Genomic DNA, 82,227 nt, shown 5'->3' with positions numbered 1-82,227 from the left:
AGCGGTGCGCGGAAAAAGGGCCGCGCGTGTTTGAGCGAAGCGAGTTTGCGCGGACCCCGCGTACCGCGAGCAGCGCAGGGCAGCCGCGAAGCGGCCGGTGACGTCGGCCGGCCCGGGGCATACCGCCCGCCGCCGCCGTCCCCCCGCTCACCCCACAGGCGCTCACGCCTGAAACGGCGCCACCCCCCGCAGCTTGCGAATCACCAACCCCGGCAGCCGCAGCACGAACTCCACCATCAGCCGCGTGTGCATCCAGGTCAGCAGCAGGTTGTCGCGCCCATAGCGGAAGTGCGACACGCCGCCTTCTTCCGCCGTGAGGTACTTCACCGGCGCATCGATGTTGACCGGCTTGACGCCACGCCAAGCCAGCCGGACCACCGCTTCGGTGTCGAAGTCGAAGCGGCGCATCCACGGCTGCCGCGCCATGACTGCGATCAGGTCCGCCACCGGGTACACGCGAAAGCCGTAGAGCGAATCGCCCACGCCCGCAAACAGCGTCTCCAGCTGCGTCCAGCCGTTCGAGACCCGGCGTCCGCGCACCCGCAGCAGCGGGGCGCTGGCATCGAAGACCGGACGGCCGAGCACCATCGTCTCGGGACGCGCCTGCGAGGCCTGCATGAACGTCGGGATCAGGTCGGCCGGATGCTGGCCGTCGGAATCCATCGTCAGTGCGTGGGTGTAGCCGGCCTGCTGCGCCTCGCGCAAGCCATGCAGCACGGCGGCACCCTTGCCCTGGTTGTGCGGCAGCACCCGGACCCGCAGCCCGGGGTCGTCCGCGGCCATGCGCTGCAGCCGCTCGCCGGTGCCGTCGGTGCTGCCGTCGATCACCACCCACACCGGGTTCCACTGCGCACGTGCCGCCTTGACCGTCGAGAACAGGCGTTCTCCTGTGTTGTAGCTCGGGATCAGGACAAGGTGGGTGCGCGAGACGTCTGGCATGCGGGCTGCGCGTCGGGGGCGCGCTGTTCCATGGATTGGCGGTAATAGAGTTCGATCTGCTGCAGCAGCGCGTTGCTGTCCTGCGAGGGCGCGAATCGCTGGCCCAGGCTCAGGCGGAACACGATCGGCAGCGGCGGCACCCGCCACAAGGGCCAGCCCTTGCCCAGGTAAGGCGAATCGGTGTCGATGAACACGGTCTGAATCGGCGCCTGCGCAAGCTTGGCGATCAGCGTGACACCCGGCCTGAAGCTGTTGAGCGGCGGCGTCACGGTGCGCGTGCCCTCGGGGAAGATCACCAGCTGGCCGCCGTTGCGCAGGTCGTCGACCGCCAGCCGCACCATCGTGCGCGCCGAGTCGTTGCGGATGTAGCGTGCCAGCCGGGCGCCCGCGCCCAGGAAGATGTTGCGCATCAGGTCGGCCTTCATGATGCAGGCGCTGCGCGGCAGGCGGGCCACCAGCAGCAACGCGTCGAGCATGGTCGGATGGTTGGCCACCAGGATCAGCCCGCGTTCGTCGCGCAGGGCGTCGAGGCAATCGGCGTCGATGCGCATCATGCCGCTCAGCGACGCGGCGGCCCAGAAGAAGCGGTAGGCGAAGGCGATGGCGCGGCGGCCGAGCGCGCGCCCGGTGGCCACCGGCAGCACCGGGTAGAGCAGCATCGCCGCGATGTTCCATGGCAGCGAGATGGCACCGAGCAGCACCAGCAGCGCATACAGCGGCAGCGCGAACGGGATCGACAGTCCCAGACGAAGCAGCCGGTTCATCGATGGCCTCGACCCATCAGGGGAGCAGGGCGCCGCGTGCCACCGCATGGGCCTCGATCTCCACCAGCAGGTCCTGGCGGCAGATGTCGGCTTCGAGGTAGACCGCGTGGCTCACCGTGTGCGCCGCCGGGCCCAGCGCGGCTTCGAGCGCCTGCCGCACCAGGGGCGCATCGGCGGCATGGCGCACGTAGACCACGCAGTCGAGTGCCGACAGATCGAAGACGGCGCTGGTGCGCGCATTGGCGGCCGCGATCACGGCGGCGAGGTTGCGCAGCGTCTCCTCGAGCTGCGGCAGCAGCTGGCCCACGTGCACGGTCTCGTGGCCGACGATGCTGGCCGTGCCCGAGATAAAGAGCGCGACGTCGCCGCCGCCGATCTCGGCCAGCGCCGCGCGCGAGAAGGTCGGTGCGCGCGGCCCGTAGGCCGGCGGATAGCGGTAGGCGGAGACCTGGCGCGGGTTCTCGACCGCCAGCGGGGCCGTGCGGCCGGCCAGGAAGCGGATGCTCAGCGCGCCCTGGTGGATGCCCAGCGCACAGGCCGCCGGGGCGCCGTCGAAGGCCGCCTGGCCGGCGTCGACGAAGGCCTGCTGCCGTCCGGCATTGAACTGCCGGTAGCGCTCCAGTCCGCCGCCGTCGCCGTTGATCTGCGGCAGGTAGTTCCAGATCCGCAGGAGGTGGGCGCAGCCGGTGGCTTCCAGGGCGGCGAACAGATCGCGGTAGGCGCGCTCGGCCAGGGCGGCGACGCCGCTCTGCTCGACGTTCTCGTCGAGGTCGATGGCGCCGAGCATCCAGTGGCCGTCGCAGCGCCAGCGCACCACGCCGGTGGTGCCGGACTCGATGTGTTCGCTGGCATGCCAGACATCGGCCATCGGGGGGCCGTCGGTCAGCACGCGGGCGTTCACGGTCGGCATCCAGGCGAGCCCGTCGGGCGTGCCGTAGCCCAATGCGCCGAACAGTGCCGGGCTGTCGGTGGCGAGGGCCAGGCCCTGCGCCAGGCTGAGGCGCTGCACGCGCAGGGGCGGGGTGGTCAGGGGGAGTCGTGCGGTCACTGGGCCTCGACGATGTTTTCGCCGGCGAGCGGCCCGAGATCGCGGATGTTGCGCCGGCGGCGCTGCCAGGCGTTCCAGGTCCGGCGCGGATGCGCGGCGCTGACCGCGAAGTAGATCGTCTTGAGGACGCGCAGCGAGCGCCAGATGGGCGTCTTGCCGTAGATGTCGCCGGCCAGCAGCGACATCAGCGCCTCCTTGACGCGCAGGGGGTTCGATGGGTACATGAAGAACTCGCGCATGGTTGGATTCGTGACGCGGAAGATGAACCACGAGAACTCCCGTGGGCCCTTGCGCATTTCCGCCTCGAAGCGTCGCCGTTCGGCCGCCGCTCGGGCGGGCTGGTCGAGCGCCGTGGCGACCACCTCGGCGCCGACGAAGGCACTGTGCATCGCCAGGTAGACGCCGGAGGAGAACACCGGATCGATGAAGGCATAGGCATCGCCCAGCATCAGGTAGCGCTCGCCGCTGCAGTGGGTGCTGGTGTAGGAGTAGTTGCCGGTGGCGTAGACCGCGTCGTCGACCAGCGCGGCGTCTTTCAGGCGCTGCACCAGCGGCTCGCACATCGCGATCGTGTCGGCGAAGAAATCCTTCAGCGGCTTCTTGCGCGACTTCAGGTAGTAGGGCCAGCAGACGGCGCCCACGCTGGTGCTGCCGTCGGCCAGCGGGATGTACCAGAACCAGCCGTGCTGGAACCAGAAGATCGTGATGTTGCCCTCGAGCTTGCCCGGCGCCCGCTCGGCGTTCGTGAAGTGGCCGAACAGCGCCGAGCTGTTGTGCTTCGGGTTCTTTTGCTTGGCCTTGAGCTTGTTCGACAGGAAGGTGTCGCGGCCCGAGGCATCGATGACGAAGCGTGCGCGCCACCGGCGCTGCGCGCCGTCGTCCAGCACCGCCAGCACGTCGGCGCCGTCGGCGTCGAAGGCGACCTCGCGCACCCGGCAGCCTTCGACGGCCTGGGCGCCCTGGGCGGCGGCATGGCGGAACAGGATCTCGTCCATCTCGGAGCGCCGTACCTGCCAGGCATAGGGCATGGTCTTGTCCCAGGCCTCGGAAAACTCGAGCCGGGTGATGTGGTCGTGGTCCGGCGAGACGAACTCGACGCCCCATTTGGGCATGCCGATGCGCTCCAGTTCGTCGCGCAGGCCGAGCTTGTCGAACAGCGCCACGTTGGCCGGCAGCAGCGATTCACCGATGTGGAAACGCGGGTGGTGCGCCTTCTCGAGCATCACGACTCTGCGGCCCTGGCGGGCCAGCAGGGCGGCGGCCGTGGCGCCGGCCGGGCCGCCGCCGATGACGAGCACGTCGCACTGCGCGGGTTCGGGCGAGCCAGGATCGGCGGTCGGCGGGGGATTGTTCATGCGCGGGGGCTGGAAGGCTGGAAAAGTGGGTCGCGCAGGGGCGCATCAGGCTCGGATTATCCCCAAAAGGCACTGGCGCTCCTGTCAGACGGCCCCGGCAGTTGCGTCCGCCGGACAGTAAACTCGCTGCCTGGTTTGAAAACACAAGATTGCGAGAGATAGAGCCATGGCCGGACATAGCAAATGGGCGAACATTCAGCACCGGAAGGGCCGTCAGGACGAAAAGCGCGGCAAGCTCTGGACCCGCGCCATCCGTGAAATCATGGTCGCCGCGCGCACCGGTGGCGGCGACCTGGGCGGCAACCCGCGGCTCAGGCTGGCGGTCGAGAAAGCCAAGGCGGTCAACCTGCCGATCGACACGATCAAGCGCAACATCGACAAGGCCACCGGCAATCTCGAAGGCGTCAACTACGAGGAAATCCGCTACGAGGGCTACGGCATCGGCGGCGCCGCGATCATCGTCGACACCATGACCGACAACCGCGTGCGCACCGTCGCCGAGGTGCGCCATGCCTTTTCCAAGCATGGCGGCAACATGGGCACCGAAGGCTCGGTGGCGTTCCAGTTCAAGCATTGCGGCCAGCTCGTGTTCGGGCCCGGCACCAGCGAGGACAAGGTGATGGAAGTCGCGCTCGAGGCCGGTGCCGAAGACGTGGTGAGCGACGACGACGGCGCCATCGAGGTGCTGACCGCGGTCGGCGATTTCGAGGCCGTCAAGAACGCGCTCGAGGCCGCCGGCCTGAAGCCCGAGGTGGCCGAAGTCACCATGCGGGCCGAGAACACCATCGAGCTCGCCGGCGAGGAAGCCGCCCGCATGCAGAAGCTGCTCGACGTCCTGGAAGACCTGGACGACGTGCAGGATGTCTATCACAACGCCGCGCTGTCCGAATGACGGCTTGGCGAAACGAAAGCCCGCGAATGAAGGTACTGGTGATTGGAGGCGGCGGCCGCGAGCACGCCCTGGCGTGGCGACTGGCGCAGTCAGACCGGGTCAGCCGGGTCTACGTGGCGCCGGGCAACGGCGGCACCCGCTCCGATACGCGCTACGAATGCGTCGACATCACGGCGCCGGCCGACCTGCGGGCCTGGGCCCAGAAGGAAAAGATCGGCCTGACCGTGGTCGGCCCCGAAGCGCCGCTGGCCGCTGGCGTAGTCGACGAGTTCCGCGCCCACGGCCTGCGCATCTTCGGCCCGACCCAGGCCGCGGCGCAGCTCGAAAGCTCGAAGGCCTTCTCGAAGGCCTTCATGAAGCGGCACGCGATCCCGACCGCCGAATACGAGGCCTTCACCGACGCCGCGGCGGCGCATGCCTACGTCGACGCCAAGGGCGCGCCGATCGTGGTCAAGGCCGACGGCCTGGCCGCCGGCAAGGGCGTGGTGGTCGCGATGACGGCCGCCGAGGCGCACGAGGCGATCGACTTCATGCTGCTCGACAACAAGTTCGGCGTCTCGCACAACGAGGGCGGGGCGCGCGTCGTGATCGAGGAGTTCCTGACCGGCGAGGAGGCCAGCTTCATCGTGCTGTGCGACGGCCAGAACGTCACGGCACTGGCCACCAGCCAGGACCACAAGCGCCTGCTCGACGGCGACGAAGGCCCGAACACCGGCGGCATGGGCGCCTATTCGCCGGCCCCCGTGGTGACGGCCGAGGTGCACGCCCGGGCGATGCGCGAAATCATCCTGCCGACCATCCGCGGCATGGAGAAGGACGGCATTCCCTACACCGGCTTCCTCTACGCCGGCCTCATGATCGACGCCAAGGGCCACCCCAAGACGCTCGAGTTCAACTGCCGCATGGGCGACCCCGAGACCCAGCCGATCATGCTGCGGCTCAAGTCCGATCTGTTCGAGGTCTTCTGGCACGCCACCGACGGCACGCTCGACCAGGTCGAGCTCGAGTGGGACCGCCGGGTCGCCCTCGGCGTCGTGATGGCCGCGCACGGTTATCCGCTGGCGCCGCGCAAGGGCGACCGCATCTCGGGCATTCCGCCGGAGGCGCCGGACGCCGTGGTGTTTCACGCGGGCACCACGCTCGACGGCGGCGAACTCACGACCAGCGGCGGCCGCGTGCTCTGCGTCACGGTGCTGGCCGACAGCGTCAAGCTGGCGCAGCAGCGGGCCTATGCGGTGGCGGCTCGGATCCAGTTCGACGGCGCCCAGTACCGCAAGGACATCGGGCATCGCGCGGTCCAGGCGCGCGGCCGCGAGGCCTGATGCCAACCGCCGACGACAGCCGACCCGAGGCAGTGGCCGCCTACCTGCGCGGCCTGCAGCGGCACATCGTGGAGGCGGTCGAGACCGCCGACGGCGGGCGCTGTGTCCGCGACCCGTGGCACAAGGCGCCGGGCGAGCCGCTGCAGGGCAGCGGCCTGACCTGCATCCTCGAAGGCGGCGCACTGTTCGAGCGCGCCGGCTGCGGCTTCTCGCAGGTGCGCGGGCCGCGGCTGCCGCCCTCGGCGACCCAGCACCGGCCCGAGCTGGCCGGGGCACCGTTCGAGGCGATGGGCGTGTCGCTGGTCTTCCATCCGCGCAACCCCTACGTGCCGATCGTCCACATGAACGTCCGCATGCTCGCCGCGCTGCCTGCCGATGGTGCGCCGGTGTGCTGGTTCGGCGGCGGCATGGACCTGACGCCGTGCTACGGCTTCGAGGAGGACGCGGTGCATTTCCACCGCAGCTGCCGCGATGCCCTGGCGCCTTTCGGCGACGACAAGTACCCGCGCTTCAAGGCCTGGTGCGACGACTACTTCACGCTCAAGCACCGCAACGAGCAGCGCGGCGTCGGCGGGATCTTCTTCGACGACTTCGCCGAACCGGACTTCGACCAGAGCTTCGCGCTGCTGCGCTCGGTCGGCGATGCCTTCCTGCCGGCCTACCTGCCGATCGTCGAGCGCCGCCGCGGCATGCCCTACGGCGAGCGCGAGCGGGCCTTCCAGCTCCACCGCCGCGGCCGCTACGTCGAGTTCAACCTGGTCTGGGACCGCGGCACGCACTTCGGCCTGCAGTCGGGCGGGCGCACCGAGTCGATCCTGCTGTCGATGCCGCCGCTGGCCAGCTGGGCCTATCGCCTGCAGCCCGAGCCGGGCAGCCCCGAGGCGGCGCTCTACAGTGACTTCATCGTCCGGCGCGAATGGCTCTGACCCCCCTGCGCGTCGGTGTCTTCGGCGGGGCCTTCGACCCGCCGCACAACGCGCACGTGGCCCTGGTGCGTTCGGCGCTGGCACAGCTGGAGCTGGCCGAGCTGCGCATCTTCCCGACCGGGCAGGCGTGGCACAAGGCGCGTCCGCTGAGCGCCGCGGCCGACCGTCTCGCGATGGCGCGGCTGGCCTTCGAGGGCATCGAAGGCGCCGTGGTCGACGCCCGCGAGATCGAGCGCCCCGGGCCGACCTACACGCTCGACACGCTGCGCGAACTCCAGCGGGCGCAACCCGGCGTGCAACTGGTGCTGATCGTGGGCGCCGACCAGGCGCGTTCGCTGCCGCGCTGGCACGGTTACGAGGCGATCCTCGCGACCGCTATAATTTCGGTAGCTGATCGCGCACTGCCCACGGGCTCCTCCGGCCCATTCGATCCCGGAACGCTGGCACCCCTGCCGTCCGGCGCGCGATTCGAGCAACTCCAAATCCAGCCGATGGACACCAGCGCGACCGACATCCGGGCGCGCGCTGCGCGTGGCGAGGACCTCGATGGTCTGGTTCCGGCGGCGGTTGCACGCTATATTGACAGACACCACCTCTACCGACCCGCCTGATGACCACTGAAGCCGCCGCAAAAAAAGACATCCAGAAACTCCAGAGGGCCATCGTCGACGGGCTCGAGGACGTCAAGGCGCAGGACATCCAGGTTTTCGACACTGAACATCTGTCGCCGCTGTTCGAGCGCGTGATCGTCGCCTCGGGCACTTCGAACCGCCAGACCAAGGCGCTGGCCTCCAGCGTGCGGGATGCGGTGCGCGATGCCGGCTTCCACAAGCCGCGGGTCGAGGGCGAGGCGAATGGCGAGTGGATCATCGTCGACTGCGGCGCGGCCGTGGCCCACATCATGCAGCCGGCCATCCGGCGCTACTACCACCTCGAAGAGATCTGGGGCGACAAGCCGGTTCGCACCAAGCTCGGTGCCGCCAAGCCGGCCGTGGCCCAGGCCTCCGAAGAGAAAGCGCCCGCGGCCAAGAAGGTGCCCACCTCGCTGCGCCGCTCCAGCGCCGCCAAGACCGCGATCCGCTCGGCCGAGCAGGCCGCTAAGGCGGAAAAGCAGAAGCCCGCCGCCAAGAAGACCGCGGCCCGCAAGACGACCGCGGCCAAGTCCCCCGTGAAGACCGTGGTGGTCAACAAGGCGCCGGCCAAGAAGGCTGCCGCCAAGAAGGCCGCGCCGGCAGCGAAGAAGGCCGCACGCAAGACGACCTCGCCGAGGTCATGAAACTGCTGGTGGTCGCGGTCGGGCAGCGCATGCCCGACTGGGCGCAGACCGCCTGGGACGACTACGCCAAGCGCTTCCCGCCTGAGCTCAAGCTCGAACTGCGCGCGGTCAAGACCGAGCCGCGCGGCTCCAAGACGCTCGAAACCCTCTATGCGGCCGAGCGCGAGCGCATCGAGGGTGCGATCGCCAAGGGCATGCGGATCATCGCGCTCGACGAGCGCGGCACGGCGCTGACCACCAAGGCCCTGGCGGCGCGGCTGCAGGCCTGGCAAGGCGAGGGCGACGACGTGGCGCTGGTGATCGGCGGCCCCGACGGCCTCGACCCGGCATTCAAGGCGGCCGCGCACGAGCGCATCCGGCTGTCCGACCTCACCCTGCCGCATGCGATGGCGCGCGTGCTGCTCGTCGAGCAGCTGTATCGCGCGTGGTCGGTCAATGCCGGCCATCCGTACCACCGCGAATGAGTTCTCATCCACCGTTCATCTACCTGGCCTCGCAAAGCCCGCGCCGCGCCCAGTTGCTCGGACAACTCGGCGTACGGCACGAACTGCTGCTGGCCACCGCCGAGGAAGATGCCGAGTCGCTGGAGGCCGTGCTGGCCGGCGAATCGCCGACCGCCTACGTGCAGCGCGTCACGGCGCTGAAGCTCGATGCCGCCGTGCGGCGGCACGGGGAGCGCGGCCTGCCGCCGGCGCCGATCCTGTGCGCCGACACCACGGTGGCGATCGGCCGCACCATCCTCGGCAAGCCGGAGGACGCCGCCGATGCCGCCCGCATGCTGGCCTCGCTGGCCGGGCGCACCCACCGCGTGATGACCGCGATCGCCCTGCAGCATGGCGATCGGCGGCTGGCGGCCTTGAACGTCTCGCATGTGCGCTTCGCGGCGGTCAGTCCGGCGCGGATCGCCGCCTACGTCGCCAGCGGCGAGCCCCTGGGCAAGGCCGGCGCCTACGGCATCCAGGGCCGTGCCGCGGCCTTCATCGAACACATCAGCGGCTCGCATTCGGGCATCATGGGCCTCCCGATGTTCGAGACCGCCGAACTGCTGCGCCAAGCCGGCTTCGAGAGCTATTGAGACCTTGCGGGACAGACCAAGAAACTGCGCAGCAGTTTTTGCTCTGTCCTCAACTGACTAGAAAAACATGCAAGACATCCTGATCAACTGGTCCCCCCAGGAGACCCGCGTCGCGCTGGTCGAGCACGGCGCGGTGCAGGAGCTCCACGTGGAGCGCACGCTGGAGCGCGGACTGGTCGGCAACATCTACCTGGGCAAGGTGTCGCGGGTGCTGCCGGGCATGCAGTCGGCCTTCATCGACATCGGCCTCGACCGCACCGCCTTCCTGCACGTGGCCGACATCGTCGCCCCGTTCACGCCGGGCTCGCGGCCGAGCACCCAGGTGGCCGACCGCGACCATCGCAACGGCGGCGCCATGGTGCCGATCGAGAAACAGGTGTTCGAGGGCCAGTCGCTGCTGGTGCAGGTCATCAAGGACCCGATCGGCACCAAGGGCGCGCGGCTGTCGACCCAGATCAGCATCGCCGGGCGGCTGCTGGTCTTCCTGCCGCAGGACAACCACATCGGCGTCTCGCAGAAGATCCCGCCCGACCTGCGCGATGCGCTGCGCAACCGCATGCAGGCGCTGATCGAGGCCGCCGCGGCCGCCGACAGCGGCGGCGTGGTGCCGGCCAACACAGGGGGCTTCATCCTGCGCACCAACGGCGAGGATTCGAGCGATGCCGAACTGGCCGAGGACATCGCCTACCTGCGCAAGACCTGGACCCGGATCCGCGAACTGTCGGCGCGGATGCCGCCGATGTCGCTGCTCCACCAGGACCTCAGCCTGCTGCAGCGCGTGCTGCGCGACATGACCAGCGAGGACACCCAGACCATCCGCATCGACTCGCGCGAACAGTTCGATTCGCTGCTCAAGTTCGGTCTCGAATTCATGCCGCAGGCGGCCGGCAAGCTGCAGCTGTACAAGGGCGAGCGGCCGATCTTCGACCTCTATTCGATCGACGAGGAGATCGCCAAGGCGCTGGGCCGCCGGGTCGACCTCAAGTCCGGCGGCTACCTGGTGGTCGACCAGACCGAGGCCCTGACCACGGTCGACGTCAACACCGGCGGCTTCGTCGGTGCGCGCAATTTCGACGACACGATCTTCAAGACCAACCTCGAGGCCGCGCAGGCGATCGCCCGGCAATTGCGGCTGCGCAACCTGGGCGGCATCGTGATCGTCGACTTCATCGACATGGCGCGCGACGACCACCGCGAGCAGGTGCTGGCCGAATTCCGCAAGCAGCTGGCGCGCGACCGCGTCAAGACCACGGCCGGCGGCTTCTCGCAGCTGGGCCTGGTCGAGATGACGCGCAAGCGCACGCGCGAGTCGCTGGCCCACATGCTGTGCGAGCCCTGCCTGGCCTGCAACGGCCAGGGCATCGTGAAAACCGCGCGCAGCGTGGCCTACGACGTGCTGCGCGAGATCCTGCGCGAGGCCCGGCAGTTCACGCCGCGCGAGTTCCGCATCGTCTCGTCGCCGCAGGTGATCGAGCTTTTCCTCGACGAAGAGAGCCAGCACCTGGCCGGCCTGAGCGACTTCATCGGCAAGCCCATTTCGCTTCAGGCCGAGCCCGCGATGGGACAGGGCCAGTACGACATCGTGTTGCTGTAGCGGCCGTTCAGAGAATAGCCGGCTGGCCCGCCGGCGCTGAGCGCACGGCATTGTTCTGCAGCCGCGCATAGAGGCCGTCGAGCGCCATCAGCTGTTCGTGCGCGCCGTGCTCGGCGATGCGGCCATGCTCCATCACCACGATGCGGTCGGCATGCTGGATGGTCGAGAGGCGGTGGGCCACGATCAGCGTCGTGCGGCCCTGCATGAGGCGCTGCAGCGCTTCCTGCACCTGCCGCTCGGATTCGGTGTCGAGCGCAGAGGTGGCTTCGTCGAGCAGCAATATCGGCGCGTTCTTGTAGAGCGCGCGCGCGATCGCCAGGCGCTGCCGCTGGCCGCCCGACAACTGGGTCGCGTTGTGGCCCAGCACGGTGTCGATGCCCTGCGGCAGGCCTTCCACGTGGACGGCCAGGTTGGCGGCAGCGACGCATTCGAGCACGCGCTCGCGGTCGATCGCGGCACCGAGCGCGACGTTTGCCGCCAGGCTGTCGTTGAGCATCACCACGTCCTGGCTGACCATCGCGAACTGCGAGCGCAGGCTCGCGAGCTGCCATTCGCCGACCTCATGGCCATCGAGCAGCACCTCGCCGGCGCTCGGCAGCACGAAGCGCGGCAGCAGGTTGACCAGCGTCGTCTTCCCCGAGCCCGAGGGCCCGACGAAGGCGATCACCTCGCCGGGCTCGATCGCCAGGCTGACGCCGTCGAGCGCGCGCGCCTCGTCGTCGCCGCGGTAGTTGACGCAGACGCGGCGCAGCTCGATGTGGCCGGCCGCGCGTTCGAGCACGAACCGGCCCTGCGTTTCCGACGGAACCTCGTCGATCAGCGCGAGGCCGCGCTCGAGCGCCGCCAGCCCGCGCGTGATCGGATTGGCCATGTCGGCGAGGCGCCGGATCGGCGCGATCAGCATCAGCATCGCCGTCACGTACGAGATGAAGCCGCCGACCGTCAGCCCTTTCTCGCCGGCCTGCCAGAGCGCGATCATCACCACGATCGACAGCGCGAAGGCAGCAAAGAGCTGTGTCAGCGGGGTCATCGCGGCCTGGGCGATGGTCGATTTCACGGCCAGCCGATTGAGGCTGTGGCTCAGGCGTTCGAAGCGCTCGCTCTGGCTGGCTTCGGCGCGGTGCAGGCGCACCATCTTGTGGGCGAGGACGTTCTCCTCGACCACGTAGGCCAGTTCGTCGGTGGCATGCTGCCCCAGGCGTGTCAGGTGGTAGAGCCGCTTGGACAGCACCTTCATGATCCATGCCACGCCGGGCACCATCACGCCGACGATCAGCGTGAGCTTCCAGTTCAGGTAGACCAGGTAGAACAGCAGCGCAATCGTCACGAAGCCGTCGCGCGACAGGCTCAGCAGCGCCTGCACCAGCAGCATGGCGCCGGTCTGCACCTCATAGACCACCGTGTTCGACAGGGTGCTGGCCGACTGGCGCGAAAACAGCGCGAGTTCCGCTTCGAGCAGGCGCTTGAACAGCATGCGCCGCAGTCCCTGCATGCCTTCGTTGGCGATCCGCGCGAGGGCATATTGCGAGATGAACTGCGCCACGCCGCGCACCAGGAAGAGCAGGATGATCGCCACCGGCACGATCCACAGCGCCAGCTGTCCGCGCGTGAAGCCGCGATCGAAGAGCGGCTTCAGCATCGCGGCCAGCAAGGGCTCGGTGAGCGCGGCGACCGCGGCGGTCGCGATGCCCAGCGCCCACCAGCGGCGCGAGCTGCCGAACCAGGTCATCAGGCGCGCGAGTCGTCGCGTCAGGGGGAGGCGCACCGTGTCGGTGGCGGGGGAGGGCTGCATGGCGGCGAATTCTACGGGGCGGATCCTGTAGGACCCGGCCGTCTCATACACGTTTTGTGACGACAGGGCCATCGCAACATGTACCATGTGCACTGTTTTTGTCCGAGACAAGAAACTTAAACCTCGGAAACCTCTCCGAACTGCATGAAAAAGCCGTTGCAAGACTTTCCCCCAACCCCTTCTTCATCGTTCTTCGCACGCCGCGCCCTGGTCGCGGCCCTCGCTGCCACCCCCGTGATTCCCGCCCTGGCCCAGTTCCGGGTCGAGGTCTCGGGTGTGGGCGTGACGCAGTTGCCGATCGCGATCGCGCCCTTCAGGGGCGAGGAGTCCTCGCCGCAGAAGATCTCGGCGATCGTGCTGGCCGACCTCGAGCGCAGCGGGCAGTTCCGCGGCGTCGACGCGTCCGGCCAGGCCCTCGATGAAAGCTCCCGCCCCGACCTCAGCTTCTGGCGCCAGCGCACCGCCGATTCGCTCGCGGTCGGCAGCGTCACGCGGCTGGCCGATGGCCGTTTCGACGTCCGCTTCCGGCTCTGGGACGTGGTGCGCGGGCAAGACCTCGGCGGCCAGAGCTACACCGTGCCCCAGGGCGATCTGCGGCTGGCCTCGCATCGCATCGCCGACTACATCTACGAGAAGCTGACCGGCGAGAAGGGCATCTTCTCGACCCGCATCGCCTATGTCACCAAGGGCGGGAGCCGCTACACGCTGTGGGTGGCCGACTCCGACGGCGAGAACGCCCAGGCGGCGCTCGCCAGTCCCGAACCGATCATTTCGCCGCGCTGGTCGTCCAACGGCAGCCAGCTCGCCTACGTGTCCTTCGAGTCGCGCAAGCCGGTGGTGTACGTCCACAACGTCGCCAGCGGCCAGCGGCGACTGGTGGCGAACTTCCGCGGCTCCAACAGCGCGCCGGCCTGGGCCCCGGACGGCAGCACGCTGGCCGTCACCCTGAGCCGCGACGGCGGCTCGCAGCTCTACACCATCTCGTCCAGCGGCGGCGAGCCGCGCCGTCTCACGCAGAGCAACAGCATCGACACCGAGCCGGTGTTCTCGGCCGACGGCGGCACGATCTACTTCGTCAGCGATCGCGGCGGTGCGCCGCAGATCTACAAGATGGGCGCCGGCGGCGGCAACCCGACCCGGGTCACCTTCAGCGGGACCTACAACATTTCTCCGTCGATCAGCGGCGATGGCCGGTGGTTGGCCTACATCTCGCGCGTCGGCGGGGCGTTCAAACTCCACGTGATGGAGTTGGCGACCGGCAACGTGCAGGCGATCACGGACACCACGGCCGACGAGCGTCCGAGTTTTGCGCCGAACAGCAAATTGATCGTCTACGCCACCAAGCTGCAGGGCCGCGAGGCACTGATGACCACGACGCTCGACGGCAAGATCAAGGCGCGGTTGGCGGGGCAGGCCGGAGACATCCGGGAACCGGACTGGGGTCCGTTTCAAAAGCAATGATTAACTTGAGGAGTCCGAAAATGTTGAAACGTACGATTTATTCGCTGGCCATCGTGGCCCTGATCGCTGGCTGCTCGTCCGGCACCAAGCTGAACGACACCCCGGTGGTCGACCGCGGTGCGGCGGGCCAGGGCGGCGGCGCTGCCAGCGGCGTGGCGCCGGTCACCATCGACCCGAATGCGCAGAATGCGCAAGGCCCGGTCGGCGTGGCACGGATCATCTATTTCGACTTCGACAGCTACACCGTCAAGCCCGAGTTCCAGCAGCTCATCGATGGCCATGCACGCTTCCTCAAGGCCAATCCGAACCGTCGCGTGTCGATCGAAGGACACACCGACGAACGCGGCGGCCGCGAGTACAACCTGGCGCTCGGCCAGAAGCGCTCCGAGGCCGTGCGCCGCGCACTGGTCCTGGTGGGCGTCAGCGACGCGCAAATCGAGGCCGTGAGCTTCGGCAAGGAAAAGCCGGCGGCGCAGGGCAGCGGTGAGGACGTCTGGGCGCAAAACCGCCGCGCCGAGATCACGTACCGCTGATGATGCGCGGCCTTACTTTGCGAGGCGCAGTCCTCGCAGCCGCGTTGCTGTGCGCTTCGCTGGGGGCCCAGGCCGCGCTGTTCGAAGACGACGAGGCGCGGCGCGCCATCCTCGACCTGCGCCAGCGGGTCGAGACCATGCGCCAGCAGGCCGAGCAGCGTCAAAGCGAGGAAAGCGCGCAACTGCGCCGCAGCCTGCTCGATCTGCAGAACCAGATCGAGCAGATGCGCGGCGACATGGCGCGCTTGACGGGCCAGAACGAGCAGCTCACGAAGACCGTCACCGATCTTCAGCAGCAGCGCCAGACCGACACCGACGCCCGGGCCAAGAGCAACGAGCCGTCCAAGGTCGCGGTCGACGGCCGCGAGTTCAATGCCGATCCAAAGGAAAAGGCCGACTTCGACGCGGCCCTCGGCATCTTCCGTGCGGGCCAGTTCGCGCAGGCGCAGACGGCGTTCGCCGACTTCGTCAAGCGCTATCCGCAGAGCGGCTACAACGCCTCGGCGCTGTTCTGGCTCGGCAATGCGCAGTACGCGACGCGCAACTACAACGAGGCCATCGCCAACTTCAGGTCGATGCTCTCGCTGGCGCCCGACCATGCGAAGGCACCCGAGGCCGTGCTGTCGATCGCGAACTGCCAGATCGAGCTGAAGGACACCAAGGCCGCACGCCGCACGCTCGAGGACCTGACCAAGGCCTATCCGCAGTCGGAGGCAGCGCAGGCCGGCCGCGAACGGCTGTCGCGGCTGCGCTAGCCCCTTGACCACCGCGAGCCCCGTCGTTGCCACGGACGACGCCGACCTGGCCCGCCGTTTCGGCGGGCTGGAGCGCTTGTACGGCGTGGCGGGCGCGGCCCGCATCCGCGAGGCGCACGTGCTGGTGGCGGGCATCGGTGGCGTCGGCTCGTGGGCGGTCGAAGCGCTGGCGCGCAGCGGGGTCGGGCGGCTGAGCCTGGTCGACCTCGACCACATTGCCGAATCCAACATCAACCGCCAGATCCACGCGCTCGATTCGACCGTGGGCCAGGCCAAGGTGGAGGCCATGCGGGATCGCATCGCGCACATCAATCCGGCCTGCAGCGTGCTGGCGATCGACGAGTTCGTCGAGCCCGACAACTGGCAGGCCCTGCTGGCCACGGCCGAGGGCGCGAACGGGCCGGTGACCGCGGTTCTCGATGCCTGCGATCAGGTGAAGGCCAAGCTCGCGATGGCCGCATGGGCGCGCGGCGCGGACGCAGGCTTCATCACCGTCGGCGCCGCCGGCGGCAAGCGCCTGGCGCACCGGGTCGAGATCGACGACCTCGCCCTGGTCACGCACGACCCCTTGCTGGCGCAGCTTCGGCAGCGACTGCGCAAGGCCCACGGCGCGCCGCGCGAAGGCCGCAAGATCGGCGTCGCATGCGTCTTCAGTCGCGAGAGCGTGGCGCCACCGGACGCCTCCTGCGCGATCGAGGGCGACGGCTCGCTCAACTGCCATGGTTATGGATCGGTGGTGGCGGTGACCGCCACGTTCGGGCAATGTGCGGCAGGGTGGCTGCTCGATCGGATTGCCCGAAATGTCACGTTATAATTTCAGGCTTTGCCGGATTCGACGCCGGCCAAGAACACTGGTATCGGGACGTTAGCTCAGTTGGTAGAGCAGCGGACTTTTAATCCGTTGGTCACAAGTTCGAATCTTGTACGTCCTACCAAGCTCCAGAGCGCTCACCGTAAGGGTTGAGCGCTCTTTTTTTTATAGCGCTATTTGCTTTCGAATTAAGCACTTTGCGGAACACACTTCCGCAAATCGCTGCTCATCGAAGCGGGCGGACCTTCTTTCCGACCTTGTGGCGGATGTAGTTCGCCGTCATTCCCTCGGTCGTGTGACCCAGCAGCGACTGCGCATCTCGGGTGCCGCGCTCGTCGTCAATATCCGTCGCCGCCTTCGCGCGCAGGTCGCGGAATTGGAACTCGGCCTTCGGCACATCCGCGGCGGCGCGCGCGTCGTCGAACCGGTCGCGCAGCATTGCCTTGGTCAGTGGCTTGCCTTCCTCGTTGACCAGCAGCGCCATCGCGTAGATCTTGTGCTCCGCCTCGATTGCGCGCTTGTATGCGCGGATCTCGATGATCAGGTCGGCCAGCAGGCCCTCGACCACGATCCGGAGCTTTTCCTTCGTCTTGCCCTGGCGCAGGCGCAGGATGCCGCCCGGCACCTCTCCCTCGATGCTCTTCTCGGTCACGCGCAGCACGTCGGCCGGCCGCTGGCCGATGATGTCTGCCAGGCGCAGGGCGAACTCCAGGGGCTTGCCAGACTTGTCGATGACCTTCTGCACGGTCTCGGCGTCGGGCGCGACGTCCCGGCCTTCCTCGTGGAAGCCGTCGACACCCGCGCAGGGGTTCGGCAGCTTCGTCAGGCCGTTCTCGCGGCAGTAGTTCCAGATGTGCGAGAACAGCGCCTTCTCGCGGTTGGCGCGGACATGCCCGACGTTGGCGGCGATCGGCTGCGCCGGCCGCCCGAGCCGGCGGCGCTCGGCGTTCCTGGCCTCGGCCAACTCGCGCGCGGCCTTCAGGCGCCATTTCTTGTACTGGCCGATGTGTAACGGCTCGATGCTGTCCAGCGGCGCCGGCGGGTCGCCGAAGAACTTGAGCAGCCAGCCGAGTTCCTTTTCGTTGTCCTGCTGGGTGCGCGGCGCCTTGTTCGGCAGCACGTCCTTGCGGTAGCCGTCGACCTTGCCGTAGCCGTCGAGCGCATCGACGAACGTCGGAGGCGCCTTGACGACTGGAGCGGGCTTGCTGGTGAGCTCGGCCCACTTGCTGACCGCGGCCACGTAGTCGCTCCCGAGCGGGATCTCGCGCCGCGGCTTCTCGCCCGTGTCCAGGTAGTAGAAGATCAGCTTGCCGCGTGGCCGGGCCCGCATGCCCTTCGGCAGGTTCGCCCACCTGGTCGGTTTCCGTCCCATCCTTATGCTCCTACGACTCGCGGCACCCACCCGCTGGTCGGTTTTTGCGCCAGGTGCGCCGGCTCCAGCCGGCCCTCGACTGTGGCGCGTGTCACGACCGGGTGCCCGGTGGCGCTGCGCCGAAATGGTATCCCCTCGGCCTTGAGCCACTCAATCTGCTTTGATTTCATGCGCCGGCCTGTGAACTGCTGGAGCTCGGCGTCGGTCAGGAACAGGCTCATGGGGCCTCCCTGATCTCGACGCTCACCCGAGGCACCGGCTCGACGCTGACGCTTCCGGTCACGTCCTGCACGCGCTCATCCCACACATCAACGGCGAAGCCGCAGCAGGCGCTAACGATGTGCGGGGCGGTCCTGCGCTCGATCAGATCGCCGTCCAGCGTTTCGCTCCGATAGACCTCGAAGTCGGCGAGGCGGATCTTGCACACGCCGCAGCCATTGCTGCACACGAATTCGAGGCTCATGGCTGCTGCTCCTTCTGTGCCTGGGCAAGAGCGGCGCGGACAACGGCTTCAACCGCGCTCCAGTGCTTGACAAAGGCCTCCTCGCCGGCCGCGTACTTCGGGACGAGCCCCTGCTTCACGGCTTCCTTGACGGCTGCGGCAAGCATTGCATCGCTCGGCTCTCCCTCCTGCGTGCCCCGACCTTGGAGGGCGGCGGCGCGGTTGTTCCATGCCTCCTCCGCTGTGGGTTCGTATCCCTCACATAGGTAGTCGGTCCCAATGTTGCACTCAGGGCAATAGACCTTGTAGTAGGGGACTGTCGCATGCGACCACAGCGATTCGTCCATGGTCTTCGCTCTGCAGGCATCTCCGCCGCAGAACGGGCACGGTGCCAGATCGCCTTGGGCTTGGGTGTCAGCGGTCATTGCACGGTCCTCAGTTGCGCCGGCTTCTTCGGCATGGTCTTGAGCACGAACTGCGCGGTGCCGAGGAGGCGATCGAATGCCTGTTCCGAGCCTTCGGCATTCGCCATCACGACGATGCCCCTGCTGAGCGGGCGGTGGGCCAAGGTGAGCGCCACCCCGGGCCCCAGCACCTTCCGCCTGATGGACCTGTGGAATCAGCCGATCAGCACGTTGGGCATGCCTGCGTTCGCGGGAGGCGGCAAGGTGGCCCGGGTCTATGAGATCGCCACTCCCTACGACTACACGCAGCTGCGCACGCTGAAGATCGTGCAGTCGGCCGACGTCCTGACGATCACCAGCCCCTACTACCCGCCCTACGAGCTGCGCCGCAACGGCGCTCTCGACTGGCAGATGGCGGCCATCCAGTTCGTGAATGCACTGGCCGCGCCGCAGTCCAACGGCAACGCGCCCAACATGATCAACCACGTCTACCGCGTGGTGGCCGCCGCCCCCAGCAATGGTGGCTTCTCGATCCCATCGGCGTCGGTCGCAGTTTTCAACGACTTCAGCGTGCCGGGCCGCTACAACCGCGTGACCTGGACCAGTACGCCAGGCGCCGTCTTCTATTTCGTCTACAAGTACAACGGCTCGCAGTGGGGGTTGATCGGCTTCTCGGCGTCCGGCACGTCGTTCGACGACGACGCCTCGGTGACGCCCGACTACACCGCCGCCCAGTACAGCGGGCCGAGCCCGCCGCCCACAGCCTTCGTTACCGCCGTCGCACCGGCGACCACCGGCGTCGCCGTGGTGCCCACCGGCGCCGGCGCGAAAGTCTACAAGTACGTGGTGACGTCGCTCAACACCGACGCCACCGAGGAATCCATCGCCTCGTCCGAGGTCTCCGCCACGAACGACCTCAACATCGCGGGCAACTTCAACACGGTCAAGTGGCCGCAGGTGCCAGGCGTCGGGCTCTACAACGTCTACAAGTCGCAGAATGGCATCTTCGGCTTCATCGGCCGCGCGAATGCCGACTGCACCTTCCTCGACGACAACATCGTCCCGGACACCGCCACCACCCCGCCGATCCAGCTGAACCCCTTCAACGGCGACGGAAACTATCCGCGCGCCGTGAGCTATCACCAGCAGCGCCGCGTCTTCGCCGGAACGATCAACGAGCCGCAGACCATGTGGATGACGCGCTCCGGGACCGAGCGCAACCTGGGCTACAGCTTCCCCTCGCGAGACGACGACACCGTGGTGCTGCGCGTGGTCTCGCGCGAGGCGAACACGATCCGCAGCCTCGTGCCGATGAACGACCTGATCCTGCTCACCTCGGGTGGCGAGTGGAAATGCGCGGCGGCCGACAGTGGCGCGATCACGCCGTCGAACGTCAGCGTGCAGCCCCAGGGCTACACCGGTAGCTCGGATGTGCAGCCCGTCACCACCGATCGCACCATCCTCTTCGCGCAGGACCGCGGGGGCGCAATCCGCGAGCTGCAATTCGCTTGGGAGCAGCAGGGCTACCAGACCAGCAATGTCTCGATCCTGGCGCCGCACCTCTTCGACTATCACCTGGTGGTGCAGATGGCCTTCAGCCGCTCGCCGCTGCCGTCGCTCTGGTCGGTGCGCAATGACGGCTACCTGCTCGGCATGACCTACGTGCCCGAGCACGAGGTGCGCGCCTGGCACCAGCACACCACGGACGGCACCTTCGAGTCGATCTGCTGCGTGGCCGAGGGCGACGAGGATGTGCTCTACGTCATCGTGAAGCGCTTCATCGCCGGGCGCACGGTGCGCTACATCGAGCGCAAGCACACGCGGCGTTTCGACACCCCGTCGGACCAGTTCTTCGTCGACAGCGGCCTCACCTACGACGGCGCGCCCACGGCAACCATCAACGGCCTCTACCACCTGGAGGGCAAGGAGGTCGCGCTCCTGGCCGACGGCGGTGTCTCGCCCCCGCAGATCGTGACGAACGGCTCGGTGTCGCTCGATGCGCCGGCCAGCAAGGTGCAGGTGGGCCTGCCCTATGTCTCGCAGGTGAAGACGCTGCCACTGTCGATTCAGACGGAGGCCTTCGGCCAGGGCACAGTCAAGAATGTGAACAAGGTGTTCCTGCGGGTGCTGACCTCCAACGGCTTCAGCGCCGGCCCGAGCTTCGACAAGCTGCGCTACTACCCGACGCGATTTGCGGAGCCGTATGGCTCTCCGCCGGATCTCGTGACGGGCGAGGTGCCACTCACGCTGAGCCCGACCTGGCAGCGCGACGGCTCGGTCTGCATCCAGCAGGACCAGCCGCTGTCCTTCATGCTGCTCGGCATGGCGATCGAAACCGCCACGGGGTCCTGACATGGCCAGCGTCCGCCGCGCCACCGAAGCCGACCTCGACGCGATGATCGCGATGGGCCAGGCACTGCACGACGAGAGCCCGCGCTACGCCGGCATGGCCTTCAGTCCGGACAAGCTGCGCCGGCTCTGGGCCCAGCTCCAGGGAACGCTCCTGGCCGAAAGCGACCGCGGCTGCGTCTTCGTCGCGGAGGAGGGCGGCGAGGTCGTCGGCATGACGGTGGGCATCGCCGCCGAGCGCTGGTTCTCCGAGGAGCGTTACCTCACCGACCTCACGCTCTATGTCCAGCCCGCGCACCGCGGCGGCACCGCCTTCCGCCGCCTGGTCGGCGTCCTCGAGCGCTGGGCCGCCGAGCAGGGCCTCGATCAGCTGGCGCTCGGCGTCAGCACCGAAATCCACCCCGAGCGCACGGTCCGTGCCTACGAGCGCCTGGGCTACCGATTGGCCGGCTACACGATGGTGAAACAAAATGGGAATTGAAGCAGGTAGCTTGAGCGGTGGTCAGATGTTCTCGGCCTTCGGCGCGGGCATGTCGGCCACCAGCGCCTACAGCCAGGCCAAAAGCCAGCAGGCCGCGCTGCAGGCGCAGGCCCAGGTCGCAGACAACAACGCGACGATCGCCACGTGGCAGGGCGAGGATGCCGTCACGCGCGGCGAGTGGGCCGCCGGCCAGGCGATGCAAAAGGGCGCGCAGGTGAAGTCGAGCCAGCGCGCCGCCATGGCCGCCAACGGTGTCGACCTCTCGGTCGGTTCCGCGCAGGAAGTGCTGAACAGCACCGACTACATCACGGCCACCGACGCCGCAACGCTGGAGAACAACGCCCTGCGCGAGGCCTGGGGCTACCGCATGCAGGCGCGCCAGTACACCGACTCGGCGAAGGCGGCGCGCGGCGGCGCCAGCCAGATCAGCCCCTGGCTCTCGGCCGGAAGCTCACTGCTGACCAGTGCCACGAACGTGGCGAGCCGCTGGTATCAGGGCAATGCCGTCACGCGCGGCGCGGGAGGCTGACCAGATGGCAACCGTTCCCCGCCTCACCGGTCCGAGCGTCGCGTCCACCGCGGCGCCCGACTTCCGCCAGCAGAGCACCGTCAGCGCCGACCTCCTGAGCATCCGCGACAAGCAGCTCGGCCAGGCCGGCGACGCCATGGTCAGCGCCGGCGCAAGCTACGACATCGTCCAGCGCCAGCTCGTCGACCGCGCCAACGCCCTGCGCGTCGACGACGCCCTGAACCAGGCCACCGAGCGCGCGCTGCGCCTGCAGCATGACCCGAAGGACGGCTACACCGCCCTCAAAGGCTACGACGCGCTCAACCGCCCGGATGGCCTGCCGCTCGCCGAGGAATACACCGGCAAGCTGGACACCGAGTTTTCGAACATCGCTGCGGGCCTCGGAAACGATCGCCAGCGCGAGATGTTCAACCAGCGCGCCAACAACATCCGCACGCAGTTCCTCGGCAATGCGCTGCAGCACACCGGCCAGCAGGCCCAGGTCTATGACTTGAGCGTGCGCGAGGCCGGCGTGGCCACGGCCAGCAACGCCCTGGTGCTGAACTTCAGCGACCCGATCAACGTGAAGCAGCAGGTCGAGAAGATCCGCGGCTCGATCATGGGCGCGCAGGATCCGCAGACCGACGCCTTCATCCCGGGCTCGGCCCAGATGGCCGGCAAGTCCGCAGCATGGGCGCAGGAGAAGGCGGACGAGGCGGTGAGCGGCGCCCACCTCGGCGCGATCTCGGCCGCCATGGAGGCCGGCAACGTGAACGGCGCGATGGCCTACCGGAAGAAGTACGCCGACCAGATCACGGCCAGCGACATGCTGAAGATCGACGGCACGCTCACTAAGAACTACGACACGATGGTCGGCGCCAAGGTGGGCAGCACGGTCATGCAGTCGGCGCAGGCCGCGATCAACCCCAACGACTTCGACCGCTTCACGAACGTGATCATGGGCGCCGAATCGCGCGGCCGGGATTTCGCCGCCGATGGCTCGGTCCTGACCAGCCCGAAGGGCGCCAAGGGCCGGATGCAGGTGATGGACGCCACGAACGGTGACCCCGGTTTCGGTGTGCGGCCGGCGGCCAACGACAGCCTCGAGGAGCGGGCGCGCGTCGGGCGCGACTACCTGGCCGCCATGGTGAAGCGCTACGACGGCAACATCGCCAAGGCCTCGGCAGCCTACAACGCCGGCCCGGGCGCCGTGGACGATGCCGTCAAGGCCGCCGAGAAGAACGCTGGCAAGGGCGAGCAGGTCCCGCCCGACGCCTGGCTGGCCAGCATGCCGGCCGAGACCCGCGCCTATGTCGCGTCGGTGAGCAAGAAGATGGCCGACCCGGCCGCCAGCGCGCCGCAGCGGCCCACGCTCGAGCAGCTGCAGCAGGCCGCGCGCGCCCAGCTCGGGCCCAACGCTTCGCCTCTGGCGGTGAAGTCGGCGGTCGACACGATCGGCCAGCAGTTCGACGCCCAGACCAAGGCCATCGAGCAGCGCAAGACCGAGACGGTGACCGCCGCCATGCAGGCCCTGGACCAGAACGGCGGCCGCTACAGCGACCTGCCGCCTTCGATGCGCAGCAAGCTCACCCAGCTGGCGCCCGACAAGGTCGACGAGGTCATGAACTACGGCCAGCGCATCGCGAAGGGCGACGACATCACCGACGATCGTCTTTACCTGCGGCTGTCGAACAACCCGCAGCAGCTCAAGGCGATGTCGGATGCCCAGTTCTACCAGCTGAAGGGCGGCCTCTCGAAGGAGGATTTCAAGCACTTCAGCAACATCCGCGGCGACCTGCTGAGCGGCAAGAGCGGGAACACGGCGGGCGACCTGAACGAGCAGGCGGTGAACCGCGTGTTCAACCAGCGGCTGCAGACCTTGGGCCTGCCAACGAATCCGGACAAGCGCGACACCGACGCCGAGCAGCGTATCGGCGCCATGCGCTCCTACGTGGACAAGCGGGTGATGGCGGCGCAGCAGGCCGCCGGTCGGAAGCTGACCGACGCCGAGACCTCGAAGGTGATCGACGAGACCTTCTCGCAGAACGTCCAGTTCCGCAACACCTTCCTCGGCTTCGAGACCGGCGGCACCACCGGCCAGCCGCTCATGTCGACCAAGGTGAACGACATCCCGAGCGCGACGGTCGACAAGATCAAGAAGGCGTTCGCCGCCAACGGCGTGAGCAAGCCGACCGACGGCCAGATCCTGGGCGTCTATTTCGAAGGCATGGGCCAGCGTGGCAAACAGGCGCCGCGCGGCGGTGCCACTGGAGCGTTTTGATGGCGGATGAATTCGACGCGGATGCCGCGCTGCAGAGCTACCTGGCGCGCCCGACCCCGGAAACGACGCTGCGCGCGTCGCTTACCGATGCGGTGACCAAGAACCCCGACCAGGCCGCCGGCTGGCGCCAGACCGCCGCGAAGATCGGCGTGCCGATCGACAGCGCGCAAGCGCTGCCCGACTGGTCGAAGCAGCAGAAGGCCATGGCCGACATCAACACCGGCGCGCTGGCCGAGATCAGCCCGGTGACCACCAGCTTCCTGAGCGATCCCACCAACGCCGCGATCGCGCACGACGACACGGCGAACATGGGCATGATCGAGACGCTGGCGAACAGTTTCCGCCGCGGCGTGCCCGGCCTACAGCAGGTGGTCGGCGCCACGGCGCTGCGCTCCAACGTCGCCCAGCTCGAGCAGTTCGACGCAGTCGCCGCGCGCATCGACGCCGGCGAGAAGCCCACCAGCATCCGCGCCGCCGACGATCCCCTGGGCGTGGCCTTCATGACGCCCGAGCAGCGTGCGCGCTACCGTGCCTCCATCACCACGCCGCTCGGCGGCAACATCGCCACGATCGTCCAGACCCAGAAGGAAAAGCAGGCGACCCCCGCGCCCGACGTGGTGGGCCAGGTCATGAAGGCGGAGACCTTCGGGCAGGCGTTCAGCGCCTTCATGCAGGCGCCGGTGCAGTTCATCGCCAGCATCGGGCCGGAGAGCCTGGTGACCAATGCGCCGGGGATCGTCGGCGCGATCCCTGCCGGCATTGCCGCCGGGCCGGCCGGCGCCGCCTCGGTGATGGGCGCCGGCTCCTTCGCCACGGACTACGGCTCCAGCATCGTCGAGGCGCTAACGAAGGCCGGCGTCGACGTGAGCGACACCGCCGCGCTGCAGGCCGCCGTGCAGGACAAGGCCCTGATGCAGAGCGTCGCCACGCAGGCCATGGCGCACGCCTCGGTCGTCGGCACGATGGACGCCGTCAGCGGCGGCGTCGCCTCGAAGCTGGCGCTGCCAAAGAGCATTGCCACGAAGCTGGCCGCGAAACCGGTGGCGCGCGAGCTGGCGGGCGTCGCCGCTCAGGTGCCGGTCCAGGGTGCGCTCGGCGCCGCGGGCGAGGCGGGCGGGGAGATCGCCGCCGGCCAGCCGCTGGACCCCGGGAACATCCTGGCCGAGTTCGTGGGCGAGGCCTTCACCGCGCCGGCCGAGGTCGCCAGCATCGCGACTGGCAAGATCCGCGAGCGCTTGGCCGAGGGCCGGGCAGCCGAGGCGAACGCGGCGCGCGTCGAGGAACTGACCAAGCTGGTCGAGGCCAGCAAGCTGCGCGCCCGTGACCCGGAGACCTTCAAGGCCTTCATCGACCAGGTCGCCGAGGGCGGCCCGGCGCCGACCGAGCTCTACATCGACGCCGAGACCCTGGCGAACACCCTGAACCAGTCCGGCGTGACCATGGCCGAACTGCAGGCGCTGGCGCCCAGCGTCGCCGAGCAGATGAAGCCCGAGAACTTCGTGCCCGGCGCCGACCTGCGCATTCCGGTGTCCGAGTTGCTGGCCGCGCCGAGCGAGATCTCCGCCACGCTGGTCGACCACCTGCGCGCCGGGCCCGACGCCATGAGCCGGGCCGAGGCCGGCGAGTACCTGGCGAAGCAGGGCGACGCCATCCGCACCGAGGTGGAGGCCGAGCTTTCGAAGAAGGTGAACCGCGCCGAGTTCCAGGCCCAGGTCGACCAGATCCGCGACCAGTTCCAGACCCAGCTCGACGCCGTCGGCAAGTTCCGGCCCGAGGTGAACAAGGCCTATGCCACGCTGCTGGGCAATTTCTACGCCGTGCAGGCGTCGCGCGCAGGCCTCACCGTCGGCGAATTCATGCAGAAGTACCAGCTTGGCGTGGCCGGAAAGGACGCGCTTCCGGGCCGTCAGCGGTACGATCAGGCAACTGGAGATGGAAATGGACGACCTGAACGACCTGCTGGATCCGGCCTACGAGGCGACGAAGACCTACTCCCAACTGTTGGCGGAGGGCGTCCAGCACCAGGGTGGGCTGGCGCAACTCGCGCAAGCCGAGACGGGAAGCCCGTCGTCGTCCACCGTGGCGCCGCAGTCCCTCTCGGCCCCGAACACTTCGATGTAGGCAACCTCGGCGCCGCCAGCGGCAATCCGTCGTCTGGCCTCGGCGTCTGGTTCACGCCCAGCAAGGGCGAAGCATCGCGCTACGGCGCGACCGAGTCCTTTCACCTCGACCTGCGCAACCCGAAGGTCGTCAAGATCGAAGACCTGCCGGGCTTCGACAGCGTGGCAGAGGCCCACGCCTGGCGCGAGAAGCAGCGAGAAGCCGGCCATGACGGCCTCATCATCACCGCCAAGCACCTGGGCGGCCCGGTGCACATGGTGGCTTTCGACCCGCAGCAGGTCATCCAGCCCGCCAGCCGCGGCACCCTGAACCAGCCCGCCCGCGGCGCGCTCAACTTCGGCGAGGACATCACCGGCTCGCCCAGCGTGATCCAGCTGCTGGAGGGCGCCGATCTCTCGACCTTCATCCACGAGTCGGGCCACTTCTTCCTCGAGGTGCAGGCCGACCTGGCCGCGCGCATCCAGGGCAAGATCGCCGACGGCGACACCGTCACGCCGGCCGAGCAGCAGATCGTCGACGACATGAACACGCTCCTGGCGTCGTTCGGCATCACCGGTACGCCCGACCAGTCGCCGCTCACCACGTGGCAGTCGATGAGCCTGGAGGAAAAGCGCGAGCACCACGAGACCTTCGCCCGCAGCTTCGAGCACTACGCCATGGAGGGCAAGGCGCCCAGCCAGGCGCTGGCCGACGTGTTCCAGCGGTTCCGCTCCTGGCTGATCTCTGTCTACCGCACGCTGTCGGGCCTGAACGTGAAGTTGTCCGACGACGTGCGCGCCGTGATGGACCGGATGCTGGCGAGCGACGTGGCGATCCAGCAGGCGCAGGACGCCCGCAACATGGGCCCGCTCTTCGAGAGCGCCGAGCAGGCCGGCATGACCCCCGAGGAATACGCCGCCTACCAGCAGCTCGGGCAGACCGCCACCGACACCGCCGACGCGGAGCTCGACGCCCGCCTGATGAAGGACATGAAGTGGCTGAGCGGCGCCAAGGCCCGCGCGCTCAAGGCCCGCCAGAAGGAGGTCGCCGCGATTCGTGCCGAGGTGCGCAATGAGGTCAGCCGCGAGGTGATGGCCCAGCCTGTCTATCAGGCGTGGCAGTTCCTGACCGGCAAGTCCGAGCAGATCGCGCCGGGCACGCGCACCGCCGAGAGCATCGACACCGTGCAGGAATCCGGCAAGCTGCGCACCTCGCTGGTGGCCGCGCTCGACGAGTTCAGCGCCCAGACGCTCAAGGAGCGCCGCATGCTCAGCGAGAAGAACGGCATGCACCCGGACATCGTCGCGGAACTGTTCGGCTACGAGTCGGGCGGCGACCTGATTGCCGCGCTGGCCGCAGCTGAGTCCCCAAACCGGGTGATCGACGGCCTGACCGACCAGCGCATGCTCGAGCAGCACGGCGACATCACCAGCCGCGCCGCGCTGGAGCGCGCCGCCGACGAGGCCATCCACAACGAGGTGCGTGCCCGGGTGATCGCCACCGAGCTGAAGGCCCTGACCAAGGCCACTACGGTGCGCGAATCCGGCGACAGCCTCTACGCCGCCGGCACGGTCGACGTCATGGCGCGCGCCGCGCGCGAGTACGCCGCCGCGGTGATCGGCCGCGTGAAGCTGAAGGACCTGCGGCCCAAACAGTACTCCGCGGCGGAGGCCAGGAGTGCGAAGCTGGCCCAGCAGTCCCTCGGCGACGTGCAGGAAGCGGCGATGCACAAGCGCAACCAGCTGGTGAACAACTACGCCACGAAGGCCGCCTACGACGCCCAGGCCGAGGTGGTCGCCGCGAACGACCTTTTCAAGAAGATCATCGGCCGCTCGATCGCGAAGATCTCGGAGACCCGGGACGCCGGCACCGTGCAGGCGGCGCGCGCCATCCTGGCGGAATACGGCATCGGCACGAAGGGCGAGCCAGCGCAGCGCTACCTGGAGACCATGGCCCAGGACGATCCGGGCATGCATGCGGTGCTGGCCGAAAAGGTGGCCGCCCTCAGGGCCAACGCCAAGCCCGTGGGCGAGATGACGGTCGAGGAGTTCCGAGGCCTCACGGAAGAGATCCAGGGCCTCTGGCACATGGCGCGCCGCGCGCGGCAGGTCGAGGTCGACGGGCAGATGCTGGAGATCGAGAAGGTCAAGGGCGACATCGTGGGGCGCCTGCACGAGATCGGCGTCCCCGACCGGGTGCCAGGGGAGGGCCAGGCGGTGACCGACAGCGAGCGCCGCCTGGCCCGCATGCAGACTCTGCGCGCCGCGCTGCGCCGCGTCGAGGCCTGGGTGGGCGTCAAGGACGGCGCCAACGCCATGGGCCCGTTCCGGAAGTTCATCTGGCAGCCGGTGAAGGAGGCCGCCGACCGCTACCGCGCCGACAAGGGCGTCTACATCAAGCGGTTCAAGGAACTGCTCGACAAGGTCGACCTGGGCCAGGCGCGCATCGCCGCGCCGGAGCTGGGCTACACCTTCGGCCACTCGCGCGGCGGCAGCGGCAAGCAGGAGATCCTTCACGCCATCCTGCACACCGGCAACGAGAGCAACAAGCGCAAGCTGTTGCTTGGCCGCGGCTGGGCCACCGAGAACGAGGTGACCGGCGAACTCGACACCAGCCGGTGGGATGCCTTCGTGAAGCGGATGATCGACACCGGCGTGCTGACGAAGGCCGATTTCGATTTCGCCCAGGGCGTCTGGAACCTCCTCGAGGACACCAAGGCGCTGGCGCAGAAGGCGCACCGCGACGTCTTCGGCCGCTACTTCGACGAGGTGAGCGCGGACAGCTTCACCAACCAGTTCGGCACCTATGCCGGCGGCTACGTGCCGGCGATGACTGACACCGAGGTGGTCAAGGACGCCGCCACCCGGTCGCTGCAGGAGGACGAGAACCAGACCCTGGCCTACGCCTTCCCGTCGACCGCGAAGGGCTTCACGAAGAAGCGGGTCGAATACAACAAGCCGCTGCTGCTCGACCTGCGGGCGCTCTCCAGCCACATCGACAAGGTGCTCCTGTTCTCGCACATGGAGCAGCCGATCCGCGACGTGCGCAAGATCCTGGCCAGCCGCGACGTGTCGGAGCCGCTGCACCGCATCGATCCGGCCGCCTTCGACGCGCTGCTCACGCCGTGGCTGAACCGCGCCGCGCGGCAGACGGTCGAAACCAAGGTGCCGGGCGACAACGGCCTGATGCGCTTCTTCTCGAAGGCGCGCCAGCGCGCGGGCCTCGCCGCCATGCTCGCCAACGTGTCGAACACCGTGCAGCAGGTGTCGGGCTTCAGCCTGGCCGCGCTCAAGGTCAAGCCGAAATACCTGCTCGACTCGCTCGCCCAGTACCTGATCGCGCCCCGGCAGACCGCCAAGACGGTGTCCGAAGCCTCGACCTACATGGCGAACCGCATGGACAGCGAGGTGGCGCAGATGACGGACGCGATCGACCAGATCCTGCTGAACCCCAACGTCTACGAGAAGGCCCAGAACTGGACCGCCAAGCACGCCTACTTCATGCAGTCGGCGGTCGACAACGTGATGGGACCGATCATCTGGACCGGTGCCTACAACCAGGCGCTGGAGGAGGGGCACAACGAGAAGGACGCCGTGCGCCTGGCCGACTCCGCGGTGCGCGAAACCCAGGGCTCGACGCTGGCCGAGGACGTCAGCCGCATCGAGACCGGCAATGCCTTCGTGCGCATGTTCACCCAGTTCGCCGGCTACTTCAACATGCAGGCCAATCTGCTGGGCACCGAGTTCGCGAAGACCTACCACGAGCTCGGCATGCGCAAGGGTGCCGGCCGCGGCCTCTACCTTTTCGTCTTCGGCTTTCTGGTGCCGAACATGGTGGCCGAGCTGATCGCCCAGGCCTTCAAGGGTGGCCCGGACGACGAGGACAAGGACGGCAGCACGATCGACGACTGGCTGTCCGCGGTGGTCCTCATGGGCAACGTCCGGGCGGGCCTTGCCATGGTTCCCGGCGTGGGGCAGGCGGCGAACGCCTTGATCAACACCTTCAACAAGAAGCCCTACGACGACCGAATCAGCACCTCCCCAGCGATCAGCATGATCGAGAGCGCCGTGCAGGCGCCGCACTCGGTCTACCAGGCCATCGCCGGCCAGGGCAGCGCGCGCAAGGCAGTGCGTGATCTCGCCACGCTGATCAGCATGACCACGGGCCTTCCGGCCTCCGCCATCGCGCGGCCATTGGGGTACATGACAGGCGTCTCGGAAAACAGAATCGCGCCCACCGGTCCTGTGGACACCGCGCGCGGGCTGGTTACAGGAACACCAAGCCCGGACTCCAAACGATGACCGTAGCCGCCACTACCCGCCGAGCAGGACCATTCGCGGGTAATGGCGTCACCACCTCGTTTCCGTTTGCCTTCAAGGTGTTCTCGAAGTCGGACGTGCAGGTGGTGCGCACCGACACGAGCGGCAATGCGGCCACGCTGGTGCTCAACTCGGACTACAGCTGCGCGCTGAACCCGGACCAGGACGCCTCGCCGGGCGGCACCGTCACGTATCCGCTCAGTGGCCCTCCGCTTCCGACGGGGTGGACGATCGCCATGATCGGCTCGCTGCCCTACGACCAGACGACCGACATCACGAACGCCGGTCGCTTCCTGCCGCAGACGATCGAGAACACCTTCGACCGGATCGTGATTCAGGTGCAGCAGCTGGCGGAAATCGCAAGCCGCACGCTGCAGGCCGCCGTCGGCAACGTGGTCAGCCTGATCTTCCCGGCGCCGAGCTCCGGCAAGTTCCTGCGCTGGCGAACCGACTTGCTGGGCCTGGAGAATGCGGACGCCGGCACGACCAGCATGGTGCTGCAGGGCCTGCTGTTGGACAGCGCCGACAACACGCATGGCGCCGGCATGGTCGGCTACAACCCGGCCCTGGTCTACCCGGCCAACACGATGGGCACGGCGCTGGTGGGCTTCGGCGTCACAAACGACGCGACCAAGGGTGCGGCGCTCGTGGGCTACAAGCCGCCATTCACGGCGTCCGTCGGGCGAACCCTTCAGAGCCGCGCAGCCGACCAGACTTCGGTGAAGGACTTCGGCGCCAAGGGCGACGGCATCGCCGACGACGAGGCCGCGAAGAACCTGGCCGAGGCTTCGGGCAACACGATCTATTTCCCGGACGGCATCTATCACCTCGCGACGGTGCCGAACCTCGCAATCTCGTGGGGATCGGGCAAGTGCTACATCGGCGGGCTGCGCGTTTACCTGCGGCCGACCCCCGAGCCGGCAAGCACCATCTTCGCTGACATCATGGATGTGCCTGTCAGCAGCGCGACGGACGGCGCGCCTGCGCTGCAGCGCGCTGTCGACTATGCGCAACTCATGGGTCGCACACTGACGCTGCCACGCTTCGCGACCATCCGCCTGAACAGCCAGGTCGTGATCAAGCAGGGCATCCCATTCAACGGCGGCCCGCTCTACGAGCTCAAGGTTTTCGGCAACCATGCCGCGATCCAGGCGAACTTCGCGGGCCACGCCATCACCGTGCAGCCGCAATGCCTGACGACGGACAAGAACACCGGCCGCGGGCAGGGCATCGTCGAGTTCCACGACATGACCTTCAGCGGCTCCTACGCGGCGGGCGCGAAGGGCATCAAGTGGGGGCGCGACGGCTATTTCGGCTATGACCTGCGCCACTCGCGGATCACGAATTGCACGTTCTCGGGCGCTGCCCAGGGGGACTTCGTCGACATCCGCGGCTTCGGCAACATCATTTTCGAGAACGTGTCTTCGGAGGTCGGCTGCGGCTGGGCCGTTGGTAGCTACCAGAACGGCGACTTCACTGGCGACCTGGTCTTCGAAGCTTGCCAGTGGCAGGGCACCGCGTCGATCGGCACGATCACCATGTCGGCCCTCGCGGCCAGCGGCCTGGCCGAGCTGCGCGGCCTCAAGTTCCACCAGTGCAACATCTACGACGGCGTGATGGCGGCCACCGCCGGCGCCAACGGCGCGATCGGGGATGTCTGGTTCACCGACTGCGGCCTGTCCTTCGAGGGCACGCCGGCCGGTGTCGAGCGCAAGTGCGCGACCTACTCGGTGGCGGCCACTGGCAAGCTCTACAACATCGTCTACCGCGGCAACTATTTCGCCGGCTGGCCAGGTACGGTGCTCAGCTTCCAGGGCAATGTCGGGTCGACGATGTTCGGCATCGTCATTGACGGCAACACCTTCGGCTTCAATCCAGTCAACGCGCTGTCCTCGCCGTCGACCGTGGTGTTGTTCAACGGCTTCAACAGCCCGGTCGTCTCCGGCAACCAGTTCCATGGCAACTCCGCCACGGCGCTCCTCTATTTCCTGAACTCGCGCGGCTTCACCGTCAACGGCAACCGCAACCGCGATGGCAACCAAACCTACATGGTCACCATCGGCGGCACCAGCGAGAACTACGTCACGACGAACAACGCGGCCTATCTGCCCGGCGGCGGCGCAGCGGTGGTCAATGACTTCTCCTCCGCATCGGTCAAGGTCAATACGAACAACCTGCTGATCACGACGCAGTGAGCCAGCCGACGACTGGCGCGATTCGCGCCGCGCACCACGACGCCGCGACCGATGGCTGGAAGGTGCTTCCCCTGGAGATCAGACCGTGAACATCGATACCGACACCGGAGACCTGCGGGAGCACCCGCCGCACCCACGGCGCGCGCCGCCGCTCCCTTCGCCTCGCAAGATCATCGACATGCATCTGCCCTTGACCTGGCTGCTGAGTTCCATCGGCGCCTTCGCGCTGCTGCTGGGCGGCATGTATTTCCAGATCGGACAACTCAGCAAGGACCTGTCTGAGCTGAAGTCGGCGGTGACCGCCGCCAACGCCCAGAACGTGGGCGTGATCGGTGACGTCGCCATTCTCAAGTACCGGGTTGACCAAGTCGAAAAGAGGCTCCATGAAGTTCGATGAAGCATTCGAGAAGAGGGAAGGCAAATGAAATCACTCGTACGATATGTGAATGCGTCAACCAACAGAAGCCATTCAAATAAGCGAGTCGCAGATCGCAGAGGCCCTGGCCGCCGCTCTGACTGCACGCACGCGGGCGGCCTCCGACATCTTCATTCCCCCGACCAACGCTCGCGGCTATGTCTGCTCGTCGCCCGAATGCACGCGGCCTGCCTACGCCAAGGGGCTCTGCAATGCGCACTACATGCGCTTGCGCAAGGGATCTTCGATGGATGCACCTGTGCGAGCGCGCAAGCGTGGCGATCTTTGCGAGGAGTGCGGGAAAGAGACTGGAGCGAAGGGCGGATGGGGGCTCTGCCAGTTGCACTATCGGCGGGCTCGCTATCTGACTTTGAAGGACGCGGCGGTCGAAATCTTCGGCGGCTCGTGTGCAGCTTGCGGAGGGCGGTATCACCGGGCTGTGTTCGACTTCCATCATCAAGGGGACAAGGAAGGCGCGCCCAGCGAGCTTCTTCAAAATCGGTCACCGGCCTCGATCGCAAGGGAGCTTGCGAAGTGCACGATGCTGTGCGCCAACTGCCATCGGTTGGAGCACAGCAATGACATACGACGAGGCCTTTCAGAAGCTGATCGGGAATGAAGGTGGGTATGTAGCGGACCCTCGAGACCCGGGCGGCGAGACGAAGTACGGCGTGAGCAAGCGCAGCTATCCCGGCGAGGACATCAAGAACCTCACGCTCGAGCGCGCCAAGGCGCTCTATGCGCGCGACTTCTGGGGCCCGGCCGGCTGCGACGCGCTGCCAGACCTTCTCAAGTTCGAGATGTTCGACCTGGCCGTCAACACCAGCGCGCCCGGCAAGCCCGCCACCGCCATCAAGCTGCTGCAGCAGGCGGTGGGCTCGTTCGCCGATGGATCGCTCGGCCCGAACACGCTGCAGGCCGCGCAGTCGATGGACCCGGCCAAGGCCCTGCGCCGGCTCCAGGCCCTGCGCTTGCGCTACTACACGGCGATCCCTCCCAAGACCCGTGACGTCTACCTGCCAGGCTGGGTGAACCGCGTGGCCGACAACATGCTGGAGGCTTGACCATGGCTGACTTCGACTGGAAAGACACCCTGCGCAGCGTGGCGCCCGGCATCGCCGCAGCCTTCGGCGGCCCGCTGGCCGGCGCCGCGGTGAAGATCCTGGGCGACAAGCTGCTGGGCAGCCCGAATGCTACCGAGGAGGAGGTGGGCATGGCCCTGGCGACCGGCACGCTCACCGGCGACCAGATCCGCGCGCTGCGCGAAGCCGAGATGACCTTCGAGCTGGAGATGGCCCGGGTCGACGCCAGCCGCGAGCAGGCCTACATCGGCGACACCCAGAACGCCCGGCAGCAGACCGTCGACCTGGCCAAGTCGGATTCGCCGATCGCCTGGGGCTCGTCGGTGGTGTCGACGCTGATCGTCCTGGGCTACTTTTTCTGCATCTACCGGCTGTTCATCGTGCAGGTCGACATGCCGCCAAACGTGTTCCAGCTGCTGAACGTGATGTTCGGGGCCCTGTCGCTCGCCTTCGGCCAGGTGTGTAACTACTGGCTGGGCTCGTCGGCCGGCTCGAAGCGGGCCAGCGACAGCATCCGCAAGATCGCCGAGCAGAAGTGAGGCGACCAGGGGCATCTGGTAAGGTCCCGGGTCCCCATCATCGGTAGACCCCAGGAAATGAAAGCCGTAGAAGCCCCTCAGCACAAGACAATTCAGTTTGTCGAATTCCTGAGAGCCATGGCCTGCTTGCTGGTGGTGTACTGCCACGTTTTCGGGCGGCCACCCATAGTGCTGCATCAGTCGTGGGCACCGGGCAAAGCGCTGGCAGACTACTTCTTGGATCCGCTTGGCATCATCCAGAACTTCGGCTTCCTGGGCGTAACCGTGTTCTTCCTGATAAGCGGCTTCATCGTCACCCATACCGGGCTGACCGAAAGCCGGTTCAGCTTCTTCGTGAAGCGCGTGTTCCGCATCTACCCCGCCCTTGTCGTGACGGTGGTCCTCACCATCCTGTTGGCCAAGCACGCCGTTTCTCTCGGCATGCAAGACCCCGCCATAGGGATTGGCTACACGAGCGCTGCGCTGGCGGCGTTGGGTTTTGAGGCCGGATTTGCTAAGTCAGCGGTGATTCAGGTGGGCTGGACCATCACCATTGAATTGTTCTTCTACCTCATCATGGTAGCCCTGCTGCCGCTGCTGAAGCGGTCGCCCGTCAGATGCATGGCGACCATCCTGGTGATGTGCGCGTTGGGAGCAGCCGCGAGCGTGCTGCCCTTTGTCCACAAGACGATTTCCCACATGTTCGCCTACATACCAATTTTCATCATTGGCATGTCGGTCTACTTTTACTGGGCTCGTCGAATCCAGGCGACGACGGCGATCGCCTTCGGCGCCGCATCCTTCGGCACCTTCATTTTCTGCATGGCCGTTGTCCACCCCGACCAACTCGCACCGTCAACATTGTTCGGCGCCCAGGTGGTCTACGCCGTCGCGATATTCCTGGCCGCCATCTGGTTCTACGGCGTGCAGCCTGTGAGCAATGGCCCGATCATCAAATTCTTCGCCGATGTCAGCTATTCGCTCTACCTGGTCCACCTTCCGATCAGCGTCTTTTTGGCCTACCGCCTCTTTCCGTTCATCGGATTGACTGGCTCCATGGTCGCGGGACTTGTGGCCTCCGTCGCGCTCTCTTATGCCATGTTCCGATGGATCGAGAAGCCCGCGCAGAAGGTGGGGCGCAAGCTGCTTGACATCTCTGCTCGGCACCGCGGCCACGATCGCGTCGTCGACGGACTTCAGCCTCGGCCGTAGGCTCAACCCTTGACGTTGAGCCGGGCCAGCGCGTCCAGGCGGCGCAGCGCCTGTCGGGCTGCCGCCAGCTCGGGCGTCTTGCCGGCCTGGGCTTCGAGGGCGTCCAGTGCTTTCGCCACCAGGGCGACGTCGTCGGGCTTTGCCTGAGTGCGCTTCACGGGGCCGGGCATGTCTTCCTCGGAGATCACCTCGACGTCGGGCGCCGCGTGCTGTTCACCGGCGCCCGGTGTGGTGTACCCGCTCTCGGACGATTTCGTCAGCAGGGTGCCGCGCCGGAAGAACCGGAATCTGGCGCCGACGGTCAGCTCGCTGAACTGCATGGCGGCCATCCTAGCCGAGCTTTTTCGGCAGTGGCCTCGGGTTTGCCGTCATCTGCTTGGCCGCGAAATCCTCCGGCGTCTCCGGGCACATGTGGACCTCTTTGCTGGCCAGGATGGGGGTGGCGGCCGGATACCTCTTCGCCGCTTCCTCGATCGACATCTTCCAGCGCGAGGGGTACGGCTTCTTGCTCCAGGGGCTCGGCGGCAGCATGAAGGTGTAGAACTCGACGGCTTTCATACTGGATAAGCATACAGCTTTCCAGAAGCGCGTCAGAATGCGCCGATGTGCAACAGATACGAGACCGCCGAGGTGTGGGAAGTCGAGCGCTTCTGGCACATTGGCCGCCACAACCAATTGCCCTGGCCGCGCCAGGTGTTCCCGCGGGCGCCGGGCCCGTTCATCCGCCGCGCGCGTGACGCCAGCGGCTACGAGCGCGAGCTCGTGGTCGGGCAGTGGGGCCTGATCCCCTGGTTCGCCAAGACCGCCAAGCTGACCTTCAGCACGAACAACGCCCGGTCCGAGGAGCTGGCGGCCAAGGCCACCTTCAAGGACCCCTGGAAGCGCGGCCAGCGCTGCATCATCCCGGCGGCCAGCTTCGACGAGCCGAACTGGGAGAGTGGGAAAAACCAGTGGTGGCAGTTCCGGCGCGCCGACGGCGATCCATGGGGGCTTGCGGGCCTGTGGAGCACCTGGACCGACAAGGACACCGGCGAGGTGCACGAGAGCTACACCATGCTCACCTTGAACGCCGACCACCACCCGCTGATGAGTCGGATGCACAAGCCAGATCCGAAGCTGCCGCCCGACCAACAGGACAAGCGCTCGGTGATCGCGATCGAGAAGGGCGACGTCGACCAGTGGCTGGCGGGCACCATGGACGAGGCAAGACAGCTGATGCGCCTGACGCCGGTCGAGGTGTTCGACGCCCGGCCGATCGCGGCGCCGGGCTAGGCCCGATCTTCGGAAAAAGTGTTCCGCAAAGATATTCGAGGCCGCGCTGGCATTGGCTTCCGACCGGGTCTTCGCGGAGACTTTGCGGAATAGAATTTCAGCTAAGTGCTTGATTCCATTAAAAAGCTCGGTGGCCTTTTAATCCGTTGGTCACAAGTTCGAATCTTGTACGTCCTACCAATACTTGCAAGAAGAGTCCGCTATCAATTCGATAGCGGACTTTTTCTTTTTTGGGGCCAAGTAGCCCCCAAAACGCATCTGCCATGATCGAGCACCAAGTTTCAAGGAAGCACCGTGCTGACCGTCCACCATCTCGGTAAATCGCAATCAGAGCGTATCGTGTGGCTTTGCGAGGAGCTCGGCCTGACGTACGAGCTGAAGCACTATGTGCGGGATCCGGTCACCGCGTTGGCCCCACCAGAACTCGTCGCACTGCACTCGCTCGGCACCGCGCCCGTGCTCAGCGACGGGGATGTCCTGCTTGCCGAGTCGGGCGCCATCGTCGAATACATCATCGCGAAATACGGCCATGGCCGGCTTGCGCTCGGCCCGGACCATCCGGACTACGTCGACTACATCTTCTGGTGGCACTACGCCAACGGGAACTTCCAGCCGAACATGGGGCGCAACATGCTCCTGCGGAGACTGCACCTGCCGCCTGACAATCCTATCGCTGCCCGCCTGACCGGCCGGCTCGCGGGGGCGTTCGCGCTGATCGAGAAGCGCCTCGGCGACGTACCGTTCCTGGCCGGCGAGAACTTCACCGCCGCCGACATCATGACGTTCTTCTCGCTGACGACGATGCGGTACTTCATGCCCTTCGACCTCACGCCTTATCCGAGCATCCTGGCTTACCTGCAGCGCATTGCAGGGCGAGACGCCTACCAGCGCGCCATGCGCAAGGGCGACCCGGGCATGCCACTCTTGCTGACCTGAAGACTCGAAGACTCGCCCGGGTCGGGGTGCTTCCATCAACCGAAGAGGCGGGGCGGCTGTTCGCACGCATTCATCGGCCGCGGCATGTCCACCGTGGCCACGCGCACCAGAGTGGCTGCAAATTCCAGCGAGGGGAGGTCCGCGATGCGGAACACTGTCAGTGGCGTGAGTGATTCGGCGTGCGCAGAAGCAAGTGCGGGCAGGCCGCACGACCGATCGAGCGGCGCCGGCTTCGTCCCCACGCGGATATGCCGGTCCGCCCTCAGAAGCACGCTGCAAAAGCGCTGGACCTGCCGCTCGAATGCCTCCGGGAGCAAGCCCAGGCCGCGCAGATCATGGTCGCTTTCATCGACCAGCGCTTCCAGACCGCGCCGTTCGGCGCCGTCCTGTGGTGCGCTGCCGACGACTGTACCCATGCCGATGCCCAGGCGCTTCAGGATCGCCACGCGCTTGCTGAACAGCGCAAGCTCGCATTCGAGCATGTCGCGCCGATCGGCCTCCTGCGCGATCATTCCGAGTGCCTCGAGGGCCAGCTGATCGACGAGGCAGTCGACGATCTCCTTGTGCAGCGCCGTTCTGTCGGACTGACAGGCGCGCAGATGGGGGGCGCTTTCCGCCATCTCCATGGCCAGCACTGCGTAGGCATGATCCGGAGGACGCGATGCCTGGAAGATCAGGCTCAGCTCGCGGGTGTTCGCCAACGTGGCGGCCACTTGATCGGCTGAGTCGAAAAAGGCGCGCAGACAGGAATCGCTCGCCCAGCTTTGCGCGTTCAGGACGCGCGGCAAGGGAAGCTGCGAAACCACCTTGTTCAGGAAACCTGCAGACGATGCCAGCGCCGCTCGCAGATGCTCCTCGTGCCCGTGCGCCCGCTGCAGGCAAGGATTGATGCGAAGCACGCGGGCGACCAGTCGATGCAGTTCGTCGTCGCGGCACTCGCTCCTGGCGCTGGTCTCGGGGAGGACTCGGCTGAGGATCTGCATGTCGGGCTTTCAAACGTAGAAGATCTCTGCACGCTTTCGGCTGAGTCGATCATCCGTCCGGCTCCCTTCGGAGCGCTTGATGCACATCAACGAGCGCGCAACATCAATGGGCGCAAGCCTTGCGGCGGAGGCGTACAAGGCCTGGCATCCTTGATATCCGTCAAACGCGCCCGGCCTCCCGCCCGCCACCATGCATGCATGCTCGTAGGTCCTATGAGCGAGGAGCGCGAGGATGACGAAACCGCCAGTTGCCGATTCAGTGCCTGCGGCACCCGAGGTCGCATTGGAGTCGACGAAGCACTTCACCAGGAGCCAGACAAGGATCGTGAAGGACAGCTTCAAGATGTCGAGGCTCGACTTCGATTTGATTGGCAGCCTCAAGGAACGTGCAGCGGGGTTCGGCCGCCCCGCGAAGCAGGGAGAGCTTCTGAGAGCCGGTCTCCATTCGCTTCAGAAGCTCAGCGATGGCGACCTGCGCCGGGCGCTGGATGCGTTGGCGCCATTGAAAGCTCGACGTCCGGACAAGGCCGGCGCGACGCCGCGTCGGGTTGTGAACCCGGGCGTGCGGACTTCCGCCTGAACGGCATTCAGCGCGCTGCCATGCGCACGAGCCGGGCCGCCTCTTCGGCGCGCGCGTCGTCGACCTCGCGCAGTACGCCGCCCAGATCCACCGGCCCGCTCGGGCGCACGAAGTTGCCTGTCAGCGCCGAGCCGGTGTGCAGATCGCCACGTTCGTAGAGGTTCCATATCTCCTCGCCATAGCGGGTGGAAAGCAACTCGGGCGCCACCTGACCGAAGAAGTCCGCGAGGTTCGCAACGTCGCGCAGCAGCATCCGCCGCGCGTGATTGTTGCCCGCGGCATCGACCGCCTGCGGCAAGTCGATGATCACAGGGCCGTCGGCGGCCAGCAACACATTGAATTCCGAGAGGTCGCCATGCACCACGCCCGCACACAGCATGCGGACCACTTCCGCCAGCAGCGTCGCGTGGTGCAGCCGCGCGTCCTCGGGCGAGAACACCACGTCGTTCAGGCGCGGTGCGGCATCGCCCTGCGCGTCCGCGACCAATTCCATCAACAGCACGCCGTCGCAGAAGTTGTAGGGCTCCGGTACGCGGACGCCGGCGGCTGCCAGCCTGTAGAGGGCGTCGACCTCGGCGCTTTGCCACGCGGCCTCGGTGGCCTGCCGTCCGAATTTCGTGCCCTTGGCCATCGCGCGCTGCAGTCGCGTGTTCTTGACCTTGCGATTCTCGGTGTAGTCGACGGCCTGGCGAAAGCTGCGCTGGGTCGCTTCCTTGTAGATCTTGGCGCAGCGCGTGTCGTCGCCGCAGCGCACCACGTAGACCGTCGCTTCCTTGCCGCTCATGAGCTGGCGAACCACGCTGTCGATCAGTCCTTCGTCGATGAGCGCCTGTAGTCGAGGGGGTGCTTTCATGGCGCATTCTGCCTGTCCGGCGCTTCGCTTCGCGTCAAGGAGGCCGACGCCTGTTTCGGTGGCAAGGGCGCCGAGGGCTTGTCCAAGTCGAGCCGGGACACCCAGGATGCAACGGCATAGATGCGAAGCAGGCAGGCCGAGTACGCCGCCCATGCCGCGCGGTGCCCGCATTCCAGTGCATCGAGGGCCGCGACCTCCTTCTCGCTCGGGGCCGGGCACCCGGTGCACAGGTGGTCGCCGGCCTGTTCGATCAGGCGCTCCCGCTCGGCGGCTGCTCTGGCCCTGCACTCGAGCCACGCCGCCCAGAGGCGGGCGAGCTCAGCCCGGTCATTCGAGTCCACGGCGCATCCTTTGGTGACATCACAAAGTAATACATTCGAGTTACTTTGTCTGTAGGCAGCGCATGACGCGCGGATGTCGCTCCTGGAGGAGGTGTCAGGGTCGGTTGCGTGCGTTTACGCCAGCTTTGCAATCCCTCGGTGCACGCTGTTCGACGCACCCGCGTTGACTGTGTACGGGGCAGTTGCCTCGAACAGGAGATTCACATGCAGGCAGGTCGCTCAGTGTTGGTCAAGTTGGCAGCGGTCGGCGTCCTCGCCGTCGCAGCCCTCGCAGGTGCCGCTTCAGCCAGCGCTGGCACGAACTGGTCGGTGGGCATCGCGGTCCCCGGCGTGGTCGTCGGCGCGGGCGAGCCGGCGCGGTATTACGAGCCGGCGCCTGTCTATGCGCCTCCGGCTCCGGTGTACTACCAGCCGGCGCCGGTGTATCGCGCTGCCCCGCCTGTGGCCTACGCGCCGGCGCCCGTCTACTATGAGCCGGGGTATCGCGGCGAGGGGCGGCGCTTCTATCGCTCCGAGTGGAACGATGGTCGCCGCTGGGACCATCGCGAATGGCGGCATGAGCGCCGTGAAGAACGCCGGGGATGGGGCGACCGCGACTGATCGAGACCTGAAGCCGCACAACAAAAAGGCCGTTCGAGACGGCCTTTTGTTTGCTTGACAGGGTCCTAGGCGGCGTCGCTGCCGTCCAGCGCGGCGGAGTGGCGCGAGCCCGCGATCGAGGACACCACGCCGACGGCGCTGGCACGCAGCAGTTCTTGCCGCAAGGCGGCCTCAAGCAACCGCCGGGCCGTGTCCGGCCGGTCGTGGTCGTACTCTTCGTCCAACTCGCAATGCAGGTAGTAGTCGACCCTGGCCATGAGCCTCTCGACCGACGCTGCGAGGTCTGTCTCGTTCATATTCCGCTCCTCCGAACCAGTCGCGCGGATACGACTTTGGTTTGATCTCGACTTCCCTTTTGTCACACGCTTGACGCATCCGGCAGCCAAGTGTGCAAGTCATCTCATTATCCGCCTGCTTGCGCAATAGCTCCCCATCCGATGTCGCCGTAGGCCAACAACTCGTTCAGATTGATAATTTTCGAGTTCTTTGGTACTAGGGTGAACACGCCTAGCGAAGTCGGAGTCGATTCCATGCGCTGGTCAGCCTGGAAGGGCGCACGGGCGGCGCCGATCCCGCGGCCTGGGGCGGCGGCAACTGATGCCGCACGGCCTGCGCCACCCGGACGCAGTCCTTGATGTGCAATTCGCCCAGCGAGCGGAGCGCGGCGTAACTGAGTGTGGCAGAGACCACTTGCCCGGCGAGGGGAACGAAGCGGGCCGCCTGGCTGGCGGTCAGCTTGACGCCGGCATGGCGCGCCAGCGCGACCAGCAGGTCGCGGGTGACCAGGCGCCCGACCAGCAGTGCGCCGACGGTGGCCGCGGCCTTGCGGATGCGCTCGCGCTCATGGGGCGCCAGGCGCTCGACCTGGGTCACTGATAGCCCGAACTCGGTGCTTATCTGCGGCACCACGCGGGCCAGCAGGGCCGCGTCGGCAGCCCAGTCGAGGCCCGGAATGGGCATCGCGCCGACGGCGGCCGCCATCATCGCCTTGCGGCCCAGCAGGCGGCGACTGCGCCGGATGGCGGCAATCAGTTGGGGGTCACCCTGCGCGAGTTCGATGGCGGAAGACATTCCGCCCCATTATGAGGTGGCGAGGGCCTCGAGCTGGTCCGACAGCGCCAGCCAGCGCTCCTCGAGGCTCGCGATCTCGTCGCCGAGCGCCTTCAGGCGCTTGCCTGCCTCGGCGATTTCCGGCGCCGGCAGGGCCTGGGCGAGCCGTGCTTCGAGCGTCGCCTTCTCGCTGCTGGCGGCCGCCAGGCGCTGGTCGACCTGGGTCAGCTCGCGCTTCAGGGGCTTGGCCTGGTCGCTGCGCTGCTGGCGATCCTGCGCGTCCTGCTTGCGCTGGTTCTTGCCCGCGGGGGCGCTGTCGGCCGCCCTGGGCGCCGCCGGGGCGCTCGCCGCCGGGGCTTCGGCCGGAGCGGCCGCGGCTTCGACCGCCACGGCGGCCGCGGCATCGCGGGTCGCCACCTTGGCCTCCTCGCGCAGCCGCTTGGCCTCGTCGAGGAGGTAGCGCTGGTAGTCGTCGAGGTCGCCGTCGAAATCCGTGACCACGCCCCGGCCGACCAGCCAGAACTCGTCGCAGACCGAGCGCAGCAGCGCGCGGTCGTGGCTGACCAGCATCAGGGTGCCTTCGAACTCGTTGAGCGCCACGGCAAGCGCCTCGCGCGTCGCCAGGTCCAGGTGGTTGGTGGGCTCGTCGAGCAGCAGCAGGTTGGGGCGCTGCCAGACCATCATGGCCAGCACCAGCCGCGCCTTCTCGCCGCCGCTCATGGTGCCGACCGGCTGCTTGACCATGTCGCCGCTGAAGTTGAAGCTGCCGAGGAAGCCGCGCAGCGCCTGCTCGCCGGTGCCTTCCCGGGCGGCGCTGCCGAGTTCGCGCGCCATGCGCACCATGTGCTCCAACGGATTGTCCTGGGGGCGCAGCACGTCGAGTTCCTGCTGCGCGAAGTAGCCGATGTTGAGGCCCTTGCCCTCGGTGACGGTGCCGGCGAGCGCGCCCATTTCGCGCGCGATGGTCTTCACCAGCGTCGACTTGCCCTGGCCGTTGGCACCCAGGATGCCGATCCGCTGGCCGGCCAGCACCGAGCGATTGACGCCGCGCAGGATGGTCTTCGGCGGCTCGTCCTCGATCTCGTAGCCGAAGCTCGCGTCGCTGATCGACAGCATTGGATTCGGGATGTTGCCCGGCTCCTTGAATTCGAAGGTGAAGTCGGCCTCGGCCAGCAGCGGCGCGACCCTTTCCATGCGCTCGAGCGCCTTGACCCGGCTCTGCGCCTGCTTGGCCTTGCTGGCCTTGGCCTTGAAGCGGTCGATGAACTTCTGCAGGTGGGCGATCTTGTCCTGCTGCTTGCTGAAGGCGACCTGCTGCTGTTCCATCTGCAGCGCGCGCATGTCCTCGAACTTGCTGTAGTTGCCGCCGTAGCGCGTGAGCTGGGCGTTGGCGATGTGCAGGGTGACATCGGTCACGGCGTCGAGGAACTCGCGGTCGTGGCTGATCACGATCATGGTGCCGGCATAGCGCTGCAGCCAGGCTTCGAGCCAGACCAGCGCGTCGAGGTCCAGGTGGTTGGTGGGTTCGTCGAGCAGCAGCAGGTCGCTCGGGCACATCAGCGCGCGCGCCAGCTGCAGCCGCATGCGCCAGCCGCCCGAGAAGCTGTTGACCGGCTCGTCGAGCTCGTGCGACTTGAAGCCCAGGCCGAGGATCAGGGCCTGGGCGCGCGGCACGGCGTCGTGCTCGCCGGCGTCCGCCAGGTCGGTGTAGGCGTGGGCCAGCTCCATGCCGATGTCGGGGTCGTCCGGGTTGGCTTCGTAGGCGGCTTCGATGGCCGCCAGCGCTGCACGCAGCTCGCCGAGGCGGGTGTCGCCGCCGACCACGAAGTCGGTTGCCGATTCGTCGGTCTCGGGCATGTTCTGCGCCACCTGCGCCATGCGCCAGTGCCTGGGCACGGAAAAGTCGCCGCCGTCCTCGTGCAGCGTGCCGTTGAGCAGGGCGAACAAGGTGGACTTGCCGGCGCCGTTGCGCCCCACCAGGCCGACCTTCTCGCCCGGGTTGAGGGTGACGGTGGCGCCGTCGAGCAGGACCTTGGCGCTGCGGCGAAGAATGACGTTTCTGAGAGTGATCATGGATAGGGGACCGTAGGGGCGATTATCCCGTGCGCGTCCAGGCGGCCTGGCGCGAGGGGACATAGGGGAAAAACGCCCGATGAAGGGGGCGCAGCCGATGCTGCGGGAGGGCGGCGAAGGGCGGGCGTCGCTAGGGCTGGCCGGCAGCCGCCAGCAGGGCGTCCCGCGTCACGAGCAGGACCTGGTCCTCGCCGGCCGAGCTTTCGAGCCAGACGACTTCGAGCCGCGGGAAGGCGGCTTCGAAGTTCGCGCGCTCGTTGCCGATCTCGAGCACCAGCACGGCCTGCGCGCTCATGCGCGACGGCGCGTCGGCGAACAGCCGGCGCACGAAGTCCATGCCGTCGCTGCCGCCGGCCAGCGCGAGTTCGGGCTCGGCCCGGTATTCGGCGGGCAGGGCGGCCATGCTCGCGCTGTTGACGTAGGGCGGGTTGCACAGCACCAGGTCGTACGGGCCGGGCACTGCGGCCAGGCCATCGGAATGGATCAGCCTGACGCGGGCGTCGAGTTGGTGCCGGGTGACGTTGATCGCCGCCACCTCGAGCGCCTCGACCGACAGGTCGGCCGCGTCCACGCTCACCTCCGGATAGGTCAGGGCGGCGAGGATCGCGAGGCTGCCGTTGCCGGTGCACAGGTCGAGCACGCGCCGGGTGTGGTCGCCGAGCCAGTAGTCGATGGAGCCGTCGGCGATCAGTTCGGCGATGAAGCTGCGCGGCACGATGGCGCGTTCGTCGACGTAGAAGGGCACGCCCTGCAGCCAGGCCTCCCGGGTCAGGTAGGCCGCCGGCTTGCGGGTCGCGATGCGCTGCGCGAACAGCTCGCCGATGCGCGCCGCGTCGGCGGGCGACACCGGCCGCTCGGCCACGGCGTCGAGTTCGTCGAGCGGCAGGCCCAGGCGCCACAGCACCAGCCAGACCGCTTCGTCGAAGGCGTTGTCGGTGCCGTGGCCGAACGCCACGCCGGCTTCGGCCAGCTGCTGGGCGCCGGCCTCGATCAAGGCGATGACGGTGCTCATGGGGTCAGCGCTTCGAGCCGTTCGAGCGTGCGGCGGTAGATGTTCTTGAGCGGCTCGATGTCGGCCACCGCGATGTGCTCGTCGATCTTGTGGATGCTCGCGTTGACCGGGCCGAGCTCGACCACCTGGCGGCAGATCTTGGCGATGAAGCGCGCATCGCTGGTGCCGCCGCTGGTCGACAGCTCGGTCTGGAGGCCGGTCTCGTCGCGGATCGCCTGTTGCACGGCTTCGACCAGCGCGCCGGGCACGGTGAGGAAGGGCAGGCCGCCGACCGTCCAGGCCAGCGTGTAGTCGAGGCCGTGGGCGTCGAGCACCGAGGCCACGCGCTGTTGCAGCGACTCGGGGGTCGACTCGGTCGAGAAGCGGAAGTTGAAATCGATCACGGCCGCGCCCGGGATCACGTTGCTGGCGCCGGTGCCCGCATGGATGTTGCTGATCTGCCAGCTGGTCGGCTGGAAATGATCGTTGCCGGCATCCCAGCCGCCTGCCGCGTTGAGTGCGACCAGTTCGGCCAGGGCCGGCGCGAAGGCGTGCACCGGGTTCTTCGCCAGGTGCGGGTAGGCGATATGGCCCTGGACGCCGTTGACCGTCAGCCGGCCGCTCATGGTGCCGCGGCGGCCGTTCTTGATCATGTCGCCGCAGCGCTCGACCGAGGTCGGCTCGCCGACGATGCAGTAGTCGATCGCCTCGCCGCGCGCCGCCAGCAGGTTGCAGACCACCACCGTGCCGTCGATGCCGGGGCCTTCCTCGTCGCTGGTGAGGAGCAGCGCCAGCGTGAGCCGCGGGTCGGGCGTGGCGGCCAGGAACTCCTCGATGGCGACCACGAAGGCGGCCAGCGAGGTCTTCATGTCGCAGGCGCCGCGGCCGTAGAGGCGGCGGTCACGGTGGGTCGGGGTGAACGGGTGGCTGCTCCACTGCTCGATCGGACCGGTCGGCACGACGTCGGTATGGCCGGCGAAGGCCATGGTCTTCGGCTGGTCTGCGCTGCCTGGCCGCACCGCCCACAGGTTGGTGACGCGGAAGTCGGCAGGGCCGCTTTCGATGGTCTCGAGCCGGAATCCGAGCCGCGCCAGGCGCTCGCCGAGGATCTGCTGGCAGCCGCCGTCGTCGGGGGTGACCGAGGGGCGGGAGATCAGTTGTTCGGCGAGCTGGAGCGTTCGGGACATCGACAGGGGCAGGTGGCTCAGGGACGCACGTCGAGCGTGATGTCCGTGAAGGTGGGTTCCTCGACCTGGTCGAGGAGGGAGCGTTCTTCGTTGCGCGCGGGCGGCGCCTTGCGGTTCTGCAGGCGCCACATGAGGTTGGTCGGCGAATCGGCCTGGGACAGGCCTTCTTCGCGCGTCACCAGGTCTTCGGTGATGAGCCGCGCGATGTCTTCCTCGAAGGTCTGGGAGCCTTCGGCCATCGATTGTTCCATGGCTTCCTTGACCGCCGAGAAGTCGCCCTTGCCGATCAGTTCGGCCACCAGCGCGGTGTTCAGCAGCACTTCGAGCGCCGGCACGCGGGCACCGTTGGGCGTGCGCAGCAGGCGCTGGGCCACGATGGCGCGCAGCGCGCCGCCGAGGTCGCCCAGCAGCGTGGCGCGCACTTCGACCGGGTAGAAGCTCAGGATGCGGTTCAGCGCCCGGTAGCTGTTGTTGGCGTGCAGCGTGGCCACGCACAGGTGGCCCGACTGCGCGTAGGCGATCGCGGCGGTCATGGTCTCGCGGTCGCGGATCTCGCCGATCTGGATCACGTCGGGCGCCTGGCGCAGCGCGTTCTTGAGCGCGATCTGCAGTGACTGGGTGTCGCTGCCGACGTCGCGCTGGTTCACCATCGACTTCTTGTTGGTGAAGGTGAATTCGATCGGCTCTTCGACCGTGAGGATGTGGCCGGTGGCGTTCTCGTTGCGGTAGTCGAGCATCGAGGCCAGGGTGGTGCTCTTGCCGGCGCCGGTCGAGCCGACCATGAGGATCAGGCCGCGCTTTTCCATGACCAGGGTCTTGAGGATCTCGGGCAGGTTGAGATCCTCGAAGCTCGGGATGGTCGAGGCGATGTGCCGCACCACCACCGCGTAGCTGCCGCGCTGGCGCATGGCGCTGATGCGGAAGTTGCCGGAGCCTTCGAGCGCGATCGCCATGTTGAGCTCGCCGGTGCGCTCCAGCTCGGCGATGCGGTTCTCGTGCACCACCTCGGACAGCAGGCTGAGCGGTGCCTCGGGTGGCAGCACCTGGGCGTTGATCGGCATGCAGTTGCCGTTGATCCGGATCAGGGCCGGGGAGTTGGCCGAAAGGTAGATGTCCGAAGCCTTGCGCTCGGCCATCAGTCGAAGAATTCGCTCCATCGTGTTCATCGGCTCTCTCTCCTCGGCGTTGTGGTTCTGGATCGGGTGGCTCGCGGGGGCCGCCCCCTCAGGCGGCCCGGGTCGTCAGTCGCGCAGCAGGTCGTTCAGCGAAGTCGACGAGCGCGTCTTGGCATCGACCTTCTTCATGATGATGGCGGCGTAGGTGCTGTACTTGCCGCCCGGCTTGGGCAAGGTGCCGGCGACGACCACCGAGCCGGCCGGAACGCGGCCGAAGCTGACGGTGTCGGTCGCGCGGTCGTAAATTGGCGTGCTCTGGCCGATGAAGACTCCCATCGACAGCACCGAGTTCTCTTCGACGATGACGCCCTCGACCACCTCGGAGCGGGCGCCGATGAAGCAGTTGTCCTCGATGATGGTCGGGCCGGCCTGCAGCGGTTCGAGCACGCCGCCGATGCCGACGCCGCCCGACAGGTGGACGTTGGCGCCGATCTGGGCGCAGGAGCCGACCGTGGCCCAGGTGTCGACCATCGTGCCTTCACCGACGTAGGCGCCGATGTTGACGTAGGAGGGCATCAGGATCGCGCCCTTGGCGATGTAGCTGCCGCGACGCGCCACGGCCGGCGGGACGATGCGCACGCCGGCTTCCTTGAGCTCGTTGGCCGAGAGGTGCGAGAACTTGGTCGGCACCTTGTCGTAGAAGCCCAGCGCGCCGGCCTGGATCTGTTCATTGTCCTTGAGGCGGAAGGACAGCAGCACGGCCTTCTTGATCCACTGGTGCACGGTCCACTGGCCGACGGCTTCGCGGGTGGCGACCCGCAGGTGGCCGTTGTTGAGCTCGGCGATCACGTGGTCGACGGCGTCGCGCACTTCCTTGGAAGCGCTGGAGGCGGAGATGTTGGCGCGGTCTTCCCACGCGGCGTCGATGGTCTGCTGGAGTTGTTGGGTCATGGAAGAGCTCAGTTCTGGATGAAGTTCACGATGCGTTTCGCGGCCTCGGTGCATTCGGCCGTGTCGGCGACCAGCGCCATGCGGATGCGCCCGCGGCCCGGGTTGGCGCCGCCGACCTCACGCGCGAGGTAGCTGCCGGGCAGCACCGTCACATTGTATTGAGCGTAGAGCGCCCGGGCGAAGCCGGCGTCGTCGCCCTGCCACGATGACGGTATGCCGGCCCAGAGGTAGAAGCTGGCGTCGGGCAGGCGGACGTCGAGCACGGGTTCGAGCAACGGCGTCACGGCGGCGAACTTGGAGCGGTACTGGGCGCGGTTGTCGACCACGTGAAGTTCGTCGTTCCAGGCCGCGATGCTGGCGGCGGCCACGGTGCCGCTCATGGCGCTGCCGTGGTAGGTGCGATAGAGCAGGAAGGACTTGATGATCGCGGCGTCGCCGGCCACGAAGCCGCTGCGCAGCCCCGGCACGTTGCTGCGCTTGGACAGCGAGGTCAGGGCGATCAGGTTGCGGAAGTCGCTGCGGCCGAGCCTGGCGGCGGCCTCGAGCCCGCCGAGCGGGGGCTCGTCGCGGAAGTAGATCTCGCTGTAGCACTCGTCGGCCGCGATCACGAAACCGTGCCGGTCGGACAGCGCGAAGAGCTTTTCCCATTCGCCGATCGGCATCACGGCGCCGGTCGGATTGCCCGGCGAGCAGACGAAGACCAGCTGCGTGCGGGCCCAGATCGGGTCCGGCACGCTGTCCCAGTCGACCGCGAAATTGCGCGCCGGCACGCTCGGCACGTAGTACGGCTCGGCGCCCGAAAGCAGCGCCGCGCCTTCGTAGATTTGATAGAACGGGTTGGGCGACAGCACCACCGGCGCCGGCGTCCGGCTGGCGTCGACCACGGTCTGGGCCAGGGCGAAGAGGGCCTCGCGCGAGCCGTTGACCGGCAGCACCTGGGTGGCCGGATCCAGCGCCAGGCCATAGCGCCGCTCCAGCCAGCCGGTGAACGACTGGCGCAGCGGCAGGTCGCCGGCGGTGGCCGGATAGGTCGCGAGGGCTCCCATGCCGGCCGCCAGCGCGTCCTGGATGAAAGCCGGCGTCGGGTGCTTGGGTTCGCCGATGCCGAGGCTGATCGGCGCGAATGCGGGGTTCGGGGTGACGCCGGCGAACAGTTGTCGCAGCCGCTCGAACGGGTAGGGCTGCAGTTTGGCGAGCAGGGGATTCATGGTCCTCGATTATCGTGGCAGCCGGCGGAACCAGGCGCGGGCGATCATCGTGTTGATTCCTAGAGTTTCTTCACCAGCACCTGGCTCTTGCGGTCCCAGTTGTACTTGCGCTTGCGGGCCTCGGGCAGCCAGTCGGGGTTGACCTGCTGGAAGCCGCGCTTGAGGAACCAGTGCATGGTGCGGGTGGTGAGCACGAAGATGCTGTCCAGGCCCGACGCCTTGGCGCGCTGCTCGACCCGTTTCAGGATGCGCTCGCCGTCGCCCTGGGCCTGCGATTGCGGGGACACGGTCAACGCGGCCATCTCGGCGGTGCGCGCCTCGGGATAGGGGTAGAGCGCGGCACAGCCGAAGATCACGCCGTCGTGCTCGATCACCGTGTACTGGCCGATGTCGCGCTCGATCTCGGTGCGGCTGCGCTTGACCAGCGTGCCGTCGCGTTCGAAGGGCTCGATGAGCTGCAGGATGCCGCCGATGTCGTCGGCGGTGGCTTCGCGCAGCGATTCGAGCTTTTCGTCGATCACCATGGTGCCGATGCCGTCGTGCACGTAGACCTCGAGCAGCAGCGAGCCGTCGACCGAGAAGGGCAGGATGTGGTTGCGCTCGATGCCGGCCTCGCAGGCCTTGACGCAGTGCTGCAGGTAGAAGGCGGTGTCGGTCGGGCGCTGGGCGGGCGGCAGCGCCGCCAGCAGCTTGCGGGCGGCGTCGAGCGGCAGTTCGGTGTCGATCGGGTTGTCCTCGCTGATCGGCAGGGCCGGGTCCTGGGCGATGCCGGGCACCTCGGTCAGGAAGATCAGCTTGTCGGCCTGGATCGAGATCGCCACGCTGGTCGCGACTTCTTCCATCGTGAGGTTGAAGGCCTCGCCGGTGGGCGAGAAGCCGAATGGCGACATCAGCACCATCGAGCCGAAATCGAGCGCGCGGCGGATGCCGGCGGCGTCGACCTTGCGCACCAGCCCCGAATGCTGGAAATCGACGCCGTCGACCACGCCGACCGGCCGGGCGGTGATGAAGTTGCCGGAGATCACGCGGATGGTCGAGCCGGCCATCGGGGTGTTGGGCAGGCCCTGGCTGAAGGCGGCCTCGATCTCGTAGCGCAGCTGGCCGGCCGCCTCCTGGGCGCAGTCGAGCGCGACCTCGTCGGTGATGCGGATGCCGTGCGAGTACTTCGCCTCATGGCCCTTGGCACGCAGCTGCTCGTTGACCTGGGGCCGGAAACCGTGCACCAGCACGACCTTGACGCCCATGCTCTGGATCAGCGCCAGGTCCTGGGCGATGCTGGCCAGCTTGCCGGCGGCGATCGCCTCGCCGGCCATCGCGACCACGAAGGTCTTGCCGCGATGCATGTGGATGTAGGGCGCGACCGAGCGGAACCAGGGGACGAAGGTGAAGTTGAAGACGGTGGACATTGGCGGGGGGGTCGGGCGGAATTGCCAGGCGCAAGATAATCGACGATTTTCCCCGAACTGCCCGCCTTGTCTTCGTCTCCTCTTCGAATCGAGTTCCCCGAGTCCTTGCCGGTGTCGGCCCGGCGCGACGAAATCGCCAAGGCCATCGCTGCCCACCAGGTCGTCATCGTCTGCGGCGAGACCGGCTCGGGCAAGACCACGCAGCTGCCGAAGATCGTGCTGGAGCTCGGCCGCGGCAAGCTGAACGCCCCACCGGGCAAGGGCCGGCTGATCGGCCACACCCAGCCGCGCCGGATCGCCGCGACTTCGGTCGCCAAGCGCATCGCCGAGGAGCTGAAGACGCCGCTGGGCGAGGTGGTCGGCTACAAGGTGCGCTTCCAGGACCGGTTGTCCCGCGAGGCCTCGGTCAAGCTGATGACCGACGGCATCCTGCTGGCCGAGACCCAGACCGATCCGCTGCTCAAGGCCTACGACACGATCATCATCGACGAGGCCCATGAGCGCTCGCTGAACATCGACTTCCTGCTGGGCTACCTGCGCGAGATCCTGCCGCGGCGGCCGGACCTGAAGGTGATCGTGACCTCGGCGACCATCGATGCCGACCGTTTCGCGCAGCATTTCGCGTCCGCGAAGGGGCCGGCGCCGACCATCATGGTCTCGGGGCGGACCTTCCCGGTCGAGCAGCGATACCGTCCCTTCGAGGAGTCGCGCGACCACGACCTCAACGACGCCATCGCCGACGGGGTCGACGAGCTCTGGCGCGACCCGCACAACGCCGGCGACATCCTGGTCTTCCTGCCCGGCGAGCGCGAGATCCGCGAGGCCGCCGACCACCTGCGCCGCCACCTGAGCCACCAGCCGCTGATGCGCAGCGCCGAGGTGCTGCCCTTGTTCGCACGGCTGTCCCAGGCCGAGCAGGAGCGCATCTTCGACAGCCACAGCGGGCGGCGCATCGTGCTGGCCACCAACGTGGCCGAGACTTCGCTGACCGTGCCGGGCATCCGCTACGTGATCGACACCGGCACGGCGCGGGTCAAGCGCTATTCGTTCCGCAGCAAGGTCGAGCAGTTGCTGGTCGAGCCGATCAGCCAGGCGGCGGCCAACCAGCGCGCCGGTCGCTGCGGGCGGGTCGCCAACGGCATCTGCATCCGGCTCTACGACGAGAAGGACTTCGAGGGCCGGCCGCGCTTCACCGATCCGGAAATCCTGCGCTCCTCGCTGGCCGGCGTGATCCTGCGCATGAAGTCGCTGCACCTGGGCGATGTGGAGCGCTTTCCCTTCCTGGAGGCGCCGCAGCGGCGCGCGATCGCCGACGGCTACCAGCTGCTCAACGAACTCGGCGCGGTCGACGACGCCAACGAGCTGACGCCGATGGGCGCCGAGCTGGCCCGGCTGCCGCTCGACCCGCGGGTCGCGCGCATGATCATCGAGGCCCGCACGCGCGGCGCGCTGGAAGAAGTGCTGGTGATCGCCAGCGCCCTGTCGGTGCAGGACGTGCGCGACCGGCCGATGGAGATGCAGCAGCAGGCCGACCAGGCGCATTCGAAGTTCGACGACGAGAAGAGCGAGTTCAGCGGTTACCTGCGGCTGTGGAAGTGGATTCAGGATTCGCGCGGCGGGCATGCAGACACCCACAAGCTCAGCAACCGCCAGTACGAGCAGCTGCTGCGGCAGAATTTCATCAACATCCGCCGCGTGCGCGAGTGGCGCGACATCCACTCGCAGCTGCTCACGGTCGTGACCGAGCACAAATGGCGCATCAACACCCAGCCGGCCGGCTACGAGCCGCTGCACCTGTCGATGCTCTCGGGCCTGCTCGGCAACATCGGCTGGAAGCTGGAGGACGACGAGGCCTACCTGGGCGCGCGTGGCATCAAGTTCTACCGCCATCCCGGCGCCCACCTGAAGAAGAAGCCGGGCCGCTGGATCGTCGCCTCCGAGCTGGTCGAGACCACGCGCCTGTTCGGCCGCGGCATCGCCAACATCGAGCCGCAGTGGCTCGAACAGGTGGCGGGCCACCTGCTGAAGAAGCAGCTGCTCGACCCGCACTGGGAAAAGAAGGGCGCCCAGGTCGCGGCGCTGGAGCGGGCCACGCTCTACGGACTGGTGGTCTACAGCGGGCGCCGGGTCGATTTCAGCAAGTTGGACCCGGTCGCGGCGCGCGAGATCTTCATCCGCGAGGCGCTGGTCGGCGGGCAGTGGGAAAGCAAGTTGCCGTTCCTCGCGGCCAACCGCAAGCTGGTGCGCGAGGTCGAGGGCCTGGAGCACAAGTCCCGGCGCCAGGACGTGCTGGTCGACGACGAGCTGATCTACGCCTTCTACGACGCCCAGCTGCCGGCCGACGTGTCGAGCGGCCTCACGTTCGAGAACTGGTATCGCGGCCTGTCGCGCGAGCAGCCCAGGCTGCTCTACCTGACGCGCGACGAGCTGATGCGCCACCAGGCGGCCGGGATCACGACCCAGTCCTTTCCGCCGACCGTGCGCCTGGGCGGCGTCGATTGCGCGGCCACCTACCTGCACGAGCCGGGCGATGGCAAGGACGGGCTGACCGTCAGCGTGCCGCTGTTCGTGCTGAACCAGGTCAGCGACGAACGCTGCGAGTGGCTGGTGAGCGGCATGCTGAAGGACAAGATCCAGGCCCTGCTCAAGAGCCTGCCGCAGAAGCCGCGCGCGCGGCTGGTGCCGCTGCCCGAATCGGCGGCGCGCTTCACCGAGGTGCTGTCGGCGCCCGAGGTCTTCGGCCACGGGTCGCTGACCGACGCGCTCTTGAAGCGGGTGCGCGACCAGACCAGCCTGGACGTCAAGCGCGCCGACTTCAAGCTCGACATGCTGGCGCCTCACCTCTTCATGAACCTGCGGGTGGTCGACGAGCACGGCCGGCAGCTCGGCATGGGGCGCAACCTGGGCGCGCTGAAGGCCGAGCTGGGCACGCAGGCGCGCGGTGCGTTCCAGGCCCTGGCCGGGCTCAACGTGCGGGCTTCGCCGGAGCCGGCCCAGGCCGGGGCAGGTGGGCAGGCCCGGCCCGCAGCAAAAGCCGCGGTCGAGGCGCCGGCGACGCCGGCCCTGCCGGCCGGCCAGCGCTACACCGCCTGGACCTTCGGCGAGCTTCCCGAATTGATGGAGGTGCGGCGCGGAGCGCAATCGCTGATCGGGTTCCCGGCGCTGGTCGACGGCAGCGATGCGGTGACGATCGAGGTCTTCGACGAGCCGGCCGTGGCCGCCGCGAAACATCGGGCGGGCCTGCGCCGGTTGTTCGCCCTGCAACTCAAGGATGCCCTGAAGTACCTCGAGAAGAACATCCCCGACCTGCAGAAGATGGCGGTCGCCTACATGCCGCTCGGCACCGCCGAGGAACTGCGGGCGCAGATCATCGAAGTGGCGATCGACCGCGCGTTCCTGCAGGAGCCGCTGCCGACCGACGAGTTCGCCTTCAAGCGGCGGCTGGAGGAGGGACGTGGACGCCTGACGCTGATCGCCAACGAGGTGGCCCGGCTGGCGGGCACGATCCTGGTCGAGTACGGGCTGGCGCTGCGCAAGATCAAGGACACCAAGGTGCAGCCCGAGGCCACTGGCGACGCGGCGCAGCAGCTGCAGCGGCTGGTGGGCAAGCGCTTCATCGCCGACACGCCCTGGCCGCGGCTGCAGCACTTCGCGCGCTACCTGAAGGCGATCACCCTGCGGCTCGACAAGCTGCGCGCCGACCCGGCGCGCGATGCCCAGCGGCTGGCCGAACTGCGGCCGCAGGAGCAGCGCTACTGGCGCCTGCTGGCCGAGCGCAAGGGCGCGGCCGACGAGCGCATGAGCGAGTTCCGCTGGCTGATCGAGGAACTGCGCGTGAGCTTCTTCGCCCAGGAGCTGCGCACGCCGCAGCCGGTCAGCGTGAAGCGGCTGGACAAGCTTTGGGCGCAGCTGGGGCACTGAGCCGCGCCCGGCAGACAGCAAAAAGCCCGCCGAAGCGGGCTTTTCGTGTGCCGGGAGCCGGAGGCTATATCCGACCCATCAGCAGCAGCACGATCACCACCAGCAGCACCAGGCCAAGACCGCCGCTGGGCCCATAGCCCCAGCTGCGGCTGTAGCCCCAGCTCGGCAGCGCGCCCACCAGCAGCAGGATCAGGACGATCAGCAGAATCAACGAGAGGGACATGGACTTCTCCTAGGGCGGTATGTTTTGAAGCCCTCATCCTCTGCCTCCCGGAGCGCGGCGATCGCGGGAAGCAGCCCCCTCCCGCGGTCAGGACTCTCCTACCGTTCGTGTCAGAGCCGGGCCAGTCGCCCGATCGCGGCCTGCAGGGTTTCGTCCTTCTTGGCGAAGCAGAAGCGCACCACGCGCTGATCGAAGCCGTCACCGTAGAAGGCCGACAGCGGAATGGCGGCGACGCCGATCTCGCTCGTGAGCCATTGGCAGAAATCCGATTCGCCGAGCGCGCTGACCTCGCTGATGTCGACGCACTGGAAATAGGTGCCGGCGCTGGGCAGCAGCTTGAATCGCGTCTTCGCCAGGCCCTCGGCGAACAGGTCGCGCTTGCGCTGGTAGAAGGCCGGCAGCTCCAGGTAGGGCGCCGGATCGGCCATGTAACGGGCCAGCGCATGCTGCATCGGCGTGTTGACCGTGAAGACGTTGAACTGGTGGACCTTGCGGAACTCGGCGCTCAGCGCGGCCGGCGCCGCCACGTAGCCGACCTTCCAGCCGGTCACGTGGTAGGTCTTGCCGAAACTGCTGACGATGAAGCTGCGCGCCGCCAGGCCCGGGAAGCGCGCCGCGCTCTCGTGGCGGGCACCGGCGTAGACCATGTGCTCGTACACCTCGTCGCTGATCACCAGCACCTCGGTCGGCGCCAGCAGGTCCTCGAGCTGGCGCATCTCGGCCTCGGTCCAGACCGTGGCGCTCGGGTTGTGCGGCGTGTTGACGATGATGGCGCGGGTGCGCGGCGTGAGCGCCGCGGCGATCTTCGCGAAATCGGGGCGGAAGCTGCCGGGCGTGAGCGGCACGCGCACCACGGTGCCGCCGGCCAGGTCGATGTTCGGCACGTAGCTGTCGTAGCAGGGCTCCAGCACGATCACCTCGTCGCCCGGCCGGACCACGGCGAGGATCGCCGTGATGATGGCCTGGGTGGCGCCGGCGGTGATGGTGATCTCGGTCTGCGGGTCGTAGCGGTGGCCGTACAGGGTTTCGATCTTGGCTGCGATCGCCTCGCGCAACGCAAGGATGCCGGGCATCGGCGGATACTGGTTGTGGCCCGCCGCCATGGCGTCGGTCACGGCCTGCAGCAGTTGCGGGTCGCAGTTGAAGTCCGGGAAGCCCTGTCCGAGGTTGACCGCGTTTTTCTCGGCGGCGAGTGCCGACATCACGGTGAAGATCGTCGTGCCCACGGCGGGCAGCTTGGTTTGCACTTCGGGGGTGCGGACGGTCGCTCGGCTCACAGTTCGTAGTCCTGGTGTTGACCGCTCAAGGCCTTGGCGATCAGGTTGCGATCGAGCCGGTCGGAGAGCAGCTCGGCGAATTTGAAGACGAAGTTGCGCAGGTAGGCGCTGCGCTTGAAGGCGACGCGGGCGATGTTGACGCCGAAGATGTGGCCCATCGGCCGCACCACGAGGTCGGCGTTGGTGTCGTCGCGCACCGCCATCTCGGCCACGATGCCGACGCCCAGTCCGAGCCGCACATAGGTCTTGATGACGTCCGAGTCGATCGCCTCGAGCGCGATGCGCGGGGTCAGCTTCTTTTGCGCGAAGGCGTGGTCGATCCGGGTGCGACCTGTGAACGACGGGTGGTAGGTGATGATCGGCTCGTTGGCCAGGTCCTCGAGCGAGATGCGCTCCTTGTCCGCCAGCGGATGCCCCTGCGGCAGCACCAGCACGTGCTGCCATTCGTAGCAGGGCATGGTCACGAGTTCGGCGTAGTCGGCCAGCGATTCGGTGGCGATGCCGATCTCGGCCACCTCGTCGATCACCATTCGCGCCACCTGGTCGGGCGAGCCCTGGTGCAGGCTCACATTGACCTTCGGATAGGCTTCGCGCAGTTTCGCGACCGGCACCGGCAGGACGTAGCGGGCCTGCGTGTGGGTGGTGGCGATCGACAGGGTGCCGCTGTCCTGGGCGCTGAACTGCTCGCCGATGCGCTTGAGGTTGCCGACTTCGCGCATGATGAGTTCGATGCTGGCCAGCACATGCTGACCGGGTTCGGTGACGCGCTTCAGGCGCTTGCCGTGGCGGGCGAAGATCTCGACGCCGAGTTCTTCCTCGAGCTCGATGATCGCCTTCGACACGCCCGGCTGCGAGGTGTGGAGCGCCTTGGCAGCTTCGGTCAGGTTCAGGTTGCGCCTGACGGCTTCCTGAACAAACTTGAACTGGTGAAGATTCATAACAGATTCCGTATTATTTTCGGATTCATTATGCCTTCTTGGTCTATGAAAATCACCGCAAGTTCAGGATTCGAGTGCTTTCTTCGCCAGCAGGGCGATCACCTCGGGGTCCTCGCCGACGGCCGGGCGAAGCGAGAACGCGACGCCCGGATGGAGGGCCTGGAGTTCGTCGACCAGCCGCGGCAAATCTTCGCGGACATGCCGGCCCATGCCCAGGAACAGCGGGACGACCCGGATGCGCCGGGCGCCGGCGGCGATCAGCGCCTGCACCGCGGTGCGCAGGTCGGGCGCGACCAGTTCGAGGTAGGCGCAGGCGACCCGGGCCGTGGGGTCGAGCACGGCCACCTGGCGCGCCACCGCCTCCACCGGCGCCCGCCAGCGTTCGTCGCGCGAACCGTGTGCGAACAGCACGATGCCCAGGGGTGTCTGCATGGCGCTTCGGTCGCTAGCGTCTCAGCACCAGCCAGCTGAAGGCGCCGAGCGACATCACGGAATAGATCAGGCCGGGTGCCGCCGCCGTGATCCATGGCCACCAGTTGCCGAGGTTGCCCAGGTAGCCGAAGACGTTGTTCAACAGGAAGAAGCTGATGCCGATCATCACCCCGCCGAACATGTAGGTGGCGATGCCGGCCTGCCGGAAGTGCAGGTAGGCGAAGGGCAGGGCCAGCACGATCATCACCAGGCAGGACAGGGGATAGAAGACCTTGCGCCAGAACTCGATCTCGTAGCGTTGCGCGGTCTGGCCGTTGGCGTCGAGGTGGCGGATGTAGTCGAACAGGTCCAGCGTGCGCATGCGCTCGGGGCGCAGCAGCGCGACCGACACCATCTCGTTGCTCAGCGAAGTCGGCCACTCGAGCACCGGCACGATGGTGCGGACGATGCGCGGGGCGCCAGGGCCACGGGTTTCATACAGCTGGCGCTCGGCGTTGATCAGGGTCCAGTGGCCGCGGTCGACCTTTGCGCCGGGCGCGGAGGTTTGCGAGACCAGGAAGCCCTGGCCGTCGAATTCGAGGATCCGGGGATCTTTCAGGATGCCGTTGCGCCCCATCGACACCACGTTGACCGCGAAGGAGGTGTCGCCCTGGCGCTCCTTGAGCCAGGCGCCGGTGTTGCCGATCAGCGCGAGCGGACCCTGGTAGCGGGCCTTGAGCAACTGGGCCGCGCGGTCCGTCACGGGCGCCACGTAGTCGCCGACCGCGAAGGTCAGCACCACGAAGGCGGCCCCGAGCAGCAGCAGCGTGCGCAGGGCCCGCCAGGGGCCGAGGCCGCTGGTGCGAAGGATCGTGAATTCGGAGCTCTGGGCCAGTCGGGCCATGACGAAGATGGTGCCGATCAGCACCGCGATCGGCAGCAGTTCGTAGAGGTGGCTGGGAATCAGCAGCGCCACGTAGAGCAGCGCCTGGGGCGCCCCGTAGCCGAGTGAATCGGGACTGGCGATGGACTGCAGCTCGTCGACGAAGTCGAAGAAGAAGAACAGGCTCAGGAAGCCCAGGGCGACGAAGGCGACCGACTTCAGCACCTCCGCGTAGATCAGGCGGCGGATGGTTTTCACGCTTGCGATGTGGTTGCAGGCTGCGCCGGGACGCGGCGCGTCGGGAAGCCCCAGTTGAAATGTCGCTTGGCGAGCCAGAGCAGGCCCAGCACCAGGACGCCGCCGTGCAGCGAGAGCAGGAAGCCGCCGACGCCGAAGCGCCCCGCCCCGACCCAGCTCTGGCCCAGGTTGAGCAGGTTGAAGTAGAGGATGAAGGCGAACAGCGCGAACAACAGGTTGCCGCTGCGGCCGACGCGCGGATTGACGCTCGACAGCGCCAGCGCCAGCAGCACGAAATTGGCGCCCGCGAACAGCAGGCCGATGCGCCAGGCGAGCTCGGCGCGGTTGACCGGATTCGGCTCGCGCAGCAGGGCCAGCGTGGTGCGGGCGCGCACCGGCATCACGTCCAGCGGGTCGCCCGAACGGCCGCCCACCCGGGCGCCGTAGGTCTCGAACTCGCTGACCTTGATGCCGGTCGGCTGCAGCGGCTCCTCGATGCGCTGGCCGTTGCTCAGCATCAGGTAGCGGATGCCCTCCAGATCTTCCATGCGGCCGCTGCGCGCCGAGGTCACGATGCGCAGGTTGCGCTCGATCGACGAGATGAACACGTTGCTGGCGGTGGCGCTGTCCGGGGCGTCCTTGTCGATGAAGAAGACCCGCAGCCGGCCGGCCGATTCGCGGAACTCACCGGGCGCGACCCGCTCGATGTCGCTGCGCCGCTCGTAGCGCTCGCGCATGTTCTGGGTCTGCGAATTGGCCCAGGGCCAGCCGACCAGGGAGAACAGGGCGATCAGCAGCAGGATCGGCCAGGCGAAGCGGAACAACGGGTTCAGGAACTCCGCCAGGCCGCGCCCGCTCGAGAACCAGATCACCATCTCGCTGTCGCGGTACATGCGCGACAGCGTGCCGACGATCGAAATGAACAGGCAGAGGCTGAGGATGGTCGGCATGTAGCCGAGCACGGTGTAGGTCATCACGAGGAAGACCTCGGAGGGATTCACGCTGCCCTTGGCCGCCAGTCCGAGGGTGCGGATCAGCATCATCGTCATCACGATGGTGACCAGCACCACCAGCGTGGCGCCGAAGCTGCGCGACAGCTCCTTGCGTAGAGAGGAATGGAATAACATCGTCGAGGGAAAAAAAGGATTATGGACTTTCAACTCAAGACCCTCTCCATCGCCCAGGCCGCCACCGAGAAAGCCGATGTCCTCATCGTGCTGGTGGCCGCCGGAACCAGCAGCGCCAAAGATGCGCTCTCCACCCTGGCAGCCGAGGCCCGCAAGGCCGGCGACCTGCCCGACAAGGCCGGCAAGCTGCTCGCGCTGTACCGGCCGGCCGGCATCGCGGCGGCGCGCGTGCTGCTGGCGGCCGTGGGCGACGGCGGCGCGCCTGCGGTCCGGACCGCGGTCCTGGCGGCGGTCAACGCCGCCAAGGGCGCGAGCCCGAAGCGGGTGGCGATCGTCTTCGCCGGCGCGCCCGACGCGGCCAGCCTGGGCAGCGCGGTGCTGGCCTCGGCCGACGCCAGCTATGTCTACACCGAGACCAAGTCCAAGCCCGAGCCGCGCACGATCCGCCAGTTGACCGTCGGCGTGCCGGACGCGGCCGCGCTGCGAGAGGCCTTCGACCAAGCCACCGCGACGGTCGCCGGGGTCGAACTGGCCAAGGAATGGGGCAACCGCCCCGGAAACTACTGCACGCCCACGATGTTGGCCGATGCCGCGAAAAAGCTGGCCGAGCTGCCGAACGTGAAGTGCGAAGTGCTGGGCCCGAAGGAAGTGGCCAAGCTCGGCATGGGCGCCTTCGCCGCCGTGTCGCAAGGCTCGGCCGAGCCGCTGCGCTTCATCGTGCTGCACTACCACGGGGCTCCCAAGGACCAGGCGCCCGTGGTGCTGGTCGGCAAGGGCATCACCTTCGACACCGGCGGCGTCTCGCTCAAGCCGGCCGCCGAAATGGACGAAATGAAGTTCGACATGTCCGGCGCCGCCAGCGTGCTGGGCGTGTTCCGTGCCCTCGGCGACATCCAGCCTCCGATCAACGTGATCGGGCTGGTGCCCTCGTGCGAGAACATGAACGACGGCCGGGCGCTGAAGCCGGGCGACGTCGTCACCAGCATGAGCGGCCAGACCATCGAGGTGCTCAACACCGACGCCGAGGGGCGCCTGATCCTGTGCGATGCGCTGACCTACGCCAAGCGCTTCGCGCCGGCGGCGGTGATCGACATCGCCACCCTCACCGGGGCCTGCGTGGTGGCCCTGGGCGGCGTGCGCAGCGGGCTCTTCTCGAGCGACGACGCACTGGCCGGCGCCCTCGAGGCGGCCGGCGAGGCGTCGCAGGACCGCTGCTGGCGGATGCCGCTCGACGACGACTACGCCGAAGGGCTCAAGACCCATTTCGCGGACGTCGCCAATGTGGCCGGGCGCGCGGGCGGTGCCGTCACGGCGGCCAAGTTCCTGCAGCGCTTCGCGGGCGACTACCCCTGGGCGCACCTGGACATCGCCGGCACGGCCTGGAAGAGCGGTGCCGCCAAGGGGTCCACCGGCCGGCCGGTGGGCCTGCTGCTGAGCTATCTCCTGGCACAGGGCGCCAAGGCGGCGCCCGCCAGGACGCCGAAGGCCGCCAAGCCGCGGTCGCGCAAGTGACCGAGATCGACGGCCACTACAACATGCCCGACAAGGTGGGCTACGCCTGCCGGCTGCTGCGCAAGGCGGTGAGTGCCCATGGCGCGCGGCTGGTGGTGGTGGCGGACGCGGCCCTGCTGGAGGCGATCGACACGGCCTTGTGGACGCTCTCGCCGACCGATTTCGTCGCCCACTGCCGCGGCGACGATGCGCCCTCCATCGTCGAGCGTTCGCCGGTGGTGCTGGTGGACAGCGCCGCCACCGCGCTGCCCGACCGGCCGATCCTCGTCAATCTCGGCGCCGAGCTGCCCGCGCGCTTCGAGCGCTTCGAGCGGCTGATCGACATCGTCGGCAGCGACGACGCCGACCGCCAGGCCGGCCGCGCCCGCTGGCGTCATTACAAGGACCGCGGCTACGCGATCCGCACCCATGCCTACGCGGGGGGGGCGAACGCATGAGCCCCCGCCCGGCCGTTCCGAAGGGGGCTCGCACCGCAGTGCGAAGCACGGAGGTTGCCCTATGACCGGTGCGCCCCGTACGCCGCCGCGCTTCGTGCCCACCTTGACGACCGTGCTCGAGCCGGCGCCGCAGGAGGCGGCCGCCGAGGCGCCGACCGCATCCGTGGCCGCGCCGGCGCCCGCGACCGAGCCCTCGCAGGCCGTCGCGCTGAGTCCTGAGGCCAAGCTGTCCGAGGCCGAGGCCTTCCGTCTCGAAGAGCAATTGCTGCACCGCGTGCTGCAGCGCGTCGACCTGTCGCTCGAAGAGCGCGTGAGCGATGCCGTGTCAGCTGCCGTTCAGCAGCACCTCGACACGATGATCCCCGGTCTGCGCCGTGAAATCGAGGCCGTTTTGCGTGCTTTGGTGAGCGAAGCGCTGGCCCGCGAGCTTTCGGACAACCCCGGGTCTACGCCAGCATTCGGACGCGAAACCTTGGGCTAAACTGCGCGCCGGGTCGAAAAGCGCGGGGGCGCTGCGCATCCGCGGCGCGATACTTGCTCAAGGGTTGTGCCCGGATCCAAAGACCGGTTTTCAACTCTCACTTCATCAATGTTCTGGAGGTTTCCCATGCAATTGAAATGGACTGCTGTCGCCCTGGCCGCTCTCGCGCTCGTGGCCTGTGGCAAGAAGGAAGAAGCCGCGGCGCCCGCGGCGCCTGCACCGACCGCAGCCGCTCCCGCTCCCGCCGCACCCCCGGCCGATGCCCTGGTCGTCAAGATCGGCCACGTCGCTCCCACCAGCGGCGCCATCGCCCACCTCGGCAAGGACAACGAATTCGGCGCTCGCATGGCGATCGAGGACCTCAATGCCAAGGGCATCAAGATCGGCGACAAGGTCGCCAAGTTCGAACTGCTCGCCGAAGACGACGCAGCCGATCCGAAGCAAGGCACTGCGGTGGCCCAGAAACTGGTCGACAGCAAGGTCAATGGCGTCGTCGGCCACCTGAATTCCGGCACCACCATCCCGGCATCCAAGCTCTACAGCGACGCTGGCATTCCGCAGATCTCGCCGTCGGCGACCAACCCCAAGTACACCCGCCAAGGCTTCAAGACCACGTTCCGCGTGGTGGCTGACGACACGCAACTGGGCGGCACGCTCGGCAAGTACGCCGTCGAGACGCTGAAGGGCAAGAACATCGCCGTGATCGACGACCGCACGGCCTACGGCCAGGGCGTCGCCGAAGAATTCGAGAAGGCCGCCAAGGCTGCCGGCGGCACCATCGTCGGCCACGAGTTCACGACCGACAAGTCGACCGACTTCAACGCCATCCTGACCAAGCTGAAGGGCGCCCAGCCCGACATCCTGTTCTTCGGCGGCATGGACGCCGTCGGCGGCCCGATGCTCAAGCAGGTCAAGCAACTCGGCATGAACGTCAAGTTCATGGGCGGCGACGGCCTGTGCACCGGCGAACTGGCCAAGCTGGCCGGCGACGCGATCGGCGAAGACATGGTGGTGTGTGCCGAAGCCGGCGGCGTGGACGGCGACTTCAAGGCGCCGCTGGAAGCCTGGAAGACCAAGTTCAAGGAAAAGAACGGCGTCGACGTGCAGATCTATGCACCGTACGTCTACGACGCCGTGCAGGTGCTCGCAGCGGCGATGGCCAAGGCTGGCTCGTCCGATCCCGAGAAGTACCTGCCCGAAGTCGGCAAGGTCCAGTACAACGGCCTGACCGGCCCGATCGCCTTCGACGAAAAGGGCGACATCAAGAACGGCGCGTTGACGCTCTACACCTACAAGAACGGTGCGCGCACGCAGATCGCCGTGGTGCGCTGAGCGCTTCGCGCTCGCAACGAAAAAGGGGCCTTCGGGCCCCTTTTTTCTTGGGCCGCGATCAGGCGGCATCCGATGGGGTGCAGTACTCGAAGAAGGCCTCGAGATCCCTGGACTTGTCGAACACCGCGTCGGCACCGAGCGCCATGCAGCGGGCACGGATGTCCGCGCTGACGAAGTTGCTCAGCACCACCGCGCGCTGTGCGGCCGGCCGGTTGAGGCATGCCTTGAGCACGCCCAGGCCGGAGCCTTGCTTGAGGAACAGGTCCACGATCAGTAGTTGCCACTCGTCGGCATGGGCCGCGAGCCAGGCGGCGGCGTCGGTTTCGGTCTCGGCGATGCCGAGCACGCGCGCGCCGGCCAGGTCTTCGAGCGCCGGAATCAGGTTGTCTCGGATGGTCCGGTTGTCTTCGACGAGGTAGGTGAGTTGCGCCATGCCGGATGTTGCCAATGCCGATCTTGAAGGCTAGCCGTCCGCGGCGCCGCGGCCAAGGCCACAGGGCTTGCGATGGCGTAGGAGAAAGCGGACGGAGTCGCTCGCCCGGGCCCCAGGCACAAAAAAGCCCCGGCATGCGGGGCTTTCAGGACGTATCCATTTCGATGTGAAGGGCAGTTGGAGGCTGCCGGAGACGATTTTTCTGGCGGAGCAGGCGGGATTCGAACCCGCGGAGGGCTATTAACCCTCACACGCTTTCCAGGCGTGCGACTTAAACCGCTCATCCACCGCTCCGAGCCTTAGATTGTAGCAGTGACAGAGGGCGATTTCGGCCGTCGACGGGGGCGCCGGACGCGAGCGCGCACGCCCGGTCGTCAACTTCTCCGGCCGGCTGACCGGATCCTTCATCTGAATTCCGTACACTTCGCGCCTATTTGCCAGTCCGGAGCCCTGCCCCATGAAATTCCGCTTTCCCATCGTCATCATCGACGAGGACTTCCGCTCCGAGAACACGTCGGGCCTGGGTATTCGCGCCCTGGCGCAGGCCTTCGAGAGCGAAGGCTTCGAGGTGCTGGGCGTCACCAGCTACGGCGACCTCAGCCAGTTCGCGCAGCAGCAAAGCCGCGCCAGCGCCTTCATCCTGTCGATCGACGACGAGGAGTTCACGGTCGGCCCGGACCTCGACCCGGCGGTGCTGAGCCTGCGCAGCTTCATCGGCGAAGTGCGGCGCAAGAACGCCGACGTGCCGATCTACATCTATGGCGAGACGAAGACCTCGCGCCACATCCCGAACGACATCCTGCGCGAGCTGCATGGCTTCATCCACATGTTCGAGGACACGCCGGAGTTCGTGGCGCGCCACATCATCCGGGAAGCGAAGAGCTATCTGGAAGGCGTGCAGCCGCCGTTCTTCAAGGCGCTGATCGACTACGCCGAAGACGGTTCGTACTCGTGGCACTGCCCCGGCCACTCGGGCGGCGTCGCCTTCCTGAAGAGCCCGGTGGGCCAGATGTTCCACCAGTTCTTCGGCGAGAACATGCTGCGCGCCGACGTCTGCAACGCGGTCGAGGAACTCGGCCAGCTGCTCGACCACACCGGCCCGGTGGCCGCCAGCGAGCGCAATGCGGCGCGGATCTTCAACGCCGACCACTGCTTCTTCGTCACCAACGGCACCAGCACCAGCAACAAGATGGTCTGGCACCACACCGTGGCGCCGGACGACGTGGTGGTGGTCGACCGCAACTGCCACAAGTCGATCCTGCACGCGATCATCATGACCGGCGCGATTCCGGTCTTCATGAAGCCCACGCGCAACCACTTCGGCATCATCGGCCCGATCCCGAAGAGCGAGTTCGAGCCGGCGGCGATCAAGGCCAAGATCGCGGCCAACCCGCTGCTCTCGCATGTCGACGCCAACAAGGTCAAGCCGCGCGTGATGACGCTCACGCAGTCGACCTATGACGGCGTGATCTACAACACCGAGACCATCAAGAACATGCTCGACGGCTACGTCGACACGCTGCACTTCGACGAGGCCTGGCTGCCGCACGCGGCCTTCCATCCGTTCTACGGCGCCTACCACGCGATGGGCAAGCGCCGGGTCCGGCCGCGGGACTCGCTGGTGTTCGCGACCCAGTCGACGCACAAGCTCTTGGCCGGCATCAGCCAGGCCAGCCACGTGCTGGTGCAGGACTCGCAGAACCGGGCGCTCGACCGCGACCTGTTCAACGAGGCCTACCTGATGCATTCGTCGACCAGCCCGCAGTACGCGATCATCGCCAGCTGCGACGTTGCCGCCGCCATGATGGAGCCGCCCGGCGGCACCGCGCTGGTCGAGGAGAGCATCCTCGAGGCGCTCGACTTCCGCCGCGCCATGCGCAAGGTCGAGGCCGAGTTCGGCAAGGACGAGTGGTGGTTCAAGGTCTGGGGCCCCGAGAAGCTGGTCGACGAGGGCATCGGCCGCGCCGACGACTGGATCATCAAGGGCGAGTCGCGCACCGCCAAGTGGCACGGCTTCGGCAAGCTGGCGGACGGCTTCAACATGCTGGACCCGATCAAGTCGACCATCGTGACGCCGGGCCTGGACCTGAACGGCAAGTTCGCCAAGACCGGCATCCCGGCCAGCATCGTGACCAAGTTCCTGGCCGAGCACGGCGTGATCGTCGAGAAGACCGGGCTCTACAGCTTCTTCATCATGTTCACGATCGGCATCACCAAGGGCCGCTGGAACACGCTGTTGACGGCGCTGCAGCAGTTCAAGGACGACTACGCGCGCAACCAGCCGATGTGGCGGATCATGCCGGAGTTCTGCCAGGCGCATCCCAAGTACGAGCGTCTCGGCCTGCGCGACCTGTGCCACCACATCCACGAGCTCTATGCGCGCTTCGACGTCGCGCGCCTGACCACCGAGATGTACCTGAGCGACCTGACGCCGGCGATGAAGCCGAGCGATGCCTTCGCCCACATCGCGCACCGCAAGACCGAGCGGGTCGAGATCGACCACCTCGAAGGCCGCATCACGACCAGCCTGATCACGCCGTACCCGCCGGGCATTCCATTGCTGATCCCGGGCGAGGTCTTCAACAAGAAGATCGTCGACTACCTCAAGTTCGCGCGCGAGTTCAACACCGAGTGCCCGGGCTTCGAGACCGACATCCACGGGCTGGTCGGGCGCATCGACGAGACGACCGGCAAGAAGCGCTACTACGCCGACTGCGTGCGGGCCGAGCCGCAGGCGGTGGTGGCCAGCGTCAAGCCAGCCGCAAAGTCATCACGCCCGCGACGATGACCACGGTGCCGACGGCACGCTGCCAGCCGAAGGGCTCGCGCAGGAAGAGGGTGCCGATGACCGCGGCGAACAGCACCGAGGTCTCGCGCAGCGCTGCGACGACGGCGACCGGCGCCTGGGTCATCGCCCACAGCGCGATGCCGTAGCTGCCCAGCGACGCCGCCGTGCCGACCAGCGCGATCTTCCAGCGACCCGCCATGTAGGCCAGCGCGGCGCGCCGCCGGCCCGGGCGCCGCCACAGCACCAGCAGCAGGTAGGGCAGGCCGTCGAACACGAACAGGCCGGCCACGTAGGCCAGGGCGTCGCCCGAGGCGCGCACGCCGATGCCGTCGATCACGGTGTAGACCGCGATGATCGCGGCGTTCGCCAGCGCGAAGCCGAGCGCCTTGCGGCGCTGCCTTTCGTCGCTGTCGCGCAGGGCCGAGCGCGACAGGCCCAGCGTCACCACGCCGGCGCAGATCACGACCACGCCGGCCCAGCCCGCCGCCGAGATGCCTTCGCCGATGAAGGGCAGGCTGCCCATCGCCACCAGCAGCGGCGCGCAGCCGCGCATCACCGGATAGGTCAGCCCGAGGTCGCCGTGCTTGTAGGCCCCGGCGAGCGCGATGTAGTAGCCGAGGTGGATCACCAGCGAGGCCGCCATGTAGGGCCAGGCGGCGGGCGCCGGCAGGCCGGTGTGATACAGCAGCGGAACGGAGATGAAGAAGCCCAGGCTGTGGATCAGCGCGGTGTCGAGCGACTTGTCGCCGCCCGACTTGATGAGCGCGTTCCAGCCCGCATGCAGCAGCGCGCCGAACAGCACGGCGCCGACGATCGAGGCGCCGAGCGTCACTTCAGCATGCAGCGCTGCGCGCGCGCCAGGAAGTGCGCGAGCGGCGGCGTGGGGCAGTCGGCTTCCTTGGCGAGGTCGTCCCACAGGCGCAGCCGGACCGCCTCGGCCGCAAGGGGCTGGCCGATGAAGCGCTCGGCCTGGTCGGCGGAGAAGACGCCGCCTTGCAGTTCGAGGCTGCGCTTCGAGTCGGCCGACAGGCCGGCCCGGTAGTGCTCGCGGGTGGCGCAGAGGTAGCGCTTGGCATCCACGTGCCACTGGATCGGCGTCAGCACCCGGTCGCTGAACACGCCGCGCAGGAAGGGCAGGGCGTAGTACTGGTGCAGATCGTCGATGCCGCGCAGGCTGGGCGACTCACCCTGCTCGTTGAGCAGGTGGCCGAGGTCGTGCAGCAGGGCCGCCGTGACCAGTTCGTCGTCGGCGCCGTCGCGTTCGGCGCGCAGCGCGGTCTGCAGCGCATGCTCGCGCTGGGTGACCGGCTCGCCGCTGTACTGCTCGCCGCCACGGCGCGCGAACAGGGTCTCGATATCTTCCAGGTTCAATGCCACAGGGTTTCCTCAAGCTGGGATCTTGCTCTTCTCGTGGTTGCGCAGGGTGCGTTCGCGGCTGTTCATCACGTGCTGGTACATCGCCTGGCCCGCGGCCTCGGCATCGCCGGCGGCGATCGCCTTGACGATCTGGCGGTGCTCGCGCGCAGAGACGGCCATCGACTCGTCGGTGAGGTTCATGCGCCGGAACAGCGACAGCTCCTTGATCAATTTGCGGTAGGTGGCGACCAGCTTGGCATTGCCCGCCAGGGCCAGCAGCCGATCGTGGAACTGCAGGTTGACCCGATGGTAGTCGGGCGCGTTGCCGGCCTTGGCCGAGCGGTCCATCGCGTCGGCAAGCTGGCGCAGTTCGCGCACCTCGGCCGGCCGGAGGGTCTGGGCGAGCTTGCGCCCGACATGCAGATCCATCGCGGCGCGGACCTCGAAGATCTCGAGTGCTTCTTCGATCGGTACGTCGCGCACGAACACGCCGCGGTTCTTCTCGGTGCGCACCAGCCCGGCCTCCTCGAGCATCCGGAAGGCCTCGCGCACGGGACCGCGAGAGACCCCGAGCTGCTCGGCCAGCGCGGCTTCGGTGAGCTTTTCGCCGGGGCCGATCTCGCTGTCCAGGATCATGCGTTCGATCTCGGTCTGCACCAGGTTGGCGAGCGAGTTGCCCTGCAGTTGTGCAATGGCAGCCTGGGTCGATGGCGTCGGGGACATGCGTCGATCGTAGGTCACACTTTGTAGATTGTCTACGATTTACAAGACCGCGGGCATCGCCACGGCCTCGGGCCCTGAGAACTCGTTGAGAGCTCAGTCGCCCAGGTCCGGGCGCTCGCGCAGGAAACGCGCGAAGCGGGGCAGCCCGCTCGGGTTGGTGCCGTTGTAGCGGTAGCTCACCCAGCTGCCGATCGCCGGCGGCTTCTCGCGTTCGGCGTCGCTGAAGCCGGTGCCGAGCTTGAAGCGCTTGCCGTCCTCGGTCTCGACCCACAGCGCGCCCATCCGCGCGGCATGCTTGCCGCGGCCCGGGACGTAGGAAACGACGCGCGCATCGGCGTCCTCGAAGGGCTTGACCTTGACCAGGTCGGCGTTGCGTTCGGCGCGGTAGAGCGACCCTCCGCGATGCAGCATCAGGCCTTCGCCGCCCATGCGCACCGTCTTGTCGAGCAGCGCCTGCAGGTCTTCGTCGGTGGTCGCCCGCAGTTGCGGCACCGCCACGATCCAGGGCGCCTCGGTGATCGGCAGCAGCTTGCGCAAGACCGCGAGCCGGGTCGTGAAGTCGCCGGGCGACGCGGGCAGGTCGAACACCATGAAGCGCATCTCGCGCCAGGCGGCATCGACCGGCTTCTCGCTGCGCGCGGTCGAGACCGCATGGGCGAAGCGGCCACGGCCCGCCCACAGCTCGCCATCCATCGGCATCGCCGGCAGTGCCGCGATGAACCAGGCCGGCGCCGCGATCCGCTCGCCGCCGCGGGTCCACAGCTGCTTGCCGTCCCAGTAGGCGCGGACACCGTCGTACTTCTCGCTGACCCAGTAGTCCGCCAGCGGCAAGCCGCGGCGGTACACCTCGGCCAGCATCAACGGCGGCGCCTTGCCGGCCATTGCCGCGGGCGCCAGCAACGCCAGCGCCGCGAGAACGAAAGCCCGTCGATCCATCTTGCGTCCCCGGGCCCGAACTGCCGCTAGCCTTCCGACACGCCGCCCACGACCTGGCTGAAGCCGCCGTCGACGTAGGTGATCTCGGCGGTCACGCCGCTGGCCAGGTCGCTCAGCAGGAAGGCGGCCACGTTGCCGACCTCGTCGATGGTCACGTTGCGGCGCATCGGCGCCACCTTGGAGATCGCCGACAAGAGCTTGCCGAAGTCCTTGATGCCGCTGGCCGCCAGCGTCTTGATCGGGCCGGCGCTGATGCCGTTGACGCGCATGCCCTTGGGGCCCAGCGACTCGGCCAGGTAGCGCACCGAGGCCTCGAGCGAGGCCTTGGCCAGGCCCATGGTGTTGTAGTTGGGCAGCGCACGGATGGCGCCCAGGTAGGTCAGCGTGAGAAGGGCCGACTTGTCGTTGAGATAGGGCAGGGCCGCCTTGGCCATCGCCGGGAAGCTGTAGGCGCTGATGTCGTGCGCGATCTTGAAGCCTTCGCGCGACAGGCCCTCGAGGAAGTCGCCGGCGATGGCCTCGCGCGGCGCGAAGCCGATGCTGTGGACGAAGCCGTCGAAGGTGGGCCAGGTCTGCGCCAGGTCGGCGAACAGCTTCTCGATCTGGGCGTCGTCGCCGACATCGCAGTCGAACACCAGCTTGGAGCCGAAATCGGCCGCGAACTCGGTGATCCGGTCCTTGAAGCGCTCGCCCACGTAGCTGAAGGCCAGTTCGGCGCCTTGCGCGTGGCAGGCCTTGGCGATGCCGTAGGCGATCGAGCGGTTGCTCAGAACGCCCGTGATCAGAAGTTTTTTGCCGGAAAGAAAGCCCATGGGACGACCTCGTGTAAATCTTGGGCAGAATTCTCGCATGCGAGCCTGGCTTCTTTTCGTGTTGGCGCTGTGGGTCAGTCCCACCTGGGCGGCGCATGCCTACGCCCAGTTCGGCGACATCAAGTACCCGCCGGGCTTCACCCATTTCGACTACGTCAATCCCCAGGCCCCCAAGGGCGGCGAGATCCGCATGGTGCCGCCGACGCGGCCGACCAACTTCGACAAGTTCAATCCTTTCACGCTCAAGGGCACGGCGCCGTACGGCATCGGCGGCCTGATGTTCGAGAGCCTGCTGACCGGCAATTCGGAGGAGCCGACGACGGCCTACGGCCTCCTCGCCGAGGATGTCGAGGTGGCTGCCGACAAGAAATCGGCCACCTTCAGGATCAACCCCAAGGCACGCTTCAACGACGGCAGCCCGGTGCTGGCGGCCGACGTGATCCATTCGTTCACGACGCTCACCGGCAAGCTGGCGGCCCCCCAGTTCAAGACGATCTATGCCGAAGTCAAAGGCGTCACGGCGGTCGGCGAACGCACCGTGCGCTTCGATTTCAAGAACCCCAACCCCGAGTTGCCGCTGGTGGTCGGCGGCATGCCGGTGTTCAGCCGGGCCTGGGGCGGCGGCAAGCCTTTCGACCAGATCACCACCGAGGTGCCGATCGGCTCGGGCCCCTACAAGCTGGTCAACCCGCGCATGGGACGGGACATCACCTACACCCGCGATCCGAACTACTGGGGCGCCGACCTGCCGGTGCGCAAGGGCTTCTTCAATTTCGATCGTGTGACCTACCGCATCTACCTGGACGAGACCGCCAAGTTCGAAGGACTCAAGGCCGGCGAGTTCGACTACATGCGTGAGTTCACTTCGCGCAACTGGGCGCGGCAGTACAAGGGCAAGCAGTTCGATTCGGGCGAGATCGTGAAGCGCGCCTTCGAGAACAAGAATCCTGGCGATTTCCAGGGCTACGTGTTCAATGCGCGGAATCCGAAGTTCAAGGACATCCGGGTGCGCCAGGCGATCGGGCTGGCGGTGGACTTCGAATGGCTCAACCGGCAGCTGTTCTATGGGCTGTACAAGCGGGTCGAGGGCTATTTCCCGAACAGCGAGTTCCATGCCGAAGGCCTGCCGTCGCCCGAAGAACTGGCGCTCCTCGAACCCCTGCGCGACAAGCTGCGGCCCGAAGTCTTCGGTCCGGCCGTGGTGTCGCCGAGCACGGCGTCGCCGGGCAGCCTGCGCGACAACCTGCGAAAGGCACGCGACTTGCTCGCGCAGGCCGGATGGACCTACCGCGACGGCGCCTTGCGCAACGACAAGGGCGAACCGTTCACGATCGAGTTTTTGAACGACCAGCCGTCGCTGATCCGCGTCGCGACGCCGTTCCAGACTGCGCTGCAGAAGCTCGGCATCCAGATGACCTTCCGCACGGTCGATTTTTCGCTCGCCCAGCAACGCATGGACAACTTCGAATTCGAGATGACGACCGTGCGGCTGCCGGGCAGTACGGCGCCCGGCGGCGAACTGCTGGAGTTGTTCGGCTCCGAGGCGGCCACCACGCCGGGGTCGCGCAACATCTGGGGCATTTCCGACCCCGCCGTCGACGCGCTGGTGCAGAAGGTCGTGAGCGCCACGACCCGGCCCGAGCTCAGTACCGCGATGCGGGCGCTGGACCGCGTGCTGTCGCATGGCTACTACTCGATCCCGCAGTACTACGGCGGTGCGTTCCTGATCGGCTACCGTCCGAAGCCCTTCGTCCTGCCCGACGTGATTCCGCCCTACTACGATGCGGATGGCTGGGCCATGAGCACCTGGTGGGCATCGCCCGCCAACAAATAGGAAGGCCATGGCCAGCTACATCCTCAAACGCCTGCTGCTGATGGTGCCCACGCTGTTCGGCGTGCTGCTGCTGACTTTCGTCGTGATCCAGTTCGTGCCGGGCGGCCCGGTCGAGCAGATGGTGTCGCAGCTACAGGGGCGCGATTCCGGCGGCGAGCGCGCGGCCACGAGCGGCGCGGGCTACCGTGGCCGGCAGGGGCTCGATCCGCAGCGCATCGAGGAGATCAAGCAGCTCTACGGCTTCGACAAGCCGCCGCTGGCGCGCTTCTGGCAGATGCTGAAGTCCTATGCGCGCTTCGACCTCGGCACCAGCTTCTACCAGCGCAAGGCGGTCTGGGATCTGGTCAAGGAGAAGATGCCGGTGTCGATCAGCCTCGGGCTCTGGACCTTCTTCATCAGCTACCTGATCGCCGTGCCCCTGGGCGTTGCGAAGGCGGTGCGGGCCGGCAGCCGCTTCGACTTCCTGACCACGCTGGTGGTGCTGGTCGGCTATGCGATCCCGGGCTTCGTGCTCGGCGTTGCGCTGCTCGTGATCTTCGGCGGCCAGCTGCAGTGGTTCCCGCTGCGCGGCCTGACCTCGCCGAGCTGGGAATCGATGGGGTGGGGCGCGCGGATCGTCGACTACCTCTGGCACATCGCGCTGCCGGTGACGGCGATGGTGCTCGGCAGCTTCGCGGTCACGGCCATGCTGACCAAGAACTCCTTCCTCGAGGAGATCCGCAAGCAGTATGTGCTGACCGCGCGCGCCAAGGGGCTGAGCGAACGCGACGTGCTGTGGAAGCACGTGTTCCGAAACGCGCTGATCCCGATCGTCACCGGTTTTCCGGCGGCCTTCATCGGCGCCTTCTTCACGGGCTCGCTGCTGATCGAGACGCTTTTTTCGCTCGACGGCCTGGGCCTGCTGAGCTACGAGAGCGTGATCCGCCGCGACTATCCGGTGGTGCTGGGCACGCTCTATTTGTTCACACTGATCGGCCTGCTGACCAAGCTGATCAGCGATCTCTGCTACGTGATGGTGGATCCGAGGGTGAAGTTTGACTAGCGGCGGCGTCACCGTGTCGCCCGGGCGCCGCGCCTGGCTGCGCTTCAGGCGCAACCGCATCGGCTACTGGAGCCTCGTCCTGTTCACGCTGCTGGTGGTGCTGAGCTTGTTCGCCGAGCTGCTCTCCACCGACAAGCCGCTGGTGGTGCGCTACGACGGCCAGACCTATTTTCCGGTGCTGCGCGACTATTCCGAGAAGACCTTCGGCGGCGACTTCGAGACCCCGGCCGACTACCTCGACCCGTTCATCCGCGAGCGGATCACCTCGGGCGGCAACTGGGCGGTCTACGCGCCGAATCCCTACGGGCCCAAGACGCTCAATTACTTCGCCAAGTCCCCCAATCCGGCGGCGCCTTCGGCCCAGAACCTGCTGGGCAGCGACGACCGTGGCCGGGACCTGCTGGCGCAGCTGATCTACGGTTTCCGGGTCAGCGTGCTGTTCGCGCTGGCGCTGACGGCGATCGGAACCGTGCTGGGCATCGTCACGGGGGCGGTCCAGGGCTTCTTCGCCGGCAAGACCGACCTGGCCTTCCAGCGCTTCATCGAGATCTGGGGCTCGATGCCCGAGCTGTACCTGCTGATCATCTTCAGTGCCGTGTTCGCGCCCAGCGTCGCGCTGTTGCTGATCCTGCTCAGCCTGTTCGGCTGGATGGGCCTGTCGGACTACGTGCGGGCCGAGTTCCTGCGCAACCGGCAGATGGACTACGTGCGCGCCGCGCGCGCGCTCGGCGTCGGCAACCTGCAGATCATGTGGAAGCACATCCTGCCCAACAGCATGACGCCGGTCGTCACCTTCCTGCCGTTTCGCATGAGCGCCGCCATCCTGGCGTTGACCTCGCTCGACTTCCTCGGCCTCGGCGTGCCGCCGGGCACGCCTTCGCTCGGCGAACTGCTGAGCCAGGGCAAGGCCAACATCGACGCCTGGTGGATCTCGATGTCGACCTTCGGCGTGCTGGTGGTCACCTTGATGCTGCTGACCTTCATGGGCGATGCCTTGCGCGATGCGCTCGACCCGCGGAAGGCCGACCAATGAACGACGCACTGCTGAAAGTCCAGGGCCTGCGCGTCGCCTTCGGCGACAAGGAAGTCGTGCACGGCATCGACTTCGACATCGCGCCGGGCGAGAAGCTGGCGCTGGTCGGCGAATCGGGCTCGGGCAAGACGGTCACGGCGCTGAGCCTGCTGCGGCTGGTGCAGAACGCCGACATCTCCGGCACGGCGCGCTTCGAGCACGACGAAGCGGGCGCGGCGGCGCGCGATCTGCTGTCGCTGCCCGAACGCACGCTGCGCGGCATCCGCGGCAAGGAGATCGCGATGATCTTCCAGGAGCCCATGACCGCGCTCAATGCGCTCTACGCGGTCGGCGACCAGATCGCGGAAGTGCTCGAGCTGCACCAGGGCCTGTCGGCGCAGGCGGCGCACGAGGCAGCGGTGCATCTGCTGGCCGACACCGGCATCCCGGAGCCGGCGCGGCGGGCGAGGGCGTTCCCGCACCAGCTGTCGGGCGGCCAGCGCCAGCGCGCGATGATCGCGATGGCCCTGGCCTGCAAGCCGCGGCTGCTGCTGGCCGACGAGCCGACCACCGCGCTCGACGTCACGGTGCGCGGGCAGATCCTCGACCTTTTGGCCGATCTTCAGCGCCAGCACGGCATGGCGGTGCTGCTGATCACCCACGACCTGAACCTGGTGCGGCGATTCGCCGACCGGGTGGCGGTGATGGAGAACGGCCATCTGGTCGAGCACGGCCCCGTGGCGACGGTCTTCGGCGCACCGCGGCATCCCTACACGCGCCGGCTGATCGACAGCCGCCCGACGCGCGACGTGGCGCCCGTGCCGGTCGATCCGGCGGCGCTGCCGGTGCTCGCGGCCAGCGGGCTGCGCGTGATCTACCCGGTGCCGCGGCCCGGCATCAAAGGATGGTTCACCAAGGGCGAGTTCGTGGCGGTCCAGGGCGCCGACTTCCGCATCGCACCGGGCCAGACCCTGGGCGTGGTCGGCGAGTCCGGCTCGGGCAAGTCGACGCTGGCGCTGGCGGCGCTCGGGCTGCTGAAGCACCAGGGGCAGCTCGATGTCGTCGGCCGGCAATGGGCCGCGGGCGGGGCCAGCGACCGTGGCCTGCGGCGCCTGATGCAGGTCGTCTTCCAGGACCCGTTCTCGTCCCTGTCGCCGCGCATGACGGTCGAGCAGATCGTCGGCGAGGGCCTGACGGTGCATGCGCCCGAACTCGACGTCCGCGCCCGCCGCGCCCGGTCGCTCGCGGCGCTGGCCGACGTCGGCCTGACCGAGGACCAGTTCCCGGCCCTGCTGGAGCGCTATCCGCACGAATTCTCCGGCGGCCAGCGGCAGCGCCTGGCGATCGCGCGGGCCTTGATCGTCGAGCCCAAGCTGCTGGTGCTCGACGAGCCGACCAGCGCCCTCGACGTCACGATCCAGAAGCAGGTGCTGGGCCTGCTGCAGCGGCTGCAGCGCGAGCGCGGGCTGAGCTACCTGCTGATCACCCACGACGTCGAGGTGATCCGCGCCATGGCGCACCAGGTCATCGTCATGAAGGACGGCGCGATCCTCGAATCGGGCCCGGTCGGGCGGGTGCTCGATTCGCCCGTCCATCCCTACACCCAGAAGCTGGTGGCAGCAGCTGCGATCTGAAACCTTGCGGGACAGACCAAGAAACTGCGTAGCAGTTTTTGCTCTGTCCTCAACTGACTAGAAAAAATCTTCATGTCTACTTACGACAGGCGCGCGGCCTGGCGCGCGGCGCTGGCCTGCATGGTGACGCTGGCGGTGGCCATGGGCCTGGGGCGTTTCGCCTTCACGCCGATGCTGCCGGTCATGCTGCACGAGGGCAAGCTCGACCTGCAGGCCGGCGGCGTGCTGGCTTCGCTCAACTACCTCGGCTATTTCCTGGGCGCGCTGAGTTGCGCCGCGATCCGGGCCAAGCCTGCGCACATGGTGCGCGGCGGCCTGGTGGCCACCGCCGTGCTGCTGCTCGGCATGGGCCTGCTGCAGGGCTTCAGCGCCTGGGGCGTGCTGCGGACCGCGGCCGGTGTGATGAGCGCCTGGACCTTCGTCTTCGCCTCCGGCTGGGGCCTGCGGCGCCTGGCGGAAACCGGCGCGCCAGCGCTCGCCGGCGTGATCTACACCGGCCCCGGCATCGGCATCGCCGCCACCGGCCTGCTGGGCGGCGCGCTCGGACGCTGGGGCTCCGAGGCCGGCTGGATCGGCTTCGGATTGCTGTCGCTGGTGCTGATCGCGGCCATCTGGCGCATCTTCGGCGATGGCGAACACGCCCACGCCGGGGCCCCTGCGCCCGCGGCGGCCCCGCCGTCGGCCAGTGCATCGGCGGCCGCGCGCAGCGACGCGCGCTGGCTGGTCGGGCTCTACGGGCTGGCGGGCTTCGGCTACATCATCACCGCGACCTTCCTGCCGGTGATCGCCCGCCAGGCGCTGCCGGGTTCGCCCTGGCCGGACTTCTTCTGGCCGCTGTTCGGGTTGGCCATCGTGCCGGGCGCGTTGATCGGCGCCCGGGCGCCGCCCCACTGGGACAACCGGCTGCTGCTGGCGGCCGCCTATGCGCTGCAGGCCGTCGGGGTCGTGCTCTCGGTGGCCTGGCCGACGATCTGGGGTTTCGGCCTCGGCAGCCTGCTGCTGGGCATGCCCTTCACCGCCATCACCCTTTTTGCAATGCGGGATGCGCGCCGGCTGCGCGGGAACGCTGCGGCGGGCCTGATCGGCTACGCGACCGCCTCCTACGGCGTCGGCCAGATCCTCGGCCCCTTGTTCGCGGCGCCGCTGGCCCAGCGCACGGGATCGTTCACGGTGCCGCTGTGGGTCGCCGCGGCGGTCCTGACGGCGGGAGCGTTTCTTTTTGCAATGGTTTGGTGGCGCTCCGCAAGGGCCAAAGCGGTCCAAATGCCGTAGAAACCCCTGTTTCTGTAACGCATTTGGCATATAATTCGAGGCTCACGACCAAACGGGCGGGTACCAACCGCCCGTTTTTTATTGGTCGAAGCATTTTCGATGCGGCCGGCGCCCCAGGGCGAGTGGGAAACCCGGCGGCATCGTGTGAACTCAAAGGCGAACAAAGACACGTGGCATTGCAGCAGACAGTGGAACAAACCGTGGCCGGCCTCGGCTACGACCTGGTCGAGATCGAACGCTCGGCCGGAGGACTGCTGCGCGTCACGATTGATTTGCCCTGGACCGGCCCCAACTCTGAAGCTGCCGCCGCCGGGGCGCCCGAGCCCTTCATTACGGTCGAGGATTGCGAAAAGGTCACGCGCCAGCTGCAGTTCGCGCTCGAGGTCGACGGCGCCGAGTACAAGCGGCTCGAGGTGTCATCGCCGGGCATCGACCGGCCGTTGCGCAACGAACAGGATTTCGAGCGTTTTGCCGGCGAGGTGATCGACATCACGCTGAAGGCCCCGATGGGCGCGGCGGCGGCGGGCCAGGTGTCCGCCAACCGCAAGAAATTTCGCGGCACGCTGGAGCGTGTCGTGGCCGCAGACGGTACGCCCGGATGGCAGATCGTCTGGAGCGAGGAGCCGGCGGCGAAGCCCGGCCAGAAGATCAGCAAGAAGCGCGTGCCTGCCCCCCTGCAGGCGCTCGGTTTTGCTTTGGACGAGTTGCGCGAAGCGCGGCTCGCCCCGATAGTGGATTTCAATGGGCGCAGGCCAAAACCCGGCGCCGCGGTGTCGGACTGAATGAGGAGAGTGGTGGCATGAATCGCGAAATGTTGATGTTGGTGGATGCGATCTCGCGCGAGAAGAACGTCGAGCGCGACGTCGTCTTCGGCGCGGTCGAATCCGCCCTGGCGCAAGCCACCAAGAAGCTCTACCAGGGCGACGTGGACATTCGCGTCGCCGTCGACCGCGACAGCGGCGACTACGAGACCTTCCGCCGCTGGCACGTCGTTCCGGACGAGGCCGGCCTGCAGCTGCCCGACCAGGAAATCCTGCTGTTCGAAGCCAAGGAAGAAATGCCCGACATCGAGGTCGACGAGTACATCGAAGAAGCGGTGGACTCGGTGCCGATCGGCCGCATCGGCGCCATGGCCGCCAAGCAGGTGATCCTGCAGAAGATCCGCGACGCCGAGCGCGAGATGCTGCTCAACGACTTCATGTCGCGCGGCGAGAAGATCTTCACCGGCACCGTCAAGCGCCTGGACAAGGGCGACATCATCGTGGAAGCGGGCCGGGTCGAAGGCCGGCTGCGCCGCAGCGAGATGATCGCCAAGGAAAACCTGCGCAACGGCGATCGCGTGCGGGCCATGATCATGGAGGTCGACCTGACCCTGCGCGGGGCGCCGATCATCCTGTCGCGCTCGGCGCCCGAATTCATGATCGAGCTGTTCCGCCAGGAAGTGCCCGAGATCGAACAGGGCCTGCTCGAAATCAAGAGCTGCGCCCGCGACCCCGGTTCGCGCGCCAAGATCGCGGTGCTCTCGCACGACAAGCGGGTCGATCCGATCGGCACCTGCGTCGGCGTGCGCGGCACCCGGGTCAATGCGGTCACCAACGAGCTCGCCGGCGAGCGCGTCGACATCGTGCTGTGGAGCGAGGACCCGGCCCAGTTCGTGATCGGCGCCCTGGCGCCGGCCAACGTGTCGTCGATCGTGGTCGACGAAGAAAAGCATGCAATGGACGTGGTGGTCGACGAGGAAAACCTCGCGATCGCGATCGGCCGTGGCGGCCAGAACGTGAGGCTCGCCTCCGACCTGACCGGCTGGAAGATCAACATCATGGACGCCAACGAGTCGGCCCAGAAGCAGGCGACCGAAACCGATGCCAGCCGCAAGCTGTTCATGGAGAAGCTCGACGTCGACGAGGAAATCGCCGACATCCTGATCTCCGAAGGTTTCACCAGCCTCGAGGAAGTGGCCTACGTGCCGATCTCCGAGCTGCTCGAGATCGAGAGCTTCGACGAAGACACCATCAACGAGCTGCGCTCGCGCGCCAAGGATGCGTTGTTGACGGCGGAGATCGCCCGTGAAGAGGACGTCGAGAGCGTTTCGCAGGATCTGCGCGACCTCGCCGGCCTCGACCCGGCCCTGATTCCCAAATTGGCCGAGGCGGGTGTGCATACCCGTGACGACCTGGCCGACCTCGCGGTCGATGAACTCACCGAAATCACCGGCCAGAGCGCCGATGAGGCCAAGAACCTGATCTTGAAAGCCCGCGAACATTGGTTCGCCGGCCAAGAGTGACGGTCATGGAGGCACGAAACCAATATGTCCAGTACCACTGTCGCCGAGTTCGCGAACGAACTCAAGAAGACTCCCGAAACCTTGCTTGACCAGCTCAAGAGCGCAGGCGTGCCCAAGCAGGCCGTCACCGATGCGCTGAGCGAGGCCGACAAGCAGCGCCTGCTCGGCTTCCTGAAGGCCAGCCACGGCACGGTCGAGCCCGAGCGCAAGAAGATCACGCTGACCAAGAAGTCGACCAGCGAGATCAAGCAGGCCGACGCCACCGGCCGCGCCCGCACCATCCAGGTCGAGGTGCGCAAGAAGCGCACCTTCATCCAGCGCGATGAAGGCCATCCCGCCGTGTCCGAGGCGACCGCCGCGGCCGAGGCCGAGGCACCGGTTGCCGCCGCGCCCGCCGCGCCCCAGATCGACGAGGCCGAACTCGCCCGCCGCGAGGAGGACGCACGCCGCCAGGCCGAGCTGATCCGCCGCCAGGAAGAAGAACTGGTCGAGAAGCGCCGCCTGCGCGAAGAAGCCGAAGCCCGCGAACGCGAGAAGGCCGAGCGCGCCGAGCAGGCCGAGCAGGCCGAGAAGGAGGCCAAGGCCGCCCGCAAGAAGGCCGCCGAAGCCGCGACCCCGGTGACCGAAGGCGCGCCCGAAGCGCCCGAGGAAGCCCCGGCCGTGACCGACCGCAAGGTGGCCGCCGAAGCCGCCGCGGCGCAAGCCAAGGACGACGCCAAGGCCAAGGCCGCCGCCGAATCGAAGGCCCGTGCCGACGAGGAAGCCGCCCGCGCCAAGGACCTCGACGAACGGCGCCGCAAGGCGCTGGCCGAGGCCGAGGCCATCCGCGCCATGATGAATGCGCCGGCCCGCGTGCTGGTGCCGCACAAGGCGCCCGAGAAGCCCGCGCCCGAAAAGGCGGCGGTCAAGGGCACGCTGCACAAGCCGACCGCACCGCCGGCGCGCCCCGGTGCGCCCGCTGCGCCAGGCGCCGCGGCCGCCCCCGGCGCCGGCAAGGAAGTCAAGTCCGCCAAGCTCTCGTCGAGCTGGGCCGGCGACACGGCCAAGAAGAAGGAAATCAAGACCCGCGGCGATGCCAGCGGGGGTGTCGGCCGCGGCAATTGGCGCGGAGGCCCGCGTGGGCGCCGTGGCAACGACCGTGGCGGCCACGAGGAGCGCATGCCGGCGGCACCGGTCGAGGCGCGCGTGCTCGAAGTGCACGTGCCCGAGACCATCACGGTGGCGGAGCTCGCGCACAAGATGGCCGTCAAGGCGTCGGAAGTCATCAAGCAACTGATGAAGCTCGGCCAGATGGCGACCATCAACCAGTCGCTCGACCAGGACACAGCGATGATCATCGTGGAAGACATGGGCCACACGGCCGTGGTCGCCGCGCTGGACGATCCGGAAGCCTTCACCGACGACGACGTCTCGGCGACGCAGGCCGAAGCGCTGCCGCGCGCACCGGTCGTGACCGTCATGGGCCACGTCGACCACGGCAAGACCTCGCTGCTGGACTACATCCGCCGCGCCAAGGTCGCCGCGGGCGAAGCCGGCGGCATCACGCAGCACATCG

77 protein-coding genes and 2 tRNA genes (1 of these 79 running past the window's edge) are annotated in these 82,227 nt (G+C 67.6%); 42 read left to right on the top strand and 37 right to left on the bottom strand.

Annotation, left to right across the window (positions count from 1 at the left end):
• Positions 1 to 162: 162 nt before the first annotated feature.
• Genes QTI68_RS36715 through QTI68_RS36700 form a run of 4 tightly spaced genes read right to left on the bottom strand, consistent with a single transcriptional unit; the run spans position 163 to position 4,106 of the window.
• A complete protein-coding gene (locus QTI68_RS36715) occupies positions 163 to 939 on the bottom strand; it encodes a glycosyltransferase family 2 protein (protein ID WP_286529155.1) in 777 nt (258 codons plus the stop codon).
• Positions 906 to 1,703, bottom strand: coding sequence for a lysophospholipid acyltransferase family protein (locus tag QTI68_RS36710; RefSeq protein ID WP_286529154.1), 798 nt, complete (start codon positions 1,701 to 1,703; stop codon positions 906 to 908). Before QTI68_RS36710 ends, QTI68_RS36715 begins: the two co-directional genes overlap by 34 nt.
• A 16-nt stretch (positions 1,704 to 1,719) precedes the next feature.
• Positions 1,720 to 2,751, bottom strand: a complete 1,032-nt coding sequence (locus QTI68_RS36705; RefSeq protein ID WP_286529153.1) for a chorismate transformation FkbO/Hyg5 family protein — start codon at positions 2,749 to 2,751, stop codon at positions 1,720 to 1,722.
• Positions 2,748 to 4,106, bottom strand: a complete 1,359-nt coding sequence (locus QTI68_RS36700) for an NAD(P)/FAD-dependent oxidoreductase (protein ID WP_286529152.1) — start codon at positions 4,104 to 4,106, stop codon at positions 2,748 to 2,750. The genes QTI68_RS36705 and QTI68_RS36700 overlap by 4 nt, the downstream gene beginning before the upstream one ends.
• A gap of 166 nt (positions 4,107 to 4,272) precedes the next feature.
• Here QTI68_RS36700 and QTI68_RS36695 point away from each other — a divergent pair, with 166 nt between their 5' ends.
• The 8 genes from QTI68_RS36695 to rng all read left to right on the top strand — a co-directional run bounded on the left by QTI68_RS36695 (position 4,273) and on the right by rng (position 11,191).
• Positions 4,273 to 4,998, top strand: a complete 726-nt coding sequence (locus QTI68_RS36695; RefSeq protein WP_286529151.1) for a YebC/PmpR family DNA-binding transcriptional regulator — start codon at positions 4,273 to 4,275, stop codon at positions 4,996 to 4,998.
• Positions 4,999 to 5,024: 26 nt separating this feature from the next.
• The gene (gene purD / locus QTI68_RS36690) at positions 5,025 to 6,320 is read left to right on the top strand and encodes a phosphoribosylamine--glycine ligase (protein WP_286529150.1); all 1,296 of its coding nucleotides are present in this window, start codon (positions 5,025 to 5,027) and stop codon (positions 6,318 to 6,320) included.
• A complete protein-coding gene (gene hemF / locus QTI68_RS36685) occupies positions 6,320 to 7,246 on the top strand; it encodes an oxygen-dependent coproporphyrinogen oxidase (RefSeq protein WP_286529149.1) in 927 nt (308 codons plus the stop codon). Before purD ends, hemF begins: the two co-directional genes overlap by 1 nt.
• A complete protein-coding gene (gene nadD / locus QTI68_RS36680; RefSeq protein WP_286529148.1) occupies positions 7,237 to 7,857 on the top strand; it encodes a nicotinate (nicotinamide) nucleotide adenylyltransferase in 621 nt (206 codons plus the stop codon). Before hemF ends, nadD begins: the two co-directional genes overlap by 10 nt.
• On the top strand, positions 7,857 to 8,522 hold the full coding sequence (gene rsfS / locus QTI68_RS36675) for a ribosome silencing factor (RefSeq protein WP_286529147.1): 666 nt from the start codon (positions 7,857 to 7,859) through the stop codon (positions 8,520 to 8,522). Before nadD ends, rsfS begins: the two co-directional genes overlap by 1 nt.
• Positions 8,519 to 8,986: a 23S rRNA (pseudouridine(1915)-N(3))-methyltransferase RlmH gene (gene rlmH / locus QTI68_RS36670; protein WP_286529146.1), complete on the top strand. Its 468-nt coding sequence runs from the start codon at positions 8,519 to 8,521 to the stop codon at positions 8,984 to 8,986. The genes rsfS and rlmH overlap by 4 nt, the downstream gene beginning before the upstream one ends.
• On the top strand, positions 8,983 to 9,597 hold the full coding sequence (locus QTI68_RS36665) for a Maf family protein (protein WP_286529145.1): 615 nt from the start codon (positions 8,983 to 8,985) through the stop codon (positions 9,595 to 9,597). Before rlmH ends, QTI68_RS36665 begins: the two co-directional genes overlap by 4 nt.
• 67 nt (positions 9,598 to 9,664) lie before the next feature.
• A complete protein-coding gene (rng, locus tag QTI68_RS36660; RefSeq protein WP_286529144.1) occupies positions 9,665 to 11,191 on the top strand; it encodes a ribonuclease G in 1,527 nt (508 codons plus the stop codon).
• A gap of 7 nt (positions 11,192 to 11,198) precedes the next feature.
• Here the strand turns inward: rng and msbA are convergent, their stop codons facing one another.
• Positions 11,199 to 12,983, bottom strand: coding sequence for a lipid A export permease/ATP-binding protein MsbA (gene msbA / locus QTI68_RS36655; protein ID WP_286529143.1), 1,785 nt, complete (start codon positions 12,981 to 12,983; stop codon positions 11,199 to 11,201).
• 144 nt (positions 12,984 to 13,127) lie between these two features.
• On the opposite strand from msbA, the gene tolB reads away from it, so the two are divergent.
• The 5 genes from tolB to QTI68_RS36630 all read left to right on the top strand — a co-directional run bounded on the left by tolB (position 13,128) and on the right by QTI68_RS36630 (position 16,667).
• Positions 13,128 to 14,444, top strand: coding sequence for a Tol-Pal system beta propeller repeat protein TolB (gene tolB / locus QTI68_RS36650; RefSeq protein ID WP_478138509.1), 1,317 nt, complete (start codon positions 13,128 to 13,130; stop codon positions 14,442 to 14,444).
• A 20-nt stretch (positions 14,445 to 14,464) separates the two neighbouring features.
• The gene (gene pal / locus QTI68_RS36645; protein WP_286529142.1) at positions 14,465 to 14,977 is read left to right on the top strand and encodes a peptidoglycan-associated lipoprotein Pal; all 513 of its coding nucleotides are present in this window, start codon (positions 14,465 to 14,467) and stop codon (positions 14,975 to 14,977) included.
• A gap of 2 nt (positions 14,978 to 14,979) precedes the next feature.
• Positions 14,980 to 15,732, top strand: coding sequence for a tol-pal system protein YbgF (gene ybgF / locus QTI68_RS36640; protein WP_503011800.1), 753 nt, complete (start codon positions 14,980 to 14,982; stop codon positions 15,730 to 15,732).
• 4 nt (positions 15,733 to 15,736) lie between these two features.
• A complete protein-coding gene (locus QTI68_RS36635) occupies positions 15,737 to 16,546 on the top strand; it encodes a tRNA threonylcarbamoyladenosine dehydratase (RefSeq protein WP_286529140.1) in 810 nt (269 codons plus the stop codon).
• A 45-nt stretch (positions 16,547 to 16,591) separates the two neighbouring features.
• Positions 16,592 to 16,667: transfer RNA gene (locus QTI68_RS36630), tRNA-Lys, on the top strand.
• Between the two features lie 102 nt (positions 16,668 to 16,769).
• Here the strand turns inward: QTI68_RS36630 and QTI68_RS36625 are convergent.
• Genes QTI68_RS36625 through QTI68_RS36605 form a run of 5 tightly spaced genes read right to left on the bottom strand, consistent with a single transcriptional unit; the run spans position 16,770 to position 18,937 of the window.
• Positions 16,770 to 17,915, bottom strand: a complete 1,146-nt coding sequence (locus tag QTI68_RS36625; RefSeq protein WP_286529139.1) for a tyrosine-type recombinase/integrase — start codon at positions 17,913 to 17,915, stop codon at positions 16,770 to 16,772.
• 2 nt (positions 17,916 to 17,917) lie between these two features.
• The gene (locus QTI68_RS36620; protein ID WP_286529138.1) at positions 17,918 to 18,136 is read right to left on the bottom strand and encodes a DUF4224 domain-containing protein; all 219 of its coding nucleotides are present in this window, start codon (positions 18,134 to 18,136) and stop codon (positions 17,918 to 17,920) included.
• On the bottom strand, positions 18,133 to 18,378 hold the full coding sequence (locus QTI68_RS36615) for a hypothetical protein (protein ID WP_286529137.1): 246 nt from the start codon (positions 18,376 to 18,378) through the stop codon (positions 18,133 to 18,135). Before QTI68_RS36615 ends, QTI68_RS36620 begins: the two co-directional genes overlap by 4 nt.
• Positions 18,375 to 18,782 carry a Lar family restriction alleviation protein gene (locus tag QTI68_RS36610; protein ID WP_286529136.1) on the bottom strand — a complete coding sequence of 136 codons (408 nt, stop codon included), beginning with the start codon at positions 18,780 to 18,782 and terminating at the stop codon, positions 18,375 to 18,377. Before QTI68_RS36610 ends, QTI68_RS36615 begins: the two co-directional genes overlap by 4 nt.
• Complete coding sequence (locus QTI68_RS36605; protein WP_286529135.1) at positions 18,779 to 18,937, bottom strand: hypothetical protein; 159 nt, start codon at positions 18,935 to 18,937, stop codon at positions 18,779 to 18,781. The genes QTI68_RS36610 and QTI68_RS36605 overlap by 4 nt, the downstream gene beginning before the upstream one ends.
• Here QTI68_RS36605 and QTI68_RS36600 point away from each other — a divergent pair.
• From QTI68_RS36600 to QTI68_RS36550, 11 genes are all read left to right on the top strand, one after another.
• Positions 18,927 to 21,113 (top strand): phage tail protein, encoded by a 2,187-nt coding sequence (locus QTI68_RS36600; protein WP_286529134.1) that lies wholly within the window; start codon positions 18,927 to 18,929, stop codon positions 21,111 to 21,113. The genes QTI68_RS36605 and QTI68_RS36600 overlap by 11 nt on opposite strands.
• Position 21,114: 1 nt before the next feature.
• A complete protein-coding gene (locus QTI68_RS36595; protein ID WP_286529133.1) occupies positions 21,115 to 21,591 on the top strand; it encodes a GNAT family N-acetyltransferase in 477 nt (158 codons plus the stop codon).
• A gap of 10 nt (positions 21,592 to 21,601) precedes the next feature.
• Entirely contained in the window at positions 21,602 to 22,120 is a 519-nt protein-coding gene (locus QTI68_RS36590; RefSeq protein ID WP_286529132.1) for a virion core protein, T7 gp14 family, read from the top strand.
• 4 nt (positions 22,121 to 22,124) lie between these two features.
• Positions 22,125 to 24,380, top strand: coding sequence for a transglycosylase SLT domain-containing protein (locus tag QTI68_RS36585; RefSeq protein ID WP_286529131.1), 2,256 nt, complete (start codon positions 22,125 to 22,127; stop codon positions 24,378 to 24,380).
• Positions 24,380 to 30,781 (top strand): LPD22 domain-containing protein, encoded by a 6,402-nt coding sequence (locus QTI68_RS36580; protein WP_286529130.1) that lies wholly within the window; start codon positions 24,380 to 24,382, stop codon positions 30,779 to 30,781. The genes QTI68_RS36585 and QTI68_RS36580 overlap by 1 nt, the downstream gene beginning before the upstream one ends.
• On the top strand, positions 30,778 to 32,994 hold the full coding sequence (locus QTI68_RS36575; protein WP_286529129.1) for a glycosyl hydrolase family 28-related protein: 2,217 nt from the start codon (positions 30,778 to 30,780) through the stop codon (positions 32,992 to 32,994). Before QTI68_RS36580 ends, QTI68_RS36575 begins: the two co-directional genes overlap by 4 nt.
• Positions 32,995 to 33,079: 85 nt before the next feature.
• Positions 33,080 to 33,391 (top strand): hypothetical protein, encoded by a 312-nt coding sequence (locus QTI68_RS36570; protein WP_286529127.1) that lies wholly within the window; start codon positions 33,080 to 33,082, stop codon positions 33,389 to 33,391.
• A 49-nt stretch (positions 33,392 to 33,440) separates the two neighbouring features.
• On the top strand, positions 33,441 to 34,028 hold the full coding sequence (locus QTI68_RS36565; protein WP_286529126.1) for a hypothetical protein: 588 nt from the start codon (positions 33,441 to 33,443) through the stop codon (positions 34,026 to 34,028).
• The gene (locus QTI68_RS36560) at positions 33,988 to 34,473 is read left to right on the top strand and encodes a glycoside hydrolase family 108 protein (protein WP_286529125.1); all 486 of its coding nucleotides are present in this window, start codon (positions 33,988 to 33,990) and stop codon (positions 34,471 to 34,473) included. Before QTI68_RS36565 ends, QTI68_RS36560 begins: the two co-directional genes overlap by 41 nt.
• Before the next feature lie 2 nt (positions 34,474 to 34,475).
• Positions 34,476 to 35,030 (top strand): hypothetical protein, encoded by a 555-nt coding sequence (locus tag QTI68_RS36555; protein WP_286529124.1) that lies wholly within the window; start codon positions 34,476 to 34,478, stop codon positions 35,028 to 35,030.
• A 57-nt stretch (positions 35,031 to 35,087) separates the two neighbouring features.
• Entirely contained in the window at positions 35,088 to 36,221 is a 1,134-nt protein-coding gene (locus tag QTI68_RS36550; RefSeq protein ID WP_286529123.1) for an acyltransferase family protein, read from the top strand.
• Positions 36,222 to 36,223: 2 nt separating this feature from the next.
• Here the strand turns inward: QTI68_RS36550 and QTI68_RS36545 are convergent, their stop codons facing one another.
• Entirely contained in the window at positions 36,224 to 36,541 is a 318-nt protein-coding gene (locus tag QTI68_RS36545) for a hypothetical protein (protein WP_286529122.1), read from the bottom strand.
• Between the two features lie 10 nt (positions 36,542 to 36,551).
• Entirely contained in the window at positions 36,552 to 36,779 is a 228-nt protein-coding gene (locus QTI68_RS36540) for a hypothetical protein (protein WP_286529121.1), read from the bottom strand.
• Between the two features lie 45 nt (positions 36,780 to 36,824).
• Between QTI68_RS36540 and QTI68_RS36535 the strand changes: the two genes are divergently transcribed.
• Both QTI68_RS36535 and QTI68_RS36530 read left to right on the top strand, forming a co-directional pair.
• Complete coding sequence (locus QTI68_RS36535) at positions 36,825 to 37,493, top strand: SOS response-associated peptidase (RefSeq protein WP_286529120.1); 669 nt, start codon at positions 36,825 to 36,827, stop codon at positions 37,491 to 37,493.
• Positions 37,494 to 37,787: 294 nt separating this feature from the next.
• Positions 37,788 to 38,429: a glutathione S-transferase family protein gene (locus QTI68_RS36530; protein WP_286529119.1), complete on the top strand. Its 642-nt coding sequence runs from the start codon at positions 37,788 to 37,790 to the stop codon at positions 38,427 to 38,429.
• Between the two features lie 35 nt (positions 38,430 to 38,464).
• Here the strand turns inward: QTI68_RS36530 and QTI68_RS36525 are convergent, their stop codons facing one another.
• Positions 38,465 to 39,412: a hypothetical protein gene (locus QTI68_RS36525; RefSeq protein WP_286529118.1), complete on the bottom strand. Its 948-nt coding sequence runs from the start codon at positions 39,410 to 39,412 to the stop codon at positions 38,465 to 38,467.
• A 232-nt stretch (positions 39,413 to 39,644) separates the two neighbouring features.
• On the opposite strand from QTI68_RS36525, the gene QTI68_RS36520 reads away from it, so the two are divergent.
• On the top strand, positions 39,645 to 39,992 hold the full coding sequence (locus tag QTI68_RS36520; protein ID WP_286529117.1) for a hypothetical protein: 348 nt from the start codon (positions 39,645 to 39,647) through the stop codon (positions 39,990 to 39,992).
• Positions 39,993 to 39,999: 7 nt separating this feature from the next.
• Here QTI68_RS36520 and QTI68_RS36515 read toward each other — a convergent pair whose 3' ends face one another.
• Entirely contained in the window at positions 40,000 to 40,845 is an 846-nt protein-coding gene (locus QTI68_RS36515; protein ID WP_286529116.1) for a PA4780 family RIO1-like protein kinase, read from the bottom strand.
• Entirely contained in the window at positions 40,842 to 41,186 is a 345-nt protein-coding gene (locus tag QTI68_RS36510; RefSeq protein ID WP_286529115.1) for a hypothetical protein, read from the bottom strand. Before QTI68_RS36510 ends, QTI68_RS36515 begins: the two co-directional genes overlap by 4 nt.
• Positions 41,187 to 41,390: 204 nt before the next feature.
• Between QTI68_RS36510 and QTI68_RS36505 the strand changes: the two genes are divergently transcribed.
• Positions 41,391 to 41,786: a hypothetical protein gene (locus QTI68_RS36505; RefSeq protein WP_286529113.1), complete on the top strand. Its 396-nt coding sequence runs from the start codon at positions 41,391 to 41,393 to the stop codon at positions 41,784 to 41,786.
• 65 nt (positions 41,787 to 41,851) lie between these two features.
• On the opposite strand, the gene QTI68_RS36500 is transcribed toward QTI68_RS36505, so the two are convergent.
• The 9 genes from QTI68_RS36500 to argA all read right to left on the bottom strand — a co-directional run bounded on the left by QTI68_RS36500 (position 41,852) and on the right by argA (position 51,767).
• Positions 41,852 to 42,082 (bottom strand): hypothetical protein, encoded by a 231-nt coding sequence (locus QTI68_RS36500; protein ID WP_286529111.1) that lies wholly within the window; start codon positions 42,080 to 42,082, stop codon positions 41,852 to 41,854.
• 211 nt (positions 42,083 to 42,293) lie between these two features.
• Entirely contained in the window at positions 42,294 to 42,857 is a 564-nt protein-coding gene (locus tag QTI68_RS36495) for a hypothetical protein (RefSeq protein WP_286529109.1), read from the bottom strand.
• 9 nt (positions 42,858 to 42,866) lie between these two features.
• Entirely contained in the window at positions 42,867 to 44,909 is a 2,043-nt protein-coding gene (locus QTI68_RS36490; RefSeq protein ID WP_286529106.1) for an ABC-F family ATP-binding cassette domain-containing protein, read from the bottom strand.
• Positions 44,910 to 45,039: 130 nt separating this feature from the next.
• Positions 45,040 to 45,921, bottom strand: coding sequence for a 50S ribosomal protein L3 N(5)-glutamine methyltransferase (gene prmB, locus QTI68_RS36485; protein WP_286529105.1), 882 nt, complete (start codon positions 45,919 to 45,921; stop codon positions 45,040 to 45,042).
• Positions 45,918 to 47,087 (bottom strand): succinyl-diaminopimelate desuccinylase, encoded by a 1,170-nt coding sequence (dapE, locus tag QTI68_RS36480; protein WP_286529103.1) that lies wholly within the window; start codon positions 47,085 to 47,087, stop codon positions 45,918 to 45,920. The genes prmB and dapE overlap by 4 nt, the downstream gene beginning before the upstream one ends.
• Before the next feature lie 17 nt (positions 47,088 to 47,104).
• On the bottom strand, positions 47,105 to 48,253 hold the full coding sequence (locus tag QTI68_RS36475; protein WP_286529101.1) for a PilT/PilU family type 4a pilus ATPase: 1,149 nt from the start codon (positions 48,251 to 48,253) through the stop codon (positions 47,105 to 47,107).
• Between the two features lie 75 nt (positions 48,254 to 48,328).
• Positions 48,329 to 49,153 (bottom strand): 2,3,4,5-tetrahydropyridine-2,6-dicarboxylate N-succinyltransferase, encoded by an 825-nt coding sequence (dapD, locus tag QTI68_RS36470; protein WP_286529099.1) that lies wholly within the window; start codon positions 49,151 to 49,153, stop codon positions 48,329 to 48,331.
• Between the two features lie 8 nt (positions 49,154 to 49,161).
• Positions 49,162 to 50,361, bottom strand: a complete 1,200-nt coding sequence (dapC, locus tag QTI68_RS36465) for a succinyldiaminopimelate transaminase (RefSeq protein ID WP_286529096.1) — start codon at positions 50,359 to 50,361, stop codon at positions 49,162 to 49,164.
• Positions 50,362 to 50,420: 59 nt separating this feature from the next.
• Positions 50,421 to 51,767: an amino-acid N-acetyltransferase gene (gene argA, locus QTI68_RS36460; protein WP_286529094.1), complete on the bottom strand. Its 1,347-nt coding sequence runs from the start codon at positions 51,765 to 51,767 to the stop codon at positions 50,421 to 50,423.
• Between the two features lie 66 nt (positions 51,768 to 51,833).
• Between argA and hrpA the strand changes: the two genes are divergently transcribed.
• The gene (gene hrpA / locus QTI68_RS36455; RefSeq protein WP_286529092.1) at positions 51,834 to 55,688 is read left to right on the top strand and encodes an ATP-dependent RNA helicase HrpA; all 3,855 of its coding nucleotides are present in this window, start codon (positions 51,834 to 51,836) and stop codon (positions 55,686 to 55,688) included.
• Positions 55,689 to 55,752: 64 nt separating this feature from the next.
• On the opposite strand, the gene QTI68_RS36450 is transcribed toward hrpA, so the two are convergent.
• The 6 genes from QTI68_RS36450 to lptF form a co-directional block, all read right to left on the bottom strand.
• Positions 55,753 to 55,911, bottom strand: a complete 159-nt coding sequence (locus QTI68_RS36450) for a DUF3309 family protein (protein WP_214685614.1) — start codon at positions 55,909 to 55,911, stop codon at positions 55,753 to 55,755.
• A gap of 110 nt (positions 55,912 to 56,021) precedes the next feature.
• Positions 56,022 to 57,188 carry a pyridoxal phosphate-dependent aminotransferase gene (locus QTI68_RS36445; RefSeq protein ID WP_286529090.1) on the bottom strand — a complete coding sequence of 389 codons (1,167 nt, stop codon included), beginning with the start codon at positions 57,186 to 57,188 and terminating at the stop codon, positions 56,022 to 56,024.
• The gene (locus QTI68_RS36440; protein WP_286529087.1) at positions 57,185 to 58,126 is read right to left on the bottom strand and encodes a CysB family HTH-type transcriptional regulator; all 942 of its coding nucleotides are present in this window, start codon (positions 58,124 to 58,126) and stop codon (positions 57,185 to 57,187) included. Before QTI68_RS36440 ends, QTI68_RS36445 begins: the two co-directional genes overlap by 4 nt.
• Before the next feature lie 63 nt (positions 58,127 to 58,189).
• Positions 58,190 to 58,558 carry a sirohydrochlorin chelatase gene (locus QTI68_RS36435; protein WP_286529086.1) on the bottom strand — a complete coding sequence of 123 codons (369 nt, stop codon included), beginning with the start codon at positions 58,556 to 58,558 and terminating at the stop codon, positions 58,190 to 58,192.
• Between the two features lie 13 nt (positions 58,559 to 58,571).
• Positions 58,572 to 59,678, bottom strand: coding sequence for an LPS export ABC transporter permease LptG (gene lptG, locus QTI68_RS36430; RefSeq protein WP_286529084.1), 1,107 nt, complete (start codon positions 59,676 to 59,678; stop codon positions 58,572 to 58,574).
• Entirely contained in the window at positions 59,675 to 60,784 is a 1,110-nt protein-coding gene (lptF, locus tag QTI68_RS36425) for an LPS export ABC transporter permease LptF (RefSeq protein ID WP_286529082.1), read from the bottom strand. The genes lptG and lptF overlap by 4 nt, the downstream gene beginning before the upstream one ends.
• A 21-nt stretch (positions 60,785 to 60,805) precedes the next feature.
• Here lptF and QTI68_RS36420 point away from each other — a divergent pair, with 21 nt between their 5' ends.
• The 4 genes from QTI68_RS36420 to QTI68_RS36405 all read left to right on the top strand — a co-directional run bounded on the left by QTI68_RS36420 (position 60,806) and on the right by QTI68_RS36405 (position 64,546).
• Positions 60,806 to 62,296 (top strand): leucyl aminopeptidase, encoded by a 1,491-nt coding sequence (locus tag QTI68_RS36420; RefSeq protein ID WP_286529080.1) that lies wholly within the window; start codon positions 60,806 to 60,808, stop codon positions 62,294 to 62,296.
• Entirely contained in the window at positions 62,293 to 62,733 is a 441-nt protein-coding gene (locus QTI68_RS36415; RefSeq protein WP_286529078.1) for a DNA polymerase III subunit chi, read from the top strand. The genes QTI68_RS36420 and QTI68_RS36415 overlap by 4 nt, the downstream gene beginning before the upstream one ends.
• A 61-nt stretch (positions 62,734 to 62,794) precedes the next feature.
• Positions 62,795 to 63,214 (top strand): hypothetical protein, encoded by a 420-nt coding sequence (locus QTI68_RS36410; RefSeq protein WP_286529076.1) that lies wholly within the window; start codon positions 62,795 to 62,797, stop codon positions 63,212 to 63,214.
• A 126-nt stretch (positions 63,215 to 63,340) separates the two neighbouring features.
• Positions 63,341 to 64,546, top strand: a complete 1,206-nt coding sequence (locus QTI68_RS36405) for a branched-chain amino acid ABC transporter substrate-binding protein (protein WP_286504432.1) — start codon at positions 63,341 to 63,343, stop codon at positions 64,544 to 64,546.
• A 58-nt stretch (positions 64,547 to 64,604) separates the two neighbouring features.
• Here the strand turns inward: QTI68_RS36405 and QTI68_RS36400 are convergent, their stop codons facing one another.
• Together QTI68_RS36400 and QTI68_RS36395 are read right to left on the bottom strand one after the other, a co-directional pair.
• Entirely contained in the window at positions 64,605 to 64,979 is a 375-nt protein-coding gene (locus tag QTI68_RS36400; protein WP_286529074.1) for a response regulator, read from the bottom strand.
• Positions 64,980 to 65,182: 203 nt separating this feature from the next.
• Positions 65,183 to 65,273: transfer RNA gene (locus tag QTI68_RS36395), tRNA-Ser, on the bottom strand.
• 163 nt (positions 65,274 to 65,436) lie between these two features.
• Here QTI68_RS36395 and QTI68_RS36390 point away from each other — a divergent pair.
• Positions 65,437 to 67,767: an arginine/lysine/ornithine decarboxylase gene (locus tag QTI68_RS36390; RefSeq protein WP_286529072.1), complete on the top strand. Its 2,331-nt coding sequence runs from the start codon at positions 65,437 to 65,439 to the stop codon at positions 67,765 to 67,767.
• On the opposite strand, the gene QTI68_RS36385 is transcribed toward QTI68_RS36390, so the two are convergent.
• The 5 genes from QTI68_RS36385 to fabI form a co-directional block, all read right to left on the bottom strand.
• Positions 67,730 to 68,599 carry an EamA family transporter gene (locus tag QTI68_RS36385; RefSeq protein WP_286529070.1) on the bottom strand — a complete coding sequence of 290 codons (870 nt, stop codon included), beginning with the start codon at positions 68,597 to 68,599 and terminating at the stop codon, positions 67,730 to 67,732. The two genes, QTI68_RS36390 and QTI68_RS36385, sit on opposite strands and share 38 nt — an antisense overlap.
• The gene (locus QTI68_RS36380; protein ID WP_286529067.1) at positions 68,596 to 69,144 is read right to left on the bottom strand and encodes a phosphonate degradation HD-domain oxygenase; all 549 of its coding nucleotides are present in this window, start codon (positions 69,142 to 69,144) and stop codon (positions 68,596 to 68,598) included. The genes QTI68_RS36385 and QTI68_RS36380 overlap by 4 nt, the downstream gene beginning before the upstream one ends.
• Before the next feature lie 9 nt (positions 69,145 to 69,153).
• Positions 69,154 to 69,846 (bottom strand): phosphonate utilization associated transcriptional regulator, encoded by a 693-nt coding sequence (locus QTI68_RS36375; RefSeq protein ID WP_286529065.1) that lies wholly within the window; start codon positions 69,844 to 69,846, stop codon positions 69,154 to 69,156.
• A 93-nt stretch (positions 69,847 to 69,939) separates the two neighbouring features.
• Positions 69,940 to 70,782, bottom strand: coding sequence for a DNA ligase (locus QTI68_RS36370; protein ID WP_286529063.1), 843 nt, complete (start codon positions 70,780 to 70,782; stop codon positions 69,940 to 69,942).
• Positions 70,783 to 70,808: 26 nt separating this feature from the next.
• Entirely contained in the window at positions 70,809 to 71,594 is a 786-nt protein-coding gene (gene fabI, locus QTI68_RS36365) for an enoyl-ACP reductase FabI (protein ID WP_286529062.1), read from the bottom strand.
• A gap of 37 nt (positions 71,595 to 71,631) precedes the next feature.
• Between fabI and QTI68_RS36360 the strand changes: the two genes are divergently transcribed.
• The 8 genes from QTI68_RS36360 to infB form a co-directional block, all read left to right on the top strand.
• The gene (locus QTI68_RS36360) at positions 71,632 to 73,428 is read left to right on the top strand and encodes an extracellular solute-binding protein (RefSeq protein WP_286529060.1); all 1,797 of its coding nucleotides are present in this window, start codon (positions 71,632 to 71,634) and stop codon (positions 73,426 to 73,428) included.
• A gap of 7 nt (positions 73,429 to 73,435) precedes the next feature.
• Entirely contained in the window at positions 73,436 to 74,470 is a 1,035-nt protein-coding gene (locus tag QTI68_RS36355) for a microcin C ABC transporter permease YejB (RefSeq protein ID WP_286529059.1), read from the top strand.
• On the top strand, positions 74,463 to 75,503 hold the full coding sequence (locus QTI68_RS36350) for an ABC transporter permease (protein ID WP_286529057.1): 1,041 nt from the start codon (positions 74,463 to 74,465) through the stop codon (positions 75,501 to 75,503). Before QTI68_RS36355 ends, QTI68_RS36350 begins: the two co-directional genes overlap by 8 nt.
• Positions 75,500 to 77,116 (top strand): ABC transporter ATP-binding protein, encoded by a 1,617-nt coding sequence (locus tag QTI68_RS36345; RefSeq protein ID WP_286529055.1) that lies wholly within the window; start codon positions 75,500 to 75,502, stop codon positions 77,114 to 77,116. The genes QTI68_RS36350 and QTI68_RS36345 overlap by 4 nt, the downstream gene beginning before the upstream one ends.
• A gap of 72 nt (positions 77,117 to 77,188) precedes the next feature.
• Complete coding sequence (locus QTI68_RS36340; RefSeq protein ID WP_286529053.1) at positions 77,189 to 78,388, top strand: YbfB/YjiJ family MFS transporter; 1,200 nt, start codon at positions 77,189 to 77,191, stop codon at positions 78,386 to 78,388.
• 170 nt (positions 78,389 to 78,558) lie between these two features.
• Entirely contained in the window at positions 78,559 to 79,170 is a 612-nt protein-coding gene (gene rimP / locus QTI68_RS36335) for a ribosome maturation factor RimP (RefSeq protein ID WP_286529051.1), read from the top strand.
• Between the two features lie 17 nt (positions 79,171 to 79,187).
• The gene (gene nusA / locus QTI68_RS36330) at positions 79,188 to 80,672 is read left to right on the top strand and encodes a transcription termination factor NusA (protein WP_286529049.1); all 1,485 of its coding nucleotides are present in this window, start codon (positions 79,188 to 79,190) and stop codon (positions 80,670 to 80,672) included.
• Positions 80,673 to 80,696: 24 nt separating this feature from the next.
• Positions 80,697 to 82,227, top strand: the 5' portion of a protein-coding gene (gene infB / locus QTI68_RS36325; protein WP_286529046.1) for a translation initiation factor IF-2. Its footprint extends 1,385 nt past the window's final position; the window shows 1,531 of its 2,916 coding nt (coding positions 1-1,531); it begins with the start codon at positions 80,697 to 80,699; its stop codon lies off the right edge, out of view.

This window comes from Variovorax sp. J31P207 (genome assembly GCF_030316965.1).
In the GTDB taxonomy this organism is placed as follows: Bacteria; Pseudomonadota; Gammaproteobacteria; order Burkholderiales; family Burkholderiaceae_C; genus Variovorax; species Variovorax ginsengisoli_B.
Note: the sequence above shows the minus strand (reverse complement) of the source record. Positions and strands in the feature narration are given on the sequence as shown.

Bases quoted from the DNA above. Each gene is read 5' to 3' on its own strand.
- dapC (WP_286529096.1), bottom strand. From the start codon at position 50,361: ATGAATCCCCTGCTCGCCAAACTGCAGCCCTACCCGTTCGAGCGGCTG.
- QTI68_RS36610 (WP_286529136.1), bottom strand. From the start codon at position 18,782: ATGACCGCTGACACCCAAGCCCAAGGCGATCTGGCACCGTGCCCGTTC.
- fabI (WP_286529062.1), bottom strand. From the start codon at position 71,594: ATGGGCTTTCTTTCCGGCAAAAAACTTCTGATCACGGGCGTTCTGAGC.
- lptF (WP_286529082.1), bottom strand. From the start codon at position 60,784: ATGTTATTCCATTCCTCTCTACGCAAGGAGCTGTCGCGCAGCTTCGGC.
- ybgF (WP_503011800.1), top strand. From the start codon at position 14,980: ATGCGCGGCCTTACTTTGCGAGGCGCAGTCCTCGCAGCCGCGTTGCTG.
- nusA (WP_286529049.1), top strand. From the start codon at position 79,188: ATGAATCGCGAAATGTTGATGTTGGTGGATGCGATCTCGCGCGAGAAG.
- QTI68_RS36565 (WP_286529126.1), top strand. From the start codon at position 33,441: ATGCGTCAACCAACAGAAGCCATTCAAATAAGCGAGTCGCAGATCGCA.
- QTI68_RS36560 (WP_286529125.1), top strand. From the start codon at position 33,988: ATGACATACGACGAGGCCTTTCAGAAGCTGATCGGGAATGAAGGTGGG.
- QTI68_RS36345 (WP_286529055.1), top strand. From the start codon at position 75,500: ATGAACGACGCACTGCTGAAAGTCCAGGGCCTGCGCGTCGCCTTCGGC.
- QTI68_RS36585 (WP_286529131.1), top strand. From the start codon at position 22,125: ATGGCAACCGTTCCCCGCCTCACCGGTCCGAGCGTCGCGTCCACCGCG.
- QTI68_RS36555 (WP_286529124.1), top strand. From the start codon at position 34,476: ATGGCTGACTTCGACTGGAAAGACACCCTGCGCAGCGTGGCGCCCGGC.
- QTI68_RS36715 (WP_286529155.1), bottom strand. From the start codon at position 939: ATGCCAGACGTCTCGCGCACCCACCTTGTCCTGATCCCGAGCTACAAC.
- QTI68_RS36435 (WP_286529086.1), bottom strand. From the start codon at position 58,558: ATGCAGACACCCCTGGGCATCGTGCTGTTCGCACACGGTTCGCGCGAC.
- msbA (WP_286529143.1), bottom strand. From the start codon at position 12,983: ATGCAGCCCTCCCCCGCCACCGACACGGTGCGCCTCCCCCTGACGCGA.
- QTI68_RS36495 (WP_286529109.1), bottom strand. From the start codon at position 42,857: ATGTCTTCCGCCATCGAACTCGCGCAGGGTGACCCCCAACTGATTGCC.
- QTI68_RS36620 (WP_286529138.1), bottom strand. From the start codon at position 18,136: ATGAGCCTGTTCCTGACCGACGCCGAGCTCCAGCAGTTCACAGGCCGG.
- QTI68_RS36515 (WP_286529116.1), bottom strand. From the start codon at position 40,845: ATGAAAGCACCCCCTCGACTACAGGCGCTCATCGACGAAGGACTGATC.
- rng (WP_286529144.1), top strand. From the start codon at position 9,665: ATGCAAGACATCCTGATCAACTGGTCCCCCCAGGAGACCCGCGTCGCG.
- QTI68_RS36525 (WP_286529118.1), bottom strand. From the start codon at position 39,412: ATGCAGATCCTCAGCCGAGTCCTCCCCGAGACCAGCGCCAGGAGCGAG.
- QTI68_RS36710 (WP_286529154.1), bottom strand. From the start codon at position 1,703: ATGAACCGGCTGCTTCGTCTGGGACTGTCGATCCCGTTCGCGCTGCCG.
- dapD (WP_286529099.1), bottom strand. From the start codon at position 49,153: ATGACCCAACAACTCCAGCAGACCATCGACGCCGCGTGGGAAGACCGC.
- rlmH (WP_286529146.1), top strand. From the start codon at position 8,519: ATGAAACTGCTGGTGGTCGCGGTCGGGCAGCGCATGCCCGACTGGGCG.
- QTI68_RS36340 (WP_286529053.1), top strand. From the start codon at position 77,189: ATGTCTACTTACGACAGGCGCGCGGCCTGGCGCGCGGCGCTGGCCTGC.
- QTI68_RS36665 (WP_286529145.1), top strand. From the start codon at position 8,983: ATGAGTTCTCATCCACCGTTCATCTACCTGGCCTCGCAAAGCCCGCGC.
- QTI68_RS36390 (WP_286529072.1), top strand. From the start codon at position 65,437: ATGAAATTCCGCTTTCCCATCGTCATCATCGACGAGGACTTCCGCTCC.
- QTI68_RS36695 (WP_286529151.1), top strand. From the start codon at position 4,273: ATGGCCGGACATAGCAAATGGGCGAACATTCAGCACCGGAAGGGCCGT.
- pal (WP_286529142.1), top strand. From the start codon at position 14,465: ATGTTGAAACGTACGATTTATTCGCTGGCCATCGTGGCCCTGATCGCT.
- QTI68_RS36420 (WP_286529080.1), top strand. From the start codon at position 60,806: ATGGACTTTCAACTCAAGACCCTCTCCATCGCCCAGGCCGCCACCGAG.
- prmB (WP_286529105.1), bottom strand. From the start codon at position 45,921: ATGAGCACCGTCATCGCCTTGATCGAGGCCGGCGCCCAGCAGCTGGCC.
- QTI68_RS36370 (WP_286529063.1), bottom strand. From the start codon at position 70,782: ATGGATCGACGGGCTTTCGTTCTCGCGGCGCTGGCGTTGCTGGCGCCC.
- QTI68_RS36580 (WP_286529130.1), top strand. From the start codon at position 24,380: ATGGCGGATGAATTCGACGCGGATGCCGCGCTGCAGAGCTACCTGGCG.
- dapE (WP_286529103.1), bottom strand. From the start codon at position 47,087: ATGTCCCGAACGCTCCAGCTCGCCGAACAACTGATCTCCCGCCCCTCG.
- QTI68_RS36440 (WP_286529087.1), bottom strand. From the start codon at position 58,126: ATGAATCTTCACCAGTTCAAGTTTGTTCAGGAAGCCGTCAGGCGCAAC.
- QTI68_RS36475 (WP_286529101.1), bottom strand. From the start codon at position 48,253: ATGAACACGATGGAGCGAATTCTTCGACTGATGGCCGAGCGCAAGGCT.
- QTI68_RS36575 (WP_286529129.1), top strand. From the start codon at position 30,778: ATGACCGTAGCCGCCACTACCCGCCGAGCAGGACCATTCGCGGGTAAT.
- tolB (WP_478138509.1), top strand. From the start codon at position 13,128: ATGAAAAAGCCGTTGCAAGACTTTCCCCCAACCCCTTCTTCATCGTTC.
- rsfS (WP_286529147.1), top strand. From the start codon at position 7,857: ATGACCACTGAAGCCGCCGCAAAAAAAGACATCCAGAAACTCCAGAGG.
- QTI68_RS36595 (WP_286529133.1), top strand. From the start codon at position 21,115: ATGGCCAGCGTCCGCCGCGCCACCGAAGCCGACCTCGACGCGATGATC.
- QTI68_RS36535 (WP_286529120.1), top strand. From the start codon at position 36,825: ATGTGCAACAGATACGAGACCGCCGAGGTGTGGGAAGTCGAGCGCTTC.
- QTI68_RS36405 (WP_286504432.1), top strand. From the start codon at position 63,341: ATGCAATTGAAATGGACTGCTGTCGCCCTGGCCGCTCTCGCGCTCGTG.
- QTI68_RS36520 (WP_286529117.1), top strand. From the start codon at position 39,645: ATGACGAAACCGCCAGTTGCCGATTCAGTGCCTGCGGCACCCGAGGTC.
- QTI68_RS36550 (WP_286529123.1), top strand. From the start codon at position 35,088: ATGAAAGCCGTAGAAGCCCCTCAGCACAAGACAATTCAGTTTGTCGAA.
- QTI68_RS36375 (WP_286529065.1), bottom strand. From the start codon at position 69,846: ATGTCCCCGACGCCATCGACCCAGGCTGCCATTGCACAACTGCAGGGC.
- QTI68_RS36410 (WP_286529076.1), top strand. From the start codon at position 62,795: ATGACCGGTGCGCCCCGTACGCCGCCGCGCTTCGTGCCCACCTTGACG.
- QTI68_RS36490 (WP_286529106.1), bottom strand. From the start codon at position 44,909: ATGATCACTCTCAGAAACGTCATTCTTCGCCGCAGCGCCAAGGTCCTG.
- QTI68_RS36400 (WP_286529074.1), bottom strand. From the start codon at position 64,979: ATGGCGCAACTCACCTACCTCGTCGAAGACAACCGGACCATCCGAGAC.
- QTI68_RS36360 (WP_286529060.1), top strand. From the start codon at position 71,632: ATGCGAGCCTGGCTTCTTTTCGTGTTGGCGCTGTGGGTCAGTCCCACC.
- nadD (WP_286529148.1), top strand. From the start codon at position 7,237: ATGGCTCTGACCCCCCTGCGCGTCGGTGTCTTCGGCGGGGCCTTCGAC.
- QTI68_RS36500 (WP_286529111.1), bottom strand. From the start codon at position 42,082: ATGAACGAGACAGACCTCGCAGCGTCGGTCGAGAGGCTCATGGCCAGG.
- QTI68_RS36545 (WP_286529122.1), bottom strand. From the start codon at position 36,541: ATGCAGTTCAGCGAGCTGACCGTCGGCGCCAGATTCCGGTTCTTCCGG.
- QTI68_RS36505 (WP_286529113.1), top strand. From the start codon at position 41,391: ATGCAGGCAGGTCGCTCAGTGTTGGTCAAGTTGGCAGCGGTCGGCGTC.
- QTI68_RS36700 (WP_286529152.1), bottom strand. From the start codon at position 4,106: ATGAACAATCCCCCGCCGACCGCCGATCCTGGCTCGCCCGAACCCGCG.
- QTI68_RS36625 (WP_286529139.1), bottom strand. From the start codon at position 17,915: ATGGGACGGAAACCGACCAGGTGGGCGAACCTGCCGAAGGGCATGCGG.
- QTI68_RS36355 (WP_286529059.1), top strand. From the start codon at position 73,436: ATGGCCAGCTACATCCTCAAACGCCTGCTGCTGATGGTGCCCACGCTG.
- QTI68_RS36615 (WP_286529137.1), bottom strand. From the start codon at position 18,378: ATGAGCCTCGAATTCGTGTGCAGCAATGGCTGCGGCGTGTGCAAGATC.
- QTI68_RS36540 (WP_286529121.1), bottom strand. From the start codon at position 36,779: ATGAAAGCCGTCGAGTTCTACACCTTCATGCTGCCGCCGAGCCCCTGG.
- hemF (WP_286529149.1), top strand. From the start codon at position 6,320: ATGCCAACCGCCGACGACAGCCGACCCGAGGCAGTGGCCGCCTACCTG.
- purD (WP_286529150.1), top strand. From the start codon at position 5,025: ATGAAGGTACTGGTGATTGGAGGCGGCGGCCGCGAGCACGCCCTGGCG.
- argA (WP_286529094.1), bottom strand. From the start codon at position 51,767: ATGTCCACCGTCTTCAACTTCACCTTCGTCCCCTGGTTCCGCTCGGTC.
- QTI68_RS36450 (WP_214685614.1), bottom strand. From the start codon at position 55,911: ATGTCCCTCTCGTTGATTCTGCTGATCGTCCTGATCCTGCTGCTGGTG.